Source organism: Streptomyces sp. NPDC058274 (assembly GCF_042881375.1).
Lineage (GTDB): Bacteria > Actinomycetota > Actinomycetes > Streptomycetales > Streptomycetaceae > Streptomyces.
In genome coordinates this window covers 230,024-322,105 of the sequence record NZ_JBHVXW010000007.1, presented here as the reverse complement: position 1 = coordinate 322,105, position 92,082 = coordinate 230,024, and the positions used below count along the sequence as shown (strand labels likewise).

At 70.9% G+C, this 92,082-nt stretch carries 67 protein-coding genes, 2 tRNA genes and 1 pseudogene (1 of these 70 running past the window's edge); 32 read left to right on the top strand and 38 right to left on the bottom strand.

Going from position 1 to position 92,082, the window contains the following annotated elements; genetic code table 11:
- Positions 1-504: 504 nt before the first annotated feature.
- From ACFVYF_RS17475 to ACFVYF_RS17465, 3 genes are all read right to left on the bottom strand, one after another.
- Positions 505-1,341 carry a polysaccharide lyase family 7 protein gene (locus ACFVYF_RS17475; RefSeq protein WP_389456146.1) on the bottom strand — a complete coding sequence of 279 codons (837 nt, stop codon included), beginning with the start codon at positions 1,339-1,341 and terminating at the stop codon, positions 505-507.
- Between the two features lie 254 nt (positions 1,342-1,595).
- Entirely contained in the window at positions 1,596-2,684 is a 1,089-nt protein-coding gene (locus ACFVYF_RS17470; protein WP_389456144.1) for a glutamate--cysteine ligase, read from the bottom strand.
- A 77-nt stretch (positions 2,685-2,761) separates the two neighbouring features.
- The gene (locus tag ACFVYF_RS17465; protein WP_389456142.1) at positions 2,762-3,121 is read right to left on the bottom strand and encodes a hypothetical protein; all 360 of its coding nucleotides are present in this window, start codon (positions 3,119-3,121) and stop codon (positions 2,762-2,764) included.
- A gap of 376 nt (positions 3,122-3,497) precedes the next feature.
- On the opposite strand from ACFVYF_RS17465, the gene ACFVYF_RS17460 reads away from it, so the two are divergent.
- The 5 genes from ACFVYF_RS17460 to ACFVYF_RS17440 all read left to right on the top strand — a co-directional run bounded on the left by ACFVYF_RS17460 (position 3,498) and on the right by ACFVYF_RS17440 (position 7,975).
- On the top strand, positions 3,498-4,763 hold the full coding sequence (locus ACFVYF_RS17460) for a PP2C family protein-serine/threonine phosphatase (protein ID WP_389456141.1): 1,266 nt from the start codon (positions 3,498-3,500) through the stop codon (positions 4,761-4,763).
- A gap of 363 nt (positions 4,764-5,126) precedes the next feature.
- Positions 5,127-5,897 carry an N-acetyltransferase gene (locus ACFVYF_RS17455; RefSeq protein WP_389456139.1) on the top strand — a complete coding sequence of 257 codons (771 nt, stop codon included), beginning with the start codon at positions 5,127-5,129 and terminating at the stop codon, positions 5,895-5,897.
- 100 nt (positions 5,898-5,997) lie between these two features.
- Positions 5,998-6,270, top strand: coding sequence for a hypothetical protein (locus ACFVYF_RS17450; protein ID WP_389456137.1), 273 nt, complete (start codon positions 5,998-6,000; stop codon positions 6,268-6,270).
- A gap of 144 nt (positions 6,271-6,414) precedes the next feature.
- Positions 6,415-6,488: transfer RNA gene (locus tag ACFVYF_RS17445), tRNA-Met, on the top strand.
- A 566-nt stretch (positions 6,489-7,054) separates the two neighbouring features.
- Positions 7,055-7,975: an SMP-30/gluconolactonase/LRE family protein gene (locus ACFVYF_RS17440; protein ID WP_389456135.1), complete on the top strand. Its 921-nt coding sequence runs from the start codon at positions 7,055-7,057 to the stop codon at positions 7,973-7,975.
- Positions 7,976-8,080: 105 nt separating this feature from the next.
- On the opposite strand, the gene ACFVYF_RS17435 is transcribed toward ACFVYF_RS17440, so the two are convergent.
- The gene (locus ACFVYF_RS17435; RefSeq protein ID WP_389456133.1) at positions 8,081-8,611 is read right to left on the bottom strand and encodes an HAD domain-containing protein; all 531 of its coding nucleotides are present in this window, start codon (positions 8,609-8,611) and stop codon (positions 8,081-8,083) included.
- 187 nt (positions 8,612-8,798) lie between these two features.
- On the opposite strand from ACFVYF_RS17435, the gene ACFVYF_RS17430 reads away from it, so the two are divergent.
- Entirely contained in the window at positions 8,799-10,013 is a 1,215-nt protein-coding gene (locus tag ACFVYF_RS17430; protein WP_389456131.1) for a GDSL-type esterase/lipase family protein, read from the top strand.
- Positions 10,014-10,182: 169 nt separating this feature from the next.
- Here the strand turns inward: ACFVYF_RS17430 and ACFVYF_RS17425 are convergent, their stop codons facing one another.
- Complete coding sequence (locus ACFVYF_RS17425) at positions 10,183-10,500, bottom strand: hypothetical protein (RefSeq protein ID WP_389456129.1); 318 nt, start codon at positions 10,498-10,500, stop codon at positions 10,183-10,185.
- A gap of 63 nt (positions 10,501-10,563) precedes the next feature.
- Positions 10,564-10,773, bottom strand: coding sequence for a DUF6199 family natural product biosynthesis protein (locus tag ACFVYF_RS17420; protein ID WP_389456127.1), 210 nt, complete (start codon positions 10,771-10,773; stop codon positions 10,564-10,566).
- 224 nt (positions 10,774-10,997) lie between these two features.
- Here ACFVYF_RS17420 and ACFVYF_RS17415 point away from each other — a divergent pair, with 224 nt between their 5' ends.
- Positions 10,998-11,384, top strand: coding sequence for a TraR/DksA family transcriptional regulator (locus ACFVYF_RS17415; protein ID WP_389456125.1), 387 nt, complete (start codon positions 10,998-11,000; stop codon positions 11,382-11,384).
- 161 nt (positions 11,385-11,545) lie between these two features.
- Here the strand turns inward: ACFVYF_RS17415 and ACFVYF_RS17410 are convergent, their stop codons facing one another.
- Entirely contained in the window at positions 11,546-12,376 is an 831-nt protein-coding gene (locus tag ACFVYF_RS17410) for an acyl carrier protein (protein ID WP_389456124.1), read from the bottom strand.
- Positions 12,377-12,814: 438 nt separating this feature from the next.
- Between ACFVYF_RS17410 and ACFVYF_RS17405 the strand changes: the two genes are divergently transcribed.
- Complete coding sequence (locus tag ACFVYF_RS17405; protein ID WP_389456122.1) at positions 12,815-13,387, top strand: transcriptional regulator; 573 nt, start codon at positions 12,815-12,817, stop codon at positions 13,385-13,387.
- A gap of 132 nt (positions 13,388-13,519) precedes the next feature.
- Here ACFVYF_RS17405 and ACFVYF_RS17400 read toward each other — a convergent pair whose 3' ends face one another.
- Positions 13,520-13,957 (bottom strand): RpiB/LacA/LacB family sugar-phosphate isomerase, encoded by a 438-nt coding sequence (locus ACFVYF_RS17400; RefSeq protein ID WP_389456120.1) that lies wholly within the window; start codon positions 13,955-13,957, stop codon positions 13,520-13,522.
- A gap of 173 nt (positions 13,958-14,130) precedes the next feature.
- Positions 14,131-16,527 (bottom strand): PAS domain S-box protein, encoded by a 2,397-nt coding sequence (locus tag ACFVYF_RS17395; RefSeq protein ID WP_389456118.1) that lies wholly within the window; start codon positions 16,525-16,527, stop codon positions 14,131-14,133.
- A 263-nt stretch (positions 16,528-16,790) separates the two neighbouring features.
- Here ACFVYF_RS17395 and ACFVYF_RS17390 point away from each other — a divergent pair, with 263 nt between their 5' ends.
- Positions 16,791-18,449, top strand: coding sequence for an ABC transporter substrate-binding protein (locus ACFVYF_RS17390; protein ID WP_389456116.1), 1,659 nt, complete (start codon positions 16,791-16,793; stop codon positions 18,447-18,449).
- Between the two features lie 25 nt (positions 18,450-18,474).
- Here ACFVYF_RS17390 and ACFVYF_RS17385 read toward each other — a convergent pair whose 3' ends face one another.
- The 15 genes from ACFVYF_RS17385 to paaA all read right to left on the bottom strand — a co-directional run bounded on the left by ACFVYF_RS17385 (position 18,475) and on the right by paaA (position 39,624).
- A complete protein-coding gene (locus ACFVYF_RS17385) occupies positions 18,475-19,269 on the bottom strand; it encodes a YoaK family protein (protein ID WP_389456114.1) in 795 nt (264 codons plus the stop codon).
- A gap of 337 nt (positions 19,270-19,606) precedes the next feature.
- Positions 19,607-20,731, bottom strand: coding sequence for a M24 family metallopeptidase (locus tag ACFVYF_RS17380; protein ID WP_389456112.1), 1,125 nt, complete (start codon positions 20,729-20,731; stop codon positions 19,607-19,609).
- Between the two features lie 634 nt (positions 20,732-21,365).
- Positions 21,366-22,076: a LuxR C-terminal-related transcriptional regulator gene (locus ACFVYF_RS17375; protein WP_389456110.1), complete on the bottom strand. Its 711-nt coding sequence runs from the start codon at positions 22,074-22,076 to the stop codon at positions 21,366-21,368.
- Between the two features lie 450 nt (positions 22,077-22,526).
- Positions 22,527-25,349 carry an AAA family ATPase gene (locus ACFVYF_RS17370; protein ID WP_389456108.1) on the bottom strand — a complete coding sequence of 941 codons (2,823 nt, stop codon included), beginning with the start codon at positions 25,347-25,349 and terminating at the stop codon, positions 22,527-22,529.
- A gap of 209 nt (positions 25,350-25,558) precedes the next feature.
- Positions 25,559-27,898 carry an AAA family ATPase gene (locus tag ACFVYF_RS17365; RefSeq protein ID WP_389456106.1) on the bottom strand — a complete coding sequence of 780 codons (2,340 nt, stop codon included), beginning with the start codon at positions 27,896-27,898 and terminating at the stop codon, positions 25,559-25,561.
- A gap of 688 nt (positions 27,899-28,586) precedes the next feature.
- Positions 28,587-31,496 carry an ATP-binding protein gene (locus tag ACFVYF_RS17360; RefSeq protein ID WP_389456105.1) on the bottom strand — a complete coding sequence of 970 codons (2,910 nt, stop codon included), beginning with the start codon at positions 31,494-31,496 and terminating at the stop codon, positions 28,587-28,589.
- Positions 31,497-31,832: 336 nt separating this feature from the next.
- Positions 31,833-33,083: a kynureninase gene (kynU, locus tag ACFVYF_RS17355; protein ID WP_389456103.1), complete on the bottom strand. Its 1,251-nt coding sequence runs from the start codon at positions 33,081-33,083 to the stop codon at positions 31,833-31,835.
- Positions 33,080-33,934, bottom strand: coding sequence for an alpha/beta hydrolase (locus tag ACFVYF_RS17350; RefSeq protein ID WP_389456101.1), 855 nt, complete (start codon positions 33,932-33,934; stop codon positions 33,080-33,082). The genes kynU and ACFVYF_RS17350 overlap by 4 nt, the downstream gene beginning before the upstream one ends.
- Complete coding sequence (locus ACFVYF_RS17345; RefSeq protein WP_389456099.1) at positions 33,924-34,772, bottom strand: tryptophan 2,3-dioxygenase; 849 nt, start codon at positions 34,770-34,772, stop codon at positions 33,924-33,926. The genes ACFVYF_RS17350 and ACFVYF_RS17345 overlap by 11 nt, the downstream gene beginning before the upstream one ends.
- 91 nt (positions 34,773-34,863) lie before the next feature.
- Positions 34,864-35,634, bottom strand: a complete 771-nt coding sequence (locus ACFVYF_RS17340) for an SDR family oxidoreductase (RefSeq protein WP_389456097.1) — start codon at positions 35,632-35,634, stop codon at positions 34,864-34,866.
- A 46-nt stretch (positions 35,635-35,680) separates the two neighbouring features.
- Entirely contained in the window at positions 35,681-36,805 is a 1,125-nt protein-coding gene (locus ACFVYF_RS17335; RefSeq protein WP_389456095.1) for a 2Fe-2S iron-sulfur cluster-binding protein, read from the bottom strand.
- A 9-nt stretch (positions 36,806-36,814) separates the two neighbouring features.
- On the bottom strand, positions 36,815-37,324 hold the full coding sequence (paaD, locus tag ACFVYF_RS17330) for a 1,2-phenylacetyl-CoA epoxidase subunit PaaD (RefSeq protein ID WP_389456093.1): 510 nt from the start codon (positions 37,322-37,324) through the stop codon (positions 36,815-36,817).
- Positions 37,321-38,124: a 1,2-phenylacetyl-CoA epoxidase subunit PaaC gene (gene paaC / locus ACFVYF_RS17325; protein ID WP_389456091.1), complete on the bottom strand. Its 804-nt coding sequence runs from the start codon at positions 38,122-38,124 to the stop codon at positions 37,321-37,323. The genes paaD and paaC overlap by 4 nt, the downstream gene beginning before the upstream one ends.
- Positions 38,117-38,419: a 1,2-phenylacetyl-CoA epoxidase subunit PaaB gene (paaB, locus tag ACFVYF_RS17320; protein WP_389456089.1), complete on the bottom strand. Its 303-nt coding sequence runs from the start codon at positions 38,417-38,419 to the stop codon at positions 38,117-38,119. Before paaB ends, paaC begins: the two co-directional genes overlap by 8 nt.
- A complete protein-coding gene (gene paaA, locus ACFVYF_RS17315; protein ID WP_389456088.1) occupies positions 38,416-39,624 on the bottom strand; it encodes a 1,2-phenylacetyl-CoA epoxidase subunit PaaA in 1,209 nt (402 codons plus the stop codon). Before paaA ends, paaB begins: the two co-directional genes overlap by 4 nt.
- A gap of 323 nt (positions 39,625-39,947) precedes the next feature.
- Between paaA and ACFVYF_RS17310 the strand changes: the two genes are divergently transcribed.
- From ACFVYF_RS17310 to ACFVYF_RS17300, 3 genes are read left to right on the top strand one after another with little or no spacing between them, the layout of a single operon-like run.
- A complete protein-coding gene (locus ACFVYF_RS17310) occupies positions 39,948-40,196 on the top strand; it encodes an acyl carrier protein (RefSeq protein ID WP_389456087.1) in 249 nt (82 codons plus the stop codon).
- Entirely contained in the window at positions 40,196-41,674 is a 1,479-nt protein-coding gene (locus tag ACFVYF_RS17305) for a class I adenylate-forming enzyme family protein (protein WP_389456085.1), read from the top strand. Before ACFVYF_RS17310 ends, ACFVYF_RS17305 begins: the two co-directional genes overlap by 1 nt.
- 4 nt (positions 41,675-41,678) lie before the next feature.
- A complete protein-coding gene (locus ACFVYF_RS17300; RefSeq protein ID WP_389456083.1) occupies positions 41,679-42,485 on the top strand; it encodes a 4'-phosphopantetheinyl transferase superfamily protein in 807 nt (268 codons plus the stop codon).
- A gap of 76 nt (positions 42,486-42,561) precedes the next feature.
- On the opposite strand, the gene ccrA is transcribed toward ACFVYF_RS17300, so the two are convergent.
- The 3 genes from ccrA to ACFVYF_RS17285 all read right to left on the bottom strand — a co-directional run bounded on the left by ccrA (position 42,562) and on the right by ACFVYF_RS17285 (position 56,441).
- Positions 42,562-43,791, bottom strand: a complete 1,230-nt coding sequence (ccrA, locus tag ACFVYF_RS17295) for a crotonyl-CoA carboxylase/reductase (RefSeq protein ID WP_389456082.1) — start codon at positions 43,789-43,791, stop codon at positions 42,562-42,564.
- 106 nt (positions 43,792-43,897) lie between these two features.
- Positions 43,898-47,710: a type I polyketide synthase gene (locus ACFVYF_RS17290; RefSeq protein WP_389456080.1), complete on the bottom strand. Its 3,813-nt coding sequence runs from the start codon at positions 47,708-47,710 to the stop codon at positions 43,898-43,900.
- Complete coding sequence (locus tag ACFVYF_RS17285; RefSeq protein ID WP_389456078.1) at positions 47,703-56,441, bottom strand: amino acid adenylation domain-containing protein; 8,739 nt, start codon at positions 56,439-56,441, stop codon at positions 47,703-47,705. Before ACFVYF_RS17285 ends, ACFVYF_RS17290 begins: the two co-directional genes overlap by 8 nt.
- A gap of 794 nt (positions 56,442-57,235) precedes the next feature.
- Between ACFVYF_RS17285 and ACFVYF_RS17280 the strand changes: the two genes are divergently transcribed.
- Positions 57,236-58,621 (top strand): protein kinase, encoded by a 1,386-nt coding sequence (locus tag ACFVYF_RS17280; protein WP_389456077.1) that lies wholly within the window; start codon positions 57,236-57,238, stop codon positions 58,619-58,621.
- Positions 58,622-58,687: 66 nt separating this feature from the next.
- Positions 58,688-59,209 (top strand): RNA polymerase sigma factor, encoded by a 522-nt coding sequence (locus tag ACFVYF_RS17275; RefSeq protein WP_389456075.1) that lies wholly within the window; start codon positions 58,688-58,690, stop codon positions 59,207-59,209.
- A gap of 77 nt (positions 59,210-59,286) precedes the next feature.
- Here ACFVYF_RS17275 and ACFVYF_RS17270 read toward each other — a convergent pair whose 3' ends face one another.
- Positions 59,287-59,433 (bottom strand): hypothetical protein, encoded by a 147-nt coding sequence (locus tag ACFVYF_RS17270; RefSeq protein WP_389456262.1) that lies wholly within the window; start codon positions 59,431-59,433, stop codon positions 59,287-59,289.
- Between the two features lie 197 nt (positions 59,434-59,630).
- On the opposite strand from ACFVYF_RS17270, the gene ACFVYF_RS17265 reads away from it, so the two are divergent.
- The gene (locus ACFVYF_RS17265) at positions 59,631-59,843 is read left to right on the top strand and encodes a hypothetical protein (protein ID WP_389456073.1); all 213 of its coding nucleotides are present in this window, start codon (positions 59,631-59,633) and stop codon (positions 59,841-59,843) included.
- Between the two features lie 112 nt (positions 59,844-59,955).
- On the opposite strand, the gene ACFVYF_RS17260 is transcribed toward ACFVYF_RS17265, so the two are convergent.
- Positions 59,956-60,948, bottom strand: a complete 993-nt coding sequence (locus ACFVYF_RS17260) for an LLM class flavin-dependent oxidoreductase (RefSeq protein WP_389456071.1) — start codon at positions 60,946-60,948, stop codon at positions 59,956-59,958.
- Positions 60,949-61,427: 479 nt separating this feature from the next.
- The gene (locus ACFVYF_RS17255; RefSeq protein WP_389456069.1) at positions 61,428-62,297 is read right to left on the bottom strand and encodes an NAD(P)-dependent oxidoreductase; all 870 of its coding nucleotides are present in this window, start codon (positions 62,295-62,297) and stop codon (positions 61,428-61,430) included.
- A 349-nt stretch (positions 62,298-62,646) separates the two neighbouring features.
- On the opposite strand from ACFVYF_RS17255, the gene ACFVYF_RS17250 reads away from it, so the two are divergent.
- The 4 genes from ACFVYF_RS17250 (at position 62,647) to ACFVYF_RS17235 (ending at position 66,938) form a co-directional block, all read left to right on the top strand.
- Complete coding sequence (locus ACFVYF_RS17250; protein ID WP_389456068.1) at positions 62,647-63,375, top strand: hypothetical protein; 729 nt, start codon at positions 62,647-62,649, stop codon at positions 63,373-63,375.
- A 148-nt stretch (positions 63,376-63,523) separates the two neighbouring features.
- Positions 63,524-63,596, top strand: a tRNA-Arg gene (locus ACFVYF_RS17245).
- Between the two features lie 167 nt (positions 63,597-63,763).
- Positions 63,764-64,588 carry an NAD(P)H-dependent oxidoreductase gene (locus ACFVYF_RS17240; RefSeq protein ID WP_389456066.1) on the top strand — a complete coding sequence of 275 codons (825 nt, stop codon included), beginning with the start codon at positions 63,764-63,766 and terminating at the stop codon, positions 64,586-64,588.
- Positions 64,589-64,766: 178 nt separating this feature from the next.
- The gene (locus ACFVYF_RS17235) at positions 64,767-66,938 is read left to right on the top strand and encodes a hypothetical protein (protein ID WP_389456065.1); all 2,172 of its coding nucleotides are present in this window, start codon (positions 64,767-64,769) and stop codon (positions 66,936-66,938) included.
- A gap of 201 nt (positions 66,939-67,139) precedes the next feature.
- Here the strand turns inward: ACFVYF_RS17235 and ACFVYF_RS17230 are convergent, their stop codons facing one another.
- The 4 genes from ACFVYF_RS17230 to ACFVYF_RS17215 form a co-directional block, all read right to left on the bottom strand.
- Positions 67,140-68,252: a serine hydrolase domain-containing protein gene (locus ACFVYF_RS17230; protein WP_389456063.1), complete on the bottom strand. Its 1,113-nt coding sequence runs from the start codon at positions 68,250-68,252 to the stop codon at positions 67,140-67,142.
- Positions 68,253-68,308: 56 nt separating this feature from the next.
- Complete coding sequence (locus ACFVYF_RS17225; protein WP_389456062.1) at positions 68,309-69,214, bottom strand: YihY/virulence factor BrkB family protein; 906 nt, start codon at positions 69,212-69,214, stop codon at positions 68,309-68,311.
- Between the two features lie 243 nt (positions 69,215-69,457).
- Positions 69,458-70,120, bottom strand: a complete 663-nt coding sequence (locus tag ACFVYF_RS17220; protein ID WP_389456060.1) for a LysE family translocator — start codon at positions 70,118-70,120, stop codon at positions 69,458-69,460.
- Positions 70,121-70,249: 129 nt separating this feature from the next.
- Positions 70,250-70,984 (bottom strand): FadR/GntR family transcriptional regulator, encoded by a 735-nt coding sequence (locus ACFVYF_RS17215; RefSeq protein WP_389456058.1) that lies wholly within the window; start codon positions 70,982-70,984, stop codon positions 70,250-70,252.
- 106 nt (positions 70,985-71,090) lie between these two features.
- Between ACFVYF_RS17215 and ACFVYF_RS17210 the strand changes: the two genes are divergently transcribed.
- The 3 genes from ACFVYF_RS17210 (at position 71,091) to ACFVYF_RS17200 (ending at position 73,984) form a co-directional block, all read left to right on the top strand.
- Complete coding sequence (locus ACFVYF_RS17210) at positions 71,091-71,972, top strand: carbon-nitrogen hydrolase family protein (protein ID WP_389456056.1); 882 nt, start codon at positions 71,091-71,093, stop codon at positions 71,970-71,972.
- A 51-nt stretch (positions 71,973-72,023) separates the two neighbouring features.
- Complete coding sequence (locus ACFVYF_RS17205; RefSeq protein ID WP_389456054.1) at positions 72,024-73,403, top strand: APC family permease; 1,380 nt, start codon at positions 72,024-72,026, stop codon at positions 73,401-73,403.
- Positions 73,404-73,543: 140 nt separating this feature from the next.
- The gene (locus ACFVYF_RS17200; protein ID WP_389456053.1) at positions 73,544-73,984 is read left to right on the top strand and encodes a hypothetical protein; all 441 of its coding nucleotides are present in this window, start codon (positions 73,544-73,546) and stop codon (positions 73,982-73,984) included.
- 256 nt (positions 73,985-74,240) lie between these two features.
- On the opposite strand, the gene ACFVYF_RS17195 is transcribed toward ACFVYF_RS17200, so the two are convergent.
- From ACFVYF_RS17195 to ACFVYF_RS17180, 4 genes are all read right to left on the bottom strand, one after another.
- Complete coding sequence (locus ACFVYF_RS17195; RefSeq protein WP_389456051.1) at positions 74,241-74,480, bottom strand: XRE family transcriptional regulator; 240 nt, start codon at positions 74,478-74,480, stop codon at positions 74,241-74,243.
- Positions 74,481-74,593: 113 nt separating this feature from the next.
- Entirely contained in the window at positions 74,594-75,760 is a 1,167-nt protein-coding gene (locus tag ACFVYF_RS17190) for an MAB_1171c family putative transporter (RefSeq protein ID WP_389456049.1), read from the bottom strand.
- Between the two features lie 345 nt (positions 75,761-76,105).
- Positions 76,106-77,392, bottom strand: coding sequence for an MFS transporter (locus ACFVYF_RS17185; RefSeq protein WP_389456253.1), 1,287 nt, complete (start codon positions 77,390-77,392; stop codon positions 76,106-76,108).
- 505 nt (positions 77,393-77,897) lie between these two features.
- Positions 77,898-79,883, bottom strand: coding sequence for a hypothetical protein (locus ACFVYF_RS17180; RefSeq protein WP_389456047.1), 1,986 nt, complete (start codon positions 79,881-79,883; stop codon positions 77,898-77,900).
- A 241-nt stretch (positions 79,884-80,124) separates the two neighbouring features.
- Here ACFVYF_RS17180 and ACFVYF_RS17175 point away from each other — a divergent pair, with 241 nt between their 5' ends.
- The 10 genes and pseudogenes from ACFVYF_RS17175 to ACFVYF_RS17130 form a co-directional block, all read left to right on the top strand.
- Positions 80,125-80,328, top strand: coding sequence for a hypothetical protein (locus tag ACFVYF_RS17175; RefSeq protein WP_389456045.1), 204 nt, complete (start codon positions 80,125-80,127; stop codon positions 80,326-80,328).
- Between the two features lie 18 nt (positions 80,329-80,346).
- Positions 80,347-81,516 carry an extracellular solute-binding protein gene (locus ACFVYF_RS17170; protein ID WP_389456043.1) on the top strand — a complete coding sequence of 390 codons (1,170 nt, stop codon included), beginning with the start codon at positions 80,347-80,349 and terminating at the stop codon, positions 81,514-81,516.
- Positions 81,513-82,454 carry a carbohydrate ABC transporter permease gene (locus tag ACFVYF_RS17165; protein ID WP_389456041.1) on the top strand — a complete coding sequence of 314 codons (942 nt, stop codon included), beginning with the start codon at positions 81,513-81,515 and terminating at the stop codon, positions 82,452-82,454. Before ACFVYF_RS17170 ends, ACFVYF_RS17165 begins: the two co-directional genes overlap by 4 nt.
- The gene (locus ACFVYF_RS17160) at positions 82,451-83,305 is read left to right on the top strand and encodes a carbohydrate ABC transporter permease (RefSeq protein ID WP_389456039.1); all 855 of its coding nucleotides are present in this window, start codon (positions 82,451-82,453) and stop codon (positions 83,303-83,305) included. Before ACFVYF_RS17165 ends, ACFVYF_RS17160 begins: the two co-directional genes overlap by 4 nt.
- An 8-nt stretch (positions 83,306-83,313) precedes the next feature.
- Positions 83,314-85,161 carry a glycoside hydrolase family 36 protein gene (locus tag ACFVYF_RS17155; RefSeq protein WP_389456037.1) on the top strand — a complete coding sequence of 616 codons (1,848 nt, stop codon included), beginning with the start codon at positions 83,314-83,316 and terminating at the stop codon, positions 85,159-85,161.
- Positions 85,158-86,168 carry a LacI family DNA-binding transcriptional regulator gene (locus ACFVYF_RS17150; RefSeq protein WP_389456036.1) on the top strand — a complete coding sequence of 337 codons (1,011 nt, stop codon included), beginning with the start codon at positions 85,158-85,160 and terminating at the stop codon, positions 86,166-86,168. Before ACFVYF_RS17155 ends, ACFVYF_RS17150 begins: the two co-directional genes overlap by 4 nt.
- 144 nt (positions 86,169-86,312) lie before the next feature.
- The gene (locus ACFVYF_RS17145) at positions 86,313-87,389 is read left to right on the top strand and encodes an NAD(+)/NADH kinase (RefSeq protein ID WP_389456034.1); all 1,077 of its coding nucleotides are present in this window, start codon (positions 86,313-86,315) and stop codon (positions 87,387-87,389) included.
- Positions 87,390-87,692: 303 nt separating this feature from the next.
- Positions 87,693-89,507 carry a right-handed parallel beta-helix repeat-containing protein gene (locus ACFVYF_RS17140; protein WP_389456033.1) on the top strand — a complete coding sequence of 605 codons (1,815 nt, stop codon included), beginning with the start codon at positions 87,693-87,695 and terminating at the stop codon, positions 89,505-89,507.
- A gap of 565 nt (positions 89,508-90,072) precedes the next feature.
- On the top strand, positions 90,073-90,678 hold the full coding sequence (locus ACFVYF_RS17135; RefSeq protein ID WP_389456031.1) for a GPP34 family phosphoprotein: 606 nt from the start codon (positions 90,073-90,075) through the stop codon (positions 90,676-90,678).
- Positions 90,679-90,907: 229 nt separating this feature from the next.
- A pseudogene (locus ACFVYF_RS17130) lies at positions 90,908-92,082 on the top strand (low temperature requirement protein A) (it continues 44 nt past the right edge of the window).

Below are 92,082 nucleotides of genomic sequence, written 5' to 3'. Positions count from 1 at the left end.
CGGGCGGGGGGGCGGGGCGGGGGGGGCGAGTTGCGCTGGGCGCGGACCGGCCGTGTGTGTTCGGCTTTCGCGTGCTCCTGCCGCTCCGCCTGGGCCGCGTGGGGCGGGCCCCCCCCCCCCCCCCACGACGGGTCGGCCTTGGGGGAGAGGTGGTCGGGAAGGTTGAACGCGCTGGTGGTCAGGGGAGTCACAGCCGCCGATTCTGCGGCATGACCGGGGCCTTGCCGCAAGGCCCCCCATGCGCTATAAGTTGAGAAAGGCAAGGAGAGCTATCTCCTTGCCTTTGTCTTTGGTTCTGATGGCCACCTGGTCGTCCGCAGTGGCCCGAAACCGTCCTCGCGAAGATGCGGCGCATTCCGCTCACGCGTGGTCGCAACACGCCCCCAGCGATCCGCACTTACGCCGCCCTGTCACGGACATGCCTCCGGCCGTGGTGCGGCGCGCGAGCGCATCCTCACCACGGCCGGAGCCGGGATTTTTCTCGAGCCCGCTGCTGACGTCGGGTCAGCTGTGCGAGACGGTGAGCCCGTAGAACGCGACCCGGGCGCCCTTGGTGGTGCTGTCGGAGGAGGACTGGTTGTACGAACCGGCCTTGAAGTACTGCTTGTACGGGTCGAAGGACGACGGTATGGAGTAGTGCGTGGTACTCCCGTTGACCGTCAGGTCGATGGTGTGACCGCCCGAGACGCCGATCGTGTAGCTCCAGGTCTTGCCGACCGACACATTGCCGACGGTGTGCAGCGTCTGGCCCCCGGAGGGCGAGTTCTCCGTGCCCAGGATGATGTCGCCGTTGGACCGGTAGTACAGCTCCAGCAGCGGCTTGGTGGACGAACCACCGCTGCCGAGGTGGATCTGACCGACGCAGACGTTCGAGGTCACCGACACGACGCGCAGCGTCGCGCTCAGCTTGTGGGTGCCGGCGAGCGACCAGTCGGCGGCGCTGCCGCTGCGGTTCATCTCCCGCAGCTCGGAGCGAGCGTAGTTCGAGTTCGGTGTGGTGACGCCCTTCTCCGGCGCCCAGAAGGTCATCGCGCCGTCGCGGGTGTCGGTGTAGAAGTACGAGTCCTGGAACCCATTGGCCCCTTGGAGCCGGGAGGACGAGATCGTGGTCGGTGAGCCGGGGGAGCCGACCGGTTCCTGGAGCTGCCAGATCCCCAGGTCGAAGTTGCCGCCGGGTGCCTTGGACGGGTCCGCCATGATGGAGGCGTCGGCCTTGACGGCGGGAGCGGCCTTGTCCGATGGGGGCGGAAGGGTCGCGCCCCCCGCGGTGGGGGAGACGAGGGCCAGGCCGCCGAGGGCGGTCACGGCGGCCAGGGACGTGAGGACTGTACGCATGCGCATGGGGGGTGCCTTCCAGTCGGCCGGTGGGCTCAGTTGGCGGACGCGCGGACGTCATACCTGTTGTTCATGTCAGTGAACGGGGTATTCACACATGAACTTTTGGTGTCGCGACAGTAGGACCGTGGCGCGACCACGTCAAGACTGATAGAGGAGAGTTCGCGTATGTGACCCGGTGTCAGTTGCGGGGCCGGCGAGTCATCGGCACAGGGAAGGGCCCGCACGTCCGTGCGGGCCCGGTGCTGCTGCTGTCCCCGTCAAGCCTGTGTGCGTCGCACGCACTCCGCGACCACGGCACTCAAGCTGCCGGTGGATTCGAGGAGTTGACGCTGTACGCGGGCTCCGTTGCCGTCCCTCAGCAGTACGGAGACCGCCTGTTCCGCCCGGTCGGTGTCGCCGCTGTCGGCAAGGGCGTCGCCGACGTGTTCCAAGAGCGCCCGTACGACGTCCTCGGCGGGCTCCGGCCGCAGGAACAGCGGATGCAGCAGGTCCTCCTCCAGCCCGTACCGGGCGGCCCGCCAGGCGGCCAGGCGCAGGAGTTCGACACTGTGCCCGATCGGATCGCGGCCCGCACGCCACTCACGTGCCGCCGTCTCGACGAGTCCACGGACGAGCGTGGCGATCAGCAGAGCGGTCCCCGCATCGAGACACACGTCCGCGACACGGACCTCGACCGTCGGGTACTGCTCGGAGAGCCGGGCGTCGAAGTACACCATGCCCTTGTCGCGCATCACGCCCGTGGCGGCCATGGCGGCGACCCGCCGGTGGTATTCCTCGGCCGAACCGAAGAGCGAGGTCGGTCCGGCCATCGGCCAGCGTCCCCAGACCCGGCTGCGGTAACTGCTGTAGAGGGTGTCCTGGCCCTGCCAGAATGGGGAGTTGGCGCTCAGCGCCGACAGCACCGACAGCCAGGGCCGTATACGGTCGATGACCGCGGCGCCCTCGTCGTCGGATTCGACCGACACATGGATGTGGCAACCGCAGGTGAGCTGCTCCTGCGTGGTGAGCCCGAACTGCTCCGCCATCCACCGATACCGGGTGCCCATATTGATCGAGGGGCTGACCGGCAGCGGTGACGTGGCGAGCGCCACGACCGCGGTGCCGATCTCACCCGCGACCCGCCCGGCTTCCTTCCGGCAGCGGACGATCTCCGCGCCGAGCTCGGCCATGTCGGACTGCGGATGGGTGGCGAACTCGAGCTGCTGGCCGTGCAGCTCCTTCTCGAAGGTTTCGTCCGTCGCATCGTTCAGCGCGGCACGAGCGAGCACGGCCGCGGACAGGGCCTGCGGGTCCCCGGTCTCCGGATCAACCAGGAGGAGTTCCTCCTCCACTCCGACGGTGCGCATGTGAGGCGGCCTTTCTTGACAGGTCGTCGTTCGGACGAGTGTGGACGGGGGCGGGAGCCGGGAGTGGTGCCGCCCGGTTACTCGTCCTCCCGCGAGCTCCTCCCATGATCTGCCCTCGCAGCCCTCTCGCCCTGCACGAAGGGATCGACATCCGGGTCGTAGGTGCCGGCGTGGTCGGCGAGGGCATCCGTCACCCGTTCCCACTCCTCGGCCTCGGCGCCGGCGCGTACGGCCTCGCCGTCGCTGAGGGCGGAGGAGTCCGCCGCGAGTCGGGCGGCGTCGCGTGCGGCCTTCGCCTCGTGGTGGGTCATTCCCGTCGCGCGACGCTGCACGTGCCGCCAGGCCGCCCGTTCGTCGGCGGTCGGCTCATCCGCCGGTTCCTGCGCCGGCGCGGTGCGACCGGCCGCGCCGCGCTGGTGTTCTTGCTCGATGCTCACTTGTCGTCCTCGACGTCGATGCAGGCTGCCTGTCCTTGTGGATTCCGACTTCCCGCGAACGGGAGACGGACACCCGCCGACGGAGGGGACATCGGCTCAGCGGGCGTCTGCCGGACACTTCCGGGGTCTGCCTGGCCTGTGCCGGTCGCTTCCGGGGTCTGTGTGCCTTGTGCCGGACGCTTCCGGGGTCTGCCCTGTGCGGGTTGCGACCGGGGTCGGCCCCGGTCTGCCCTGTGCGGGTCGCGACCCCGGTCGCGGACTGTTACGACTACCGTGCGTAGCGGACCTGCCCCTCGCCGCGCTGCCGCCATCCCCTCGCGGCCGCGCGGCCGTGGGCACTGCGACCAGGGGCCGTGAAAGGTGCACAGTAGGAGTTATGGGCTTCCGGCGACGCGTGGCCGATCTGTGGCAGCCATGGCAACCGAGCCATGCGCTGGTGGCGGTTCCCCTGGCGCTGATCGTGGCCGTCTCGGTCCTGGACGTGCTGGCCCCGAGCGATGTCCATCTCGGTCCGCTGCTGGTGGTGGCGCCCGCTGTCACTCCCTCGCTCGCCGGCCCCCGGCTCACCGCTGTGATCGGGGCCCTGGCGGTGGGTGCCCAGACGGTCATCGCCGCGTTGCGGGGCGGATTCACCACCAACCACCAAGTGCAGATCACCGCGCTGGCGGTGATCTCCCTCCTGCTCGTCGTCTTCTGCCGCGAGCGTGAGCGTCGCACCCGTGAGCTGGCGAAAGTGCGGTCGGTGTCCGAGGCGACACAGCGGGTGGTGCTCCGTCCGCTGCCCCACCGGATGGGCCCCCTGCGGATCGCCTCCCTGTACCTGGCCGCCGAGGACGAGGCGCACATCGGCGGCGACCTGTACGCGGCGACGCGCACCAGGGGCAGCGCACGTCTGATCATCGGAGACGTACGGGGCAAGGGGCTGCCCGCCATCAGTGACGCCTCCGTGGTGATGGGCGCCTTCCGTGAGGCCGCTCACCGGTGCGCCACGCTCCTCGAACTCGTCGACGCGCTGGAGGGGAGCGTCTGCAGACACGTCTTCGAGCATGCCGAGCATGCCGAGCGTGCAGATCACGCCGAGCGTGCCGAGCACGTCGAGCGTGCCGAGCACGTCGAACACTCAGCGCCCGCCGGTCCTCGCGAGGCGGACCACGAGCTGTACGAGCACTTCGTCACCGCGCTGATGCTCGACATCCCCGACGAGGACCCCGTCGCGCAGATGACCTCCTGCGGACACCCCCCGCCCCTGTTGCTGCACGGTGACCGGGTGACCGCGCTGCACGCCCGCCAACCGCAGCCGCCGCTCGGCATGTGCGGCCTGCCGAAGACCGGAGTCACCGTCGACGCCTTCACCTTCGAGGACGACGACACACTGCTGCTCTACACGGACGGTGTGATCGAGGCCCGGGCCCCCGACGGCTCCTTCTATCCGCTGGCGGAACGGATCGGGCGATGGTCCTGCTGCAGTCCCGAGTCCCTGCTGCACCACATCCGTGACGACCTCGTCGCCCACGTGGGCGGGCGCCTGCGCGACGACGCGGCCATGGTGGTGATCCGCCGCTCACCGAAGCTCAAGCCCGGCCATCAGCTCAGGAAGATCATCCACCTTGACGGCTTGCCCCACGAGGCCGAGGACGCCTAGGGAGTGCCTCCAGGCCGGGTGGTCATGTGATCGGACCCGCTTGTTCGATTGGTACTCCAGCCGTCTTCGTGACCTGTCACGGGGAAGGCGGTGAGCGCGGGCGGGTTGGTGGGGGCCGTCTACGGCTGGAGCGGGAGTTCGAGAGGGCGCCGCAGCCCGTTGCGGAGCGAAACGGACTCGCGGTGCTGCCGTGCTTCGGGCTCGCCGCCGAGCACCGCAGCGCCTCACCTCGGTCTCGGACGCCCTCCTGGCGTGACGGTCACGCCGGTGAGGGCAGGTGACGCCAAGTCCCGTGCCCGGTGTGCGAGTTCCTCCGCATCGCGCGGCGAAGGAGGGAAAACCCGTGGTCACGAAGGTTTTGCTATGGCAAGGTGCCCTGCCGTGACGGACATTGACAGCATCGAGATCACCCCCTTCGCCGAGCGGCCGGAGCTGATCGCCCGCGCCTACGAGATCACCGATACGTGGCCGTTGTTCACAGCCCACGATCCGGTCGTGGTCGCCCTGCTGGGCCGCGTGATCGAGGAATTCCCGCGCTACTGCGTGGTGGCGACGGACGGCGACCGCGTGGTGGCGCGCGGGCTCAGCGTGCCCTTCGACGCCGAGCGCGACGGCCGTGAGGAGACGCCGGACAAAGGATGGGACCAGGTCCTGGTGTGGGCGTTCCACGATCGGCTTCGAGGGCAGGTTCCGACAAGGGCCAGTGCCCTGGAGATCACGGTGGACTCGGAGTACCTCGGCCGGGGGCTGTCCTACCGCATGCTGGCGGCGCTGCGGGGCGCGGTCGCCCGGCAGGGGCACGACGTGCTGCTGGCGCCGGTCCGTCCCACGGCCAAGCATCTCCAGCCACGCGTTCCCATGGCCGAATACATCGGCCAACAGCACGCCGACGGACTGCCGGCCGACCCCTGGCTGCGCGTCCACGTCAAGGCGGGCGGCACCATCGAGAAGATCGCGCCCGCATCCATGACGGTCAGCGGCTCCCTGGCCCAGTGGCGGGAGTGGACCGGCCTCCCCTTCGACCGTGACGGCGCCGTCGAGGTGCCCGCCGCGCTGGTGCCGGTGCACTGCGACCTCGCGCACGGCCAGGCCGTCTATGTCGAACCCAACGTCTGGGTCCGGCACGGCGCATAGCCCGCCGTGATCGGTGGACCCCGCCGGCGTTCGCCCGGCCGGTCACGTGGGCGCGAGCAGCTGGGGGGCGGTTGTCAGTGGCGGGTGCGACCCTGCCGTTATGGATGAGCAGCAATTCATGCGCGGCCGGGTCTACGGGGCCGACCATGACGATCCTGATCCCGGCCCGCGGCCCGGACATGAGTACGCGGAGCTGGTGGGAGGCCCGCTGGACGGTCTGTTGCTGGATGTGACGGACTGGACGGCGCATGAGCGGCGCGAGGGGGCCGTCCTGCCGACGGAAATAGGGGCTTACGGCCCGGGCGGCCACACGCTCTATGGGCCCCGCCCGGGCGACGAGCGCCGCTTCGACTGGCACGGCGACGCCCCTTGAGCCGCAGGGGTTCGGCCCGAGCAGGTCGCCGAGATCCTCGCCCGGGGTTCGCCGTCCCGGAGTGGCCGGCTGTTCGCCTTGTGACGGCGTGCGGCGGTATTGGTAAACGTCCCGCCGTCCGTGACGTAGGGTGGGGACTACCGACGCGGGGTGGAGCAGCTCGGTAGCTCGCTGGGCTCATAACCCAGAGGTCGCAGGTTCAAATCCTGTCCCCGCTACTCGCAACTGAGGGCCCGGCAGCCAAAGCTGCCGGGCCCTCAGTCATGAAGCGGATGCCCGCACGCGCGGAGCCTTCAACGGCCAGGTGGCCGGGCCCGCTTCGGTCACCGCCCGCACGGCGAGCCGGGCGGAATTCGATGGGACGGAACTCGGCGGCCGGAATGCCGCCGGCAAACCGGAACCCCATGGATTCAGTGAGAAGAACCTGTCGAATTCCATGAGGAAGCCTTGTGTTCGCTGTGAGACAACGGAGATCGCTTGCCCGTGTTCACGGTGATCGACTACACATTGATTGAGCAGCCCGGAGTCGGCCCCACCATCAGAACCAGGCATTGCATTGATGAGGCGATGATTTCACCTCGGTGTCTCTTCGGCTCTCATCGCACGTCCGCACGCCGATCGCTCAGAGCCCTGCTTCAGCAACGTCACCTCGTGGCGAATGCACCCACTGGGACTTCCAGCCGCCTTACGACCGTTACGGACGCTTCCGCGTACGGCGTTCCCCTGGACCCTTCTCATCCGACTTCTGGAGGCGTACATGTACCGTCACCGTCGCGTCACGCTCATGAGCGCTGTCGCAGTCGCCGTACTCGCGACCACGCAGGGGATCGCGCCTGCTTTCGCGGCCACCGCCCCGCTGTCCCACGCGCGGGAGGTCGCCCACTTCGACATCAGCACAAAGCAGCAGCCGGAGAACATCACGCTGGAGCCGAGCGGGGCGGCCGACGTGACGTTCACCAAGGCCAGGCAGGTAGCCCGGGTGACGCCGGACGGCCACACGACGATTCTGGCGACGCTGCCGGCCCCCGCCTCGGGCAACGCCACGCTTTCGGGCATCGTGCGCGCCGCCGACGGCACTCTTTACGTCAACTACAACGCCGGCAGCCTGTCCGGGGTCTGGCGCGTCAGCCCGGGAGGCACGGCCGAGCAGGTGGCCGCTCTGCCCGAGGCGAAGGTCGTCAACGGCCTGGCGCTGGACGAGCGCCACCACACCCTTTACGTCACCGACTCCACCAGCGGCACGGTGTGGAAGGTGTCGCCGAGGACCGGCGACGCGTCCCTGTGGGCGACCGGCGAGGCCCTTCAGACGTCCACCAGCGGGCGTTCCTCCGGGTTCGGTGCGAACGGGATCAAGGTCCACGACGACGCGGTCTGGGTGAGCAACACCGACAAGGGCACCTTGCTGAGCATCCCGATCGGCGCGGACGGCACCGCGGGCAGCGTCACGACCCGGGCCGAGGGCGTGACGAGCATCGACGACTTCACCTTCGTCGGGCAGGGCGACACGGTCCTCGCCGCGCAGAACTTCGCCAACTCCGTTGCCCTGATACACCCCGACGGCACCCACGAGACGGTACTCACCGCCGAGGACGGCCTCTCCAACCCCACCTCCATCGCCGTACGAGGGAAGACGGCGTACGTGGCGAGCGGCGCGTACTTCACACAGGACGACCCCAACCTGCTCCTCGCCCACATCAACAACTGATCGCGACCCGGAGGACGCCTGTGCGCCGATACGCCCGCCCGTTTCGACCGGCGGGCGCATCGGACGTGGGCTGCTCTGCCGCACGACGGCAGGGCCTGGAGGAGTTCACAAGGCGCGGAGCCAGTCCGCCAGGCGGACGTAGTCCGCGTCGGTGAGGCCGCGACGCGGATCGACACGATGGAGCAGGGCGGACCGACCGTGCCGGGCGGCCACCCAGTCCCGGTCCCTGTCCGTGATCTCGTCGTCGACCCAGACGAATGCACGCCCGGCCGCCCAGCCGACGAGTGCACGCGTCTTCCAGTGCAAGCCCGACCGGACATCGCGTTCATCGTCCTCGGACGGCTCCGGCCACTCCACAACAGGCAGCGGCGGCAGGCCGAGTCGCGGCGCGATGCAGTCATTCGCCTCCTCCGCCCAAGTCGTCGCCCAGAGCAGGTCACACGGCAGTGCCGCCAGCTTCGGTCCGTGTGCGGGATCGATCCGCGCCAGAAGCGGATTCGCATGAGTTTCCGAGAGATCGAGGGCCGAGGGGTACGTCCGATAGCCCGCCGTCTGATGCTGGGGCGATGCCCCGAAGGGGATGAGCGGCCCGTCTACGTCGAGGAAGAGCAGCGGCCGCTGCGATGGATCAGGCATCGTCGCAAGATAGCGGCTGATCGTGGCGAGGGCTTGGGCGCTGGGCGTCCCGCTCTCGATTGGCTTGCGGTGCGAACCGCCGCGACCGTCAACGAGATCGATGTTCGACGCAGAGCCGGCCGCTTGCTTCGCGATGGGAGGCGGCAAATCATTTGCCGATCAGGTAACCCGTTGACAGGCTGGGAACATGAGTTCTGAGCACGACGCCGTTCCCGGTTCCTCCTCCGCGCCGCGGGCTGCGGAGTGGGTGACCACGCCCATCACTGCGGACCTGCTGCGCGGAGCGGCCGACTTGGAGCACACCGAGCACGGTGTGCTGCCCCACCGGCTGCCGGCCCGGGCCCGTGCCCAGTGCGCCGACGCGCAGTTGGCGCGGGTGGAGTCGCAGCCGTCGGGCGTACGGCTGGTGTTCCGTACCCGAGCCACCGTCGTCGAGCTCGACACGCTCCGCACCAAGATGGCCTACGAGGGTGTCCCGCCCCGCCCGGACGGCGTGTACGACCTGCTTGTCGACGGCAGCCTGGCCGGACAGGCGAGTACGACCGGCGGCAACGTCCTGGTGACGGACATGACCACCGGAACCGCGCAAACCCGGCCCGGCCCGGTCGGCACCGTGCGGTTCGCCGGACTGCCCGACTCCGCGAAGGTCGTCGAGATCTGGCTGCCGCACAACGAGATCACCCAGCTGGCCGCCCTCCGCACCGACGCCTCCATCGAGAGCGTGCCGGACGGCGGTCGCCCCGTGTGGCTGCACCACGGCAGCTCGATCAGTCACGGCTCCGACGCCGCAAGCCCCACCACGACCTGGCCGGCCCTGGCCGCCTCCCTCGGCGATGTGGAACTCATCAACCTCGGTCTGGGCGGCTGCGCCCTGCTCGACCCGTTCACAGCTCGCGCCATGGGTGACACCCCCGCGGACCTGATCAGCGTCAAGATCGGCATCAACGTGGTCAACTCCGACCTGATGCGGCTGCGGGCCTTCGGCCCGGCGGTGCACGGCTTCCTCGACACCATCCGCGAGGGCCACCCCACGGCCCCGCTCCTGGTCGTCTCGTCGATCCTGTGCCCCATCCACGAGGACACTCCCGGCCCCAGCGCCCCGGATCTCAGCAACGTCAGCGACGGGAAGATCGAGTTCCTGGCCATGGGAGACCCCGCGGAGCGCGCCCGCGGCAAGCTGACGCTGAACGTCATCCGGGACGAACTGGCCCGCATCGTGAAGCAGCGGTCCGCCGACGACCCGAACCTGCACTACCTCGACGGCCGTGACCTCTACGGCGAGGCGGACTTCGCCGAGCTGCCGCTGCCCGATCAGATCCACCCGGACGCCGCCACGCACCGCCGTATCGGCGAACGCTTCGCCAAGCTGGCCTTCGGCACCGGCGGTCCCTTCACCGGCTAGCGTGCCCGAACGCCCGTTTCTCCTCCGGCCCAGAGCAGCATCAGGGCCGGAGGAGAAACGCGTCGGCGACGGTCGTGCCGCGCATGGAGCAGACCGCTCCCGTCCCGCGTACACGCCAAGGTGGGGTGGACCTGGCTGTCAGCGTCCCTGTGCCGGGGCCACACCCACGTCAGAGCTCGTGGTCGATCCCGGTGACGGCGGCCTGGCCCAGCGGGGCGTCGTCCTCCGTGAAGCCACTGTCCCGCAGGGCGCTGGAGACGAGGCGCACCGCCTCGGCCTCGGCACTCTTCTGGTCCGCGGCCTCCACTTCGACCCGGACGGAGAACATGCTGCCCTCGTCGACCGTCAGAAGGTGCAGCTCCTCGCTCTCGCCCATTTCGGTGTTCTGCGGATCCTGCGGACGCAGCCGGCGCTCCACATCGGACCGCGAGGCATCGGTGATGCCGTGGACGAACGTGCCGGGGACGGTGATGACATACGTGGTCACAGGAACTCCTTATACGCGTACGCCCCCGCCGTGCGAGAGCGTCCAGCTTGCTGGGGATTGCCGTCACTGACCCTGGAGATTCTGGACGAGCATCCAGATGGCGGCTCCGAGAAACACCGCGCCGGCCATCCGCATCACCGGATAGCCCTTGCCCGTCGTTTCCATGGCCTCGTCATCCCTGACGAACGGACGTTGCAGAAGCCGGTCGGCCCTCCACAGGAGTTGCGGCCGGACGACCTGGACCAGACCGATGAGCAGGAATGCGGACAACATGGCGGTGACAATGGGTCCTCCCTTTCGGGTGTCAGGCGCTGGATGCCCGAGGTGCGGCCGGTGGCGTGAGCGTTCGGCTACCCCACATCGCGGTGGGCATCCCGCAGACGCCTGATTCCGTCGCGGGGCGGTCGGCCGTGACGGTCGAGACCGGGGGTGGCGGCTACGGCGAAGCTCCCTGAGGCCTGCGGAATACAGGAGCGGACGACAGCGTTTCGGCACTAGTGGCCAAGTTCCCTGAATCTGAATTCTCTCCAGCCGAGCGGGAAGCAATCCGTGCGCGACTGGCGGCCGAGCGTGCCGGTACGAGCGAACAGATCGCGGCCCTGAACCGTGATTTCGAGGGAATCGTCGAGGCGAACGCTCTCGTGGCGGTCGATGACGAACACGATCCGGAGGGGTCGAGCACTGCCTTCGAGCGCGCTCATGTCGCCTCCTTGCTGACACAGGCGCGGGAATATCTGGTCGATCTGGGCCAGGCACTGGAACGGCTCGAGCAAGGCGTCTATGGGCGATGTGAGACGTGCGGCGAGCTGATTCCCGCGGAACGCCTGGAGGTACGCCCGGCGGCGAGGACATGCGTGAAATGCGCCGGGATCCGCTCGCGCTGAGACGGCGGCGGCAGGCGTTCCTGAGGTCACGACCGGTCGGTGCGTGGCTGAACGCGGGGGCCCGCCGTGGCACCCCCGCACCCGACCGTCGGCGGTACGACCGAGGCCGGCGAGTTGACCGAGCCGGTCAGCCGTTGCCCGGCCAGAACGTGACCGAGCCGTCAGCCGTTGCTGAGGTTCTTTACCGGAAGGTTCTGGCTTGCGCCCGCGAGATAGTAGTCGTTGGGGGCCGAGAAGATCACGAATTCGTTGTCGTAATCCCTGATCTTGCTGGTGACGATGAAGTTGCCCTGGGCGTCCGTGGTGGTCTGCGCGTTGAAGGAGCTCTCAAAATACGTACGCAGGAGTACTCGGGTGCCGGCGACCGGGCCGTGTCCGGCGGGCCAGGTGACCTTGCCCTGCACGACGAGGATTTCGCCCGCATGGACCCTGGTCTTGTTGACCTTGTAGCTGATCGTGCCGGCGGTGGGCTGTGTGACGACGGTGGTCTCGGCGAAGACGATGTCCTGGTTCGTGGGGTCCTCCGGAGGATCGTAGGAAGCGTAGAACTGCACCTGGTTCAGGGGAGTGACGAAGGTGCTGTTCTGAGTAAGCCAGCGGTCCGCCGAGACGCCGTCGAGAGTGAAGTGCCCATTGCTGTCGGTCCGGAGGGTGCCGAGGCTGCGGCTCTCGCGCTCGATCGGGTCGATGGGATCACCCCACGGGTTCCACGTCTTGTAGAGCACGGCCTCCTTGACCGGGACCGTGGCGTCGGTTACCGGCGAGCCGTCGGCGCGGCTCAGGGTGCCCGTCAGGTTGACGGTTCGGTGTCCGAAGTCAGCGGTACTGGGGTTGGTGGACAGCGTCAGTTGGTAAGGCGCCGGCGTGGAGGTGCCGGGCGCGCCGGCGCCTCCGGCAGGCTCGGCTGATGCGGGCAGCGTGGCGGCCGCGGTGGTGGTGAGGGCGAGCAGGGCGGTCGCGGTCAGGCGAGCCGCCAGTGGACGTAGGCGCATGCGAACTCCATGGGTTGATCCGGTCGTCGTTCGGAAGGCGTTGCCGCCGGTCGTGCCGGCAGGTTGGACACCCCGACCGGCGCCCGTGGTTGTAGCGGCGCCCAGGAATGCACGGCGTGTACACGGGGGGTTTCCGCGCCGGACATCTGCTGGTCCGGCGGGGATTGGTGGCGGCCTCCCCTCGACACCCGCAGCGTGGCCGGCGACCGCCCGCCAGCCGCATGGAAACCGGAGATTCGCCTTGGTGGTCCTCGCCAGAAATCCGACCTCGCGCGAGATGGATTCCTGGGTGGAAACGGAAGGGCCCCAGATGCCCGACAGCGGGGCCCTCGAATCCGAGGAATATGTGAAAATGCCGTCGGCGAAAGGGAGTTGCGGACGAGTGGTTACGGTATTATGGGAAAGTGCACGCTAGCGAAGTGGAATGGATGCGGGTGAATGGCTGACAGAACACGCGACTTCGGTCACTATGGAGCCCGCGGTATCAAGGGCAGTGAGGCCGTGGCCCGTCAGCTCGACAGGCTCGCCGGGTACGTCGCGACTCCCGTCACCGCCCGCCGCGGCCTCTCGGCCCGGTTGCACTACCTCACCCGTACCGACCATGCCCGACAGGCCGCGCGGGAAGCCGGTCTGACGGTCACCGACCGCACGTTCAAGGCCTGGCTCGACGGCAAGCGCCGTCCCTCCAAGAAGAACCTGGAGCGCATCGAGACCGCCTATCGCGCCGTGCGCCGTCACAACGTCGCTCGCTATCTGAGCGGACGGCTGAACGCGGCAGGCCGCGGTACCCGCGTGGAAATCCACCCGGTCAACCAGTCCCAGGTGCCCCGCCCGCGCCAGCGTGTCGTCGAATACCGCGCTCTCAACGTCCGCCACTGGGACGCCCTCGTGAACGCCTGGGCCGTCGCGGATGCCCAGGCCCTGGACGATGCCTGGGTCGAGCAGATCGTCGACCTCGGTTCCCAGTGGGGTCAGTACGAGTACGTGACCAACGTGGGCTTCGCTGCCTGAACGCGGTGGGGGCCGGCGTATCCGATCGGCCCCCTCCGCGAGGCGCCCCGAGCTCGCGGTCCTTCACGACGCCACCGCAGACGGGGCCGCCTCATTGCACGTGCCGGCCCCGGCGTGATGCGCCGACAGGTCCTAGTCGAGGCGTCCGGTGCAGGCCACGTTCTCCTTGTCCTCGGCGGCCTGGCTGGCCTCGGCGGCGAACCACGCGTCGAGGATCTCCTTCAGCAACGGCTCCGACGTCAGGCGCAGGCTGAGCGCCAGCACGTTGGCGTCGTTCCAGCGCCGTGCCCCGTCCGCCGTGTAGGCGTCCGTGCACAGGGCCGCTCGTACGCCCGGGACCTTGTTGGCGGCGATCGACGCGCCGGTGCCGGTCCAGCAGCACACGACCGCCTGGTCCGCCGTCCCGTCGGCGACATCGCGGGCGGCCGACATCGAGCACGGCGCCCACTGGCTGTCGTCCCCGGGCTTCAGCGCCCCATGTGTCATGACCTCATGACCGCGACTGCGCAGCTCCGCGAGGAGAGAGCGGGCCACGGGTTCGTCCATGTCCGAGGAAACGGAGATCCGCATGGCTCGGACACTACTCAGTGGACGCGGTGAATGTCCCCGATCCCGCGGCACGGGCGTTCCCCGCGGCGGACCGGCGCGGCCGGCGAGATCAGTGAGCAGACATCAGGAAGGCCACGCCCGGCCGACGGTGGGTGAGTCCACCCGACTCGGGGCAGTCGATGCCACCGGCACCGCTACTCGATGACGTGGCCGGCCCCCGCCCCCGTGGGCTCGAAGTCGAGGGGAAACGTGACGACCAGCGACGTCCCGTTGCCCGCCGGGCTGTCGATCCTGATCGTGCCGCCGAGCGCCTCGACCCGGTCCCGCAGGCCGACGAGTCCCGAGCCGCGCCCGGAATCCGCTCCGCCGACGCCGTCGTCGCGGATCGACAGGACGAGACCGGTGTCGTGCAGCGCCAGGGACACCGCGATGTGCGACGCCCGCGCGTGCTTCGTCGCGTTGGCCAAGGCCTCCGACGCGACGAAGTACGTCGCTACCTCGATCGGCTCCGGAAGCCGCGAGTCGGTCGTGACATCGAGCTCCACCGGAATCGCCGACCGGCGCGCGAGGGTGCGCAGGGCCGGCCCCACACCACCCGCGGAAAGGATCGCGGGGTGGATACCGCGCGAGATCTCCTGGAGGTCCTCGACCGCACCGGTCAGACCCGTCGCCACCCGGGCCAGCGCGGCGCGGAGTTCGCTGCTCTCGGGCGGGACGTTCGCCTCCTCCGCACGCACCGTGAGGACGAGGGAGACCAGTTGCTGCTGCGTGCCGTCGTGCAGGTCCCGCTCGATCCGGCGGCGGGCTTCGTCGGACGCCGCGACGATGCGCCTGCGCGAGGCGGCCAGTTCCGCACGGCTGTCCGCATTGGCGATCGCGGTGGCCAGGAGTTCCGTGAAGTCGGCCAGGCGCTGCTCGGCGTCGGCCGGGAACCGCTCCTGGTCTGTTCCGGCGCCGATGGATCCCCAGAGAGACCCACCGACCATGATCGGAACCGCCACGGCACAGCCGGTGCCCAGCTGCCCTCTCCGGCCGACGCCACCGAGGGTGCGACGGTCGCCGTCCACCCGGGCCGGCCGGCCGGTGCGCGCCACCTCGGTGAGGGCGAGCTCGGACGCGAGCGACACACGACTGCCCACCGGGAGTTCGTCGCTCGCGGTCCCGCTGCTGGCCACGATCGTCATCATGCCGTCCGGCTCCAGTCGCCCGATCGCGGTGGCCCGGGCGTCGAGCAGGCGCTCTCCCTCCTCCGCGACGGCCGAGAAGACCTCTGCCGACGACACGCCCCGCGCCACGAGGGTCGCCACGCGCCGCAACGCCGCCTGCTCGCCGGCGAGCCGTCGCAGCTCCCGCTCGGTGTGCCGGCGCTGCGTCACGTCCCGTGCCACGCCGTACATGGATCTCTCCGCGATGCCGGGGGCCGACGTCCACTCGAGCACCCGGTACGACCCGTCCTTGCGTACGTACCGGGTCTCGAACGACGTGACCTTCATCCCCTCGCGGATCCGCCCGGTGAGCGCGGCCGTCTTCTCCCGGTCGTCGGGATGGACGAGTTCGAGGAAGGGCCGGGCCAGGAACTCCTCCACGGTGTAGCCCAGGATCTGTTCGACGGCCGGATTGACGCGGGTGGTGCGCCCTTCGAAGTCGGCCACCGCGATCAGGTCGGAGGAGAGCCGGAAGATGCGGTCCAGTTCGTCCTGCGCTCGAGCCCGCCGGGCCCCGTTGACTCCCAGCACCCCGGCGAGGGCGGCGAGGACGAGACCGGCGGCCAGGATGATCCACTGCAGGACAGCCGCAGCGCCGTGCACCGATTCCTGGGGAACGGCGACGTCGAACCGCTGTCCCGCTTCCGTGAACGTGGCGTGCACGGCCCTGGTGCCCTGGAGATCGCTCGTGGAGCTGCCGCCGACGGCGAGCCGCATCGGCGTCGGGTCCGTCGCCGCGGTGCGCAGCGAGAGCTCCGACATGAACAACACGACGAACCCCGGTTTCACGACGTCCCCGACCAGGCGGGGCGCCGCCCGGACCAGGAAGAGCCCGGGCGTGCCGTCATTCTGGGCCGCCAGCGGTGTCGCGCGGGCGTCGCGCGAGGTCCGCGCCCGGCGCACGGCCGCCCCCACACCGGTTTCGTCGCCCAGATCCACGCCCGGCACCGCCACGGGAGAAATGCCGGAAACCAGTGTCGCCGGCAGATAGGAGGACCGTGACCCGACGGGCACGATCCTCAGTTGCCGGTCGCGCGTGACGATGGGGTGCCCGATCCGGTGCTCGTACGCGGTACGACGGCCTGCCGGAACCTGCTCGACCCACGCTGCGGCGGGGAAGCCCGCCGGACTGAGCCACCGCGACGCGTTGCTCTCGAACTCTCCGCTCGTGACCTGGGTCCCCGCGTCGCTCGCCAGGAACCGGCGCAGGCTCTCGGCCAGGGAGGACCCCTGGACGACGCGTTCGTGGATCTGCGCGGCGGCGAGTTCGGCGCGGTGCATGGAGCTGCGTCGCGCGTCCCGCTCACCGAGCAGACGAGCGCCGAAGAATCCGGCAACGGTCAACGCGAGGACCATCGCCACCGTCAGAACCTGCCGAGGCCGCATGCTCACTCCGCTCGCGAACGAGACAATCCTCCTCCATCACCGTCGCCTGAGGAAGACGCGTTCTTGACGTCGGAGCACGACGCGCTAGCGTGACGGCATCGGTCAAGACGGGCCGCAGGGCGAGGGATTGGCGGTCTTGACGGCCCTCTCGACCGAGGATGCCCGCCGGAGGCCGACCGGCCTGCGAGCGGAGGAGCGCCCACCCGCCGAACCCTCTCCCGTCCGGAGGGGCACCGTCCTCAGTGCCCGGGTCAGGAAGGCCGATGACGGACCAGCCCAGTGACCCACCCACCGGCGCGGACCGCCCTCCGGTGTCCCGCAGGTCGTTCCTGGGGGGCGCGGCAGCGATGGCGGGGCTCCCCTTGGCGGTGGCCTGTGGCGGACGAGCCACGCAGGGGCGGCAGTTGGTCGTCGCTGCGGCCACGACCCCGCCCAGCCTCGACTGGGAACTGGTCTTCGGTAAAGAGGTGTACGACCACGTCTTCAACCTCAACGACCGGCTGACCCGCTGGAAGGAGATCCCGGCCCCCGGCGAGCCGGGCGGCTACGACCTCGCCTGGCAGGCCGAGAACTTCCAGGACATCACCGAGCCGCGCATGGCGGAGGGGTGGGAGGTCACCAACGGCGGCCGAACCTACACGTTCTCGCTGCGAAAGGGCTGGCCGAGCCACGCGGACAACGAGTTCACCGCCGAGGACGTGAAGTGGACGTTCGACCGGAGCTTCGCCGTCCACGGCATCACCAGCTTCTACAACACCCTCGCCATGATCGAACGGCCCGACGACGTCCGGGTCCTCGACCGGTACACGGTCCGTATCGACCTGGCGGAGCCGGGGCCGGATCTGCTTCTGACGATGAGCGAGTTCTGGCGGGCGATGGTCGACTCCACGGTGGCGAAGAGGCACACGACCCCGAGCGATCCCTGGGCGAAGCGGTGGCTGAGGAACCACGACGCGGGCTTCGGCCCGTTCAGGCTCGCCGAGCTCAGCCCCGGCCGTCAGGCCGTCTGGGTGGCCCACAAGGAACACCCCTTCCCGCCCCGGCTGGAGCGGATCACCTTCCGGCAGATACCGGAGTCGTCCCGGCGGCTCCACGCGCTGATGACCGGAGAGGCGGGGATCGCCCAGTACCTGCTGCCCGAGGACATGCAACAGGTGCAGAACAGCGCGGACTTGCGCCTGTGGAACTTCCAGGGTTACGTCATCCACTCCTGCCCCATGAACCCCAGGTACCCGCCCCTCGACGACGTCCGGGTGCGGCAGGCGCTGTCGTACGCGACGCCGTACGACCGGATCATCGAGCAGGTCTACCGCGGCTTCGCCGGGCCGGCCCATGGACCCGTCTCCGACCACGCGGCCGGGTTCGACCCCTACTTCCGTCCGTACACCTACGACCCGGAGCGGGCGCGCGCGTTGCTGCGGGAGTCCGGGCACAGCAGGGGCTTCCGGACGACCCTGGCCTACAGCACCGCCGAGCCGCTGGGTGAACCTGTCGGCGCCGCGCTCAAGAGCGCCTTCGAGGACGTCGGGGTGACGCTCGACCTGGAGGCGCTCCCGCCGGGGACATACACCCACGCCCTGTTCAACGGCGAACGGCCGATGTTCTTCCAGAGCTTCGGGGCCGATTCTCCCGACCCCGCCTACGCGTTGGGCGTGTTCTACCAGTCGAAGAGCTCCAACAACTGGGGCGGATACCGCAGCGCTGCGGCCGACGCCTGTCTGGCCCGGGCCGGGCGTCCGCAACTCACCTGGGACCAGCGGCTGGAGGCCCACAAGCGGTGCACCGGCATCATCGCGAAGGACGCCCCTTGGCTCTGGATCGCGCAGCCCGGATTCCAGGTGGGCGCGCGCAGGAACGTGACCGGGATCAACTGGTACGCCGGTGAAGCCGTCGACTGGTCCAAGGTCGGCTATGTGAGTTGAGTCCCGCGAGGGCGCCGGTACGGGGTCATCGCGCGGGCCCCTGCTTCAGCGTCACCGAGGCGATCGCGATCACGACGGCCATGACCGCGACGGGGAGGGCCGGCGCGTAGGCGTGCGCATGACCGAGCATCCAGTCTCCGACGAAGGCACCGGCAGCCATGCCCACGAGCACCCCGGTCAGGCGGCGCGCCGCGGCCGCCGTGTGCGACCAGGCGGTGATACCGGTGACCAGGCTGATGAAGGTGGCGGTCGCGGCCGTGGTGGAGATGCCCGGCACATGGAGCGACCGAATGGCGTTCATCTGCAGTCCCATGGCGAATGCGTTCAGGCTGATGAGGATGTTGGACACCAGGCCGGACGGCGAGGTGGTCAGCCACACGGCGAGGAAGCCCGCCTGGGCGACCAGCGCGACACAGAGGGCGAGGGACACGCGACGGGGCCAGGCCTCGAAGATGTCGCTGTCCTCGACCTCGTCGTCGCCGTTGAAGGCCTTCAATATCCGCACCGCCAGTGCGGCTCCGACGGCGAAGGCGGCGAGCGAGATCACCACCCGCACCGGATCCGGTCCTGCGGGCGGCCGAGTTCCGGCGACACCGAGACCGAGAAACACGATGTTCCCGGTCTGGAATGCCGTGAAGACCTTTCCGAAGGAGAGGAAACAGATCGCTTCGAAGACACCTGACGAGAATGCCAGGGCCACGAGCAGCCGGTCCCGAATGGTCAGGAGCGCCGGAGTCGCGTGGGCGGCCGCCAGGTCCAGGCTTCGGCCGGTGGTCAGGCCGGTCAGGGGATCCGCCGCGCTGTAGGCCCGGGCCGGCACGCTCGCGGGACCGGACCGTAGGTCCTGGGACCGTGCGAACCGAGGTCGCCGTCGGTGGGTTTTCTCAAGGCCGCTTTCTCGCATGCCTTTCCCTCCAAGCGCCCGCGGCCAGGAACTCGCCCCAACCGGTTGCCGTATGCATGTTTCTCTATTCGTTCATGGTGCGACGACACCCCCTGGCAAATCCAGACCTTTGGGTGAAATGTGACCCAGATTTTGGCAATCTGCTTATGCGGGGCGTATTCGAAGAGGTCGGCGGCATATCGGCCCCGGCTCGCGCTTTACCCGCCTGCCCTTGCCCTTGCCCTTGCCCTTGGCGCACCGGCGCGGTGCGACGTCACTCGACGACGGCCATCTCGTGCGAGGCGGAGTTGAGCCGGCGTCCCGCCTCGTCGGTGCAGGTGACGATGTCCTCGATACGGACACCGAAGCGTCCCGGAAGGTAGATGCCCGGTTCTACGGTGAAGCACATGCCCGCCACCAGCGGCTGCTGTTCGCCCTTCACCAGGTACGGCGGCTCGTGCGGGGTGAAGCCGATTCCGTGCCCCGTGCGGTGGACGAAGTACTCGCCGTATCCGGCGCTCTCGATGACCGAGCGGGCGACCCGGTCGATCTCCTGACAGGCGACACCGGGCCGCACCGCATCGAACGCCGCCTGCTGCGCCGTACGGACGACGTCATGGACCCGCTGTTCCTCGTCGGTGGGCTCACCGACGTGCACCGTCCGCGTGACGCCGGAGTGGTAGTCGTCCTTGAGGCCGCCGAAGTCCAGGACCACCATGTCGCCCGTCGCGATGGTGCGGTCGCCTGCCCCGTGATGCGGGTCGGCGCCGTTGGGCCCGGAGCCGACCACGGTGAAGTCGACCCGGCTGTGTCCGTGCGCGCGCAGCAGCCCGGCGAGGTCGGCGGCCACATCGGTCTCGCGGCGACCGGCGAACCGTACGGAGAGGATCTCCTCGTACGCGGCTTGCGCGGCCGCGGCTGCCGAGGCCAGCCGTGCGATCTCGGGCTCGTCCTTGACGGCCCGGAGCATCGGCAGCGCGTAGGCCAGCGCCCGGTACCTGGTCAGCGGCACCGCCTCCTGCAGTTCCAGCAGGTGCAGCGCCCACGCGGAGTCGGACACGCCGTAGCGGCCGTCGGAACGCAGCAGGCCGGCCGCCACGGCGTAGGGGTCCTGGTCGTCCCTCCAGTCGGACACCCGCAGGGCACCCGCGCCCGGAGCCGCCTCCGCGTCCGGACGCTCCAGCACCGGTACCAGCAGCCGGGGTTCGGAGTCCGCGCTGAGGACGAGGAGCGTGAGACGTTCGGTTTCCGCGGTGGGCCGGTAACCGCACAGCCAGGTCAGGTCGGGACCCGGGGTGATCAGCAGGCCGGAGAGCCCGGCGCCGGCCGCGTCCCGGGCGGCGCGGGTCATGCGTGCCGCGTAGTCCCGCTCGGTGAAGGCCGGGGGTGTCGCCGCCATGGTTCCTCCTGGCCGTGTGGCTTCTCGCGTCGTCCAGTTGTCCATTGGACGGGGCGAAAAGGCCCGGTGCGTCCATGGACGCGGCTGTTCGAGTGAGCGAGAGTGCCGGACCGGCCGCACCCGGCGGCCTCGGGCCCAGGCCCGCGTGTTCCTGCTCTGTGCGTGCCGGACTGGCCGCACCCGGCGGCCTCGGGCCGAGGCCCGCGTGTTCCTGCTCTCTGCGTGCCGGACCCGGCCAGGCGTCCAGCATCCTCGGGCCCACGCCCGTGTGACTCCGGCTCCCACTCGAACGGGTGAATCGCGCTGCGACGGTCCTTCCCCGCGCCGAGGCTGGGCAACGACGAGCCGGGCCGGCACGGCGTCGACGTCATGCGGCCGCGAACGCGGTGAGAGGCCGAAGCCCGGTGCCGGTGGGCGTGAGCCCGAGACGTGGGACATCCGGTTCCGGTCGGTGTGAGCCCGAGAGGTGGGACGCCCGTCGGCGTGACGACGAGCCGGGAGCGAAGGGTTCAGCATGCGCCCGCAGGCGTTCACACACCTGGCGCTCATCACCGCGGCCCTTGCCCTCGACGAGGAACTCGACCGGTCGGAGACATGAGACGCGGTGTCCTGACGACCGGTCACGGCCGATGCGCTACTTGATGCACTCGGGCGGAACACGCGGCGGCCACTGGCCGACCGACAGCATGCCTGTCGCGTGCGCGCGTGCCACCAGGGCGGCGCGGTTGGGGGCCTCGAACTTACGGAGCATCAGGCCGACGTGGTACTCGACGCCCTGCCGGCTGAGATAGAGCCGGGCCGCGAGCTGGACGGTGGAGGCACCGCAGGCGATTCCCTCGAGGACCTGCGCGTCCAGCTTGCTCAGCAGGTGGCGGTTCCGCGTTCCGTTCGATTCGTCGGGCGCACTGTCGAGCACTTCCTCGTCGGGCTGTACGAGGATGACGATTCCGGTGAGTCCGCCGGAGGCCCCGTGCACGGCGATCGCGGTCAGCTCGCAAGTGAAAACGTTTCCGCTGTGGCCCAGGCCCACGACCCGCTCGACGACGCGGTTGCCACGCCCTTCGGACAGCCGGGTGAAAGGGCGGTCGAGCAGGGCCGGGGCGCTGGGATGCAGAAGGTCGTAGAGGCCGCGTCCGCAGATGTCGGCGGAGGTGCGGGCGAACAGGCGGCAGAAATCCGGGTCGGCCGCGATGATGTCGAGATCCGGATCCAGATGCGCGGTGCAGGTCCGGCGGCGGCTCATTCCGCGCGCCCGGCTGTCCGGTAAACGCGAACCCGTGGAAGGACGGCCGACGAGTATGACGTCTTCCTTGATGTGCGGGGCACCGGTGATTGTCTTTGTCATTAAGACGAACCGTCTCTCTGAGTCAGATGTGGGGGACCAATCAGTGTCCGCTGCGCGAAGTGACGGGACAGATCGGAGAACACCGGTCAGCAGGGCTCCGGACGGCTTCCGGATCAGTTCTGATCGGTTGCCAAAACACTAAAAATCGCGGGACAGGCCGGTCAAGCAAACTCTGGTGCGGTGCCCAAACACTGTGGTCGGGTGGTTCGGTGGTGCGGTCGTGGTGACACCGCCGTGGTGCGGTCGGCGTGTGCAGCGTCACTTCTGAGGGTCTGCGAGAACCTGGAGGCGCTGAATCCACTCACCGTGGATGCCGTGTTGCGCAGGTCACAGGTGGTTCCCAGGCGTCCGCGTCGCGCCCCACGGCTTGGACGGGACACCTGTGGCCACTCGCGAGAGGACACGGTGACCGAGTGCGGCAGCGGTCGGGTTCGGGCATCGGCCCCTCGGTCAGGTGGCGTTGACCGGGTCCGTGTTCCTGAGCGCGGACTCCAGGTCGCGTCTGCTCTTGATGCCCATTTTTCGATAGCAGTTCGTCAGGTGTTTCTCGACCATGCGGCAGGAGATCGACAACTCGCCGGATATTTCCTGGTTGCTCAGACCCGAGGCGGCGAGGTGGGCCACCTTGTTCTCGGACGGCGTGAGAGCCGGGCTGTTCGCGTTCCGGCTCGGCGCATTATGTCCCAAGTGGCTTTCCACGGCAGCCTGTACCCAAGGGGCGCCGCATTCCGCCGACAGATCCAGTGCCCGGCGCAGAAGGGCTCTGCCCTGTGCGCGTCTGGGCCCGAGGCGACGGCCGAGCGCAAAGAGCGCCAGGCACAGCTCGTACCTGTTGGGGTTCGGTTCCAGAAGCTGGACGGCCTCCTCCAGCAGCTCCGTGCCGTGCCGGCCCGGTGTCAGCCGGCCCTGTACCACCAGGGACCGGCCCAGTGAGGACGGGGCACCCCAAGCGCGGGCCTGCGCCACCTCCTGCCGACTGAGATCGACGGCGGTCGCGGTGTCACCGAGCCGCTGGTGCATGAGCGCGGCGTACGAGGCCCAGGGCAGGACGGCGGGGTTGCGCCAGCCGATCTGTTCCATCCGGTGCCCCGCCACGAGGAAGTGGTTGAGGGCCCCGCGGGTGTCGCCCGCGCGGGACGCCAGGCTGCCCTTGGCCACGGCGAGCAGGGCCGCGAGGTGCTCGTTCTCCGCGCCGAGGCGGTGCCGGCTCAGCAGGCGTTCGGCCCGGTCAGGCTGGGCCGTCTGGAGGGCGACTATCGCGAGGATGGCAGCGCACACCGCAGGAGGTCCGCCCAGTTCGGTGTCGGACAGCGCGTCGGCCTGCCGCGCCTTCGCCCTGGCGTCGGCCATGTCACCCACGCTGAGGGCCACCAGGGCCTGTTCGGCGCGGATGACCGTCTGTTCGACGTCGCTCCTGCGGCTCTCGGCGATCCGGTGGGCCTCGTCCAGCCAGGAGGCCACTCCCTCGGTACGGTCCGCCGCGGCGAGGACGTTCACCGCGAGCGGCAGAGCCGTGTGCACCTGCGTGGGTGTGGGCGGCTCGTGCTCCAGCAGCCGGGTCGCCAGATGCGCGACCGCGGTGGCCGGCACGGCGTTGGCCATGGTGGCGGTGTGGATCAGGACGGTCAGCAGCTCCCGTTCGCCGACGCTGTCCATCGGGGGCTCGGGCACGAGATCCGCCAGTCGTCCCACGGCGGACCGGACCCTGGCCGGGTCCTGGGCGGTGAAGAAGCGTTCCCTCGCCTCCAGGCGCAGCGCCAGTTCGCGGTCCACTCCGTCGGTGGTGCCGGACGCCGCCAGATCGGCCGACACACGCCGGACCATGTCGTCCACCGGGAACGCGGCCGGCGCCATCAGCACAGGGCCGATCCTCGCGACGGCCGCCGCCTGTTCGCGCGGCGTGTCCAGCAGTGGCACGGCCTCCATGATGTGGCGCACCGAGGCCACCGTGGCGAAGCTGCGCTCCACGGTGGTGAGGTCGATCAGCAGCCGGGCGCGCTCGGGGTCCGAGGAGGAGCTGTCCAGCAGGGCGCGGCGCAGGAACCGGGCAGCGTCCCTGGGCGCGCCGCGCCGCATGGCGCTGTCCGCCGCCGTCCGCAGGATCCGCAGGACGTCCCGGTCCTGCGGTGTGACGACGTCCATCAGGTGCTCAGCCGCCTGTTCGACGGGGTGACCCGAACGGTGCAGCAGCTCCGCGGCGACCGCGCGCATCGCCGCGCGCTCGGCGGGCGGCATGCTCTCCTCGACGGCGTCCCTGACGACGGAGTGCGCGAACACCGGATGGGCGCAGTCGGTGATGAGGCCGACCTCCCGCAGCACCCGCAGGGCCTCCGCGCGGCGCACCGCGTCCAGTTCGGCGAGTCCGTCCAGCAACTGGGGCGAGGTGTTCTCGTCGAGCACGGTCATGGCGAACGCGGTCCTGCGAATGTGGCCGGGCAGCGACTCCAGGAAGGCCGGCAGCCGTTGGCGCAGCAGCGAGGGACGCAGGGCGACCGCGTCCGCCGCGTGCTGCGCGGACGGCTTGAGACCGTGGAACAGCGCCTCCGCCAGGATGGCGGTGAGGAACAGCGGGTTCCCGCCGGACCGTTCGTGGCAGGCGGATACGAAATCGTCATCCGCCGGCGCGCTCAGGTATTCCTCGGTCAGTGAGCGGGTGGCGTCCCGGCTCAGGTTCTCGGGGCTGACGGTGTGTCCGGCCAGCGACAACAGCTCCTGGACCAGCGGCCGTTCCGCGCGGACGTCGCCCGTCAGCACTGTGCACACCACCAGGATCCGTCTGATGGGCAGGACGCGGGTCAGGTGCCAGAGCATCCGCAGCGATTCCGCGTCGGCCCAGTGCAGGTCGTCGACGAGGATCAGCACCGTGCTGTCGCGGCTCATGTTGGCGACCAGCGTGGTGAGCCCCGTGAGTGCCAGATTGAGCTTCTCGGCCGGCCAGGGGGCGTCGTGGCCGGCCGACGCGTCCTCCGTGAGGATCAGCCGGGCGCCGTGGGCCGTGCCCTGGAACCACCGCTCGGCCCGTTCGGCGGGCACGCGCGTGAGGACGGGCTCGATCAGCTGCCGCACGACGCCGAAGGCGAAGTCGTGCTCGGTCGCCGCGGCCTGGGCCCGCAGGGTCAGGACCTCCCGGGCCGTGCCGAGTTCGCCGATGGTCTCCAGCAACTCCGACTTGCCGGTCCCCAGGCCGCCGCGAACGATCACCATGCGGCCGTGGCCACCCGTGGCGGCGCTCAGCGCGGCGTTCACCTTGCTGACATCGTTATCGCGTTCCAACAGCACGGTGATGTCCTTCTTCCTCCGAGGCCTTGTCTGCCGAAACGGCCGGCGGGCTCCGCCCGTTCCGCCCGTACGACCCCGTGACGCACACGAGTCGGTGCGCGGGGGATTTACGCCCGTCCGCCGCGCTGCCCCAGGGCTCCGGCGGCCTGTGGCCCTGGACTGTGCGAGGGCCGGGCGCCGTACCGGCGGCAATGCGTGGGGCCCTAGGTGCCCGGCGCGGCGAGGCCGGCCTGCGCCGAGGCGAGCTGCCGTAGGGCCAGGGTGTGGAGCAGGGGGTCGTGCAGCCGCGCGGCGGCCCGCTTCAGCAGTCGGACGGCCGTGGGCCCCTCCGCCAGCGTGCCCGAGGCCAGGTTGGCCAGGGCGTGGGCGGTGGGGGTCTCCCAGCCGGCCATGAGCCGGCGCAGTTCGACCGCGAACCGCTTCGCCTCCGCGGGCCTGCCGATCCGTGCGTGGGCCACGGCACCCAGACAACGCCACGGCACGAGCACCGGATTGGTCCAGCCGCGGGCCAGCAGCCACCGTCCGCACTCCCGCAGATCGGCGAGAGCCGCGTCGGGCCGGTCGCCGGTCAGGTGGAGGGCGGCGCGTACGAACAGGAGCTGGGGCCAGGCGACTTGCTGTCGGTGTTCCGGGGCGCAGCCGTCCGCGACGATCCGCGCCGCCTCGTCGAGGTCCCCGTTCGCCGCCAGCACCCGGCCCCGCAGGGCACGGGAGAAGGGCTCGGTGGCGGGGTGCCAACTGCCGGGCGGCATCTCCGCGTCGGCCAGCGCCAGGTCCCGCCGCGCCCGGTCGGTGAACCCGAAGCGTAGATTCACTTCGCACCGGGCGAGAAGCGCGAGCCCCACGAGCGGGGGCATCCGGCGCCTGCGTGCCTCGGCCAGGCACGAGTCGAGCCCCGTGAGAGCCACCTCCGTGGAGCCCGTGGCGGCCAGCGCCAGACAGGTGAAGATCCGCGGATACAGGGGCCGGTCCCGGGCCGGAAAGTCCAGGACCGCCCGGCCGAGTGCCTCGACCCGCGCGGCGCTGCCGCCTGTCATGGTCGCCTGCCAGGTCGCCGCCGCCAGAGCGCTCGGGTCACCGGGATCGTCCGGCAAGGGATCGGGGTCCGGCACGAGACCGTCCAGGGCGCTGCCGTCCTGCTCGGCCTGTTCCGCGAACCAGTGCAGTGCGCGCAGCGTCCGCCGCTCCCGCTCATCGGTGTCCCCGGCACGGCAGGCCGTACCCAGCGCCTGCTTTGCGGAGCCCGCGTCGCCGCGGGCCAGCAGCAGGTCGGCGGCCAGGGCGCGCTGCCGGGTGTCGTGCCCGTTGCCGGGCACGTGCAGGGCTTGTACGAGGAAGCGGTCGGCGGCCGCCGGATCGGTCGCGAAGCTCGCCGCGCCGATCTCCACGAGAACGGCGGCACGTTCCGGGTCCGTCAGCGGTTCCTGCAGCACACGGGCGAGGTGGGAAACCGCCTGTCGGTGTTCACCGCGGGCGCGGCAGGCGGCGGCCACCCGGCGCAGCGTGGCGACGGCCCAGCCGGCTCCCGAGGGGCGGGCGGGCATCAGGAGCCCGGCCAGTTGCGTGTCGCTCAGGGCCGCGCGTTGCCCCAGCTCCGCTGCCCGCTCGAAGAGCGTCTGGCGTTCGGTGTCCGGCATGGCGGACAGCACCCGGCCGGCACTCACCAGCTGCGTCAGCCGCGGCGGTGTGCCGCCCGTGACCAGCCCGGTGGCGCGCAGGTCCCGCAGGGGAGACGCGGCCGGGGCCTGGTCCAGCCCCGCCAGCGCGTAGACCAGATGCAGCGGAAAGAAGTCCTGGCACACGGCGAGGCTGCGCAGCAACGCCAGTGGTCCGGGGGCCAGTCCCCAGGTCGGCTCCGGAACCGATCGTGCCGAGGGAAGCCGGGGTGGTGCCGTCGGCCCGCCCGAGTCCTCGGCGGGCCCCAGCTGGATCACGCGCCCGTGGACCGTCGGCGAGCACATGAGCGTCAACAGGTCGGCGCAGGACGGGGGGACTTCGGAAGTGCTGCCGGTGAGCGTGACCATCATGGACAGGCCCGGGCCTCGCTTGCGCCGCAGCACGGTTGCGAGGACGTCCAGGGAGGGAGCGTCGCACCACTGCGCGTCCTCCACGACGAGGACCAACGGCCGCCCTTGGGAGGCTCGCAGGAACATGTCGCTCAACTGCTGCACGCGCACCGAACGCGGAGCACCCGTGGCCGCGGTGTGGCCGGCCGGGACGGGGCGCCGCGAGCCGGGCAGCCGGTCGGCCAACTGTCCTGCCACGCCGAACGGCCAGCCCTGTTCCGCCGGCGTTCCACGACCCACCAGCACCGTCACCCCGGCCCACACGGCCTTGGCCGCGGCCTGTCTGGTCAGGCCGGTGCGGACCGGTCCCCGCGGGCCGACGACGGCCATCGCGCCCGAGCGGCCGGCTCGCAGGTCGGAGGTGAACTGGTGCATGAAAGCACGCGTGTTGTCCGGCAGCGCCCGCAGTGCGCCTCCGATGGCCGACGGTTCGGTGAGCGCGGGGACGGGCTCGGCGGACGGGGCGCGGTAGGTCACAGCGGAAACCTCCGGACTCCGGGACGTATGACAGAAAGAGGGCCGCCGAGAGCGCCACAGGACGGCACGGTCCCGTCGGGCACGCGGGCGGGAACGCAGCAACCCGCCGCGGGAAGGGGCATGTTCTCCGGCCACAGATGAGAATTGCGCATACCAGAGCGTGCCTCGCAGTCCGTTCTGCCCGTGCTTGACTCTCCACCAACAGCAGACCATAGGGGGCGGGGCTGAGCAAGCAGCAGCGGAAATAGGCGCGGTGGCGCCGGAGTCGGGCAGAAAGGGGACAGGACACCGTGTGTGAACGGGCATTCTCCAGGGAGGACCAGCATGTTCCCCGGAGTATTCGGCCGGTCGACCCGCTGGTCGCGCGGGGTGCGGAGGCACCCCGGCCGAATGTGACATCGGTCGCCTTATGGAGTGGTGCTCGATTCACATAAGGCCAAGCATTCGATGTGCGGCCGGATAGCGGCTCCGCCCCTCGGCGAAGTTAACCGAAAGTTGACTGCCGATATGGAACTTCTTCGACTCGGTGACAATCAAGCCAGTTTCGTCCGGATTACCACCGTGGTGATGGTGGGGTTGATATGTGCTGTACGTGAACGCGTGCCCGCTGCCTCTGCGGCACGCTCATGCATGAGCAACCCGTGCACGCCCGGCGATCGCGCCCCTGCATGCAAGCCAGGGCGACCCCTCAGTCCGGCCCGTTCTTCCCGCGGCCGGCCGGTCCGCCGAGAACGGCACGCAACTCCCCGCGCCCGGACAGGCCCAGCTTGCGGTAGATCGACGTCAGGTGCAGCTCCACCGTGCGGCGGGTGACGAACAGCGCCTCGGCGATCTCCAGGTTGCTCCGGCCGTCGGCGGCGTGCCGGGCGACCTCCGCCTCGCTGGGGGTGAGGGACACCAGCCCCTTCGACACCGGGCGGCGCGGCCGGGCACCGGTGGCCAACAGCGCCTGGCGCGCCTGGCGGTACAGCGGGCGGGCACCGAGCGCGTACGCCTTGTCGAGGGCGGCCCGCAGGACCTTCCGCGCCCCTTCCCCGTGCCCGGTGGCATGGAGGGCGCTGCCCCGAGCGACCTGCACGCGGATCAACTCCAGTACGGCCGGGGACTCCGCGAGGACCGCTTCCGCCTCCTCCAGCAGGGGCAGCCCCGCGCGCTCGTCGTACGTGGCGGCCAGCAGCCCAAGTCCCCTGCCCAGCGCGGAGGGAAGGCCCGCCGAACGGGCCGCCGACACCGCCTCTTCGGCAAGATGACGGGCCCGGCGGGTGTCGCCCAGGGCCAGGTGGGCGGTGCCGGCCCAGAACCACCACGACGACACCGCCGGGCTGGTGCGACGCCACTCCCGCTGCCGGTCGCCGCACTCGGTCAGGTCCGCGAGGGCCGACTCCGGCCGGCCCTGCACCAGGTGGAGGCGGCCTCGGGCGGCCAGCAACTCGTTCCAGGACCAGCCCTCCGCGGCTGCCGGGTCGAACTCCCGGCCGGCGGTGTCGGCGGCCCCCGCGAGATCTCCCTGGTCGAGGAGGGCGTGGATGCGGATGGCGGAAGGCAGCGCGAAGACGAACTCCGCCCGCTCAGGTGGCGCCGATTCGAGGGCGGCGCCGGTCGCGGCGATCGCCTCGGGCAGCTCGCCCAGCCGGTGACAGGCGTCCGCGCGCAGCGCGAGCAGGGAGACGAACGACGGCTCGGTCCGGGTGTCCGAGGCCGCTTCGATCAACTGCCGGAAGACCGGAGCCGCTTCGCCCGGCCGGTCCGCGTAGAGCAGCGCCGTGGCCGCGGTCGCCAGGAACACCCATGAGTCGGATGCCACGAGCCCTTGCCCGACCGACCGTCGCGCCGCCGCGAGCGCCTCCTCCACATGCTCCGTGTGCGCGGCGCGGATGGCTGCCCGCGTCGCCAGCAGCGCCCGCTCGCTCGGTGTGTCCCCCGGCAGGCCGAGGTCGAGCGAATCCCCGTCCGCAGCCTCACGGAAGGACGGCAGGTCCCAGGCGGACAGCAGGAGCCGCTGGGCCTGGAGGAACTGCGCGTTCTCGCCGGGGCCGGCACCGACCGCGTCCTCGTGCTCCGCCAGCAGACTCACCGCTTCCGCGGTCTGCTCGGCGCGGACCAACGCGCTGGACAGCGCGGTGAGTACGGCCAGCCGCTGCCTCGCGTCCCCGACGCGTTCCAGGGCCAGCCGCAGGTGCCGTATCCCGGCGTGGGTGTCCACCCGGGCCTCGGCGAGCCCCAGTTCGACCAGCAGTTCCGGGTCGATCGCAGGCTCGGCGTCCTGCGGCAGGCACAGCCGCAGCAGTTCCACGGCGTGTGACAACGCGCCGCGCAGGGTCGCCTCGTGGGCGGCCTCGCGCAGCACGGTGACCGCCCAGGCCTCGGTCGCCGGAGTCCGGGTCATGCGCAGGTGCCGGGCCACCTGCTCGGCGGGCGCTCCGCTGTCCAGCAGCAGCCGCGCGGCCCGGCGGTGCTCGCCTGCGCGCTGCTCCGGCGGCATGTCCGCCAGTACGGCCTCCTGGGCGAGTCCGTGGCTGAAGGACCAGTCCCGCCCGTCCAGCGTGGCTGTCACCAGACCCATGGTGGCCAGGGTGAGCACCGCCTGTACGAACACGTCCGTGTCCAGCCCGGCCAGCCGCGCGCACATCTCACGCGGCGCCCCGTCACCGAGCACGGCCATCGCCTGTACGGCCGCGAAGGTCTCCGCCGATTCCTTGCGGAGCACCCGCAGGACCGGCTCGCTGAACAGGGCGACGGTGCTGCCGCCTTCGACGTCGGCCAGGCTCTGTGCGGTCGGCGGCCGTCCTTCGTGCCGCAGAGCGGCCAACAGGGCACGGACCAGCAGGGGGTTGCCGTTCGTCGCCGCCAGACAGGCGCTGTGGAACTCCTCGTCGTCGGTGCCGGTGATCTGCCGGACGATCCGCGCGACGCCCTCACCGCCCAGCGGCCGTGGCCGCAGGACCCGGCACCGCGGCTGGGCCGCGACCTCGTCCAGCAGCGGTAGGTGGACACCTGTGTCGGTACGCCGGGACAGGGCCAGCAGCACCGGCTGCCCGGCCAGCCGCCGCGCCGTATGGGCCAGGAATCGCAGCGAAGCCGGGTCCGCCTGCTGGGCGTCGTCCACCAGCAGGAGGAGCGGTTCCTGTGCCGCCCGGCGGCAGACGAACCGCTGCAGCTCCAGCAGCACGCCGTACGACACGTCGTCGTCCGCGCGTGTGCCGCTTCCGCGCGGGGCCGGCACGTTCAGTTCAGGTCGGTGCACGTCCGCGACGGTGGCCGCCCGGGCCGGCCACAACGGGCCCGTGTCGTCGGCGGATTCCAGGAGAGGGGCGAACAGCCGGCGCGCCACGCCGAAGGGATGCTCCCGTCCCATGGCGTCGCCGCGCGCCTGGAGCACCCGCAGCCCCGCGGCTCGGCCCTCGTCGGCCAGGTACCGCAGCAGCGCGCTCTTGCCGATGCCCACGGGCCCTTCGAGCAGGACGAGCCCCGGGCGGCCGGAAGCGGTGGCCCGCACCAGCTCCGCGAGCACGGACAGCTCACCTTCCCGCTCGACGAGCACCGTGTCCGGGCACCGGCCCGTCGCGTCGGCGTCGTCCGGCCGGGCCGCGCTGCACATGTTCGGTCCCCCCTGGTGACGGGAGGCGGACCTCGCGAACACCGTGATCGGCCCGCCGACTCGTCGAACGCACCTGGCCGTTGGTCGTACGGCGACAGCGGGTGGTACTCGACGGATCCGGAAGCCTGACCCAGGTCCGTCGTGGGTGCTTCGGCAATCTTCCCCAATTCCCTCACCAAATCCACTTCGGGGGGGCTTGAAGGGCCTTGGTGAGGGAGTCGGTCCGTTCGGCGAGAGCTCCCGACGACCCGGCATGACGGGAGCGGCGGATGACATCCCCGGAGTGTTCGGGCATATCACCTCGCGACACGCCGGGCCGGGACGGCGCGAAGGATCTCAGGTCACCGTCCCCGCTCCTGCGGGGGACGGGTCGTAGGCGCCAGTGGCCGCCGTCTGCCGCAGCCGCACGGCGGCCGTGAGGATGTCCTGGTGGGAGGTGTACAGCGCATTGACACCGAACCGGAGCAGGTCGGGGGCGCGCATATCGGCGACGACACCCTGGTCCGCCAGCGACTGGATCAGTCCGTAGGCGTGCGGATGGCGCAACGCGACCTGGCTGGCACGGCGGGCGGGGTCCGCCGGCGTGACCGGCTCGAAGCCCAGCTGCGTCAGCATGTCCTCGGCGCAGCGCAGGAAGAACCCCGTCAGCGAGAGGCTCTTGGCGCGGACCTGTGCCATGTCGATGCCGTCGAAGACACTCAGCGCTGCTTCGAGGGCGAGCAGGGACAGGATGGGCGGGGTCCCGATACGGGCCTGGGCCACTCCCGGTGCCGGGGTGTAGTCCTGCGGGAGACCGAAGGGGTCGGCGTGGCCGGTCCAGCCGCTCAGCGGTGTCTGCCAGGCGCCGAGATGGCGGCGGGCCGCGTACAGGAACGCGGGCGCGCCCGGGCCGCCGGACAGGAACTTGTAGCCGCAGCCGACCGCGAAGTCGACTCCGAGGCCGTCCAGGTGCAGAGGCAGGGCCCCGGCCGCATGGCACAGGTCCCACAGGACGAGCGCGCCGGCCCGGTGCGTGGCGCGGGTCAGCGACTCCATGTCGTGGAGCTCGCCGGTCCGGTAGTCGACGGGGGAGTAGCTGACGACCGCGACGTCGTCGCCCTCGTCGGCCAGGAAGCGTTCGAGGTTGCCGGGTGTCACATGGCGTACGCGCAGACCGTGCAGCCGGGCCACTGAATCCGCCAGGTAGCGGTCGGTGGGGAAGTGCCCCGGGTCGGTGACCAGCAGTGAGCGACCGGGACGCAGTCCCGTCGCGGCACTGAGCGCGGTGAACAGCTGCACACTCGTGGAGTCGCCCGCCACCGTCTGCCCAGGACCGGCGCCGATGAGACGGCCGATGGCGTCCCCGACCCGGAGCGGGGCCTGCCACCACGCGTGGTCGTTCCACGACCGGATCAGATCGGTGCCCCACTGCTGGTGCACGACGTCGGCCAGGACCGGCGGCACCGCGGCCGGCAGCGGGCCCAGGGAGTTGCCGTCCAGATAGACGAGACCTTCGGGGAGGAGAAAGCGTTCCCTGACCGGGGCCAGGGGATCGTCGGCGTCGAGCGTCGCGGCCAGTTCGTCCAGGGCGGGGGAAGCGGTCGTCACGGCTGTCCGGTCTCCTCGGATTTGCCCTCGGCCGGCGGACGCACCGCGCCCCGCTCGCCGGACAGGCGCCACAGCGTGTCCGCGACCGCCTCGGCCGCCGGGGCGCCCGGCTCGATCAGGGTGTAGTGCCCGGTCCCCGGCAGGATCACGGTCTCCAGGTCACGGTGGACCGCCGCGTAGTCGGCGAACTGCGACAGCGGCACCTCTTCGTCGACCTCGCCATGCAGCAGCACGGTGCGTACGCCCGTCGAACCGGCGTCCCTGAGCAGGGTGAGCGGATCGACGAGGGGCAGCCGCGCCCCGAACCGGGCCTCCCCGCCCAGCAGTTGCAGGGCCGCTCCTTCGCTCAGGCCGTCACGGCGTGTCGCGTCCAGGTCGGTCAGCGGCGCGAGTGCCAGCACGGCGGGCGGCAGTTGAGTCGTGTACCAGGGCGAGTCTCGCGGCAGCAGCGCGCGGGCCGCGCACCACAGCGCGAGATGACCGCCGGAGCAGTGACCGGCCAGCACATAGGGCCGGCCCTCGGGCAGGGTGTCCACGATCCGCGTGATGTCGTCGAAGGTCTCCGGGTAGCCGCCCGCGCCGCCCGACCTGCGGAACCCCGGCAGCAGCACGGAGAACCCCTGCCGGGCCAGGTAGGCGGCGAACGGGGTCAGGTGCATCCGGTCGTAACGCCAGTAGCCACCGTGGAGGAGGATCACCAGGGGTGCGTCCGGATCCTCGGCCGGCCACGCGTCGTACACCTGGTGAGGGTGGTCGCCGTACGAGCCGTGCCGCGGGGCCAGGACGGGCCGCAGGCTCAGGACGCGCTTCTCCTCCTCCGCGGCGAACGCGGAGATCTCCCTAGACCTCACCGCGGGCCGCCCACAGGTCGGGGAACACCAGCCGGCTGGAGCGCTGTTCCAGCCAGGCCAGCCCCGCGGAGCCGGCGGTGCCGGACTTGGCGCCCATCGCGCGGCGCACCACCATCACGTGGTCGAACCTCCAGCGCGCGACCGCTTCGGCGATTTCGGTCAGTGTCTCGCCGAGCGCGAGCAGCGGATCGTGCTGCCGGCCGGCATAGACCTGGCGCCACACCTCGACCACGCCGGGATCCGACACGTACGGCTCGGAGACGTCGCGCTCGCGGACGTGCTCGGGGACCGGCAGGCCCCTGCGGTGCAGGAACAGCAGGACCTCGTCGTAGAGCGACGGCTCGCGGTGGGTCTCGCGCAGTGCCTCGTGGACCGCCGGGTCGCCCTGGTGGGCGCGGACCAGCGCGGCGGACTTCTCGCCGAGCAGGAACTCCAGGTGCCGGTACATCGCGGACTGGAACCCGGAGGCCTTGCCGAACGCGACCCGGAAACCATTGAACTGAACGGGCGTCAGCGCCGCGATGGGCTGCCAGGAGTCGACGAGCGCGTGCACCGCGCGCCGGCTGCGCACCAGCGCGTCCATGGCCGCGTCCAGGTCGTCCTTGGCGAACGCCTCCCGGGCCACGCGCCACTCGTGCACGATCAGGGTGAACCACAGCTCCATCACCTGGGTGGTGACCAGGAAACCCATCTCGTCCGCGGCCTCGGTGAGCGGTTGCTGGAGCGCGTTGAGGACCGACGCGTGGACGTACTCGTCGTAGGGGCTCGCGCCGTGGAAGGGCTGGGTCAGCGGATCGTCCGGGGACAGATCCGCGAGTGCGGACGTGCCGTCTTTCATCAGAACTCCTAGAAGCCGCCTCCGCGGGGGAGGCGGACGGTGTGGGGGCCCGCCGTGCGCGGGACCGGTGCCGGGACGTCGACGGGGCCCGTCAGAGCTGGACGCCTCCGCTGGCGTCGATCCACTGGCCGGTCACCCAGCGGGCGTCATCGCCGGCGAGGAAGGACACGACGTCGGCGATGTCGGCGGGGGCACCGAGCCGGTTGAACACCGAGGCGGCGGAGTACGCCTTCCGGATCTCCGGGTTCTTCAGCGTCGGGTTGATCTCCGTCTCGGTGAAGCCGGGCGCGACCGTGTTCACCGTGATCCCGCGCGGCCCCAACTCCTTGGCCAGCGCCAGGGTGAGGGTGTCCAGGGCGCCCTTGCTCATCGTGTAGGCGATGATCGCGGGGAACGCGACCTGAGTCGCCACCGAGGAGATGTTGACGATGCGTCCGCCGTCCCGCAGCCGCTCCAGGGCGCGCTGGATGACGAAGAACGGTGCCCGGGTGTTGATGGCGAACACCCGGTCGTAGTCCTCCTCGGTGACGTGCTCGATGGAACGGGGCAGGGTGATACCGGCGTTGTTGACGAGGATGTCGAGCCCGGACTCCGCCCCCAGCGCGGCCAGTTCGCGGTCGAACGCGGACCACAGGGTGTCCGCGTCACCGGTGACACCGAGTTCGGCGTGCACGGCGAACGCGCGGCCCCCGTCCGCCTCGATGTCCTTGACCGTCCGCTCGGCCGCCGTGTGGTCGTACCCGTAGTGCACGGCGACGAGGGCTCCCTCGCGTGCCAGCCGCCGGCTGATGGCTCTGCCGATGCCACGGCTGCCGCCGGTGACCAGAGCGGTCCTGCCTTGATGCCGCAGAGTGGTGGTCAAGGTCCTCTCCTTACAGGTGAGTCGGATGGCCGGGGCGCGGAGGCGCTCAGGCGTCGAAGTCGAGCGTGAGGTCGTCGGTGCGCGGGCGGGCCCTGCAGGCGAGCGTGTAGCCGGCGGCCAGGTCGGCGGCGTCGAGGGCGTGCTGGCGGCCCAGCGTCACCGCGCCGGACACCACCTTCGCCCGGCAGCTGCCGCACACGCCGTCCCGGCAGGCGTACGGCACTTCGGGGCGGTGGCGCAGTACGGCGTCGAGGATCACGTCGTCCTGCGGCTGCATGGTGACGACACTGGTGCGGCCGCCGAGCACCGAGGTGACCCGGCTCTGCCGGTTGTCCACCGCGGCGGGCGCCGGCCCGGGCGGCGCCCCGGCCGCGGAGAACAACTCGGAACGCACGGCGTCCTCGGGCGCGCCCCACGCGGTCAGCGTCGTGCGGACCGTCTCGATCAGCCCGTACGGCCCGCAGAGCGCGAACGAGGTGGCGGGGCCGGGGGCGACGTCCAGCAGCGCCAGCAGCCGCAGCAGCTTCGGCGGGTCGATGCGGCCGGAGAACAGCTCGCTCTCCCTGCGCTCCCGCGACAGGACGTACAGGACGGTGAAGCGGTCGACGAACGCGTCCTTGAGGACGGCGAGTTCGTCCGAGAGCAGGGCGTCCTGAGCCGTGCGGACCGCGTGGACGAGGGACACCCGGCAGTCGGGATCCGCACGCAGTGCAGCGCCGGCCATGGGGGCGAGCGGGGTGATGCCGCAGCCGCCCGCGACCAGGACGTGGTGGCCTCCGGCGATGTCCGGCAGGCCGAAGTGGCCGCCGGGGGGCGACACTTCGAGCCGGTCGCCGCGCGCCAGTGCGGACAGCGCGTACGTGCCGAAGCCGTCGGGACTGTTGCGCTGCACGACCACGCGCAGGGCGGCCGGATCGTCGGGCGGTGGACACACCGAGTAGCTGCGGCGCAGTTCGCCGCCGGGCCGGCGGTGCCGGACGACAACGTGCTGACCGGGCCGGTGCGCGAAGGTCTCCGCCAGGGCTTCGGGGACGTCCAGCGTGATGGCCACCGTGTCCGCGGTCAGGCGGTCCACACGGGTGACCGGCAGCCGGAACCAGCCGGTGCGCCGGGCCGCGGTGTCGCGCACCGCGGCCGGGCCGGTGTGCTGGGCGACGGGGGCTGTGTTCATGCCGTCACCTCACATCGCCGTCATGTACGGGAAGGTTTCCTGGCAGGCCGTGCACCGCAGCATCGACTGGCAGCGGGCCGGACCGAATGGGCTGTGCGGCCGGGTGGCCCCCGATCCGCAGTGCGGGCAGGGCACGCCGAGCCCGAGACGCACCGGTGCGGGGGCGCCCGCGGGGGAGGGCGGTGCGATGCCGTGGGCGGCGAGCTTGTCGCGGCCCGACGCCGTGATGCGCTCCGTGGTCCAGGCCGGCGCCAGGACCGTCCGCACCCGTCCGTCGGCGTGACCGCACTCCCTGAGGACATCCTCGACCGCGGAGTTGATGACGGTCAGAGCCGGGCAGCCCAGGAAAGTGGGGATGACCTCCACCTCCAGACTCCCGTCCGGCCCGACGGTGACCGCCTGGATCACACCGAGTTCGCCCAGGCTGATCATCGGGAGCTCCGGATCCGGCAGTGCCTCCACCCGGGCCCGCACCTCCGTGACAGCGGCCGGTAGCGTGGGCCCGGCGGCGCCGGTCACCAGGTACCCCCGGGGAACTGCCGGTGCACCGACTGCATTTCGGCGATCAGCGGGGCGAAATCCTCGGTGTGCAGGCCCTCCCGGCCCCCGCTCGCCTGCCACTTGGGTGCGGGTACGGAGAGTCCCGCCCGGGCGACGACCGAACCGACGCGCTCCAGCCACGCCGGGTGCAGCAGACGCGGCGACGGGATGGCCCCGGCCGCGACGAGCCGCTGCAGCACGTCGTCCTCGTCGAACAGCTCGGCCGTGTACGGCCACACGAGCTCCAGGCCCGCCTGCATACGCCGCCTGCTCTCCGCCGTGCCGAGACCCAGGCGCAGCGTCCAGTTGTCGGCGTGCAGCCGGTGGTATCCGACCTCCTTCGCGGCCCGTACCGCGAACGCGGCCAGCTCCGGGTCCGCGCAGTCGGCCAGTGCCTCGTAGAGCAGCACCGCGTAATGCGTGTACGTCAGTTGCCGGGCCATGGTCACGGCGAAGTCACCGTTGGGCAGCTCCGTGAGCAGGGCGTTGCGGAACTCGCGCTCCGTGCGGCCGAAGGCGAGGTCGTCCTCGGAACGCCCGCTGCCGTCCAGCCGGCCGCTCCACGCGAGCAGCGTGCGGGCATGACCGACGAGGTCGAGGGCGATGTTGGACAGCGCCAGGTCCTCCTCGATGCTGGGAGCCCGCGTGATCCACTGGCACAGTCGCTGTCCCAGGACGAGGGCGTCGTCGCCGAGGCAGCGGGTGAGCCGGGCGAGATCCGCGTCCGCGGTGCCGGGAGCGGACCGCGCCGGGGAACCCGCGTCACGTGTCTCAGCCATCGTCGTCACCTCCGTCCACCAGGGGCGTGTACTGCTCCGGGTACCGATAGGGCTTGTGCGGGGCGTTGCTGAAGAACGGGTCGCGTTCGTCGGGGGACGCGGCGTGCACCGCGTCCGAGCGGACCACCCACAGCGACAGCGGATCGCCCCGCCGCGTGTAGAGGTCGCGGGCGTGCGCGAGCGCCATGCCGGCGTCGGCGGCGCGCACCGATCCCACGTGCTGGTGCGACAGCCCCCTGCGCGGCCGCAGGAAGACCTCCCAGGACGCCGCGGTGCCTTCCGTCGTACGGCTCATACGACCGACTCCGTCGTGCGCGCGGCCTGGGGCGCGCGGGGCGTCAGGTCGGTGGGCGTCTGCATGTCGGCCGCGGGCTGCTTCGCGAGGCCGGTGCCCGTGTGCGCACCGGCTGGTGGCTGCCCCGCACGGCTCGGGTCCGTGGACCCGTCGCCCGCCGACCGCTCCGCGAGATCGGCATCCGAGTCCTCGCGAGCGGCATACGCGGCGACCGCCTCCCGTACCCACGCCCCGTCCTCGTGCGCCGCGACCCGGTGACTGAGGCGCCGGCGTGCGCAGTGCGAGTCGTCGCCGAGCGCGCTGCGGTAGACCTCCCAGTCGATCGGGCCGAAGTCGTAGTGCCGGCGCTCCTCGTTCCAGCGGATGTTCGGGTCGGGAAGACCGAGACCCAGGCGTTCGGCCTGCGGCACGCAGTGGTCGACGAAGCGCTGGCGCAGCTCGTCGTTGGTGTGCCGTTTGATGCCCCAGGCGATGGCGCGGCGCGAGACGGCCGCGCCGAGGGCAGCGGTACGTGCGTCGGCGCCGCCCGCGACGGTGTCGGGCGGCCCGAACATGAGCGCCACGGCGGGCAGCCACCAGCGGTTCACCGCGTCCTGCGCCATCTCCCGCTGCGCGGGCGTCCCTTCGCACAGTGACCGCAGCAGGTCGTAACCCTGCCGTACGTGGAAAGCCTCCTCCTGGCAGACCCGGCGCATCGCGCGGGCATAGGGCCCGTACGAGGTCTGGCAGAGCGGTGCCTGGTTGATCACCGCGGCCCCGTCCGTCAGCCAGGCGATGGCACCGGTGTCGGCCCAGGTGAGCGCGGGGTGGTTGAAGGTGGCCGCATAGCGCTGCTGCCCCTGGTGCAGGGCGTCCAGCAGGTCGGCGCGGTCCACGCCCAGGGTCTCGGCGGCGGAGTACAGGTACAGGCCGTGCCCCGCCTCGTCCTGGACCTTCGCGATCAGCACCGACTTGCGGTGCAGGGACGGCGCCCGGGTCAGCCAGCCGCCCTCCGGCTGCATGCCGATGATCTCGGAATGGGCGTGCTGGGCGATCTGGCGCACCAGCATCCGGCGGTAGCCGTCGGGCATCCAGTCCCGCGGCTCCACCGTCTCACCCGCGCTCAGCAGCTCCTCGAAGCGGGCGCCGAGCTCGTCCTCCGTGCCGGTGGCCGCCTCGGCCGTACTCCGTGTGGCCGCCTCGGCCGTACTCCGTGTGGCGCTCATGCCGTTCCCTCTTCCGGTCCGGTCCCCGCCGTGCCGGGACCGGACCGGCCCGCGGCGCCGGTCCGCACGCACTGCCTGAGCACCCTCATCACTCCCTCGACTTGCGAGCGCCCGCCGCCGGTCCGTCACCTGCGCCGGGCAGAACCCTCACCGAGAAGAGAGGCCCCGAGCCGCCCGCGCTATCCCCGCCACCGCCGCGGTCCCGGGTGACGAACGTCACCCGGGGGTCCGGGGATTGTGCGAGGTGCCGGGCTCCTCTTCTTCCTCCGACACACAGGCGTGGCCGGACGGCGGACGGCCGCGGCACAGCGAAAGGGGACGCCATGAGCACCATCAGGACGTTGCTGGTCGAACTCACCGGCACGGCCGAGTACGCCGACGCCATCGGTGACGACGTCGACCTCGCCGCCAGCGGCATCGACTCCGGCGATCTCGTACGCCTGGTCCTGCTCGTCGAGCAGCGGACCGGGGTGGAGATCACCGCCGAGGACATGGAGAAGCTGCACACGATCGCCGATTACGAGCGGTTCGTCTCCGAGCACTCCGTCGCCGGTTCCTCCGGCGGTGCGTGATGTGGCTGACGCAGCTGGTGGAGCGCAACCGCCAGTGCTTCCCCGACCGCGTCGCGCTCGTCGACGAACGCCGCAGCGTCACCTGGGCCCAGTTCCACGACCGCACGGCCGAACTCGCCCGGGGACTCACCGAACTCGGCATCGAGCGCGGTGACCGGGTCGCCGTGCTCTCCCAGGACCGGATCGAGGTGCTGGAGAGCTACTTCGCGCTGGCGCGCCTCGGAGCGGTGTTCGTGCCGCTCAACCACAGCCTGGCGCTGCCCGAGGTGGCCGGGATCATCGAACGGGTCGGCGCGGTCGCCGTGTTCGGCGAGTCCGACCTGCTGGACCGGCACGCCTCACTGCCGGCGTCGGTGCGGATCCGGCTCGCCCTGGACAAGCCGGTGTTCGACGCGCTGGGCACGGTGGCCGGACCGGCCCCCCTGCCGGAAGTACCCGACACCGCGCCGATCGCGGTGCTGCACACCTCGGCGACCACGGGCCAGGCCAAGGGCGTCACCGTCGACGAGGCGTCGTTCCGGGCCATCGCGCTCGGCTGGCTGGTGCTGGCCCGCCCCACCGACGACATCGTGATGGTCAACTGCTGCCCGCTCTACCACGGCAGCATGGTCGTGTCCCTCACCTACATGGCCGCGGGCGCCACCGTGGTGCTGATGCCCGGCTTCACGCCCCAGCGCGCCCTCGCCGCCGTCGAACGGCACCGCGCCACCCACATGTGGCTGGTCCCGCAGATGCTGCGCTTCATGCTCCAGGCCAAGAGCTCGCACAGCACCGACCTGTCGTCCCTGCGCGAGATCCTCTACGGCGCCGCCCCGATGCCGCTCGACGTGTACGCCGACGCCGTGGACCGCCTGGGCTGCGGCTTCCGCCAGGTGTACGGCATGACGGAGGTCGGCGGGCCGTTCGTGACCCTCGGACCCGACGAGCACCCCGCCCCCGGCGACGTGAGCGCGCGCATCCCGTGCGGGCGGGTCGTCCCGGGCATGTCGGCGCGTGCCGTGGACAAGGAGGGCCGGGAAGCGCCGCGTGGGGAGATCGGCGAGATCGTGGTCCGCGGACCGGGCATCATGCAGGGCTACTGGGATGATCCCGAGGCGACCCGTGAGGTCACCCTCGACGGCTGGATCCTCACCGGCGACCTCGGTTTCGTCGACGAGGACGGTCGCATCCATCTCGTCGACCGCAGCAAGGACCTCATCATCCGGGCGGGCCAGAACGTGTACCCGTCGGAGATCGAGCGCGTCCTCATGACCCACCCCGCCGTCCAGGACGCGGCCGTGGTGGGCACGGACGACGAGGACTACGGAGAGGTCCCGCTCGCGTACGTCGTCGCCGAGGAGGGCACGGCCGCGGCCACCCTGCTCGGTCATGTGGCGGCGAATCTCGCGCCCTACAAACGGCCCCGGCGCATCGAGTTCATCGAGCAGGTGCCGCGCAACCCGGCCGGGAAGATCATCAAGAAGCTGCTGCGGGCCTGACGCCGTGGACACACTGCCGCACGGGTCGGTCGACGTCGTACAAGTGGCGTATGTCGTCGAGCAGTTGGAACGGCTGAGGGCGCCGTTCGCCGCCGTGGGCCTCGGCCTGGGCATTGCCTCGCAGGCGGACCCGGCGGCGCGTCCCGCCGGGCCCGGCGAGGCGACCGCGGCCGTCGGCATGATCCCGCGCCGCGGACGGGAGTTCCTGGCCGGACGGCTCGCCGCCCGGCGCGCGCTGCGTGCGGTGGGACTCGAGTGCGGTGACATCCCGCGGGCCGGACGGCTGCCCGTCTTCCCGCCGGGGCGGGCGGCGTCGATCACGCACAGTGCGGGCGTCGCCGTGTCGGTGGCGCTTGCGCCCGGACGCACCGGCGCGCCGGGCTGCGACCTGGAACTGCGTGAACTGCCGCCCGCCGCGGCCAGGTTGGTGCTGCGCGAGGACGAGGAGGCCTGGCTGCACGCGGCCGGACCCGTCCTCGCGCGCGACCGTCTGCTGGCCCTCTTCTCCGCCAAGGAAGCCGCCTGGAAGGCCCTGTACGGCACCCCGGCGCACCCCGTCCCTGGGATGGGCGCATCCGGCGCGCGAGTGCCGGGGCCGCCCGGGACCCTTCGCGACCTTCGGGCCGTACCCACCCCGGACGGCTTCGTCGTTCGGGTCCGCGCTGGTGCCGAGAGCGGTGGCACCGACGGGCGAGGCGTTGCCGGGCACGGTGCCGACGTGCCCGGCACTGACGCGCGTGGCGCCGGCCGGGGCGTCGAAGTCCGCGTCCGTACGGTTGCCGGGGGCGTGTTCAGCTGGGTGTGCCTGTAGAGCCGGGCACAGGACCGACTCATGGTGGAGGGCCGGCGAGCAGGTCGCCGGCCCTCCACCATGAGTGCCCGGGTGTTCACCCCCGCGCGTTCACCCGCACCGCCATGTTCCCCGCCGGGTGCTGGTTGTCGTGGATGAGCTGGTGGGCCAGGCCGATCTCCTCGAAGCAGAAGGTCCGTGACAGGCACGGGTCGATGACGCCCTGGTCGATCAGGCGGGTCACCTCGCGCGCCTCTCGCGCGCTGGCGACATGCGAGCCCTGCAGGCGCTTCTGCCGCATCCACAGGAAACGCAGGTCCACGTCGCCGTTGTAGCCGGTGGTGCCGCCGCAGATGACGACCATGCCCGCGTTGTCGCACAGGTAGATCGAGGTCGGCACGGTGTCCGCGCCCGAGTGCTCCAGCACGATCCGCGGTGCCCGGCGCTCCCCGAGCACCTCCCAGAACCGCCGGCCGAAGGCACGGGCCCCGGCCAGCCACGAGGCCATCGCCTCCTCGTCCGACGCGTCGGGCAGCCGCCCCCAGTGCTCGAACTCCCGCCGGTCGATACAGCCCTGGGCGCCCAGCTTCACGCAGAACTCGGCACGTTCCTCGCTGGACACCACCGCGACCGGGATGCCACCGACATGCCGTACGAGCTGGATGGCGATGCTGCCCAGGCCGCCCGCTCCGCCCCAGATCAGCACCGGGTCGCCGGGCCTGACGGTGTGCGGCGGCCACCCGAACAGCTGGCGGTAGGCGGTCGCCGCCGTCGCCATGTAACAGGCGGCCTCCTCCCAGGACAGCCGGGCCGGCTTGGGGTGGCACATGTAGTCGTCGACGACGGCGAACTGGGCGAAGGAGCCGTAGTTCTCCTCGTACCCCCACACCCGCTGGGAGGCGGAGGTGGCCGGCTCGCCGCCGAGCCGGACGTCCTGCGCCGACTCGTCCCACCGGTTGGCCAGCACGACCACCTCGTCGCCGAGCCGCAGGCCGCGCACGTCCTGGCCGACCGCCCACACGATGCCGGACAGGTCCGAGCCGCCGATGTGGAAGTCCTCCGGTGCGCCCGCCTTCTGGCGTGCCGTGATGACGTCCAGGGGCGAACCGAGCGCGGCCCAGACGTTGTTGTAGTTCACGCCGGCCGCCATCACCTTGACGAGGACCTGGCCGCGGCCGACCAGCGGGACGTCCACCACTTCGGTACGGAAGGCGTCGATGGGCTGTCCGTAGCGCTCGCGGCGGATGAGCGAGGCGTACATCTGTCGTGGTGCGGTACCGATCTCGGGTGCGTCGCCGAGTTCGTAGAGGTCCTGGGGCACGGTCACGGGGATCTCCTGAGCGGTGGGATCGTCGTCGGCCGCGGGTACCGGCCGGTCGCCGGGGTGCGCCCCGGCGAATGGAGGGGGTGCGAGGACGGCGGTCCGGCGCGTGTCAGCCGGCCGCGGGGCGCAGCGCCTTGGCGACCACCGCGCCGATGTGGGCGATCGGCTCGGGTTCGGTCATCTCGTAGTGCCCGCACGGCACGGTGTGATCGGCGAACGTGCCGTCCACATAGGGGCGCCAGCTGTCCGCCTTGCCGGGCGCGAGCGCGAGGTCGGCCGCCTCGACCGAGGCGGCGGGATCCTCGGCCGCGCTGAAGAAGAGCACGTCGCCGTGGAACACGCCCGGGGTGAACTCCGGTGCGATGCGCAGGTTGTTGCGCATGACCGTGGCGATCGCGGCCGCCTCCTCACGCGTCACCGGCAGGGAGGTGCCGTCGCTGTCCGCCAGCTCGCCGATGCGCTCGAGGACGGTGTCGACGGCCGGGATGTCCGACTGAGAGGTGACCGGCAGCCCGGCCACTCGCGTCAGCAGGGCCGCGACCTGCCGTTCGGCCGCCTCGGGGGAGTAGGGGACGCGGTGCGGCAGGGGCGCGTCGAGGAGGGCGAGCAGCTCGACCTCCTCGCCCTGCTCCTGGAGCACGCAGGCCATCGAGTGCGCCACGAATCCGCCGTAGGACCAGCCGAGCAGCCGGTAGGGGCCCCGGGGCTGCACCTCGCGGACCAGTTCCACGTACGTCGCCACCATGGAAGCGGCGTCCGGCGCGGGCGGCCTGGTGCCGTCGAGGCCGGTGGCCTGGATGCCGAACACCGGCTGGTCCGCGCCCAGATGGGGCAGCAGCCCGGTGTAGCGCCATGACACGCCCGCCCCCGGATGGACGCAGAACAGGGGCGTATCGCTGCCCTCGGTCCGCAGTGGGAGCAGGGGCCGCAGGGCGTCGGACGCGTTGTCCCGGCCGACGGTCTCCAGCAGCCCCGCAACGGTCGGCGCGGCCAGCAGCGCGGCGGCGGGCGCGTCCAGCACCCCGGCCTGGCGCAGCCGTCCCGCCAGCAGTACGGCGCGCATGGAGTCGCCGCCGAGGTCGAAGAAGTTGTCGTTGACCCCGATGCCCCCGATGCCGAGGGTCTCCTCCCACAGCCGGGTCACCGCCTGTTCGTGCTCGGTGCGCGGGGCGAGGTGTGCCGTGGTCAGGTGAGGCCGGGGCGCGAGCGAGGTGCCGTTGTCCGCGGTGGCCGTCGCGGACGTCTGCCCGTCGGCGGGTCCGGTGCGGGCGCCCGGGGCGTCGATCCAGTGCCGGTGGCGCTCGAAGGCGTAGCCGGGCAGCGGAACCCGCCTCGGCAGTACGGCGCTGCCGGCGCTGTCCGGGAGCGCGGTGTCCACGCCCGCGCTCCACAGCCGGCCGAGTGCCTCGGCGAGGACGAAGCCGTCCGGGCTGTCGGCCTTGGCGTGCCGCATCGTGGTGACCGTCACCGGGCCGTGGTCCGCGAGCTGGGCGCGGGCCAGCTTGGTGAGGCTGTCACCGGGCCCGATCTCGACGAGTACGGGATGGTCGCGCTCCCACAGCGCGGTGATGCCGTCGGCGAAACGGACCGTGCGCCGGGTGTGGTCGAGCCAGTGCTGTATGTCCGTGACCTGCGCGGGGGCGGCCCAGCTGCCGGTGACGTTCGTGACGTACGGGATGCGTGGCGGGCGCAGGGTGAGCGAGCGCAGATGGCCCGCGAAGGTCTCCAGGATCGGGTCCAGGACGTGGGAATGTGCGGCGGCCGGCACGCGCAGTCGGCGGAACGGCACGTCGCGACGCGTCAGTTCCTTCTCCAGTCGCGCCACCGCGTCGGTTTGCCCGGCGACGGTGCAGGCGGCGGGACCGTTGACCGCGGCCAGGGACAGCCGGTCGTCGAGCAGCGGCAGCAGGGTCTCGGCCGGGGCCGCCACCCCGACCGTCGCGCCGCCCGAGGAGGTGATGAGCCGCATGCGCTCGGCGACCACGGGGAGCATCTCGTCCAGGTCGAGCACGCCGGCGAGGCAGGCCGCGGTGTATTCGCCGAGCGAGTGCCCGATCAGCGCGTCGGGGCGGACGCCCGCCTCGATGAGGGTGGTGGCGAGCGCGTACTCGGTGACGACGAGCGCGAGGAACGCGGACGGGCTGCCCGGCTCGGCCTCCTCGAACAGGACAGTGCGCAGGTCGTGCCCGGTCACCGGGCGCAGGATGCGGGCGCAGCGGTCCACGGCGTCGCGGTAGACGTCGTTGTCGCGGTACAGCTCCTTGCCCATGCCCACGTACTGTGTTCCGCCGCCCGGCAGCAGGAACGCCACCTTCGGGGTCTCGTCGGGGACCGGCGGCCCGGCCGGGCCGGTGGCGCGCAGCGCGGCGACCGCCTCGTCGACCGAAGTGGCCGTGACGGTGAGCCGGTGGCGCAGCGCCGGCCGGTGCACGCGCAGCGAGTGGGCGACGTCGTCCAGCCGCAGGCCGGGCCGCGCCGCAAGACGGTCGGCCAGCGCGTCGGCCTGGCCGCGCAGGGCGCCGGCCGTCCGCGCGGACAGCGGAAGGACGTGCCGGCGGCCTTCCTCGGGCGGCCGGGGCGGAGCCGGGGCGGTGGCGGGTGCCTCTTCGAGGATGACGTGCGCGTTGGTGCCGCCGATGCCGAAGGCGCTGACCGCCGCCCGCCGCGGATGGCCGGCCGCCGGCCAGTCCTCCAGCGTGGTCGGTACCCGGAACGGTCCGGAGGCGAAGTCGATGAGCGGGTTGGGCCGTTCGAAGTGCAGGTTCGGCGGGATCTGGCGGTGCTCCAGCGCGAGGACGGCCTTGATGAACCCGGCGATGCCGGCGGCCGCACCCAGGTGCCCGATGTTGGCCTTCACCGAGCCCAGGGCGCAGAAACCGCGCCGTTGGGTGCTCTGCCGGAACGCCTCGGTGAGCGCGGCCACCTCGATGGGGTCGCCGATGTGGGTGGCGGTGCCGTGGGCCTCGACGAACCCGATGGTGCCGGCGTCGATGTCGGCCTGGGCCTGCGCCGCGAGGACGACCTCGGTCTGGCCGGGTGTGCTCGGGGCCGTGAAGCCGACCTTGCGGCGCCCGTCGTTGTTGACGGCCGTGCCCCGGATGACCGCGCGAATGCGGTCGCCGTCGGCGAGGGCGTCCTCCAGGCGCTTGAGTACCACCGCTCCCACCCCGTCGCCCGACGAGGTGCCGGCCGCGTCGGCGGCGAAGGTGCGGCAGCGCCCGTCCGGCGAGAACGGCCCGCCGGGAACATGCCGATAACCCAGCATCGCCGAGGGGTTGAGGGACACCGCGGCGGCGAGCGCGGTGTCGCAGCGGTACTCGATCAGGTCCTGGCACGCGGTGTGCAGCGCGACGAGCGCGGTGGAGCACGCCGTCTGCAGCGACACGCTCGGGCCGGTCAGTCCCAGCTCGTAGGAGATCCGGGTGGCGAGCGTGCCCAGGGAGTTGGAGGTGGCCGCATGCACCAGTTCCACCGAGCCGGGCTGCCCGGCGAACCTCGGGTACACATGGGCGGGGTAGTAGCGGCTGTCACCACTGCCCGCGTACACGCCGACCGTTCCGGCGGCAGACTCGGGCGGGCAGCCCGCGTCCTCCAGAGCGTGATAGGCCGTCTCCAGCAGCAGCCGCTGCTGCGGGTCGACGACGGCGGCCTCGGCGGGGCTGTAGCCGAAGAAGCCGGAGTCGAACAGTTCCATGCCGTCGATGACCGAGGCCATCCGGACGAGCGAGGTGTCGTCGAGGTCGCGCGGGTCGCCCCCGGCGGCGAGGAACTCCTCGTCGGTGACGGGCCGTACCGAGTCCCGGCCGTTCGCGAGGTTGTCCCAGAAAGCGTCCACGTCGTCCGCGCCGGGGAAGCGGGCCGCCATGCCGATCACGGCGACGGCGGGTGCCGCACCGTCCTGCGGGTCCGTCGTCTCATCCATGGCCTCGGTCCTTCCGATCCCGTGCGGAGCGGCGCGCCGCGCGGGCCTCGCGCTGCCGCTGTGCTTGTTCCTTGGCCCGGTCCAGTCCGGTCGGCTCAGGAGCCGCCGTCACCCCTTGGGCGGGCGCGGGCGCCGTGGCGCCCTGCTCGGTCAGATGCCGGGCCAGGGCTCGTACGGTCGGGTGCGCGAACAGGTCGACGACGCTCAGTTCGCAGCCCAGCGCCTTGTTGATGGTCGTCTGTGCGGTGACCAGCAGCAGCGAATTGCCGCCCAGGTCGAAGAAGTTCTCGTCACGGGAGACCCGGTCGCGCTCGAGGACACGGCACCAGAGCGTGGCGAGTTCGCCCTCCAGCCGGCGCAGTTCCTCCCCGGCTGCCGGGTCCGAGGCCTGGGCGGCGGTGCCCGCCGAACGCAGCACCCAGGCGTCCCCGGCGCCGGCCGCCTCGGCGGCACCGGCCGCGGCCGTGTACAGGGCGCCCAGATCGGCGCCCTCGTCGAGCGCCACGCGACCGGCGAGGCGCCGCAACTGCCGTACGGGCGAGAGCACATGACTGCGTACCCAGGGGGCCGTGCGGTCGGCGCCGATGAGGAGGTGCGGTGCGTCCACGGTGCGGGCGAGGTCGAACGAGCGCAGCGCGGCCGCCGCCTCCAGCACCCGGTAGCCGCGGGCCTCGGTCAGCGAGGTGAGCTGGTAGCCCAGGCTCATGCCGCGGTCGCGCCACATGCTCCAGGCCAGGCTCTGCCCGGGCAGGCCGGCCCGGCGCCGGTGCACGGCGAGGGCGTCCAGGAACGCGTTGGCGGCCGAGTAGGCGGCGTTCATCGCGCCGCCGAAGTAGCCGTTGACGGAGGAGAAGGTGACGAAGGAGGTCACCGGGTGCTCGGCGGCGACCGAGTGCAGGGTCCAGGCGCCGCGGACCTTCGCCTCCAGCGCCTCTGCCCAGTCGGCGGGGGCGAGTTCCTGGACGGGACGCTCGTCGAAGGCTCCGGCCAGGTGCAGTACCGAGGTCAGCGGGACGTGCCAGGTGTCGGCGGCCTCGCGCACGGCCGCCCGTACCTGCTCGGGCTCGGTGACGTCCACGGACTCGTAGCGCACCTCGCCGAGCTGCCGCAGCCGTTGCAGCGCTTCGATCCGGCCGGCGGCGGGTCCCGCGTCGTCGAGGTGCCGCTGCCAGGTCTCCTCGGCGGGCAGCCGGGTGCGTCCCAGGAGGAGCAGCCTGGTTCCCGGTGTCTTCAGCAGATGCGCGGCGACCTCGCTGCCGACACCGCCGAGACCGCCACTGATCAGGTGGAAGCCGTCGTCCCCGGACGGTGCGGTACGGGGGAGCGGCTCGGGCAGCGGCGTCAGCCGGCGCACATGGCGGTGTCCGTCTCGGAGCGCGATCTCGACGTCGGTGGGGTGGCTCAGGGCCTCGGCCACGATCGCCTCGGCCGACTGCGACTGCGACTGCGACTGCGACTCCGCCTCCCCACCGGGCGGCAGATCGAGGTGGACGCCCCGCAGCCAAGGAAGCTCCTCCCGCAGCGACTTGAGCAGGGCGCCCGCAGCCGCGTGGGCCAGGCCCGGACGGTCGTCGTCGGTGACGGTCTGGGCCCCGGCGGTCACGAACAGAAGGTCCAGCGGACGCTGCGGAACCGGACGCCCGGCCAGGGCGCGGGCCAGCACGAGCAGCGATGCGGCGCTGTCCTGCCCCTCCCACGTACCGTCGTCCGGCAGGCCGTGCAGCGCGCCCAGGTGCACGACGGTGTCCACCGGCCGTCCGTCGGCCGCCAGTTGCGCGAGCAGCGTCGCCTGGTCGTCCTCGCTGCCGGGCCGGATCCGGTAACGGGCGGCGTCCAGGCGCTCGTACGCAGGGCCGTCCGTGACGACGGTGCACAGACCCGCCCCGGCGCGCAGCCGGCCCGCGATGTGCCGGGCCACATCCTCCGTACGGGGTTCGCCGCCCGCCAGGACCAGCGTGTGGTGGCCCGCCGGGCGTGCCCTCCGGTGCAGGGCCTCCGCCCGCTGCCACGTCGGGCGCAGGAACCAGTCGGGCAGGGTGGCGGCCGTACCGAGCAGCAACTGCGCCTCGCGCACGGCGTCGTCGAAGTCGCCGGCCTCGAAGCTCTTGCGGAGCTTGGTGCGCTGGATCTTCCCGATCTCCGTCTTGGGGATCGCGTCGGCGGCGACCGGAATCAGGAAGGCGGGGCTGACCCCGATCTCGCGGGTGACCTTGCCGCCGATCTCGCGGAGGGCGGCCGCCGGGTCCTGGCCGGGGGAGAGCTGGAAGAACAGGGCGAGTTCGTCGGTGCCGGCCGACGCGTCGGAGCGCACCGCGCAGGCCGCCGTGAAACTCCTCACGACGGTGGGCAGTTCCTCGACACAGGCCTCGATCTCGTGGCTGTAGTGGTTGACGCCGTTGACGATGATGACGTCCTTGGCGCGGCCGGTGATGTACAGCTCGCCCGCGCGCAGGAACGCCAGGTCACCGGTGTCGAACCAGCCGTCGTCCGTGAACGACTCGGCGTTCGCCTTCGCGTTGTCGTGGTAGCCGCCCGTCACGGACGTGCCGCGCACCTGGAGCCGGCCGGCGTCGCCCTCGGCGAGCACCGCGTTCCGGTCGTCGACGATCCGCATGGCGAACCCGGGGTACGGCAGACCGCAGCTGACGAACGACTCGTCATGGCCCGGTGCCTCGCCCGGGAGCACGCAGTCGGTGACCACCGAGCACGTCTCCGACATGCCCCAGCCGGGGTGCATGACGTCCTGCGGCAGCCCGAACGGACGCAGCGCGTGCAGGAACCGGCGTGCGGCGGACGCGACGACGACCTCACCGGCGTTCATCACCAGCCGCATCGGGGACAGGTCCCAGGCGCGGTCCCCGAACCGGTGTGCCTGTTCGGCGAGGAGCCCGAACGCGAAGTTGGGCGCCCAGGTGACGCTGACGCGGTGACGGTCGGCGAGGTCCGCCCAGCGCAGCGGGTCCTCGAGGATCCACGACGTCGGCGCGTGGATCTGCCGGCAGCCGAGATAGACGTCCCGCAGATGGAACATCACCACGCCGGTGACGTGGTCCAGGGGGATCCAGTTCAGGGTGACGTCGTGCTCCCCGAGGCCGTTCATGGCCTCGGTGGCCGCGGAACGGGTCAGCACATTGCGGTGGGTGAGACGGACCGCCTTCGGCAGGCCCGTGCTGCCGGAGGTCATCAGCATCAGGATCAGGTCGTCCGGCCGCGCAGGATGCCAGTCGCGGTCCTCGGGCGCGTCGCGCAGGGCGTCGGCGGTCGTCAGGCGCAGTCCCGGCCACTCCCGCCGCGCGGCGAGGTCCCGCAGTCCCGCCTCGCTGTCGGGCGAGGCCACGATCCAGGGCCGGTCCAGCATCCGCCAGATGCCTTCGAGCTTGGTGACCGCGGCGGAAGTGGTCGCGTAGGACGCGGGCACGGTCAGCGGTACGGCGACGAATCCGCCGAGGATGCAGCCCCACAGCACGGCGACGAAGTCCTCGGTGTCGCCGCACTGGAGGATCACCTGGTCGCCCGGCCGAAGTCCCGCCCTGCGCAGCCCGGCCAGCACCCGGGAGGCCTCCTCGACGAGCGAGTCGTAGCTGTGCCGGGTCTCACTGCCGTCCGCGCGTACGTGCACGATCTCGCCGTGTGCCCGGCCTGCCGCGCGAGTGAGGGCGGCCGCCCAGTCGGGCACCGACGGCTCGGGCAGCGCGGGCCCTTCGCTGAGGGCCGGCACGGTCGTGGCGCGGTCCCGGGTGTCGTCCGGCTGCGGCGGTGGGCCGCCGGCCGGACGCAGAGCACCGACGTGCCGACGGTCCAGTTCCCCGGGTACGTCCTCCAGGCGGAGGTCGACCTCGCGGACACCGGGCACACGAGTGAGCGGACGGCGCCATGCCTCCGCGGACCGCCGGTCGACCGGGGGCAGGGCACGCAGTGCCCCGGTGTCCAGGCTGCCGTCGGCGGAGCGGGGGAGATCGCCCACCACCGTGATCCGGGCCTGGCCGGACAGGGCCTGTTCCACCTGCTCGGCCGCGCCGGCCCGGTGCGGCACCACGTACACGGTGGGCGGCCCGTCGTCCGGCGCGGGAAGCACGACCGCGTCGCGGACGCCGGGGACGGACAGCGCCGTGCGTTCCAGTGCCGCCGCTGCGGCCGCGGCACCCGGGCCGGTGACCGACCGGGCGGACGGCCGGGCGGGGAGGGACAGCGCGCCGACCTGGACGTCCGCATCGCTGCTCACGGCCTCCAGGAGAGTGCGCAGCCCCAGGGCGAACTGCTCGGCGGTGTCCGCCTCGTACAGGTCCGTGGCGTACTCGACGTGCAGTTCGAGCCCGTCGGGAGCGCCCTGGGCATCGTGGCGTTCGAGGACGTCCACGAAGAGGTCGAACTTGGCGGTGCCGGTGGCAGTGGGTCGCAGCGGGACCGCGTCGTCCCCGAGTGCCAGCACGGCCCGCTCGTTGTTCTGCAGGGCGAGCATCACCTGGAACAGCGGGTGCCGGGCCGGATGGCGGGGCGGATTGAGCTCGTCCACCAGCCGGTCGAAGGGCAGGTCCTGGTGGTCCAGCGCCCGGAGATCGAAGTCCCTTGCCCGTGCGAGCAGTTGACGGAAGCCGGGATCGCCGGAGGTGTCGGTCCGCAGGACGAGCGTGTTGGTGATCAGCCCGATCACGTCGTCGAGGGCGGGCTCGGACCGGCCGGCGACCGGGGTGCCGATCGCCACGTCCTCCCCCGCGCCCCACCGGGTCAGCAGAGCGGCCAGCGCCCCGTGCAGCACCATGAAGAGGCTGGCGCCCTCGACGTCCGCCAGCGCCAACAGCGCCTGATGCAGGCGGGCGTCCACCGGAACCGTCACGCTCGCGCCCTCGCCCGCGGTGGCCTCGGGCCGAGGCCGGTCGGCCGGTGGCGCACTCTCCTCGGGCAGCCCGTCCAGCGCCTCGCGCCAGAACGCCGTCAACTCCTCCACACGGCCTGGCCCTTCGGGCGCGGGCGCCAGCAACCGCCGCTGCCACAGGGCATAGTCGGCGTACTGCACCGGCAGCGGCTCCCAACGAGGCACCTCGCCCGCGGCCCGCGCCCGGTAGGCGGCGCCCAGGTCGTCCGCGAGCGGCCTGAGCGACCAGCCGTCGGCCGCGCTGTGGTGCAGGAGCAGGAGCAGCGTGCGGTCGCTCCCCGTCCCGAACACGGCGGCCCACAGGGCGCTTTCGCGGGTCAGGTCGAACCGGTGGCGCAACGCGGCCGAGACCTGCGCCGCGACCTCCTCGGCGGGGCAGTCCACGACCCGCAGTTCAGGCCGCAGCTCGCCGGGCGCGAGGATCCGCTGATACGTGGCGCCACCGTCCTGCGCGAACACCGTACGCAGGCTCTCGTGCCGGTCGGCCACATCGCCGAGAGCGGCCCGCAGCGCCTCGTCGTCGAGCGCCCGTCGCAGCGGGACGACCAGCGGGATGTTGTACGTCGCCGACGCCTCGTCCAGCCGGTTGAGGAACCACATGCGTTCCTGAGCGAAGGACAGGGGAGTGCGCTCGGGGCGTACGGCGGCTTCGAGCGCGGGCAGCCGTGCCGGGCCGTCGGTGCCGTCGGTGAGTCGCGTGGCGAGAGCGGCGGGCCGCGGCGTGTCGAACAGCGCAGTGATCGGTACGTCGGTACCCGTTTCCGCACGCAGCCGGGCCAGCAGACGGGTGGCGAGCAGGGAGTGGCCGCCGAGGTCGAAGAAGTTGTCCTCCGTGCCGACGGTGTCCGCGGGCAGCCGCAGCACCTCCTCGAACAGGCGGCAGACGAGGGCTTGTTGGGGCGTAGTGGGACGGGCGCCGCCGGCGGCCGCGGCGAAGTCCGGTGCGGGCAGCGCCTCGGTGTCGAGCTTGCCGTTGGCGGTCAGCGGCAGTTCCTCGACCAGCACGCACGCGGCCGGAACCATGTGCTCGGGCAGGCGCTCGGCGAGATGGGCGCGCAGCTCGCCCGGCGCGGGATGCCCGCCGTCGGCGGCGATCGCATAGGCCACGAGCTGTGTTTCGCCGTCGTCGCTCCGGCGGGCCACCACGGCGGCCCGCGCGACCGCCGCGTGCCGGGCGAGCACGGCCTCGATCTCGGCCGGCTCGATACGGAAGCCCCGGATCTTGACCTGCTGGTCGGCGCGGCCGATGTACTCCAGCTCGCCGTCGAGTTGGCGCCGGGCCAGGTCGCCCGTCCGGTACATACGGGTACCGGGCCGCCCGAACGGATCGGGCACGAACCGCTCCTCGGTGAGCTCCGGACGGTTCAGATAGCCGGGGGCCACACCCGGGCCGGAGACGTACATCTCACCGGTCACACCCGGCGGCACGGGCCGGCGCGCGCTGTCGAGGACGTGGACCCGCAGGTCGGCGAGCGGGCGGCCGATGACACTGGCCCGGCGCGGATCGTCCAGGTCGTCCCGGGTCACGCGGTGATGGGTGACGTGCACGGTCGTCTCGGTGATCCCGTACATGTTGACCAGGGCCGGGGCGTCCAGTCCGTGCCGGTCGACCCACGGACGCAGCCGCGCCGGGTGCAGGGCCTCGCCGCCGAAGACGACGTAACGCAGTGCTCCCGCCGACGGCCGCGGCGCCGCGTCGGGGGCGGACTCGGCGTCGGCCCGCATCAGCTGCTCGAAGGCGGACGGTGTCTGGTTGAGGACGGTGACACCCTCGGCGCGCACCAGCTGAAGGAAGTCCTGCGGCGACCGGCTGACCGCGTACGGCACCACGACGAGCCGTCCGCCGTGCAGCAGCGGACCCCAGATCTCCCACACGGAGAAGTCGAAGGCGTACGAGTGGAACAGGGTCCATACGTCGTCCTCGCCGAAGCGGAAGTGCTCGGCGGAGGCCTCGAACAGCCGGACCACGTTGGCGTGCGGCACGGGCACACCCTTGGGGCGGCCGGTGGACCCGGAGGTGTGGATGATGTACGCGATGTCGGACGGCCCGGTCGCACCCGTGCGGTCGGCGTCCGTGAGGTCGTCACCGCGGTACCCCGCCAGACCGTCCTCGGTGTCCGGAGCACCGAGGACCACGGCCGGGACGGCCGAAGCGGGGAGGTGGGCGGCGTGCGCGCTGTCCGTGACGAGGACGGCGGGTGAGACGTCCTCCATGACCAGGCGCAGACGCTCCGTGGGATGACCGGTGTCGAGGGGAAGGTAGGCGGCACCCGTCTTGAGTACGGCGATCAGGGCCGAGATGAGCCTCAGCCCGCGGGGGAGGGCCAGCGCCACCACACGGCCCGGGCCCGCTCCGCGCTCGACCAGCAGACGGGCCAGCCGGTTGGCTTCCGCGTTCAGCTCCGCGTAGGTGAAGGACACCCCCTCGCAGGACACCGCCGTACGGTCCGGAACGCGTTCTGCCTGCTCCTCGAAACGCTCGGTGAGCGTTGTGGTGACGGTGTGTTCGGGGGCGGGCGTCTGCTGCGGATGCTCCCCCGGAAGCAACAGCGACGCGTCGGCGACCGGCATCTCCGGCCGGGCGTCCGCGAGTTGGCGCAGCACGAGAAGGAACCGCTCCAGATGGAGGCCGAGTTCCCTCTCGTCGTACAGCGCGGGATGGGCGTCGAAGGCGAGCCACAGTCCGTCCGGATCGGCTCCGGGGCGGATGGATATCTGCAGATCCTCCACGGCGCCGCCCGACAGGTGGTGGGAGGTGGACGGGCTGCCGGCGAACACCAGGTCCTCGGTGAACGGGACGATGTTGACCACGGGCCCGTGCACCCGCCGCCCGCCGCCGAGCAGCCCCAGATCGCGGCGGAGGAACTCGCCCCGGTACTGCTGATGCCGGCGCAGGGCCCGCAGTTCGTCGGCGACGCCCCGCACCAGCTCGCCGACCGGCGCGTCCGGGGCGGCGGACACCCGCAGCGGCAGGATGTCGGAGGCGGTGCCCGGGGTGCGCAGCGCGGCGCTCCCGAGGCGGCTCATCGTCGCCAGTCCGAGTACGAGGTCGGTGGCGCCGGTCATGCGGTGCAGATACGCGGCCACGGCGGCGACGAGCAGATCGGTGCGGGAGACGTCGAATCGCTTCGCCGCGGCGGACAGGGTGGCGGCCTCGGTGGGGGTGAGGTCCACGGTGCGGCGGAGGAAGGGCGCGGCCGGGGCCGCGGTCCGTTCCGTGAGCCGTACGGGTTCCGGCAGTCCGGCCAGCCGGTCCGCCCAGTGGGCACGGTCCCGCTCATGACGCTCCGAGGCGAGGTAGGCCGCTTCCTCCTCCTGGAGCCGCCGGGCCGACTCGAAGCCGGCCGGGGCGGGCTGCTCGCCGGCGGCGAGCGCGGTGTAGGTGTCGGCGAGGCGGCGGGCGACGAGTTTGTAGCTGTAGCCGTCCAGCAGGATGTGGTGCGCACGCAGGAACCAGAAGTACCGGTCGGGCGCAAGGGTCAGCAGGGCGTGGGAGAACAGCGGACCCGACTCGATGTCCACCGGCGTGACCAGGTCACGCCGGATCCATTCCTCCGCGGCGGCCGTCGGGTCGGCCGCGCCGCTGACGTCCACCCGGTGCAGCGGCCAGTCGTCGGGTGCCTCCGCCCGGACGCACCGGGGCCCGTCGGCGGTGTCCAGGAAACGCTGCGCGAAGGTGTCGGCCTCGGCGACCGTGCGGCGCAGCGCGGTCTCGAACAGATCGGTGTCGACCGGCCCGTGGATCTCCACGTACTCGCCGGTGTTGTAGGCGGCGGTGCCCGGAGCGAGGCGCTGGGCGAACCAGAGGCCCTCCTGCGCTCCGGACAGCGGTCGACGATCGTCCTCATGGACTGACATGGCACCAACCCTCAGTGGCGAGCGGTCTTCGGACGAATCAAGGGGGAAAGCCCCGCGGGGCCGGACGCGCCGCGGTCGGTACCACCGCCTGTCGCCCCGCCGGCAGGCGTAGCGCCGCCCCACGCGAATAGGGGTGAACAAAGCAGGGAAGCGGTCGCACACTCAGGCGCCAAAATCGCGTGATCGGCTGCGATCTCCTGCCGCCGCATCACCTTGCATGACGCCGAGTCGGGCAGTCAAGGGCGTCCCGGGGCATACGGAATTAATTCCTAGGGAAACACCTAGAAAGTGCGGCTGATCGCGCTGTTGGCGTTTGGGGACAGGGGCGGCTTGCTTTGCGCCCTGCATTGGTTCTCGCTTCGTGGCTCTTTTCAGGGAATCCTCACCGTCTTTCTGTGCTGCGCCGGCCGGGAGTCGACTGCGACGGTGTCTGCTTTCCCTCGCCCGGGAGTTGATGGTGGGAGCCCGACTCTGCGCGGAGGCACGTTCACGGAGGTGAGGGCCTACGCCGGTGAGGGCTTACGGCCGCCCAGGGCCCGATACCGGGCCTGCGAGAGGGGAAAGCGCGCCGTCCATGCCGTGCGCGTCACAGTCGCCGACGCGGACAAGTTGCCTAGCGCAGCCATCTTTAGGGAAATACCTGAACCTTGCGTTCCGGCCTTGCTCGCGGGTGACACCGTCCGTTTTCCTTTGTTCAACCCGCTCCGAGAGCGCCAACACTCCGGAAAACCCTTACGAAGGACCGTCGTTCGGTCTCGCGTGAAATGGCGGAGACGGCAAGAAAGGCTGAACGCATGCGACGCGCACTGTGTCCCGTGGAAACCCTCTATGTGGGCCAGAGAAGCAGAGCGGTGCTCTCCTGCTCCGTACGCGGGCATCTCGACGCGGTGGCACTGTCGACGGCGTTCGACACACTCACGGCCGAGCACCCCGGCCTGCGCGCGCGGATCACCTCGGACGGCTCGGGTCATGCCCTGGAGCTCCTCCCGGACGCCGAGCGCCCGCGGCTGGCCCTGCGGACCGGCGGCCCCGAGGTGTACGACGAGGAGCTGAACTCCCCGTTGTCCGTGGGAGGTCCGCTGGCCCGCGCGGTCCTCGCCACCGAGCCCGGTGACGAGCGGCACCTGCTCGTCCTGACGGTGGACCACATCATCACGGACGGGCACAGCGCCATCACGCTCCTCAACACCCTCTGGGAGCGGTACGGGGCCTTCGTCGAAGGGGCACGGCAGACGCCCGCCAGTGCGGAGGTGCTGTCCGTCGACTGGCCGGCGCCCGTCAGTGAACTGCTGCCCCCCTCGGACGAGTCGGAGACCGCCAAGTACCTGGAATGGCGCCTCGCGGAGACTGGACGCCATCCTGTCGAACTCGTGCCCTACGACACGCCTCGGCAGCTACCAGAGGCAGCGCCGCGCGGTGCAGGGGGTGCGGCGAACGGCCCGGTGGCCGCGGTCGCGACCGGCACCGCGGGCACGTCAGACGCGCACCGCATCGAGGTGCGCCGGCTGCTCCTCGACGCCGGCGACACCGCGCAACTGCGCCAACTGGCCCGTGAAACGGGTGTGTCGGTGCACGGTCTGGTCAGTGCCGCGCTGCTGATCGCGGCCCGCCAACGCCTCGGCGGCGACGGCCCCCGTGTCCTCGGCTGCCTGTCACCCGTGGACCTGCGCTCCCGCCTGACTCCGCCGCTGTCACCCACCGTGATGGTCGCCGCGGTCAGCACGCATCTGCAGGCCGTCACGGTCGACGCGGACACCGAGCCGTTGACGCTGGCCCGCGAAGTCGGCGTGGACCTGCGGGAGTCCATCGAGCGTGGCGACCACTTCCAGGACATGCGGATCATGCCGGAGGTCCCGCGGAACCCGGCCCTTCAGACGGGCACCGTGATCGCCACCAACATGGGCTCCGTACCGGGCCCCCGGCTGCCCGAGGGAGCGGAGGTCACCGACGTTCGCCTGGTGCCCGCCCGGGAGCAGTACTTCCCGCAGGCCGGCCGTAGTCCGCTGATGGCGTGCGTGGTCTCCTTCGATGGCAGGCTCGCCATCGAATTCCCGCACTACACCGCGTGCTTCAGCCCGGCGTTCATGGAATCACTGCGGGACGACGTCCGTTCCACGCTGCTGGCCTTCGCCACCGCTGGGGCCGCCGGCGCACCGTCCGTCTCCGCGCCCCCGGCCTGAACGAGCGCACCCCGCGCTCCCGCGGCTGCACCCCCACCGGCTTCCCCCAAGGAGCAACCCTCCGAGATGAAGACCGCGCACGAACTCCCCCCGCCGGTCGCCGCCTTGCTGCCGCGAGCCCAGGCAGGCGACGAGCCGGCGATGAACGACCTGCTCACCCACATCACGCCGTACGTCGCCCGGGTCTGTTTCTCGATCGCGCACGACAACAGCTCCGACGCGACGCAAGAAGCCCTCGTCGCCATCTACCGGGGACTCGCCACGCTGCGGGAACCCGCGGCCTTCTACGGCTGGGTCCGTTCCGTCACCATCCGCGAAGCGGTCCGTACGGTCAAGCGCCTCGGCGACGAGGCGACGTACTCACCGGTCGAGGCCCGGCACGAGGCGAACCCCCTGGACGCCGTCCATATCAACGACGTCCTCGAACGGCTCTCGACAGCACACCGCGAGGTCCTCACCCTGCGGGTCTACGGACTCAACGAGGAGGAAATGGCCAAGACTCTCTCCCTCCCCATCGGAACAGTCCGTTCCCGCCTGCACCGAGCCCGCCGCCGCTTCCAGGAGGCCTGGCAGCCGTCGGCGGCGTGAGCGGCGGACGACGCCGACGGCGGGTGCGTGTCGGCGCGGCAGGCGAACGGGCCCGTATAAGCGTGCCTGGTGCGTCGTCAGCGTCGTCCGCGCAGCTTGCCCAGCAAGCGCTGGGCCTGGGCCCGTCGCCGCGGATCGGCGGACGCGCGACGTACCTCTTCGATCGTGCGCCGGCCCTGCGGGCTCCGGGTGAACTGCTTGATCTTGTCCATCATTCCTGCCACGACTGCCCTCCTGCAATGAGGTCGGTGAGACGGATCCGTGCACAACCCGGATACCCCGCTGCCGCGAAGTAAGGGTCCGAGAGCGCACGCGTCTGTGCCCACGGCCTTGCCGTGTCGACGTCCGCTGATGCGGGGGCACTCGCGGATTGATCCGCGCTTACTGGGGTGTCGTGCGGCTCGCGGGGTAGATGACGCCCATGAGCGATGTCGTGGACTCTGACGAGCTGCTACGCCGTATCCAGCGGGCCCGAGACTGGGCCGCGCAGGAGGAAGGGCACTGGAGGGCGGAGTCCGCCAAGCCGGATGCCGGGACAGCGAACGAGCCCGCGGCGGACATCCGCGCCTCCGCCTACGAGGCCGTCCGCAGAACCCTCGACGAGATCATCCAGCCGGGCAGCAACCAGGCCTGACGCCATGCCGCCGGTGGAACCTCCTCCGGCACGGCCCGCCCTTTCGCCGATGATCGCCTTGAGAGCACGGCACCCTGTGAGGGCGGGACGCTGACACAGCCGACCCCAGGATTCAGCCGGTGCCCGCTTCGGCGAGTGAGGCGTGCTGCTTGACCAACTCGTACGACCGGAGCCGTTCGGCCAGGGCGTACACCGGTGTGACCAGCATCAGTTCGTCCGCGTCGGTGGCGGCAGCCAGTTCCGTCAGGCGTTGTACGACGGCTTCGGGGGTGCCGTGAGCCTGGTGGGCGCGGAAACTCGCCAGCGCCCTCCGCTCGGCCTCGGTGAAGGGGTGCACCGCTGCCTCGGCGGGCGTCGGGAAGGGGATGTCACTCCGTCCGTTGAGCAGTCCGGCCTTGACGACATCCATCGGCCCCGCCAGCCGTACCGCTTCCTCCTGCGTCTCGGCGCACACCGTCTCCACGCACAGCAGCACGCGAGGCCGGTCGCACCAGGGGGAGGGGGCGAAATGCGCGCGGTAATGGGCAAGTGCGGCAAGGGTGTTGTCGGGGCGGATGTGATGGGCGAAGGCGATCGGCAGACCGAGTTCCGCGGCGAGCGCCGCCCCGGCCGTGCTGGAGGACAGCAGCCATGGTTCGGGCAGCGGGCCGAGTGCCACCTCGTCCACCAGGTACCGCAGCGTCGACGCCACGTCGTCGCGGTACTCGTCGTCCGTCGTCGGCCCCGCCCCGCGCCGGAGCGCCCGCGCGGTCGACTCGTCGAAGGTGCCGGGGCCGCGCCCGAGGCCGAGGTCGATCCGGTCGGGGTGCAGTGCGGCAAGCGTGCCGAACTGCTCCGCCAGCATGACCGGGGCGTGGTTGGGAGCCATCACGCCCCCGGAACCCAACCGGATCGTCGACGTCGACGCTGCCGCATGGGCGGTCATGACCACGGGCGGGAAGGCACCGATCGCGGGGGAGTGGTGGTGCTCGGCGTACCAGAGGCGCCGGTAGCCGAGAGCGTCAAGGCGCCGGGCGAACTCCGTGGTCTGACCCAGCGTGTCCACGGCCCGGGTGCCGGTCTGAACCATGGCTACTTCCAGCGCGGAGAGCGGCAGAGTGATCATGCGGTCAGCATAAGAGCGCGGGTAGACGTCACACACCCCTTGGCTCAGCAGGAGCGGGGCGTCCTCCGTGGGCCCATCCCGCACCGCGCGCGCAAGGTCACCGGGTGCCTCCGGACCTGCACATTCGCCGCGAGATACGTGATGTACGTCGTCCTTGGCGTCTGACGGTCCGCGGAGCCGCGTATCTTCCGGCCGGCGGGGCGTTCGTCGACATCTGCGTCCTGCCCGAGCACCGAGGGCGAGGACGGGGAAGCGGATCCTGGCAGAGCTGCCGCGAGAGCTGGAGCGGCGAGCACCGAAGGGCGCCTGCGTCTCGCTCGTCGCGGACGGAGACGCCCAGTTCCTCCGGGAGGAGTTCGGGTTCAGGCTCACGGCACCTGCCTGGGCCGGCGCGTTCCGCACCGTCTGACGGTCACACGGGTTCACAGGTCACGCGGCGCGCGCATCCGTCCGGTGTCGCCGGCGAACAACCGCCGTCCTCACGGCGCCGACGGCGCCTTCCTCAGGTAGTCGACGGCGGCGAGGTCGTCGTCCTCGTGCCCGGCGGCGGCGGTCGCCTTGAGCCGGTCCCGGACGACTTGCAGCAGGGGGCTGGGGGCGGCGGCCACCGCGGCCAGGTCGATGTCCTTCAGCGCGAGTTGCACCGCGAATCCGGGGGCGTACGACGCCGTGTCCATCGCGTCCACCTTCTGCAACTCGTACGGCATGGCCAGCGGCCCCGCCTTGAGCACCCGGGTGAACGTCGCGTGCTCGACGCCGAGCTCGTCGCACAGCGCGAGGACGTCACTCATGGCCACCGTCGAGGCGGCCATCCACGCGTTGACCGCGAGTTTGAGCGCGCTGCCCTCGACCCCGGCCCCGACGTGCAGTACCGACGAGCCGAGATCGTTCAACGCGGGACGCGCCCGCTCGAGGATGTCCTCGGGGCCGGCGACCAGCCACACGAGCTTGCCCTGAAGGGCCGGAGCGGTGCTGCCCGAGACCGGGGCGTCGAGGAACGCGACACCGTGCTCACGAGCCTGACCGGCCAGGCCGATCGCGCTCTGCGGACCCACCGTGCTCGCCTGCACCCATACGGCGTCGTCGTCCAGCCGGCCGATGGCATCCGCCATCACATCCGCGACCGCGGCGCCGTCACGCAGCACCGTGAGGACGACGGACGCTCCGGAGACCGCATCGCCCACCGCGTCCACCGCCGTGACACCCGTGGCCTGCTCCGCCACCGCACGGGCCCTTGACCGCGTACGGTTCCACAGCCGGACCTCGTGGCCGGTCTCTCCCAGCCGCGTCGCCATCGCGGCGCCGAGCGCGCCCGCACCGAGAACAGCGACGGTTGAGGTGTGCGACATACAAGACTCCCTTTGTCTGCCCCCACCTCCATGGTCCGCCGGGAACCCGACTTTTTCCTGGCAAGGACTCACCGCACCGAGCAGGGAATTCCAGCTCCGCGCATGTACGCACAGCGCCGGGCCAGGAATCACCACGCCGGCCGTGACGCGGTGCTCACACCGTCGTGGCCCCATGGCTGACACGGACACGCCCAGGTCATCGCCCGCCGGGACATGGCTGGTACGGCGACGAGCCGCCCGCGCACAGGGCCCGCGACCCGCCCTCCCCGCGACGGTGCCCGGACAGAGGCGCCCGCCCCCGACCCGAACCCCGATGCGTGAGCGGACCGGCGCGAGAGACACTGCGGGCATGCACGTTCACAGGTCCCCGAGCCCAACCGTCTACGGCCGCCTCCGCGTCGAGCTGCGCGACCTCACGCCCGCCCGCTGGCTGGAGCAACGACCTCCTGGCAACGACGGATTCGGCACGGTGGCGGCAGTATGCGCACCCGGCTTCGAGGCGTACGCGCGGATCCTCCACCCGGCCAGGCTCGACGCGGCACCCGTGCGCTGGGACCGGGTGGCCGCCCTGTACGGCCGGTCGGTGACCGCGCAGACGCGCTGGCCCGAACTGATCGGCGTCGAGGACGAGTTCCACTACCGCAACGACGACACACCGGCCGTCCCCGGCGTCTGGGACGAGCACCCGGACGAGGGCCCCACTCCCGCCGACGTGGCCCGCTCCCTCATCCCGGTGCTGACCCGCCACACCCGTACCCCCGGCCACTGCTGGTACGGCCTGTGGCACGGCTACGGCCGCTACGCATGGGACGGCGTCCCCGTCTTCCGCACACCCGGCCGCGAGGAAGTCCTGCTCTCCGGCTCCCTCGAGGACGCCGACTCGCCCATGCGGGACTCCGACGAGGTACTGATGGAACTCCCGGATCTTTGGTGGCCGCAGGACCGCTCCTGGTGTGTGGGCGGTGACGTCGACCTGGTGAGCACGTACGTCGGCGGATCGGCCGAGTGCGTCGCGGACCTCCTCGCGCTTCCGGGCCTGGAGGGCTACGAGGTCGCCGAGACGTCCGCGGTCAGCTGAGACGGGATGTCCCGCACGGTGGGTTCACGGTGCCTGCCGCACGGAGAGCCGGCCCTCCTGAGCTCCCGTCACGGTCGGGTGCGTGGACCCTCATTGCTGCGGTATACTCGATCTTGAGCGCGCCGCCGAAATTCCGGTGAAGCGTCTCGCGTCGGTAGTCCAAGGAAAGACGCCCCGCTTCCTGTGGGGAGATGCAGGTGCAAGGCCTGCCCGGCGCTCCACAAGCCCCACCCCGGTCGTCCGGGGTGGGGTTCTTTGTTGTGCGGGTGGGGCTCTCGCCCGGGCGGCTCAGTGGGTGAGCTTTGCCACGCCGGCCGAGGTGATCCGCTTCCCCTCGCCTGGGTATGCGCGCGGCACGATGACCGATATCCCGAAGGAGAATGGTCGTATGCGCGTGCTCTGGGTGTCCGCTCACCCCGACCCCCGCTCGCTGAACGGGGCGCTCCGCGACGCGGGCGTGTCCGCGCTGCGGCAGGCCGGACACGAGGTCGTCGAGTCCGATCTGTACGCGATGCGCTGGAACCCGGTGGTCGACCACGGCGACTTCCAGCACGACCCCGCCGAGCGTCTCGACGTGCTGACCGAGTCCGAGCGCGCGCTGAACGAGGGCACTCTCCGGGACGACATCCGGAGGGAGCAGGAGAAACTGCTCCACGCCGACACCCTGGTCGTGCAGTTTCCGCTGTGGTGGTTCGGCATGCCGGCGATCCTCAAGGGCTGGTTCGACCGGCTGTTCATCCAGGGGTTCGCGCAGGGCATCCCCGATCCGGACACCGGGCGGGCGCTCCGCTACGGGGACGGCGGGCTGTCCGGGCGCCGCGCCTTCGTGCTGACCACCGTCGGTGCCAACGCCGCGACGACCGGGCCGCGGGGCATTCACGGCGACATCAACGACACCCTCTTCCCCCTGCTGCACGGCACCCTCTGGTACACGGGCATGTCCGTGCTCCCTCCCCTGGTGGTGAACGGCGCGGTCCGCCTGTCCCAGGAGGAGTACGAGGAGGCGGTGGAGCAGCTGCGCAAGCGCCTCCTCACGCTCCCGGACACGGACCCCCTGCCCTACCGCCGCCAGAACGGCGGCGACTACGACGACCACCTCCTCCTACGACCTGGAATCGCCCCGGGCGAGGAGGGCATCGGCATCCACTGGGCCAAGCCGGATGCGGGCGGAGAGTGCGAGCGGGCCGGGGGATCCTCCGAGGCCGCCCGTTAGGGGCGGTTCGGGCGGTCGGGCTGTCGCTTGACACCGGCGCGGAGCCGGCAGCGGAACAGCACGGTGCGGCACGGCAATCGCCGCGCGAGTCCGCGGCTGCCTCTCAGCGGTGCAGGCCCCGCGTCGCGTACAAAAAACTCCTGTGCGCCTGCTCGCACACCTCTGCGATCATTCGCGAATGGCGCACAGTCTCGAATCGCTGGTCATCCGGCACGCCCATCGCGTTTCCTCCCCCAAGGGTTCCGCCGGGGAAGGAGCCACCGCCGCACGGCAGTTCGACGCCGCGCTGGCATCCGTGGGATTCAAGCTCTCGACGGAGCTGCTGGCGCGGCTGTCGGGGTTGTCCGCGCCCGCCGTCCTGCACACCGCCAAACTGACGTTGCGTACCGTGAGCGAAATGGTGGGCGACCACGTCCGGCACAACTCGTACTTCATCGACTTTCCGGCGAATGTGCCGGACACCGAAGAGTTCTGGATGCGGTGTGTGGCGCAGGCGCTCGGCGACGACACGTCGCGCGAGAACGTGCTGACCCAGCTGGCACACGGGGTGCTGAACCTGCTCAGCCTCCCTGAGTACGGCCGCTACCAGCACACCTACGAGGAGATGCTCGCGGCGCAGGACGAGCTGATCGCCTCGGCGGGCGACCGGGTGACCGTCCTGCACCTCGGGCGGGACCTGGACGACGAGCTCACGGACCTGTACCTGGCCCTCGCGGGCAGCACCACGCCACTGGGCGAGGACCACCTGCGCGACCTCAGGACCCTCGCCGAGCGGTGCGCGCTCGGCCCCCAGCCGGAGTCGATCCCGGTCCGGGAGAACCGAGCGGTCGTCAACGAGGCCCGTCTCGCCGTCGGCGCCGACCTCCTGCTGGACACCGTCACCGATGTGCTGCGGCTTGCGTGCGCGCTGTCGGGCGGCGACGTGACGCTGCAGGAGCCGACCCGGTTCCGGGCCCTCTCGCGGCCGGCCCGCCGTGCGCTGCTCGCGGGCCTCGACGCCGTGGTTGCGGCGAACCCCGCCAAGCTGGCCGATGTGCACGCGCACCGCGAGCCTTTCAAGCGGCTCGGTGAGCGTCTCCACCCGCACGAGTACCCGCGCTGGCCGCACGCCGCCGATGTGTTCGCCGTGGCGCGGGGCGAGAAAGAGGCGCGGTCCTTCGACAGCCGTGTCGAGAAGCTGCTCGACGAGTTCGACGTCCTCGGTGCGGTGCGCCTGCTGGAGTCCGCTCCCGGCAAGCTGTTCCGCGCCCTGGACCTCCTGCTGCGTATCGCCGCCGACCAGGAGGAGCGGGACGCGGTGGTGGCCGCCGCGGTGCGGGTCGCTCCCGAGGTCTCCGGCCGGGTCGTGCTGTCGGTCCGCGAGCACTTCCAGAACCGGGAGCGGGAGACCGACGAGCCCCGGATCTTCGTCAACCGCCGGGGCCGCGGCTGGGTCACCCCCGATGTCCGGCCGCCCGTCCCCGCCGCCGACCGCGATCGTCTGATCACCGCCCTCGACGCCGAGCTGCGCCGCCGGCTCCCGGCGCCGGGCCGGCTGCTGCTCGACCCCGACGTCCTCGACGTGGCGCTCCCGCTCAGCGGCAGGGCGACGGCGGCCGGGCTCGGCGTACTGCCACGAGGTTCGGTCTCGGCGGTCGACGGCGAACAGCTGCGCTTCTTCGTGTACTGGAAGGAGACCGCGAACCGGACCGACTTCGACCTCTCGGCGCTGCTTCTCCACGCCGACTACAGCACCGACTCCTGGCTCTCCTACACATCGCTCACGGCAGTCGGGGGCAAGCACTCGGGCGATGTCACCGAGGCGCCGGACGGGGCCTCGGAATTCATCAACCTGTCCCTGGACCGGGTACGCAGCACATTCATCGTTCCGCAGGTCAACATCTACGCCGGCGAGAGCTTCGAGGAGGTCGAGGAGTCGTTCTTCGGTTTCATGCTGCGTGACGGTGAGCAGAAGGGCCGGCCGTTCGAGCCGCGCACGGTGCGGATGAAGTCGGAGCTTCGCGGGGTGGGGCGGGTGGCGCTGCCGCTGGTGTTCCGGCGCGAGGACGACGGCCGGTGGCGGGCGAAGTGGCTGCACCTGTATCTGAAGGGCATCTCGTCGGCCAACCGGGTCGAGGAGAACCAGGTGTCGGTGTCCAAGGTGGTGCGTGCCCTCGTGGAGCGCGAGCAGCTGACGGTGTGGTACCTGATCGGCCTGATGTCCAACGACACCACGGCCGTGGATCTGTGGGACGGCGAGCCGGTCCCGGACGAGCCCGTGACGTACATCGGTCTCGAGCGTCCCGAGGGGCTGCACCCGGACTCCCGGGTCATCACCCTCGAAAATCTGCGCGACTTGATCCCGGCCTGAGTGCTAGCGTTGACCGCGGTGAGGCCATGAAGGGGCTTCCTTCTCACTTCTTTCTCTGAAATCAAGTTCCTTCGCTTTCCTCGCCGTCGACATCGCTCCGGGCGGTGCCCGCGCTCACCGCGCGAGCGCCGCCCGAGTTTTTGTGAGGGTCCGTTCCGCGCAGGCACGGCCGGTTGAGCCGGCGTCGCGCGGCGGGTGAGGTCAGGCGCGCAGGCCCATCACCCCGTCGTAGGCGGCCATGACGACTTCCAGTCCCCGGGTGTCGTTCTCCGGGGTGAGGATCTGGTTCGTCACGTACGACACCGCCAGGCGGGCCTCCGGTTCGATCATGACGATCGAGCCGCCCCACCCTCCCCAGCCGTAGGTGTTGCCGAAGAGGCCGTAGCCCATGCCCCAGCGCATCGGCATGCCCAGGCAGCGGTCCTCGCCGCTGAACTGCTCCTGCCAGGCCCGCTCGCAGCCCGCCTGGGACAGCAGCCGTTTCCCGCGCAGCGTTCCCCCGCAGGCCATCACCGACTGCACGAGAGCCACCGAACGGGCATTGCCGAAGCCGCTCGCCGCCGGGATCTGCGCACGGCGCCAGGCCGTGCTGTTGCCGTCACGGACCCGTACGCGGGTCCCGGTAGCGGCACTCGCGGTGGTGCCGGGCGCGGTGGAGGCGTACTCCTCGTCGTGCGACGGCGGCGGGACCGAGAGCGTGACCCGGTCGTCGTGTTCGGGGGAGAGCCCGATGTGGAAGTCGGCGCCCAGCGGCCCGGTCACCTCGTCCGCGAGGAACTCGCCCACGGTGCGGCCGGTGATCCGGCGTACGAGCTCGCCCACGAGGAATCCCTGGGTGAGTGAGTGGTATCCGGCCTCGGTGCCCGGCTCCCAGCGCGGCGCCTGTGCGGCGAGCCGGGCGGTGGCGGACGGCCAGTCGCAGAGATCCCCGGCCGTCAGCGGTACGTCCCAGTCGGGCAGGCCCGCGGTGTGCGAGAGCAGGTGCCGGACCAGCACGCCTTCCTTGCCTGCCGCGGCGAACTCCGGCCAGTACCGGGCGACCGGCGCGGACAGGTCCAGCTCGCCGCGATCGGCCAGGATCAGGGCGCACAGCGCCGTCATCGTCTTGGTGACCGACCAGACGTTGGCGATCGTGTCGCGCTGCCACGGGATCGTACGGTCCGCGTCGGCGAATCCGCCCCAGACGTCCACCACGAGCTCGCCGTCCACGTAGACCGCAGCCGAGGCGCCCACGTCCCCGGCTTCCAGGAGTGCGGCGAGCGCGTCGGGCACCGCGGTGAACAGATCATCGTACGAGCCCTGAATGTCAGCCATGTGCGGAATCCAACTGTCACGGCCCCGCCACGGTCAACCGGATTTCCGGGGTACCGCTACGAACCGGACTGCTGGCGCAGGCGGCTCAGTTCGACCGCGAACTGGGCTCCGGCCAGCAGGGCCAGATGGGACACCCACAGCCAGATGAGGAACACGACGACGCCGGCCAGGGATCCGTAGAGCTGTCCGTAGTTCCCGATGCCGGAGGCGTAGAACGAGAAGCAGGCCGACGAGACGAGCCACAGGAGTGCGGCCATGGCGCCTCCGGGGAGTGCGTGGCTGCGCCGCCGCGCGGCAGGAGGACCGGTGCGGAAGAGGATGAGGACCAGCAGCGTCACCAGGCACACCAGAACGGGCCAGCGCAGGAGGTACCAGGTCGCGGTGACGGTCCCGCCGACGCCGGCCCACCGGCCCAGACCCATGGCGAGCGGTCCGGTCAGCACCAGGACGAAGGCGCTCGCGACCAGCAGGGCCAGCAGGCTCAGGGCGGTCAGCACGATGCGGTGCATCCTGTGCCAGAGCGGGCGTTGGTCGGGAACCCCGTGCATGGTGTGCAGGGCCCGCCGGAACACGGCGAGATAGCTGGAGGCCGACCACAGCGCGCCGATTCCGCCGGCCACGGCCAGCGTCAGCGCGGCAGAGCGTTCATCGGCCATGTCCCGCAGCGCCTGCTGGAGTTCCGTGCCGGAGGGTGCGGGTGCCCAGGCCGTGACGTGTGCGATCAGCTGGTCCGTCAGGTCGGGGCTGACGAGTCCGATCAGGGAGAGCGTCACGAGCAGGGCCGGGACCAGCGCGAGGACGGCGTAGTACGTCAGGGCCGCCGCCCAGTCGGAGATGTTGTCGTTCCACATCGCCAGCGGGACCCGGCGCATGGCGCGCGGCCAGTTGGCTGTCCCGTGCGCTCGTGGCGCTGTGTGCGTCGGGGTGGTCGGCAGGGCCACGCGTCCTCCTGTGGTGTCCATGGTGCGCTGACGAGCTGTGCTCGCGATGTCGCGGCGGTGCAGGTCAGCGGGTGCGCGGCGGCCGGCGGCCGTCATGCCCGAGCCGCAGGCGCGCCCGCACTCGGCGTGCTGCGGTTCGGTGGCGCCGGAGATCCGGGCGCTGGAGAGGACGCATACCGGACGCCTTCCCGTTGGGATCCCGCGCACACGTCCACCAGGAAGACGATCAAAGGCTGGACGGTCAGGGCTGTCCGGAGAGCCCTGCTATTCGGTCGCTGCGACGCCGATGCCGATCGCGATGAAGAGCCATCCGCTGATGTGTTCCCAACGCCGGCGCAGGGCCGGGCCGAAAACGGTGCGCAGACGTGCCGCCACGCCCACGAGGACCAGCCAGTAGACGATGCCGATCACGATGTCCAGGAATCCCAGCAGGAAGATCTGCCGGGTGAGGGAACCGCCGTGGTCGACGAACTGCGGAAGGATGCTGAGGAAGAACAGGGCAGCTTTGGGGTTGAGGACGTTGGTCAGGAAGCCCTGCACGAAGCTGTCACGGCGGTGGGTCCGGCGCTTCGGGGTGGGCGAACGCTCACAGGTGGCGCCGCCGGGCTGACGGGCCGGTCCGCCGCGGCCGGGCTCGCGCCCTTCCCGTCGGGCATCCAGGAGAACTCGTACGCCCAAGTAGATCAGGTAGGCGGCACCGGCGAGTTTGATGACGGTGAAGGCCAGCGCCGAGCGGGTGGCGATGACGGACAGCCCCAGGGCGGCGGCGCACATGTGGACGCACAGTCCCGCCTGGGCGCCGAGAGCGGCCGCCCGCCCCAGCGCGGGCCGCCGTGCCGCCGCCCTGACGATCACCAGAAAGTCCGGGCCAGGTACGAGATAGGCGAGCATGACCACGCCGAGGAACCCTGCCAAGTTGACCGACATCGTCCGCTCCGTCCTGCCCGCCCGTGACTGGGCGTGCGTTCGGAGCGGGTTCCACTTGGCGGACGGGTTATGCGGGCGCGCGAGCCACGTCCGCAGCGGGCTTCGGCGAGGCGGCCAGGAGGGGGGCCTTCAGTCCGTGTTCAGCAGGCCGACGAACATCGTGCGGTGGAGGACCTCGACATGGCGGCGGGTCAGCTCGCCGGCCTCGGCCGCGTCGTTGCGGCGGAGGGCCTCGATGAGGAGGCGGTGTTCCGTGTTGGATTCCCTGAGGGCTTCCATCGGGTACGGCAGGTAGTAGCGGTAGAGCTCGCGCAGGACGGCGCCGTAGGGCGCGGTGATCGAGGGTATGCCTGTCGCTTCTGCCAGCCGCAGATGGAAGCGTTCGTCGCAGCCGTGGAACTCCGCCCAGCTCGGCGCCCGGTCCATCTCCTCGACGAGGTCCTGCAGGGCGGACAGGTCGTCCGGCGAGGCGTGGCTGGAGGCGAGATGCGCGATGCCGCATTCCAGGGCGAGCCGGTGGTCGATCAGGCGGTGAACGGCGGGGGAGTCGGTGCGGTACGCCTCCGCGGCGACGACCGTGCCGTGCGTCGGGGTCTCGGCCACGTGGGTGCCGCCGTTGCGGCCCCGCCGGCGTTCGAGGACGCCGTCGGCACACAGGGAGACCAGTGCTCGACGGACGGTGATCTCGCCGACGCCCAGGCCGCCGGCGATCTGGGCGGTGCCGGGAAGGCGCTCCCCGGGGGACAGCAGTCCGAGGTCCACGGCCAAGGCGATCCTGGCACGCACGGCCTCCAGCGCGGACAGCCTGCTCACGCCGTTCAGGGTGGCGAAAGGGAGCGTCTCGGTGTCGTCGGTGCGGGCCATGAGCGTCACCCTAACGGCCTCATTCCCGGAGGCGGAAGAAGATCCACAGGGCTGTCCGCTCCGGGAGCCCTTGTTTAACTGCTCATCTTGAACTAATTTTCCGGCCATGTCCCGACCTCTTCCGCTTGCCCTCGCTCAGCTCCCTCCCCTCCCGGCGAATACGCAGGTCAGCGAGTTTGCTGCCCAAGCAGAGAGCATCCGATCCCGTTTTCCGCATACCCGTATGGCAGTCTTCCCCGAGCTGCACCTCTGCGGCGTCGACGGCCTCGGCGCGGAGACGCACGAGCAGCTGAGGGCGATCGCCGAGCCGCTGGACGGGCCGCGGGTCAAGGCGCTGGGAGAGCTGGCCGGAGACCTGGGCATGTGGCTGGTTCCGGGCACCGTGTGCGAGCGCGGTCCGGAAGGACAGCTGTACAACACCGCCGTCGTCCTCTCGCCCGAGGGCCGCCTGGCGGCCTCGTACCGAAAGATCTTTCCGTGGCGGCCCAGCGAGCCCTACGACCCGGGAGACCGGTTCGTCGTGTTCGACATCCCCGGCACGGGGCGGATCGGTCTCTCGATCTGTTACGACGCCTGGTTCCCGGAGGTGGCCCGCCACCTCGCCTGGATGGGCGCCGAGGTCATTGTCAACCCCGTGATGACGACCACCGCCGACCGGGCCCAGGAAACCGTCCTGGCCCGCGCCAACGCCATCGTCAACCAGGTGCACGTGGTCAGCGTGAACACCGCCGGGCCCGTGGGCCGTGGCCACAGCCTCGTCGTCGACCCCGAAGGCCATGTGCGGGCCGAGGCGGCAGGCGACGGCAGCACCGTCCTCACCGACGTCATCGACCTGGACGACGTGACACGCGTCCGGACCTACGGCACCGCAGGCGTGACCCGCATGTGGGATCAGTTCACCGACGACGACGCGCCCATCGAGCTACCGCTCTACGGCGGACGTATCGACCCGCGGAACTGGCGTCCCCACGGCCGCCCCACGGCCTGAGCCTCTCCGCGGCTCCCCGCCCCTGTCTCACCCCAGTCCCCGGAGCACCTCATGTCCCACGGCACCGACGCCGCACCCACCCTCGCCCGGACCCTCGGCCTCAGATCGGTCGTCCTGTTCGGTCTCGCGTACATGACCCCGATGATCGTGCTCGGCACCTTCGGCGTGGTCGCCGCCTCGACGGGCGGGACCGTCCCCACCGCCTATCTGCTCGCCCTGGTCGCCATGCTCTTCACGGCGCAGAGCTACGGGCGCATGGCCGCGACGTATCCGGTGGCGGGCTCCTCGTACACCTATGTGCGCAAGGCCCTCGACTCGCGCCTCGGCTTCCTCGTCGGCTGGGTGACTCTGCTCGACTACTTCTTCCTGCCGATGGTCATCTGGCTGATCGGCGGCGCATACCTTCAGGCGCAGTTCCCCAGCGTGCCGTTCTGGGTCTGGATCGTCGCGTTCATCGCCATCACCACGGCGCTGAACGTACGCGGCATCAAGACCGCCGAACGCGTCAACGACCTGCTGATGGTCTTCCAGGTCCTGGTCATCGCGATCTTCGTCGTGCTCGCCCTGCGCCACGTCTTCCACCTCGGTGGCGCCGGCGCCCTCGCGAGCACCACCCCCTTCTCGAACGGCGCGACCACACTGTCGGGCATCTCGGCGGGCGCCGCCCTCGCCGCGTACTCCTTCCTCGGGTTCGACGCCGTCACCACCCTCACCGAGGAGACGGTCAACCCCAAGCGCACGATGCCGCGCGCGATTCTGCTGATCGCTCTCATCGGCGGCGCCATCTTCGTGACGGTCGCCTACGCCACCCAACTCGCCCACCCGGGTGCGCATTTCGACGACGAGGGATCGGCAGCCTTCGAGATCGCCCGTGCCATCGGCGGTGACCTCTTCTCCTCGGTCTTCCTGGCCGGACTCGTGGTGGCGCAGTTCGCCTCCGGTATCGCCGCCCAGGCGAGCGCGTCCCGGCTGCTGCTCGCCATGGGCCGGGACGGCGCCCTTCCGCGCACGTTCTTCGCCCGCGTCCACCCGCGCTACCGCACCCCCGCCTTCAACATCCTGCTCACCGGTGCGATCGGACTCATCGCCCTGGGCCTCGACGTGGCGACCTCCACCTCGTTCATCAACTTCGGCGCGTTCCTCGCGTTCACCTTCGTCAACGTCGCCGTCATCGCCACCTACCTCCGGCTGCGCCGGGAGGGTGAGCGGCCCAACCCCCTGACGTACGCCGTCGCACCCGCGATCGGTGCGGTCGTGGACCTCTACCTGCTGTACAACCTGGACGGCAGGGCCCTCACTCTTGGCCTCATCTGGCTCTGCGTGGGTGTCGTCTATCTCGCCTATCTCACCCGGATGTTCCGCATTCCGCCGCCCGCGATGGCGTTCGACACGGCAGAGGACGACGAGGAGGCCGCGCCCGTCCCCCAGTAGTCAACGTGCCTGCGCCGCAGGTGGGTTGAGGCGGCCGAGCGTGTGCCGGCTTCCGGCTCGCCGGGGCGCAGCGCGGCCAACTCTGGCCCTGTGCGGTGCCTGGCCGGTTTGGCGACTGCAGAACCGGATAACCGTCGGGCATGGCTGGAACGAGCAACAAGACGACGAACGGACAGTCGCCGACCGCCAACGCGCGAGCGGCGAAGAAGACCGTGACCGAAGGGGCCTCGGCCCCCGCGAAGGAGGCGCAGCAGGCCGCCACCGATGCGGCCAAGAACACCGGGGAGGCGGCGGCCGCAGTTGGCCGCGGCAGCAAGGAAGCCCTGGTCGGCCTTGGTGGAGCGGCGTCGGAGAAGGCCAAGGAGGCGGCCAGGACGGTGCAGGGCACCGTTGTGGCGGCCGCCGAACAGACGGTAGGGAAGGCCGGCGTGGCCTGGACCCTCCTGAAGGCCAGGAAGGCCGTGGCCGCAGCTGCCGGAGCGGGGACCGCAACCGTGGTCCTCTGCTCCTACACGGTCGGCCGCCGTGCCGGTCTGCGGCAGCGCGGACCGCTCTCCCGTCTCACCGGCGGCCGTCTCTGAACACCCGGACGCCACCGAGGCACGACCCGCCCGGGCCCGCCAGAGCATCGCGCTCCGGCGGGCCCGGGCGTTCGACTGCCCCGGATCGCACGGACTGCGCTGCCCGGGTTCGCGCGGACCGTGGTTGCTCGCCCAGGGCGCGAGTGGGTGCGTACATGGCGCGAGCGCGCGTTCTGCGCACGTCGAAGTGCCGCAGCCCGCAGGTCCGGCCGAGTGCGTCCGGCGCCGGTGGACCCTGGACCGGTGACCGGCGGTGTCAGGCCGGCGTTGCGGCGTGCGGGGCCCTGGCGGCCGCCAGTACGTCGGGCGGCGGCAGGGCGAGTGCGGCGGCGAGTTCGACCAGCTCCTGCTCGGTGGGCTGGACGGGACCGTGATTCCCGTCCTCGGCGAAGGCCCGGATGCGCGGGGTGCGAATCCCCGTACGGTCGGCCAGACCCTGGGCGGTCACGTGCCGGCGGCGCATCGTCCGTTGCAGCAGTTCTGAGAGGTCGTCCATGTATGACGGGTGTCCCCATGTCGACAGCTCACCCGACTCGTTCGGGTGATGTGCGGATCCGGCACGGGATGTTCACAGATACGCGACAGCTGCATCGACGGTTGAGGTTCCGGTCATACGGGGCCTCTGGTGACTGATCTTCCTCGGAGCGGAGTGGTGACGACGGTCCCGGCCCTGAGGGCCTCGGAGATACGGACGAGCGCGGCGGGCTCCGGCAGCCGGCCGCCCAGGCGGCCCGAGTCGGAGGGTTGCTTTCCGTCCCGTTCTTCTCGTGCCGCAGTGGCGATGACCGCGGCCCAGGCGGTGGCTTCCGCCTGGTCCTGATCGCCGGTCGCCTCCAGAACGGCCGCGCGCGTCTCCTCGTACAGATGCAGGTCGAAATGGCCGTCCAGGAACCCCAGGCCGTTGCTGATGCTGGTCTGACGCCACAAGAGGAGCAGGTCGGGGGAGGCCCAGTAGGGGCGGCGCAGTCGCAGGTTCCGGCGGGTGAGCATCTCGTCCAGTTCGCGTTCCAGCGGGCCCAGGCGGACATACGCGCGCCGGGAGTGCTGCCAGACGCCCAGGGTGGGGCCGGCCAACGGAAGCAGAATCCCCACGACCGTGATCAGCGCGCCGAGTCCCGCGAAGCCCGGGGACACCTGCGAGCTGAGAGCCGCCCAGTCACGACCGCCCCAGCGAGCCGTGACGGCCACGAGCTTGGAGACGCTGTAGCCCGCACTCACCACAGTGCCGGCTCCCATGGTCAGCAAACCGGCACGGAGCCACCCGGACACCTCCCTTGCCCAGGACAGACAGCGGACCGCGGTGACGGTGACAGCGGTGAGGTGCGCGACCAGATACAGCACGATCATTTCGGCGGTGAACGGAGAATTCGCGTAATACGTGTCGAAATCGGTGCGACGCTCTTCGGGCGCCTCTCCGAGAGCGAACGTCGTGGCGATGCCAAGGAGGACAAGCGCGTACCCGAGCACCCAGTAGCGGACGCTACGGCGTACATTCGCTCCGCCTTTCCAGTAGACGACCAGGACAAGGGATGCGGCGCTGTAGGCCGTGATCGAGGTGTAGGTCAGCGGCGCGGCGAGGTTGGGGATGCCACTGACCCGGTTGATGGCTCCTACCGTGGGGGGTGCGCTGAGGAGGAAACACAGGCTCGCAAGAGCCGTGACGACGCAGATGGCGCGCAGGAACGGATCACGCCGGTCGCGAGCCAGATCGGGGAGTTTGGCAGCCAGGCCGATCAGCAGTACGCCGGAACTGGTGTAGTTGATCAGGCCGCTCATCCTTGTTTCCGCGATAGTTGGGGCAGCGCCGACGAGGCTGGTGAGATCGTCGGCACTCGTTGCTTTCGGAGGTGCGGGCAGAGGCGGCGGACGCCGCGACAATGTCTTGGGCCGCTGACCGACGAGTATGCCGAACCGGTCGCCCGGGCCGCCAGGCTCAACTCGGTCCGCCCGGCCGCTGATTGGAGGCCGACGGGCCGGACATGCCCTGGCCGGAGCCCGCGGGAAGGTGTCTGCTGCCACCGAGCGTTCTCCAAGGCGCGTCGTCTGGTGAGGACCTTCGTTCGACCCCGAGGTTATCGGCTGCGCCGTTCACCAGGTGGCAATGTCGGGTATTGCCGCACCTCATCGTCGGTCCGGGGGAGCGGGGCGATCGCGCTCGGTCAGGTGCGGGCCGGGAAGTACGCGGCCCAGCCGGCCGAGCGGGGAGGCAGCCAGCAGCACCGGCGACAGCATCATGCCCGCGGCCGTCATCAGGAGGGCCGTGCGCAGGCCCGACGCCTGCGCCACATAGCCGCCGAGCAGCGAGCCGAGGGGAGACATCCCCATGCCGGCGCAGGTGATCGTCGCGGCGGTACGGCCTTGCAGCCTTTCCGGGGTGACGGCCTGCCGGACGGCCATGACCGTGACGTTGACCAGCTGGCCGAAGATTCCGAACACGAAGTTGACGGCCAGCAGCGCGGGGAACGTGAGCGCGGAGGAGGCGGGCAGCGCGGGCACGCAGAGCAGCACACCGTCGCCGAGTGCCGCCGCCCACACCAGCACCGCGCCGTGACCGAACCGGCCCGGGAGACGGGCGGCGAGCAGCGAGCCCAGCAGTGCGCCGGGCCCCGCCGCCGCGAGCGTCAGCCCGACGGCGGTGCCCGACAGATGCAGTTCCCGCGGCAGAAAAGGCAGGTAGACGGTCATCATGGCCGCGAAGCTGAACTGGACGGCGGCCGAGGCGAGGGCGATGGTCCGCAGCGAGGTGTTCCTGACGACGAAACGGATGCCTTCGTGGACCTGCCGCCAGACCCGGGAGGGGCTTTCCGCGCGGCGCGCGATCAGCCCTCGGGAGTGAGCGAGGGGAACGTGGCGGATGCGCCGGACCGACAGAAACGACTGAGCGAAGAACAGCGTGCCGCACGCGAGGGCGACCGGCGCGGACAGCAGGGACACCAAGGCACCGCCGAGCGCGGGGCCGCCGATCTGGGCCGCGGAACGGCTGCCTTCGAGCGCGCTGTTGCCCCGCACCAGCTGATCCCGTGGCAGCAGCTGTACGAGAGAGGCCTGGTAGGCCACGTCGAAGAACACGGACAGCGCACCGACGGTGAAGGCGACCACGAGCAGTGCCGGCAGGCCGAGTTCGCCGAGGAGCCCCATGACGACGGCTCCGCCCAGCGTCAGTGCCCGACCGAGGTCCGCCAGCATCATCACGGTCCGGGCCCGCCATCTGTCGACCCACGCACCGACGAACAGCGACAACAGCAGGAACGGCGCCTGACCCACGGCCCGAAGGGCGCCCAGCTCGCCGGCGTCAGCGCGGAGGGTCATGACGGCGATCATCGGCAGGACCACCAGGCAGGCGTGCTCGCCGAGTTGGGAGACGGTCTGGCCCACCCAGAGCCTGCGGAAGTCGCCGTCACGCCACAGCCTTGGCGGAACCTGTCGACCGGAACCGGGAACCGCGGAAGCAGCGGAACCGGAATCTACGGAAGCAGCGGAATCGGAACCCGCACAAGAACCGGAATCGGAACCTGCGGAAGAAGCGGACGGCACGAGGGCCCCTTGTGTCGCGGAGGAGAAGGCCCGCCAACCGGCGCGCGACAAGCGCGGACATGCCGGTGGGGGAAGGCTCGCTGTGCCGCGGACCAAGGGCAGCACGCGATGACGGGCCGATCACGGCCTACGACGTCAACGCGCGCTCGGACGACCGGGCATTCCTCAGCTCCTCGTGGGGGTCACTCGCTGAGCGGACAGTAGTCCTCGGCGCAGCCGCGGGGAAAGCGAATTTGTGGGCTGCGCCGGAGACATCGTCAATTCCCTCGCGCAGGCGGCTGATTGAAGCCGCAGGACGGTGGCCGGGGGCTTCATACTGCGCGTTCCTTTGCCCTGGAAGGGCAGCGCCGGGCCGGCGCCCGGTTCCGTTCCCGCCGCGTCAGCCGGAAACCTTGACCACCGTCGTCGCCCCCGCCCGGACCGTCGGCGTCGCGTACGTGTACGTCACGCCGTCGACCTTCTTGGTGCGCACGCGCTGCGGGACACCATTGACGGTGATCTTCTGGTGGACGCCCTTGAAGCGGGCCTCCCAGCGGAAGGCGCCGCTGCGCGCGTTGTTCGTCAGCGTGGACTTCGTCGCGCCGTCGTGCCGCACGGTGATCGTGCTCTTGCCGATGGGCACGTCCGCCGACTGGAGCCACTTCATGCCGGACGGCAGCCGCGACTGGGTGGTCACCTTGTGGTTCGCCGCGTCCGGAGCGATGCCCATCAGGCCTTCGACGGTCTGGCTGACCAGGGAGAACGACACCTCGGGATAGTCACCGTTGGGTCCCTGGCTGGAGTTGATGTGCTGGGTCTCCCGCTGGCCGTAGATCTTCTTCATCCACGTCCAAGCAGTGTCGTCGCGGTTGTTCCTGAAGAACATGTCGGGCAGGTACGTCGTCGACTCGATGTTGGGAGATCCCTCCGGTCCCAACTCCTTCGCCTGGATGTAGTCGAGATAGGCGTCGTTGCGCGGGCCGGGCTCGATGATCTGCTTCATCGGCACGAACACGCTGTTCTCCTTGCCCCAGCCGGTGACCGGGGCGCCGGACGTGGTGTAGGCGCGGACCATGTCGGCTCCGCTCCCGCTGCCGCTCCAATCCTTGTTGTAGTACGCCTTCAGATCGGCGGCTCGCCGGTCGTACTTCTTGGCCAGTGCGTTGTCGCCCTTGCCGCGCGCGAGCGTGGCCATCGCCAGATACGCCTGGTACTGCGAGGCGATGCCGTCCCCGGCCTCGGCGAGGCCGTCGCCGTCCTGCTCGTTGTAGCTGGCGGCGCAGGAGAAGATGCCGTTGCCCGTGCCCTCGGCGACCTTGACCTTGCCGTTGGACTTGGCCGAGTTGTGCAGGTCGATGAACTGCTCGGTGGAGTGCCGGTAGAAGTCCCACAGCGCCGGGTCGTCGACGTAGCTCTTGTCGCCGGTCCAGAGGTACGCCTGGCCGGCCTTCTCGACGAGTTCGAAGACGGCCGGCACCTCGCGCACGAAGTTGTCCGGGCTCTTGTAGTCGATGCTCAGGTAGGTCTTGGCGTCGAAGTTCAGGGCCCACACCGGGAAGTACTTGTGCTCGGCGGTGGCCGACGACGCGTACGAGCGGAGCATCGTCTTGTTCTCGGCGTCGAGGCCGAGAATGTGGGCCCCGGCGAGCTGGTGGGTCATGTCGCGGGAGTAGTAGGCGCTGCGGTTGGCGTATCCGGCCCAATAGGCGGCTTCGTACGGCGCGGTCCCGGTGCCGCCTGTCTGGTACTCGTCGACGTTGACCGGGCCCACCGTGCCGGGCAGCTGCACCCAGCTGTTGGCCTTCTTCTTGGCCCAGCCGAACATCTCGACGACCTCGGGGTCGGACGAGGTGACCTCGGGGTCGGCGGGCGCGGCGGGGGAGATCATGAGGTCGTCGGCATTGACCCAGCTGCTGCCGGAGCCGAAGGAGATCTCCAGCACGTCGCCGGTCCTCAGCTCGACGCCGCTGATGGTGTACCGGGCGTACCCGGGGTGCTGGGGCAGGTCGACCGTCTCGACGGTCTCGCCGTTGACGCGGACGGTGTACGTGCCGCCGGTGCCGGCACTCCCGATCCACGCGGAGAAGTCGTAGCTGCCGTTCCGGGGTGCGACGAGAGTCTGCTTCGCGGTCTTGCCCGCCCCGGAGTCGAGGTAGAGGAAGCGGACGCCGCCGTGCCTGTTGCCGGTGCCGACGCCGGTGCCCGCTCCGAAGGTCCAGCCTGTGCCGCCGTTCTCGAAGCCCGGGTCGCTCAGGGCGAGCTGCGGCCGGGCGACGGCGTCCGCCGGAGCCGCGTCGCCGGCCGGCGCGGCCGTGGCCGTCAGTGCCGGGGCCATCGGTGCGAGCAGGGCAACTGCCGTGAACAGCATCAGCCTGGAGGGCTTCATAGGATCTCCCGGTCTTCTTTGACCTCGGGCGGCGGCCGAGTGGTGGCGGAAAGCTAGCAGGGGGCGAAGAGGAGATTCAATGGTCATACACAAGAAACATGCAAGGCATGCAGCCATCGTGCCGCGCTGAGCGGATGGAAGCGCAGAAAGTTTTCATCAATCTCTTGCAAGCGAGGGCCGCCGCTTGTTAGCTTCCAGCCGCGCCACAAGAGCCGCGCACTCGCCGGACCCCGGAGCAGCCATGGACGTCTCTCCCCTCAACCAGCCACCGCCGGACGACCCGCCGCGAGGTGGTCTCGACCGGCGGCGCCTGCTCGCGCTCGGCGGTTCGGTCCTCGCTGCCGGGGCCGGGGCCTCCCTGCTCGGTGCCTGCTCGGTGACCGGTGCCACGAAGGTGGGGACCCTCGGTGACCCGGACCGGGCCGCGATCACCGTCTGGAGCTGACAGGGTCCCGCCGCCGCCATGAAAGCCCTGGTCCCCGCCTTCAAGGCGCAGCATCCCGGAATCGACGTCACCGTTCAGGACATCGGAAACCCGGCGATCTGGGACAAGATCACCACGGCCATGGCGGCCGGCGGCCAGGGGCTCGCGGACGTGCTGCACATCGGCGTCGACTATCTCCCGGCGTACACCGAGAAGTTCCCCGACGGTCTCGCCGACCTCGGTCCGCTCGGCGCGGACCGGTACCGCGACGCCTTCGCCGACGGCATGTGGCAGACCGTCACGCGCAAGGGCAAGGTCAACGCCCTTCCGTGGGAGGCCAATTCGGCCGGCTTCTACTACCGGGCCGACATCTTCGAGGCCGCCGGTGTCGACGGCGAGGCGCTGGCGACGTGGGACGAGGCCATCGACGCCGGGAAGAAGATCAAGAAGAAGACCGGAGTGCACCTGCTGGGCATCGACAAACCCGCCTCCCAGCCGGATGCGGCCAACTTCTTCCAGATGCTGCTCCAGCTCCAGGGCACGTTCTACTTCGACGCGGAGGGCCGGATCACCCTCGGCTCTCCCGAGGCCATCACCGCGATGACCCTCATCAAGGAGATGAACGACGCCGGCCTGGTCAGCGATCTGGCGGGCGGCTGGACCGCGCTGGAGAACTCGATCAAGGCCGGTACCGCGGCCGTACTGCCCTGGCCCACCTGGTTCGGCAGCATCATCGAGGGCCTGGTCCCCAAGGAATCCGGCAAGTGGAAGGTCCGCCTCCCCCCGGCGGTGAAGCGAGGCGGCACCACGGCCGCGACCGTCAACTCCACCCACCTCGCCGTCGCAGGCTCCAGCATGCACCAGGCCGCCGCCTGGGCGTTCGTCGAGTACGTCCTCACCAGGCCGCAGTCGCAGGAGGTCATCTACCGCAGCAAGGGCATCGCCCCCGCCCTGCTCAAGGCGTACGAGGCCCCCGTCTTCCACGAACCGTCGGAGTTCTTCAGCGGCCAGCACAAGGGCGAGATCTTTCTGGGCGCCCTCAAGGCGCGCTCGCCCGCCGTCAACTACTCCGCCGACTACGCCCGCGCGCTCAAGACGGTCGCCGACGCGCAGACCCAGGTGCTGCTCAAAGGGGCCGACCCCGGCCGGGCCCTGCGTCACGCCGCCGACCAGCTCGCCCGCCAGACCGGACGGGAGCTCGCCTCATGAGCACGACCACCACCCCCGAGGGCGTCCTGAAAACCTTCGGCGCCGCCCGCCCGTCCGCCACGCCCCGCCCCACCACACGGATCCTGCGCCGACGGGCCGTCCCGTACCTCTTCGTCCTTCCCGCGCTCGTCCTGTTCGCGGTCTTCAAGCTGTACCCGATCGGCTCGTCGTTCCTGATGAGCCTGTACGAGAACGTGAACGGCACCCAGGAGTTCGTGGGCGCGGGCAACTACACGCGGGCGCTGGACGATCCGCTGCTGTGGACCGCGCTGAAGAACACCGCGGTCATCCTGGTCGTCCAGGTCCCCGTCATGCTGGCCCTGGCCGTCGGCATCGCGGTCGCCATCAACTCCACGCTCCTGCGCGGCCGCGCGTTCTTCCGGCTCGGCTTCTTCCTTCCGACGGTGACCGGACTCGTCGCGTACGGCATCATCTTCGCCGTCCTGCTCAACACCCAGTACGGACTGGTCAACTGGCTGCTCGGCCTGGTGGGCATCGGAGACGTCCCCTGGCTGACCGACCCGCTGTGGGCCAAGATCTCCCTGAGCCTCGCACTGACCTGGCACTACACCGGTTACAACGCGGTGATCTTCCTGGCCCGGCTCCAGTCGCTGCCCGCCGAGCTGTACGACGCGGCGGCCGTCGACGGCGCCTCCGCCTGGCAGTCGTTCCGCCACGTCACCCTGCCGGGGCTACGCCCCGCGCTCCTGCTGACCACGGTGCTCTCCACCATCGGCACCCTCCAACTCTTCGACGAGCCGTACGTGTTGACCGGCGGCGGTCCCGACAACGCCACCCTCACCATCGGCGTGTACCTCTACCAGAACGCCTTCAAATACTTCGACTTCGGCTACGCCTCGGCCGTCGCGTACATCCTCACCGTCCTGATCGGCATCCTGGGCATCGTGCAGTTCCGCCTGCTGGGAGAGAAGTCGTGACCCTCACTGCCACCCGGCCGCGGCCCGGCCGCACGCCCCGTTCGCGCTCACTGCTGCTGACCTCCTCGCTGGGTATCGCCGTGGCGGCCGTCCTGCTGCCGTTCTACTGGCTGATCATCGCCAGCACCCACAGCTCCAAGGAGATCTTCGACAGCCCGCCGCCCCTGCTTCCCGGCGGACACCTGATGGACAACCTCTCCACCCTGGAAGACACGGCGCAGTTCAGCGACGTCATCGTCAACTCACTGCTGATCACGGTCATTTACACGATCGCCGCGGGCGCGATCTGCACGCTGGCCGGCTACGGCTTCGCCAAGTTCCGCTTCCGCGGCAGCGGCGCGCTGTTCGGACTGCTGATGCTCGGGCTGGTCATCCCCACACAGGTCACACTGATCCCGCTGTTCAAAATGATGGTCGACCTGGAGTGGCTGGGCACCTACCAGGCCGTCATCATGCCCAACCTAGCCCTGCCGTTCGGGATCTTCCTGATGCGGCAGTCGATGGCCGCGCTGCCCGACGAGCTCATCGACTCCGCACGGATGGACGGGTGCGGGGAGTTCCGGCTCTTCCTCAAGGTCGTGCTGCCGCCGATGAAGCCGGCGCTCGCCGCACTCGCGATCTTCCTGTTCCTCTTCCAGTGGAACGACTTCATCTGGCCGCTGGTCGTGCTGCGTGACGCCGGTGAGTTCACGATCCCCGTCGCGCTCGCGTCGCTCCAGGGCCTGGACCAGACCGACTACGGCGCGCTGCTCACCGGCACGGCCCTCGCCGCGATCCCGATGGCCCTCGTCTTCCTCGCACTCCAGCGCCACTTCGTCTCCGGGCTCCTCGCCGGTGCCGTGAAGGAATGATCCCCGTAATGACCCTGAGCACCACCCAGCGTGTCACCTCCGGAGTGACCACCCCGCCCGTCACCACGGCCGAACTCCCCCCGGCGCGTTACGAGCCACTCCTCGACGACGTCCGCATCGCGGTCCTCGCCCATGCGCCGGACGCCCGCGCGCATTGGACGGTCACCGAACTCGGTGACGGACGAGCCCTGTTGGAGATCCGGACGGACGGCGGACCGGTACCGACGGAGGTGCGGATGAGCGTGCCTCTGGGCGACGCGGCCGGCTACTGGCACCCGGGCGCCGGCTGGGAGCGCACTCTCGTCGCCGACTGGGCGGGCCGCTCGCGGGTCAGCCTGGTCGACGGCACCGCCGCCGGCTGCCTCTACGACCACGACGGCCGCACCCGGCTCACCTTCGCCGTCACCGACCCGGTCCCCGAGACCGATGTCGTCTTCGGGGTCTCGGAGGAGAACGACACGCATGTGGTGCATCTGCACCTGGCCGCCGCCCCCGACGGCGGACCGCGCCGGGTCCTGCTGGCCCGCTCGGCGCCCACGGTCGCGACGGCCCTGCGCGGTCTGCGGGAGTGGTTCGCCCAGCAGCCGCAGTGCGCTCCCATGCCGGTCCCCGACAGCGCCCGGGCGCCCGTCTACTCCACCTGGTACGCCTTCAACCAGCGTGTGGACGCCGTGTCGGTCGAGGCCGAGGCCCGCGTCGCCGCCGACCTCGGCTGCGAGGTGCTCATCCTCGACGACGGCTGGCAGGAGTACGGCAGCGGCCGCGGCTACGCCGGATGCGGCGACTGGCGCCCGGATCCGGCGAAGTTCCCCGACTTCACCGCACACGTGTCGGCCGTACGCGCGCAGGGCCTGCGCTATGTGGCCTGGGTCGCCCCGCTGCTGCTCGGACCGAGTGCGGACTGCGCAGAGCGGCTCGCCCCCTACGCCCCCGCGCCCGCCGGAGTTCCCGGCGCCCACGTCCTCGACCCGCGCCGTCCCGAGGTCCGCGACCACGTCATCCGCCTGTGCACCCGGCTGGTCGCCGAGCACGGCCTCGACGGACTCAAGATCGACTTTCTGGACGAGGCGATGGCGTACCGCGGCGACGGCGCGCACGCCCACCAGGAAGGCACGGACATCAGCGATGTCGGCCAGGCCATGACCGTCCTGCTCACCGACCTGCGCACCGCACTCGAACAACTGCGGCCGGACGGCGACCTGTTGCTGGAACTGCGCCAGCCCTACGTCGGCCCCGGCATGGCCCCCTTCGGCAACATGCTGCGGTCCTTCGACTGCCCGGGCGACGCCACCGGCAACCGGGTGCGCACCCTCGACACCGCCCTGCTCGCCGTCGGCGGCGCGGTCCACGGCGACATGCTCCTGTGGGACCGGCAGGCGCCCGCGCACGCCGTGGCCCGGCAGTTGATCGGTTCCCTGCACTGCGTCCCGCAGATCTCCGTACGGCTGACCGGGCTGTCCCGCGAGCACCGCGAGACGCTCGCGTTCTGGCTTGCCGAGTGGCGGCGGCTGCGACCGGTGCTGCTGCACGGGGACGTCGAGCCCGGCCGGCCCGACGAGCTCTACACCCTGGTCACCGCGGCCCGGGGGAGGGCCTGCGTCACCACCGTGCACAGCGACCGGACCGTCCCCGTCGACACCGCCGCTTACGACGACATCACCCTGGTCAACGGCACGGCGACAGACCGTCTGGTGATCGAGGTGACCGGCGGGGACCGGCCGTTGCGCATGACCGTCCGTGACGAGCGTGGCCGTATCATCGACGACTGCGAACGGTCGCCGGCACCGGGGCTGCACATCGTGCCCGTACCTCGTTCCGGGCTGGTGGCACTACGGGTGGCGGAGGGAACCGTATGAAGGTAGGCATCACCGAGGTCGCGGACCGGGCGCAGGTGAGCGAGGCCACGGTCAGCCGGGTCATCAACCGGCGCCAGGGCGTGTCCCGCAAGACCCGCGAGGCGGTCGAGCAGGCGATGGCCGACCTCGGGTACGAGCGGCAGACACGGGGTCAGCTCATCGCGGTCATCACCGAGTTCGTCTCCAACCCGTTCTTCGCCGACGTCTGCGAACGGATCGAGTCCACCCTGGCCCCCCACGGCCTGAAGACGATCCTGTGCCCGTGCTTCCCCGGCGGAGTGCAGGAGCTGGACTTCGTGACCTCCCTCGCCGACCGGGGCGTCGCCGCCGTCGTCTTCCTCTCGGCCAGCAACACGATCGAGGGCGCCGACCCGGAGGCGTACGAACTGCTGCGCTCCCGGCGGATCCCGTTCGTCGGCGTCAACGGCCAGTTCGAGGGCGTGGGGGAGGCGCCGGTCTTCTCCACGGACGACCTGCTGGCCGCCGAACTGGCCGTCGACCATCTCCACCGGCTCGGCCACCGCCGGATCGGCATGGCCTCGGGCCCGGTCGGCAACCGCCCGGCCGACCGCCGGGTCAGCGGGTTCGTCTCCTCGCTCGCCAAACGCGGTGTCGAGGACCCGGAGCAGTGGGTGGTCCGGCAGTCCTACACCGTCGAGGGCGGCCAGTCCGCCGCGCTCTCGCTGCTCGGCCAGGGCGCCACGGCGATCGTCGCCGCCAGCGACTACATGGCTCTGGGCGCGATCCGCGGCGCACGCCGGCAGGGGTACGACGTCCCGGGCGACGTGTCGGTCGTCGGCTACGACGGCGCCATGATCATGGACTTCGTCGACCCCCCGCTCACCACGGTCCGTCAGCCCGCCGACCGCCTCGCCTCCGAGGTGGCCCGCAGCATCCTGGCCCTGGTCGGCAACCGTGACGTCCCGGTCGGCGAACTCCTCTTCGACCCCGAGCTGGTGATCCGCGCGAGCACGGCGGCGCCTCGAACGGGGGCGGGGTCAGGGTGAGGCTCGCGGGGCGGACGGCGGGGACCTTCGACCTCGGCGCGGAGCTGAGGTACAGGTGATCTGACGCAAGCCCGGGCCGTCCGGAGGCGAGCACGACATCCCGACCGGGCGGCCGAACGAACCCCGATGACCAGGAGTCAGATGATGACGGTGGCACGAGTCGGTCTCGTCGTCCACGAAGGCCGCCCGGAGGCTGTCGAGGCGGCACGGGCGGTCCGCGCCTGGTGCGACGGCAACGGCATCGGGTGCGCGGACATCGACGTATGGCACGAGGGCGAGCTGCGGCACGGCTCGCGCGAGGAGCTCGATGCCGCCGGTGATCCGGACCTCATCGTCACGCTGGGCGGGGACGGCACCTTCCTGCGCGGCGCCCGGCTGGCCGCCGAGAACGACGCGCTGGTGCTCGGCATCGACCTCGGACGCGTGGGCTTCCTGACCGAAGTGCCGGTCCAGGACCTGGAACCGGCCCTTGACGCCGTGCACGAGGAACGCATCAACGTCGAGAGCCGCATGCTCCTCACCCTGCGTGCCTCGCGCGCGCTGGAACTGCCCGAAGGGATGGAGGCCCTGCTGAGTTACGGCCGGGGCCCCCTGCTGCCGCCGCCGCGGGTGCGCCCCGAGTGCGAGGCCGGCGGCGGTTGGGGCATCGCCCTGCACGCGACCGCGCTCAACGACGTCGTCATCGAGAAACTGGCCCGCGATCGCCAGGTCTCCGTCGGTGTGTACATCGCCGGCCGGCTGCTCGCCTCCTACTCCGCGGACGCCCTGCTGGTCGCCACACCGACCGGCTCGACCGCCTACAGCTTTGCCGCCGGCGGCCCGGTCATCTCGCCGCGGGCCGAGGCACTGATCTTCACGCCCGTCGCTCCCCACATGACCTTCAACCGCTCCGTCGTCGCGGCCCCCGACGAGCCCATCGCGCTGCGCGTCCTCGAACGCTCGGGGAGAGCGGCCGTCAGCATCGACGGCCAGCTGCGTGGTGTGCTCGAACCGGGGGACTGGATCGGCGTCTACGCCGCACCACGCCCCCTGCGGGCCGTGCGGCTCGGCCCCACCGACTTCTACGGCCGGCTGCGGGACCGCATGAGGCTCACGGACGCCCCCGCGGCGACCGCCGACGGAGAAGCGGCTCCGCTGTGGCCGCTGACCACTCCGGCGCCGGGAGACCTGGCCCACCTGAGCCTGCCACCTCTCCAGGACGGTGCTTACCCCATGCGGTGACGCGAGGGGTTCCTTCCGACTCGCAGGACGCGTCGGCGGCCCGTGGTCGTCATGGGCGGCGGCTTTTATCGGCACGCCCTCAATTGCCCATGTCGCACGCGAAGTTGAAGAACTGTCCGATCTCAGGATCGGTGACAAGGCATCGTCCATTCCATTGACCAATAGGTCGGATCTATAGAGACTCGGCATGAGGTAATGACCGAAAACTGGCGGCAATTCCGCTCATTCATTGGATGTTTCATGGCTCACAGATGCGCCGGAGGATCTATGTCTCGGTTTGTTGTTCTAGGAGCGGCACTCGCGATGCTGGGTGCTGGTTTCAGCCCCGCCGTCGCGGCGCCCATATCGAAACCGGTGGTGGTCGACGTGACCGCCTACGGGGCCGACCCCACGGGACGGAAGGACTCCACGCCCGCTGTCGCCGCCGCCCTCCGGCACGCCAAGCGTCTCGACCGGCCGGTCCGGATCTCCTTCGCCAAGGGCACCTACCAGCTGTACCCCGAGCGGGCCGAGACGCGTGAGCTGTACGTGTCCAACACCGTCGGCGCCGACCAGCGCTACCGGGACAAGAAGATCGGGCTGCTCGTCGAGGACATGCACGACGTCACCGTCGACGGCGGCGGGGCCAAGCTCGTCTACCACGGCCTGCAGACGGCGTTCGCCTCGATCCGCTCGACCAATGTGACGTTCCAGAACTTCTCGTTCGACTACGCCGCCCCCGAGGTCATCGACGCGACCGTCGCCACCACCGGTGTCGCCGACGGGCACGCCTACCGCGTCCTGTCGATTCCGGCCGGCAGTCCGTACCGCGTCAGCGGCACGCACATCAACTGGCTCGGCGAGACCAGTCCCGCCACCGGAGAGCCGTACTGGTCCGGCGTCGACGGGCTCCAGTACACACAGATCCACGACCCCGAGGCGGAACGCACCTGGCGCGGGGACAACCCGCTGTTCAACGACGTCGCCTCGGTCACCGACCTCGGTGGCCGCCGGATCCGGATCGACTACACCACCGCGTCCCAGCCGAAGGACGCCGGGCTCGTCTACCAGATGCGCCTCATCGAGCGGACGGAGCCGGGCGCCTTCATCTGGGAGTCGAAGAACGTCACGATGCGCTCGATGAACGCCTACTACCTGCAGTCCTTCGGCGTGGTGGGCCAGTTCAGCGAGAACATATCCATCGACAAGGTGAACTTCGCGCCCGATCCCAAGTCCGGCCGGTCAACTGCCTCGTTCGCTGACTTCGTGCAGATGTCCGGCGTCAAGGGCAAGGTGTCGATCACCCGGAACGTTTTCGACGGCCCGCACGACGACCCGATCAACATCCACGGCACCTACCTGGAGGTCGTCGGGAAGCCCGGCCCGTCCACCGTCACCCTCGCCTACGAACACCCGCAGACCGCCGGATTCCCGCAGTTCGCCCCCGGTGACAAGGTCGAGTTCGCCACCAAGCGCACGATGACCCCGCTCAAGGACGCGCACGCGGTGGTCACCGCGGTCGACGGGCCGAGCGGGACGGACCACAAGAAGCCGCTGACCACCATGACCGTCACCCTCGACCGGCCGCTGCCCGCCGGGGTCGAGATCGGCGGCACGGTCGCCGAGAACATCACGGCCACGCCCTCGGTCGTCATCTCCCACAACGTGTTCCGCAACGTCCCGACCCGCGGTGTTCTGGTCACCACCCGCAAGCCCGTCCTGATCACCGGCAACCGGTTCGACGGCATGTCGATGGCCAGCATCTACATCTCCGCCGACGCCTACCAGTGGTACGAGTCCGGCCCGGTCGACGACCTCACGATCCGCGGCAACTCCTTCACCAGGCCCAGCGGTCCGGTCATCTTCGTCGAGCCGACCAACCAGGTCATCGACCCTGCGGACCCGGTGCATCACCACATCTCGGTCGACCGCAACACGTTCGACATCGGTGACGTCACCGTGGTCAACGCCAAGAGCGTCGGCGGATTCGACTTCACCGGCAACACCGTCCGACGGCTGGACGGTGCGGACCAGCCGCCGTACACCTCGCCGCTGTTCGTCTTCCACGGCAGCTCCGGCATCCGGATCGCACGCAACCACTACGACAAGGGGCTGAACACGTCCGTGGTCGAGGACTAGAGCGCGTCCTGTCAGCGGGCTGAGCGATGGACCGGACGTCGTGTTCGGTGGCCGGTCACGGATGGGGGGCCGGATCGGCCGGCCCGTCGTTCAGCCCTGCCGTAGGGACGCCCGCTGACTGCCGGCGCTGGATCGACAACCGTCCTTCTGGCAAGCGATCACGGCTCGACCAGTGAAGTAGCCGAGTACGGGTCGGCGTGCGGTCCCGAGGACGAGCGAAAGGGCCGGCAGCCAGATGCGTCCTGCCGGCAGCGGCGCTTCGACATCACGAAGGCCGGGCAGCGGATTCGCCGGCATGCCTTCCCCCTGACCGAACCTCGATGAGGTCCGGTCAGGATGAGGTGCCGGTTCGCGGCAGTGGGCCTCCCGAAGGGACCCGGATCACGCCGCCGAGGGGACGGAAGCCCGCTGGGCGACGGGACGCGGGGTACGGGCCGAGCTCGCGGACCTGGCGTTTGGGATGCAGCCGCACTGGCCGCTCCGTAAACTCGGTCACGACACCGCCGCTGGCCAAGGCGCACGAGGCCGCTCGCCACCAGCGCCTTGAGGTGAGGTGGAGCCGTTCATGACCACGCCACGAGACCTGCTGATCACCGCCATGGACCAGGAAGCCGGTCGCACCCTCGACCGAGGCGATCTGTCGCTCGCTCTCGCGGGGGCCGAGCTGATCGACCTCCTGGATGCCGGAGCCATCGCCTTGGACGGCGATCGCATCGTGCCGGGTGAGGGACGAGCCGTAGGCGACCGGGTATTGGACGAAGCCGCCGCGTCGCTGGTGCGACAAGCCCCGTACGAGACAGTGGACGACTGGCTGTGGCGCAGAGGCCGCGACCTGTCCGCGACCTATGAGTCCGCCCTCGAAGCTGACGGTCAGCTCGCTCAGGAACGCAGCCGCTGGATGTTCTTCCAGCCCGGTCGCGCGGTCCTGGTGGATACGCCTGCCCGCCGCGAGGCGTCGAAACGCCTGGCAGCGAAGGAACCCGTACTCACCACGCTGGCGGCCGCCGCCGGGTTCGAGGACGAGCCGACCGGGGACTCGACAGGTCTGTTCGACTCCTCGGTGGAGACAGTGCTCGGCACCGTCAATGACGCGGTGCGGAATCTGGAGGCCGAACGGCAGCGTCGCTCCATCGAAGGGGCGGCCTTCGACAACATTTGGCGAGGCCAGTAGCGGCGGACCGCAGGCGGCACAGCGGGCATCGCATCTGGCTCCGTTGCCGAACGCGAGAAGCCGGCGCCACCGCCCGCAACCCGTGGGCCCCGCCCTCACCCCGTGCGGCTCCGCCGTGCCCCCGCCCTCACCCCGTGCGGCTCCGAAAGCCCCTGCCCGCACGCCGGACGGCCGCACCTGCGGCATTCTGTAGCGAGCGAGGGACCCGTGAACGAAAGGGACGCGTGTGATGAGCGAGGACGGCCGCACGTACGGCGTGGGTCACGGTCGCGCCGTCCGGCCCCTCGTACGGATGACAGCCCGGCAGCCGGATGAGGCGCACCGCGCGTCCACGCCCCTGGAGCTGCTGTTCGACCTGTGTTTCGTGGTGGCCGTGGCGCGAGCCGGCGGCCGCCTGGTGCATGCCGTGGCCGAGGGCGATCCCGGTCACGGCCTGGCCGGCTATCTGTTCGTCTTCTTCGCGCTGTGGTGGGCGTGGGTGAACTTCACCTGGTTCGCGTCCGCCTACGACTGCGACGACGTTCCCTACCGTCTGGCCACGCTGGTCCAGATGGCCGGCGTACTGGTGATGGCCGCCGGAATCCCCGCCGCTTTCGACGACGCCAACTACACGGTCGCCGTCATCGGCTACCTGATCATGCGCGTGGCCCTGACCGCCCAGTGGCTGCGCGCCGCCCATGGGGAGTCCGGACCGGCCAGATCCACCGCCCTCCGCTACGCGGCCGGGCTCGTCGTCGTACAGGCGGGCTGGATCGTCATGATCCTGCTCCCGGGGGACGCGTGGCTGTGGGGCTTCTTCCCGCTGCTTGTCGGCGAACTGGCCGTTCCCGCGTTCGCCGAGCGCCGGCACCCCACCAGCTGGCATCCGCATCACATCGCCGAACGCTACGGGCTGTTCACCATCATCATGCTCGGCGAGACCATCGCCGCCGCGACCGTCGCCGTGCAGTCGGCTCTCGACAACGACGAAGCCCTGGGGGAGCTCCTCCCGATCGCGGCCGGCGGCCTGGTCATCGTCTTCGCCGCGTACTGGATCTACTTCGCCGTGCCCATCCACGCGTACCTGGTCTCCAGTCGGCAGGCGTTTCTGTGGGGGTACGCCCACTACGTGATCCTGGGCTCCGCGGCCGCCATTGGCGCCGGCCTTGAGATCGCCGTAGAACAGGCCACCCACCACGCCCACCTCTCGGCACGCGCGGCCGCACTCGCCGTCACCCTGCACCGCGCTGTTCATGATCTCCGTGTGGGCGGTGCACGCCCGGCACTTCAAGCGGGACAGGGCCGAGAATCTCGTCCTGCCCGTCGGCGCCGTCATCGTCATGGTCACCACCCTCGCCGGGCACTGGGCCACCCCGCTGGCAGGGATCACCTGTGCCGCCAACGTCGCCGTCGGCATCACTCTGG

Bases quoted from the DNA above. Each gene is read 5' to 3' on its own strand.
- ACFVYF_RS17235 (WP_389456065.1), top strand. From the start codon at position 64,767: ATGGCGCACAGTCTCGAATCGCTGGTCATCCGGCACGCCCATCGCGTT.
- ACFVYF_RS17390 (WP_389456116.1), top strand. From the start codon at position 16,791: ATGACGGACCAGCCCAGTGACCCACCCACCGGCGCGGACCGCCCTCCG.
- ACFVYF_RS17460 (WP_389456141.1), top strand. From the start codon at position 3,498: ATGGGCTTCCGGCGACGCGTGGCCGATCTGTGGCAGCCATGGCAACCG.
- ACFVYF_RS17440 (WP_389456135.1), top strand. From the start codon at position 7,055: ATGAGCGCTGTCGCAGTCGCCGTACTCGCGACCACGCAGGGGATCGCG.
- ACFVYF_RS17210 (WP_389456056.1), top strand. From the start codon at position 71,091: ATGTCCCGACCTCTTCCGCTTGCCCTCGCTCAGCTCCCTCCCCTCCCG.
- ACFVYF_RS17450 (WP_389456137.1), top strand. From the start codon at position 5,998: ATGGATGAGCAGCAATTCATGCGCGGCCGGGTCTACGGGGCCGACCAT.
- ACFVYF_RS17240 (WP_389456066.1), top strand. From the start codon at position 63,764: ATGCGCGTGCTCTGGGTGTCCGCTCACCCCGACCCCCGCTCGCTGAAC.
- paaB (WP_389456089.1), bottom strand. From the start codon at position 38,419: ATGAGCCGTACGACGGAAGGCACCGCGGCGTCCTGGGAGGTCTTCCTG.
- ACFVYF_RS17145 (WP_389456034.1), top strand. From the start codon at position 86,313: ATGACGGTGGCACGAGTCGGTCTCGTCGTCCACGAAGGCCGCCCGGAG.
- ACFVYF_RS17395 (WP_389456118.1), bottom strand. From the start codon at position 16,527: ATGCGGCCTCGGCAGGTTCTGACGGTGGCGATGGTCCTCGCGTTGACC.
- ACFVYF_RS17195 (WP_389456051.1), bottom strand. From the start codon at position 74,480: ATGGACGACCTCTCAGAACTGCTGCAACGGACGATGCGCCGCCGGCAC.
- paaA (WP_389456088.1), bottom strand. From the start codon at position 39,624: ATGAGCGCCACACGGAGTACGGCCGAGGCGGCCACACGGAGTACGGCC.
- ACFVYF_RS17230 (WP_389456063.1), bottom strand. From the start codon at position 68,252: ATGGCTGACATTCAGGGCTCGTACGATGATCTGTTCACCGCGGTGCCC.
- ACFVYF_RS17380 (WP_389456112.1), bottom strand. From the start codon at position 20,731: ATGGCGGCGACACCCCCGGCCTTCACCGAGCGGGACTACGCGGCACGC.
- ACFVYF_RS17405 (WP_389456122.1), top strand. From the start codon at position 12,815: ATGGCTGACAGAACACGCGACTTCGGTCACTATGGAGCCCGCGGTATC.
- ACFVYF_RS17150 (WP_389456036.1), top strand. From the start codon at position 85,158: ATGAAGGTAGGCATCACCGAGGTCGCGGACCGGGCGCAGGTGAGCGAG.
- ACFVYF_RS17285 (WP_389456078.1), bottom strand. From the start codon at position 56,441: ATGTCAGTCCATGAGGACGATCGTCGACCGCTGTCCGGAGCGCAGGAG.
- ACFVYF_RS17335 (WP_389456095.1), bottom strand. From the start codon at position 36,805: ATGAACACAGCCCCCGTCGCCCAGCACACCGGCCCGGCCGCGGTGCGC.
- ACFVYF_RS17305 (WP_389456085.1), top strand. From the start codon at position 40,196: ATGTGGCTGACGCAGCTGGTGGAGCGCAACCGCCAGTGCTTCCCCGAC.
- ACFVYF_RS17225 (WP_389456062.1), bottom strand. From the start codon at position 69,214: ATGGACACCACAGGAGGACGCGTGGCCCTGCCGACCACCCCGACGCAC.
- ACFVYF_RS17470 (WP_389456144.1), bottom strand. From the start codon at position 2,684: ATGCGCACCGTCGGAGTGGAGGAGGAACTCCTCCTGGTTGATCCGGAG.
- ACFVYF_RS17170 (WP_389456043.1), top strand. From the start codon at position 80,347: ATGAAAGCCCTGGTCCCCGCCTTCAAGGCGCAGCATCCCGGAATCGAC.
- ACFVYF_RS17375 (WP_389456110.1), bottom strand. From the start codon at position 22,076: ATGACAAAGACAATCACCGGTGCCCCGCACATCAAGGAAGACGTCATA.
- ACFVYF_RS17430 (WP_389456131.1), top strand. From the start codon at position 8,799: ATGAGTTCTGAGCACGACGCCGTTCCCGGTTCCTCCTCCGCGCCGCGG.
- ACFVYF_RS17265 (WP_389456073.1), top strand. From the start codon at position 59,631: ATGAGCGATGTCGTGGACTCTGACGAGCTGCTACGCCGTATCCAGCGG.
- ACFVYF_RS17250 (WP_389456068.1), top strand. From the start codon at position 62,647: ATGCACGTTCACAGGTCCCCGAGCCCAACCGTCTACGGCCGCCTCCGC.
- ACFVYF_RS17135 (WP_389456031.1), top strand. From the start codon at position 90,073: ATGACCACGCCACGAGACCTGCTGATCACCGCCATGGACCAGGAAGCC.
- ACFVYF_RS17435 (WP_389456133.1), bottom strand. From the start codon at position 8,611: ATGCCTGATCCATCGCAGCGGCCGCTGCTCTTCCTCGACGTAGACGGG.
- ACFVYF_RS17475 (WP_389456146.1), bottom strand. From the start codon at position 1,341: ATGCGCATGCGTACAGTCCTCACGTCCCTGGCCGCCGTGACCGCCCTC.
- ACFVYF_RS17345 (WP_389456099.1), bottom strand. From the start codon at position 34,772: ATGAAAGACGGCACGTCCGCACTCGCGGATCTGTCCCCGGACGATCCG.
- ACFVYF_RS17455 (WP_389456139.1), top strand. From the start codon at position 5,127: ATGGCAAGGTGCCCTGCCGTGACGGACATTGACAGCATCGAGATCACC.
- ACFVYF_RS17175 (WP_389456045.1), top strand. From the start codon at position 80,125: ATGGACGTCTCTCCCCTCAACCAGCCACCGCCGGACGACCCGCCGCGA.
- ACFVYF_RS17290 (WP_389456080.1), bottom strand. From the start codon at position 47,710: ATGGATGAGACGACGGACCCGCAGGACGGTGCGGCACCCGCCGTCGCC.
- ACFVYF_RS17360 (WP_389456105.1), bottom strand. From the start codon at position 31,496: ATGTGCAGCGCGGCCCGGCCGGACGACGCCGACGCGACGGGCCGGTGC.
- ACFVYF_RS17205 (WP_389456054.1), top strand. From the start codon at position 72,024: ATGTCCCACGGCACCGACGCCGCACCCACCCTCGCCCGGACCCTCGGC.
- ACFVYF_RS17220 (WP_389456060.1), bottom strand. From the start codon at position 70,120: ATGTCGGTCAACTTGGCAGGGTTCCTCGGCGTGGTCATGCTCGCCTAT.
- ACFVYF_RS17275 (WP_389456075.1), top strand. From the start codon at position 58,688: ATGAAGACCGCGCACGAACTCCCCCCGCCGGTCGCCGCCTTGCTGCCG.
- ACFVYF_RS17400 (WP_389456120.1), bottom strand. From the start codon at position 13,957: ATGCGGATCTCCGTTTCCTCGGACATGGACGAACCCGTGGCCCGCTCT.
- ACFVYF_RS17190 (WP_389456049.1), bottom strand. From the start codon at position 75,760: ATGAGCGGCCTGATCAACTACACCAGTTCCGGCGTACTGCTGATCGGC.
- ACFVYF_RS17155 (WP_389456037.1), top strand. From the start codon at position 83,314: ATGACCCTGAGCACCACCCAGCGTGTCACCTCCGGAGTGACCACCCCG.
- ACFVYF_RS17255 (WP_389456069.1), bottom strand. From the start codon at position 62,297: ATGTCGCACACCTCAACCGTCGCTGTTCTCGGTGCGGGCGCGCTCGGC.
- ACFVYF_RS17260 (WP_389456071.1), bottom strand. From the start codon at position 60,948: ATGATCACTCTGCCGCTCTCCGCGCTGGAAGTAGCCATGGTTCAGACC.
- ACFVYF_RS17215 (WP_389456058.1), bottom strand. From the start codon at position 70,984: ATGGCCCGCACCGACGACACCGAGACGCTCCCTTTCGCCACCCTGAAC.
- ACFVYF_RS17200 (WP_389456053.1), top strand. From the start codon at position 73,544: ATGGCTGGAACGAGCAACAAGACGACGAACGGACAGTCGCCGACCGCC.
- ACFVYF_RS17140 (WP_389456033.1), top strand. From the start codon at position 87,693: ATGCTGGGTGCTGGTTTCAGCCCCGCCGTCGCGGCGCCCATATCGAAA.
- ACFVYF_RS17420 (WP_389456127.1), bottom strand. From the start codon at position 10,773: ATGTTGTCCGCATTCCTGCTCATCGGTCTGGTCCAGGTCGTCCGGCCG.
- ACFVYF_RS17280 (WP_389456077.1), top strand. From the start codon at position 57,236: ATGCGACGCGCACTGTGTCCCGTGGAAACCCTCTATGTGGGCCAGAGA.
- ACFVYF_RS17310 (WP_389456087.1), top strand. From the start codon at position 39,948: ATGAGCACCATCAGGACGTTGCTGGTCGAACTCACCGGCACGGCCGAG.
- ACFVYF_RS17165 (WP_389456041.1), top strand. From the start codon at position 81,513: ATGAGCACGACCACCACCCCCGAGGGCGTCCTGAAAACCTTCGGCGCC.
- ACFVYF_RS17410 (WP_389456124.1), bottom strand. From the start codon at position 12,376: ATGCGCCTACGTCCACTGGCGGCTCGCCTGACCGCGACCGCCCTGCTC.
- ACFVYF_RS17180 (WP_389456047.1), bottom strand. From the start codon at position 79,883: ATGAAGCCCTCCAGGCTGATGCTGTTCACGGCAGTTGCCCTGCTCGCA.
- paaC (WP_389456091.1), bottom strand. From the start codon at position 38,124: ATGGCTGAGACACGTGACGCGGGTTCCCCGGCGCGGTCCGCTCCCGGC.